Origin of the sequence: Gimesia aquarii (genome assembly GCF_007748175.1) — a bacterium.
GTDB lineage: Bacteria > Planctomycetota > Planctomycetia > Planctomycetales > Planctomycetaceae > Gimesia > Gimesia aquarii_A.
This window is the reverse complement of record NZ_CP037422.1, coordinates 4,081,998-4,197,340: the sequence shown is the minus strand read 5'-3', so window position 1 is coordinate 4,197,340 and position 115,343 is coordinate 4,081,998. Positions and strand designations below refer to the sequence as shown.

Annotated in this window: 63 protein-coding genes (2 of these 63 cut by a window edge); 42 read left to right on the top strand and 21 right to left on the bottom strand. The window is 46.7% G+C overall.

Annotated elements, in window-relative coordinates; translation table 11 throughout:
- On the top strand, positions 1-1,546 hold the 3' portion of the coding sequence (locus V202x_RS15925; protein ID WP_145176918.1) for a PVC-type heme-binding CxxCH protein. Its footprint begins 1,463 nt before the window's first position; the window shows 1,546 of its 3,009 coding nt (coding positions 1,464-3,009); its start codon lies beyond the left edge, outside the window; its stop codon occupies positions 1,544-1,546.
- Between the two features lie 62 nt (positions 1,547-1,608).
- On the opposite strand, the gene V202x_RS15920 is transcribed toward V202x_RS15925, so the two are convergent.
- Together V202x_RS15920 and V202x_RS15915 are read right to left on the bottom strand one after the other, a co-directional pair.
- Positions 1,609-2,085: a helix-turn-helix transcriptional regulator gene (locus V202x_RS15920; protein ID WP_197992915.1), complete on the bottom strand. Its 477-nt coding sequence runs from the start codon at positions 2,083-2,085 to the stop codon at positions 1,609-1,611.
- 72 nt (positions 2,086-2,157) lie between these two features.
- Positions 2,158-2,397: an FCD domain-containing protein gene (locus tag V202x_RS15915; RefSeq protein WP_145176912.1), complete on the bottom strand. Its 240-nt coding sequence runs from the start codon at positions 2,395-2,397 to the stop codon at positions 2,158-2,160.
- 159 nt (positions 2,398-2,556) lie between these two features.
- On the opposite strand from V202x_RS15915, the gene V202x_RS15910 reads away from it, so the two are divergent.
- From V202x_RS15910 to V202x_RS15885, 6 genes are all read left to right on the top strand, one after another.
- A complete protein-coding gene (locus V202x_RS15910) occupies positions 2,557-3,528 on the top strand; it encodes a DUF1559 domain-containing protein (protein ID WP_145176909.1) in 972 nt (323 codons plus the stop codon).
- Positions 3,525-3,956 (top strand): hypothetical protein, encoded by a 432-nt coding sequence (locus tag V202x_RS15905; RefSeq protein ID WP_145176907.1) that lies wholly within the window; start codon positions 3,525-3,527, stop codon positions 3,954-3,956. The genes V202x_RS15910 and V202x_RS15905 overlap by 4 nt, the downstream gene beginning before the upstream one ends.
- Positions 3,957-4,039: 83 nt before the next feature.
- Positions 4,040-4,927 (top strand): dihydrodipicolinate synthase family protein, encoded by an 888-nt coding sequence (locus V202x_RS15900; protein WP_145176903.1) that lies wholly within the window; start codon positions 4,040-4,042, stop codon positions 4,925-4,927.
- 49 nt (positions 4,928-4,976) lie between these two features.
- Entirely contained in the window at positions 4,977-6,125 is a 1,149-nt protein-coding gene (locus tag V202x_RS15895) for an exo-alpha-sialidase (protein WP_145176900.1), read from the top strand.
- 83 nt (positions 6,126-6,208) lie between these two features.
- On the top strand, positions 6,209-7,171 hold the full coding sequence (locus V202x_RS15890; protein WP_145176897.1) for a bile acid:sodium symporter family protein: 963 nt from the start codon (positions 6,209-6,211) through the stop codon (positions 7,169-7,171).
- 210 nt (positions 7,172-7,381) lie between these two features.
- A complete protein-coding gene (locus tag V202x_RS15885; RefSeq protein WP_145176893.1) occupies positions 7,382-8,563 on the top strand; it encodes a fasciclin domain-containing protein in 1,182 nt (393 codons plus the stop codon).
- Positions 8,564-8,664: 101 nt separating this feature from the next.
- On the opposite strand, the gene V202x_RS15880 is transcribed toward V202x_RS15885, so the two are convergent.
- Positions 8,665-9,285, bottom strand: coding sequence for a GntR family transcriptional regulator (locus tag V202x_RS15880; RefSeq protein WP_145176890.1), 621 nt, complete (start codon positions 9,283-9,285; stop codon positions 8,665-8,667).
- Positions 9,286-9,647: 362 nt separating this feature from the next.
- On the opposite strand from V202x_RS15880, the gene V202x_RS15875 reads away from it, so the two are divergent.
- The 5 genes from V202x_RS15875 to V202x_RS15855 all read left to right on the top strand — a co-directional run bounded on the left by V202x_RS15875 (position 9,648) and on the right by V202x_RS15855 (position 23,986).
- Complete coding sequence (locus tag V202x_RS15875) at positions 9,648-14,861, top strand: PVC-type heme-binding CxxCH protein (protein WP_145176888.1); 5,214 nt, start codon at positions 9,648-9,650, stop codon at positions 14,859-14,861.
- A 453-nt stretch (positions 14,862-15,314) separates the two neighbouring features.
- Positions 15,315-17,693, top strand: coding sequence for an ABC transporter substrate-binding protein (locus V202x_RS15870; protein ID WP_145176885.1), 2,379 nt, complete (start codon positions 15,315-15,317; stop codon positions 17,691-17,693).
- 332 nt (positions 17,694-18,025) lie between these two features.
- Entirely contained in the window at positions 18,026-20,269 is a 2,244-nt protein-coding gene (locus tag V202x_RS15865) for a DUF1549 and DUF1553 domain-containing protein (RefSeq protein WP_145176883.1), read from the top strand.
- 16 nt (positions 20,270-20,285) lie between these two features.
- Complete coding sequence (locus tag V202x_RS15860) at positions 20,286-22,556, top strand: serine protease (RefSeq protein ID WP_145176879.1); 2,271 nt, start codon at positions 20,286-20,288, stop codon at positions 22,554-22,556.
- A 2-nt stretch (positions 22,557-22,558) separates the two neighbouring features.
- On the top strand, positions 22,559-23,986 hold the full coding sequence (locus V202x_RS15855; protein WP_145176877.1) for a DUF1501 domain-containing protein: 1,428 nt from the start codon (positions 22,559-22,561) through the stop codon (positions 23,984-23,986).
- 72 nt (positions 23,987-24,058) lie between these two features.
- Here V202x_RS15855 and V202x_RS15850 read toward each other — a convergent pair whose 3' ends face one another.
- Positions 24,059-25,606: a sulfatase family protein gene (locus V202x_RS15850; RefSeq protein ID WP_145176874.1), complete on the bottom strand. Its 1,548-nt coding sequence runs from the start codon at positions 25,604-25,606 to the stop codon at positions 24,059-24,061.
- Between the two features lie 425 nt (positions 25,607-26,031).
- Between V202x_RS15850 and V202x_RS15845 the strand changes: the two genes are divergently transcribed.
- The 5 genes from V202x_RS15845 (at position 26,032) to deoC (ending at position 30,696) form a co-directional block, all read left to right on the top strand.
- Positions 26,032-26,796 (top strand): GntR family transcriptional regulator, encoded by a 765-nt coding sequence (locus V202x_RS15845; protein ID WP_145176872.1) that lies wholly within the window; start codon positions 26,032-26,034, stop codon positions 26,794-26,796.
- Between the two features lie 26 nt (positions 26,797-26,822).
- On the top strand, positions 26,823-27,986 hold the full coding sequence (locus V202x_RS15840; RefSeq protein WP_145176869.1) for a Gfo/Idh/MocA family protein: 1,164 nt from the start codon (positions 26,823-26,825) through the stop codon (positions 27,984-27,986).
- Complete coding sequence (locus tag V202x_RS15835) at positions 27,986-28,918, top strand: sugar phosphate isomerase/epimerase family protein (RefSeq protein ID WP_145180617.1); 933 nt, start codon at positions 27,986-27,988, stop codon at positions 28,916-28,918. Before V202x_RS15840 ends, V202x_RS15835 begins: the two co-directional genes overlap by 1 nt.
- Positions 28,915-29,874, top strand: coding sequence for an ROK family protein (locus tag V202x_RS15830; RefSeq protein WP_145176866.1), 960 nt, complete (start codon positions 28,915-28,917; stop codon positions 29,872-29,874). The genes V202x_RS15835 and V202x_RS15830 overlap by 4 nt, the downstream gene beginning before the upstream one ends.
- 99 nt (positions 29,875-29,973) lie before the next feature.
- Positions 29,974-30,696: a deoxyribose-phosphate aldolase gene (gene deoC, locus V202x_RS15825; protein ID WP_145176863.1), complete on the top strand. Its 723-nt coding sequence runs from the start codon at positions 29,974-29,976 to the stop codon at positions 30,694-30,696.
- A 65-nt stretch (positions 30,697-30,761) separates the two neighbouring features.
- Here the strand turns inward: deoC and V202x_RS15820 are convergent, their stop codons facing one another.
- Genes V202x_RS15820 through V202x_RS15810 form a run of 3 tightly spaced genes read right to left on the bottom strand, consistent with a single transcriptional unit; the run spans position 30,762 to position 33,786 of the window.
- On the bottom strand, positions 30,762-31,850 hold the full coding sequence (locus tag V202x_RS15820; protein WP_145176859.1) for a type III polyketide synthase: 1,089 nt from the start codon (positions 31,848-31,850) through the stop codon (positions 30,762-30,764).
- 20 nt (positions 31,851-31,870) lie between these two features.
- Positions 31,871-33,046, bottom strand: coding sequence for an NAD(P)/FAD-dependent oxidoreductase (locus V202x_RS15815; protein WP_145176856.1), 1,176 nt, complete (start codon positions 33,044-33,046; stop codon positions 31,871-31,873).
- A complete protein-coding gene (locus V202x_RS15810; protein WP_145176853.1) occupies positions 33,028-33,786 on the bottom strand; it encodes a methyltransferase domain-containing protein in 759 nt (252 codons plus the stop codon). Before V202x_RS15810 ends, V202x_RS15815 begins: the two co-directional genes overlap by 19 nt.
- 364 nt (positions 33,787-34,150) lie before the next feature.
- On the opposite strand from V202x_RS15810, the gene V202x_RS15805 reads away from it, so the two are divergent.
- Together V202x_RS15805 and V202x_RS15800 are read left to right on the top strand one after the other, a co-directional pair.
- Complete coding sequence (locus tag V202x_RS15805) at positions 34,151-37,102, top strand: PSD1 and planctomycete cytochrome C domain-containing protein (protein WP_145176850.1); 2,952 nt, start codon at positions 34,151-34,153, stop codon at positions 37,100-37,102.
- Between the two features lie 44 nt (positions 37,103-37,146).
- Positions 37,147-38,613 carry a DUF1501 domain-containing protein gene (locus V202x_RS15800; RefSeq protein ID WP_145176847.1) on the top strand — a complete coding sequence of 489 codons (1,467 nt, stop codon included), beginning with the start codon at positions 37,147-37,149 and terminating at the stop codon, positions 38,611-38,613.
- A gap of 3 nt (positions 38,614-38,616) precedes the next feature.
- Here the strand turns inward: V202x_RS15800 and V202x_RS15795 are convergent, their stop codons facing one another.
- The 4 genes from V202x_RS15795 to V202x_RS15780 all read right to left on the bottom strand — a co-directional run bounded on the left by V202x_RS15795 (position 38,617) and on the right by V202x_RS15780 (position 45,179).
- Complete coding sequence (locus tag V202x_RS15795) at positions 38,617-40,242, bottom strand: cation:proton antiporter (RefSeq protein WP_145176844.1); 1,626 nt, start codon at positions 40,240-40,242, stop codon at positions 38,617-38,619.
- A gap of 226 nt (positions 40,243-40,468) precedes the next feature.
- Positions 40,469-40,810: an HPF/RaiA family ribosome-associated protein gene (locus V202x_RS15790; protein WP_145176841.1), complete on the bottom strand. Its 342-nt coding sequence runs from the start codon at positions 40,808-40,810 to the stop codon at positions 40,469-40,471.
- 90 nt (positions 40,811-40,900) lie between these two features.
- The gene (locus V202x_RS15785; RefSeq protein ID WP_145176838.1) at positions 40,901-43,531 is read right to left on the bottom strand and encodes a DUF2309 domain-containing protein; all 2,631 of its coding nucleotides are present in this window, start codon (positions 43,529-43,531) and stop codon (positions 40,901-40,903) included.
- A 67-nt stretch (positions 43,532-43,598) separates the two neighbouring features.
- Entirely contained in the window at positions 43,599-45,179 is a 1,581-nt protein-coding gene (locus V202x_RS15780; protein ID WP_145176835.1) for a proton-conducting transporter membrane subunit, read from the bottom strand.
- A 259-nt stretch (positions 45,180-45,438) separates the two neighbouring features.
- Between V202x_RS15780 and V202x_RS15775 the strand changes: the two genes are divergently transcribed.
- Both V202x_RS15775 and nhaR read left to right on the top strand, forming a co-directional pair.
- Positions 45,439-45,852: a helix-turn-helix transcriptional regulator gene (locus tag V202x_RS15775; protein WP_232099017.1), complete on the top strand. Its 414-nt coding sequence runs from the start codon at positions 45,439-45,441 to the stop codon at positions 45,850-45,852.
- Positions 45,853-45,962: 110 nt separating this feature from the next.
- Positions 45,963-46,853: a transcriptional activator NhaR gene (nhaR, locus tag V202x_RS15770; protein WP_145176832.1), complete on the top strand. Its 891-nt coding sequence runs from the start codon at positions 45,963-45,965 to the stop codon at positions 46,851-46,853.
- Positions 46,854-46,911: 58 nt separating this feature from the next.
- Here nhaR and V202x_RS15765 read toward each other — a convergent pair whose 3' ends face one another.
- The 3 genes from V202x_RS15765 to V202x_RS15755 all read right to left on the bottom strand — a co-directional run bounded on the left by V202x_RS15765 (position 46,912) and on the right by V202x_RS15755 (position 51,828).
- Entirely contained in the window at positions 46,912-48,054 is a 1,143-nt protein-coding gene (locus V202x_RS15765) for a hypothetical protein (RefSeq protein ID WP_145176829.1), read from the bottom strand.
- Positions 48,055-48,146: 92 nt separating this feature from the next.
- Positions 48,147-50,885: a cation-transporting P-type ATPase gene (locus V202x_RS15760; RefSeq protein ID WP_145180614.1), complete on the bottom strand. Its 2,739-nt coding sequence runs from the start codon at positions 50,883-50,885 to the stop codon at positions 48,147-48,149.
- A 442-nt stretch (positions 50,886-51,327) separates the two neighbouring features.
- A complete protein-coding gene (locus tag V202x_RS15755) occupies positions 51,328-51,828 on the bottom strand; it encodes a hypothetical protein (RefSeq protein ID WP_145176826.1) in 501 nt (166 codons plus the stop codon).
- Positions 51,829-52,210: 382 nt separating this feature from the next.
- Here V202x_RS15755 and V202x_RS15750 point away from each other — a divergent pair, with 382 nt between their 5' ends.
- Entirely contained in the window at positions 52,211-54,469 is a 2,259-nt protein-coding gene (locus V202x_RS15750) for a beta-galactosidase (RefSeq protein ID WP_145176823.1), read from the top strand.
- Between the two features lie 98 nt (positions 54,470-54,567).
- Here V202x_RS15750 and V202x_RS15745 read toward each other — a convergent pair whose 3' ends face one another.
- Positions 54,568-56,205, bottom strand: a complete 1,638-nt coding sequence (locus tag V202x_RS15745; protein WP_145176820.1) for an FAD-dependent oxidoreductase — start codon at positions 56,203-56,205, stop codon at positions 54,568-54,570.
- 32 nt (positions 56,206-56,237) lie between these two features.
- Positions 56,238-57,524, bottom strand: a complete 1,287-nt coding sequence (locus V202x_RS15740; protein ID WP_145176817.1) for a putative sensor domain DACNV-containing protein — start codon at positions 57,522-57,524, stop codon at positions 56,238-56,240.
- Between the two features lie 519 nt (positions 57,525-58,043).
- Here V202x_RS15740 and V202x_RS15735 point away from each other — a divergent pair.
- From V202x_RS15735 to V202x_RS15695, 9 genes are all read left to right on the top strand, one after another.
- A complete protein-coding gene (locus tag V202x_RS15735; RefSeq protein ID WP_145176814.1) occupies positions 58,044-59,105 on the top strand; it encodes a LacI family DNA-binding transcriptional regulator in 1,062 nt (353 codons plus the stop codon).
- Between the two features lie 49 nt (positions 59,106-59,154).
- Positions 59,155-63,261, top strand: coding sequence for a PVC-type heme-binding CxxCH protein (locus V202x_RS15730; protein ID WP_145176811.1), 4,107 nt, complete (start codon positions 59,155-59,157; stop codon positions 63,259-63,261).
- A 336-nt stretch (positions 63,262-63,597) separates the two neighbouring features.
- On the top strand, positions 63,598-65,244 hold the full coding sequence (gene hutH, locus V202x_RS15725) for a histidine ammonia-lyase (protein WP_145176808.1): 1,647 nt from the start codon (positions 63,598-63,600) through the stop codon (positions 65,242-65,244).
- A gap of 41 nt (positions 65,245-65,285) precedes the next feature.
- Positions 65,286-67,391: an AMP-binding protein gene (locus tag V202x_RS15720; RefSeq protein WP_145176805.1), complete on the top strand. Its 2,106-nt coding sequence runs from the start codon at positions 65,286-65,288 to the stop codon at positions 67,389-67,391.
- 220 nt (positions 67,392-67,611) lie between these two features.
- Positions 67,612-75,717, top strand: coding sequence for a type I polyketide synthase (locus V202x_RS15715; RefSeq protein WP_197992913.1), 8,106 nt, complete (start codon positions 67,612-67,614; stop codon positions 75,715-75,717).
- A complete protein-coding gene (locus V202x_RS15710) occupies positions 75,714-77,360 on the top strand; it encodes an NAD(P)/FAD-dependent oxidoreductase (RefSeq protein WP_145176799.1) in 1,647 nt (548 codons plus the stop codon). Before V202x_RS15715 ends, V202x_RS15710 begins: the two co-directional genes overlap by 4 nt.
- Before the next feature lie 79 nt (positions 77,361-77,439).
- Positions 77,440-79,104, top strand: coding sequence for an NAD(P)/FAD-dependent oxidoreductase (locus tag V202x_RS15705; RefSeq protein WP_145176796.1), 1,665 nt, complete (start codon positions 77,440-77,442; stop codon positions 79,102-79,104).
- A 109-nt stretch (positions 79,105-79,213) separates the two neighbouring features.
- Positions 79,214-80,596 carry an efflux RND transporter periplasmic adaptor subunit gene (locus tag V202x_RS15700; RefSeq protein WP_145176793.1) on the top strand — a complete coding sequence of 461 codons (1,383 nt, stop codon included), beginning with the start codon at positions 79,214-79,216 and terminating at the stop codon, positions 80,594-80,596.
- On the top strand, positions 80,593-83,685 hold the full coding sequence (locus V202x_RS15695; RefSeq protein WP_145176788.1) for an efflux RND transporter permease subunit: 3,093 nt from the start codon (positions 80,593-80,595) through the stop codon (positions 83,683-83,685). The genes V202x_RS15700 and V202x_RS15695 overlap by 4 nt, the downstream gene beginning before the upstream one ends.
- A 66-nt stretch (positions 83,686-83,751) precedes the next feature.
- Here V202x_RS15695 and V202x_RS15690 read toward each other — a convergent pair whose 3' ends face one another.
- Positions 83,752-84,921, bottom strand: a complete 1,170-nt coding sequence (locus V202x_RS15690) for a hypothetical protein (protein WP_197992912.1) — start codon at positions 84,919-84,921, stop codon at positions 83,752-83,754.
- Between the two features lie 411 nt (positions 84,922-85,332).
- Between V202x_RS15690 and V202x_RS15685 the strand changes: the two genes are divergently transcribed.
- The 6 genes from V202x_RS15685 (at position 85,333) to V202x_RS15660 (ending at position 96,696) form a co-directional block, all read left to right on the top strand.
- A complete protein-coding gene (locus V202x_RS15685) occupies positions 85,333-85,854 on the top strand; it encodes a sigma-70 family RNA polymerase sigma factor (RefSeq protein ID WP_144987392.1) in 522 nt (173 codons plus the stop codon).
- 3 nt (positions 85,855-85,857) lie between these two features.
- Positions 85,858-87,519 (top strand): LamG-like jellyroll fold domain-containing protein, encoded by a 1,662-nt coding sequence (locus V202x_RS15680; RefSeq protein ID WP_145176785.1) that lies wholly within the window; start codon positions 85,858-85,860, stop codon positions 87,517-87,519.
- On the top strand, positions 87,506-90,319 hold the full coding sequence (locus V202x_RS15675) for a PSD1 and planctomycete cytochrome C domain-containing protein (protein WP_197992911.1): 2,814 nt from the start codon (positions 87,506-87,508) through the stop codon (positions 90,317-90,319). The genes V202x_RS15680 and V202x_RS15675 overlap by 14 nt, the downstream gene beginning before the upstream one ends.
- Before the next feature lie 47 nt (positions 90,320-90,366).
- Entirely contained in the window at positions 90,367-91,758 is a 1,392-nt protein-coding gene (locus V202x_RS15670; protein ID WP_145176779.1) for a DUF1501 domain-containing protein, read from the top strand.
- Between the two features lie 285 nt (positions 91,759-92,043).
- Positions 92,044-95,223, top strand: a complete 3,180-nt coding sequence (locus tag V202x_RS15665; RefSeq protein WP_145176776.1) for a DUF1553 domain-containing protein — start codon at positions 92,044-92,046, stop codon at positions 95,221-95,223.
- A 6-nt stretch (positions 95,224-95,229) separates the two neighbouring features.
- Positions 95,230-96,696: a DUF1501 domain-containing protein gene (locus V202x_RS15660; protein ID WP_145176773.1), complete on the top strand. Its 1,467-nt coding sequence runs from the start codon at positions 95,230-95,232 to the stop codon at positions 96,694-96,696.
- A gap of 55 nt (positions 96,697-96,751) precedes the next feature.
- Here V202x_RS15660 and V202x_RS15655 read toward each other — a convergent pair whose 3' ends face one another.
- Positions 96,752-98,635, bottom strand: a complete 1,884-nt coding sequence (locus V202x_RS15655; RefSeq protein ID WP_145176770.1) for a Xaa-Pro dipeptidyl-peptidase — start codon at positions 98,633-98,635, stop codon at positions 96,752-96,754.
- Between the two features lie 424 nt (positions 98,636-99,059).
- Here V202x_RS15655 and V202x_RS15650 point away from each other — a divergent pair, with 424 nt between their 5' ends.
- Positions 99,060-100,868 carry an arylsulfatase gene (locus V202x_RS15650; RefSeq protein WP_145176767.1) on the top strand — a complete coding sequence of 603 codons (1,809 nt, stop codon included), beginning with the start codon at positions 99,060-99,062 and terminating at the stop codon, positions 100,866-100,868.
- A gap of 20 nt (positions 100,869-100,888) precedes the next feature.
- On the opposite strand, the gene V202x_RS15645 is transcribed toward V202x_RS15650, so the two are convergent.
- A complete protein-coding gene (locus V202x_RS15645) occupies positions 100,889-102,601 on the bottom strand; it encodes a hypothetical protein (RefSeq protein ID WP_145176764.1) in 1,713 nt (570 codons plus the stop codon).
- 646 nt (positions 102,602-103,247) lie between these two features.
- Here V202x_RS15645 and V202x_RS15640 point away from each other — a divergent pair.
- The 4 genes from V202x_RS15640 (at position 103,248) to V202x_RS15625 (ending at position 110,972) form a co-directional block, all read left to right on the top strand.
- Positions 103,248-104,342 carry a DUF1559 domain-containing protein gene (locus V202x_RS15640; protein ID WP_145176761.1) on the top strand — a complete coding sequence of 365 codons (1,095 nt, stop codon included), beginning with the start codon at positions 103,248-103,250 and terminating at the stop codon, positions 104,340-104,342.
- 118 nt (positions 104,343-104,460) lie between these two features.
- Positions 104,461-104,946: a carboxypeptidase-like regulatory domain-containing protein gene (locus V202x_RS15635; protein WP_145176758.1), complete on the top strand. Its 486-nt coding sequence runs from the start codon at positions 104,461-104,463 to the stop codon at positions 104,944-104,946.
- A 10-nt stretch (positions 104,947-104,956) separates the two neighbouring features.
- Positions 104,957-107,980, top strand: coding sequence for an FG-GAP-like repeat-containing protein (locus V202x_RS15630; protein WP_197992910.1), 3,024 nt, complete (start codon positions 104,957-104,959; stop codon positions 107,978-107,980).
- Position 107,981: 1 nt separating this feature from the next.
- A complete protein-coding gene (locus V202x_RS15625; protein ID WP_197992909.1) occupies positions 107,982-110,972 on the top strand; it encodes an FG-GAP-like repeat-containing protein in 2,991 nt (996 codons plus the stop codon).
- Positions 110,973-111,049: 77 nt separating this feature from the next.
- Here V202x_RS15625 and V202x_RS15620 read toward each other — a convergent pair whose 3' ends face one another.
- Entirely contained in the window at positions 111,050-113,581 is a 2,532-nt protein-coding gene (locus tag V202x_RS15620; protein ID WP_197992908.1) for a PPC domain-containing protein, read from the bottom strand.
- Between the two features lie 21 nt (positions 113,582-113,602).
- Positions 113,603-115,343 carry the 3' portion of a DUF1549 and DUF1553 domain-containing protein gene (locus V202x_RS15615; protein WP_145176746.1) on the bottom strand. Its footprint extends 770 nt past the window's final position, so only the last 1,741 of its 2,511 coding nucleotides appear in the window; its start codon lies off the right edge, out of view; the stop codon is at positions 113,603-113,605.

Here is a 115,343-nt window from a genome sequence, read left to right as displayed (position 1 = left end):
ATTTGAACGGCAGGACACTTCTGTCAGTGGAAGTTTAAAGCATCTGGCGACCACATCAACGAAACCAATTACCCGTGCCACTGCACTCTGGTCGTTGGACGGTTTGAAGTCATTAGACGAAACAACATTACTCAAAGGGCTACAGGACCAAGACGCTCAAGTCCGTATCCAGGCTTTAAGGATCGCTGAGCACTTTGCGAAATCGCCGAACATTCAAGAGCAGATGGTTGCGCTGGCCAATGACAGTTCCCTGGACGTCCAGTACCAGGCCGCTTTTTCGTTGGGGGCCTTTGATTCCGTTCCACGGAATCAGGGACTGGTTAAGATTCTGAAACAGAACACTTCCAATAAATGGATCCGCATGGCGGTTCAAAGTTCGCTCAACCAGGGAGCAGCAGAGGTCTTTTCGACGTTGGTAAAGACTCCCGGATTTCTCAAAGAAAAGCACAGTCAGGATTTTCTGGTTGCCTTAGCGGTACAAATCGGAGCACAAAAGAATGCCGCGGATGTGAAGTTGTTTTTGACATCATTGGAGGCCATGCCATCCGCAGATCAGAAATTGACTGAGATTTTTTTCAGAAGGTTGCTCTCGCGTGCATCAGGTTCCACAAAGAAGGTGATAGCCGACTCAACCAGTAAGCACACAGCACAATTACTGAAAGGGATGATGCAGACTGCGATTCAGCAGGCTTTGAATTCCAAATTACCTGTCAAGGCACGCGTGGATGCGATTGATACTTTGAGTATTGGAAAATTTGATGAAACAAAAGACGTATTTGAAGAGTTGTTATCAGTACAACAGCCGCTTCAGGTACGTCAGGCTGCGATTACAAAATTGGGGCTGGTCAATGATGATCGCGTTGCCGGTTTACTTATCGATGCCTGGACGAGTCTCAGTCCACAATTGCGCATGAGTGCCGTCGAGACGTTATTCTCAAGGAAGGCCTGGTTGATGACTTTGCTGGGTTCAATCCAGGACGGCGAGATCAATCCGGGAGATATCAGCCCGGAGCGTGTGGCACTGTTGAAGAAAAATCAGGATGGAAAAATCAAGAAGCTGGCTGAGTCGCTGTTTCATAGTCAACGACTGACGGGCCGATCTGATGTGATTAAAGAGTATCAGGCCGCCCTGAAGTTGAAGGGAGATCCAGCGAATGGTAAGAAAGTCTTCAAGAAATCCTGTGCCGCCTGTCATCGTCTGGAGAATGTAGGAGTGCAACTGGGGGCTGACTTGAAAGCCATTAAGGATCGAGGCACAGAGGCAGTGTTGTTAAATATTCTCGATCCGAACCGAGAGGTCAAACCTCAATATGTGACCTATTTGATCGTGACAACTCAGGGGAGAACGATTACCGGGCTAATCAAATCGGAAAATGCGAACAGTATTACGATTGCGCGTGCCGATGGAACCAGCGATACGGTTTTGCGGATTGACATTGATGAACTGATCAGCTCGCGGCTTTCCTTTATGCCCGAAGGTTTAGAGAAACAGATCAATAAACAGCAAATGGCTGATTTATTGGCCTATCTCAATGCGGCAAAGTAAAAGAATGCATATTTAGCAGCAAATTTGATCTGAGGAATACAATCAAAGTACGAATTCCGGTTTCATCCTGGCCGCTTTGGAACTTTGACCAATCGGGATCGAAACTCGCTGGGAGAAAGACCGAAACGACGACGAAAGTGAGTCGCGAACCGTGATGGGTCGGCATAACCTACACGCGCACCAATTTCTCGAATTGATCGATTCGAATGTTGTAGCAGGCTGGCTCCTTTTTGCATACGGAGTTCGATCAGGTAGTCACTGAAACTCAATTCGAGTTCTTCACGGAACAATCGTGCCAGATGCCCAGGGCTGCAACCTGCAATTTCATGAGACAATTCAGGTAACCGGATCGGTTCGTGAAAATGAAAGGCAAGATAAGCACACGCTCTGGACAGAGAGTCGCGTGGAAGTGATTGATCTTCCGTGGCGTCAGCTAACCGAAACCAGACAGCATCCAAATGGGTCAGCGCTTCGTCCTCTGCTTCCTCCGATTTTCCCGACGCGATGTTATCCACCAGGGGACGGTGTGATTCAAACAATACCGAGAGGTCGGGCCAGCATTGTTGAAGTGTTTTGATGCGAAATGAATTTTGTGCATTGAAAACAGAACTTCATGCCTGCTTCAACCCGGGTACATCCGCCAGATTAACAATTGTTTGATGCAGCTTTTGGTCTTCCAGCGCAAAGCGGCGATAGTTGCCACTTTCGGCTGCTTGTCGCAATTTCTGAAAACAGTTGAGTAGTCGTTGTGGGTCGATGCCTTCCATTACTTTATCAGCGGCATGTCTTGCTGCAAAACCTTCCAGCTTTGCTCGAAGATCAGTCACTGATTTCATGGGGGTCTTGTTCATAAAATGAATTTCTTAAGATTAGACTATGTGAATTCGCGCGCAAGACTGTGTCAATACAACATTGTACCCATGCAATACGGCTCATAGAATGAAAAACAGAGAGTCCGCGATGGTTTTAATGATTATCTATTGCAATTCCATTTATAAAGGCGCTCAATAATGAATATCAGGAAACGCTATGGATTCACGCTGATCGAACTTCTGGTAGTGATTGCGATCATTGCGATTTTAATTGCCTTGTTACTGCCTGCAGTGCAACAGGCCCGTGAGGCTGCCCGTCGATCAGATTGCAAGAACCGCATGAAACAAATCGGGTTGGCTCTACACAATTATCATGAAACTCACAGAGTATTCCCTTCGGGATCGATCGTAACCAGTACTGCTTGTCCGTTGCCAGGCTCAGCGAGACGTGGCGCCACCTGGACTGTGATGATTCTTCCATTCCTGGATGATGTTCCCCGCTACAACAGTTTTAATTTCGAAGGCACTTTTGCTGGCATTGCGAATGAGACTTCTAATACGAACGAACCACAGCAAATTCGTCCGAATTCGAAATATCAATGTCCGTCCGATCCTAATGCTGCTTCGGCAGAACCAAATTCCAACTATCGGGGTGTGCAAGGGGGAGGCAGTGAAGCGAGAGCTTCATGCACAGGGGGTTCTGCGAGTAATCGGCGATTGTTTTTTAAAAATGGCATCCTGTTTCTGAATTCCAGTATAAAAATGAGGGATGTTATTGATGGAACTTCAAACACATTCCTGGTTGGTGAATCCCGCTGGTGGTTTGCGGTCGGGCAGAATTCTCCCTACGGCACTTATTTTACCTGGGCCTCCAGCACGCGGAACGCGAGCAACTCAAGCCATGTGAATGTTGTCGCTGCTGCCGTTGATCCTATCAATACACCACTTGTTGATTACTTTCCCAGTGATGGTCCCTACACAAATCATCCGGCTGGTATCGGAGCTGTTGTTGGGACTCATACCCGTTGTTTTGGCAGTTGGCATGTAGGCGGAGCACACTTTGCGATGGCCGATGGTTCTATTCAATTCATCAGTGAAAACATTGATCTGGCCCTGTATCGACAATTGGCGCAACGCCAGGATGGTCTCCCTCTGGGAGGCTTGCAATGAAACAGTTCAGTCAGCGAATGGTGTCAGGAGTTTTGTGGCTGACATCTATTTTTGTATTGGTTCAAAGTAGTTGTCATTCAAACTCTGAGGGGGCGAACCGTTATGAACTCAAAGGCAAAGCTGTTTTTGGTGAAAAACGAATTCCCTTTGGTCGGATCTTACTTCAACCTGATACAGAGCAGGGAAATCAGGGGCCAGCTGGAGTCGCTGACATTCGGGAAGGAACATTTCAGACACGCAAGAATAAAGGGCATGTAGGCGGTCCGCATTTAGTGACGATTATAGCCACGGATGGAACGCGGCCGAGTTCACCGGATGTCGATAACTCACTTTTTCCTCCTTTTGTGATGAGTGTTGATTTGCCCAAAGAGAATGCCACGCATGATTTTTTAGTACCTGATAAAGCCGGGTTGAAGGGAGTTCCTTGAGCATAAGACAATGTCTCGTTTTTGACTTTTTTTGGTCGCTGATGATTTTATTACGTTATTTTTTACTTGAAGAAAGAGATTGAATGTACGAACAACTTGTCGGAATTATCCCTCCGATGGTCACTTCCTTTGGTGCTAATGGTTCGATTGATGAAGAGGCATTGCGCGCAGATGCACGGTATCTGATTGAGACAGCAAAAATACATGGCTTGGCTGTTTGTGGCAGCACAGGAGAAGGGCATACGTTGTCAATCGATGAAACGCGATTGATCACGGCTGTGGTAACAGAAACAGCGGCAAAGCGCGTTCCGGTGATCACAGGAATCATTGCGAATAGTACAGCCGAAGTGATTGAACGAGGTCGCGCAGTCAGGGATTTGGGGGTTGCGGCACTGCAAGTCACTCCCGTGCATTATGTATTTCGACCAGACGACGATGCGATGGTGCGACATTTTGCAGAAATCGCTGCCGCTACCGAGCTTCCTGTCATCATTTACAACGTGGTGCCTTGGACTTACCTTTCACCAGAGTTGCTTACCAGGATCATTACTGAAGTAGAAGGAGTGATAGGAGTGAAGCAAAGCGCGGGAGATCTGAAATTATTGGCAGATCTCTTAATTATGACAGGAAGTCGGGCACGGATCATGACTGCGGTGGACGCGTTGCTTTACCCCTCTTTTGCACTGGGGGCAGTGGGATCAATTGCGGCGATTCTCACTGCGGCTCCCACATTGTGTGTTGAGTTATGGGAAGCAGTCCAGGCCGGTAATCATAAGAAAGGGCTTGAACTGCATGAAAAATTGCTGCCTGTCTGGAACGCGATTTTCGCAGACAATCTTCCCGCAAATACGCGTTATTGTATGGAACTGCAGGGAAGAGCTGGTGGAATTCCGCGTCCCCCGATGCCAGCAACTTCTGAAGAGCAAAAGGGACCGATTCGTGAAGCTTTGCGAAATGCAGGGCTCATATAATCTGTAATTAAATATACTTCTAATCAAATAGGCGCTCAAGGATATTTTCATGAAACGTTATCTGGCTATATTAATCTCGCTATTCATTTCACTGACTGTTGTCGTAGCTGGAGAGCCGTTGCAAAAAACGACTACCCTCTGGACAGGACCACCTATCCCTCAGGATGTCAAACAGATTCCTTTCGTTCCCGGTGTGACACATCAAACAATCCATCGTGCACAAAAAGAAGGATATAAATTTCTTCACGGAGCTGCCATTATTGAGCACAAAGGCGTGCTCTATGCCAATTGGGCTAATAGTCCAACTAACGAGAATGGTCCTCATGAAACATTACAAGGGAGACGCTCCAAAGATGGAGGTAAGAGTTGGTCCGAGCTGGAAGTGATTGGTCCGGGATTTGAGGGGCCTGATCGTCACAGCCATGGTGTTCTTTTTGTGCATGACGGGAAGTTATGGACGATCTGCAGTCGTTTTGGAGTGGGAAAGAAGGCAAGGAAGTTCAACGGGTTGCAGGCGGAAGCGTTCGTTTTGAATGAAGAGACAGACTGCTGGGAATCGCAGGGAATCGTTATGAACAACTGCTGGCCGTATGACGAACCCGTGCGCATGAAAAACGGCAGCCTGATTACCGGTGGTCAGGATAAAGATGGATTCCCTGTTGTCGCCATTAGCCATGGTAAGGATCTTACGAAATGGGATACAGTAGCGATTCCTTATCCACCGGAGCTTGCTCCCAGCTTTGCCGAGACGACAGTCTGGGCGGAAGGAAATATCGTGCGTGCGATCATTCGGGGGGGAGGTGGCGTGGCCTGGATTTCCCATAGTGATGATTATGGCCGGACCTGGTCGAAGGCGCAAAAGAGTAATTTACCGATGCCTCGGGCCAAGGCGTATCTTGGCAAGTTGAGTACGGGGCAACAATACCTGGTTTCAAATCTGAAGAATCGGGACACGCTTGTGATTTCTGTCAGCAAACCTGGTGAAACGACATTGAGTCGTATGTGGAGAATTCGAGATGGAAAATCCAAACCCCCTCGCTTTCCCGGAGCGGCGAAAGGAAAACAATGGTCTTATCCTTATGCCTTCGAGCATGATAAAAAACTCTACGTCGTTTATTCCATCGGTAAGGAAGACTGTGGATTATCGATTCTGCCTGTCGAATCGCTTCAATTTGATGCTTCCACTGAATCGTCATAAGCAGATTCGATATGAAACGTCGTGGAGAATTTGAAAAATAGTGATGAATTCGATGTTGGTAGTGACTGAGGATAAGACGATTCATGACGCGATTTTGGTGCAGCGTTTCAAAAATTCCCTTCACGTTCTGGGTCTTAGTGTTTGCAATCTGTGGCTATCTCTTTCCGTGGCTGTTTACCTGGAATTGGGAGGGATGGGAACTTCGAGAGGCCATTTCGCCACTCGTGCAAGTCATCATGTTTGGAATGGGTGTTACGATGACATTTGCTGACTTTAGCCGTGTTTTGAAGATGCCACGTGCGGTACTCATTGGAATTGTTTGTCAGTATTCGATCATGCCTTTTCTTGCCTGGTGGTTTGCCTCGATGTTTCAACTGGAAACGGAAGTGGCCGCTGGTTTGATTTTGATCGGTTCATGTCCGGGTGGAGTTTCTTCAAACGTCATTGCTTATATTGCGCGAGCCAATGTTCCTCTTTCCGTGACCATGACGGCCTCTTCAACGTTGCTGTCACCATTTGTGACTCCACTTGTCATGAAATTTTGGGCAGATCAATATGTCTCGATTGAGTTTCTACCCATGATGCGCTCAATCTTTTTGATGATTCTGGTTCCGGTGTTGCTCGGTTTATTGGCGAATCGTTATGCCCATCAGATTGTCGAAAAAATCATCGGAATTCTGCCCGTGATCGCCATGTTTGCTATCTGTGTGATTATTGCCATCACAATTGCCCTGGCAAAAAACGAACTGGCAACGGTAGGACTGGCACTTTTGGGTGCTGCGGTTTGCCAAAACGCGACTGGATATGTGCTTGGTTATGGAGTCGCCCGTTGTCTAAAGCTGAACCAACGTGATTGCCGCACTGTTGCTTTAGAGGTGGGAATCCAGAATGGAGGAATGGCAACGGGGTTAGCGATCCATGTTCTCAAGAGCCCGGTGATCGCCTTGGGATCAGCCGTATTTGGCCCGTGGAGCGCGATTTCCAGTTCCGTGCTTGCCTCTTATTGGAAACGTTCGAGCTCTGCAGAACTGAAAAGTGAGTCATAGAAATAGCGTTGACTTAACGAATTTTTGTTTGATCTTTTTTCGTTTTTCAATGTGACACCCATTTCAGTGAATTTTCTAAAAATGCTGGTTGTCAAAGGTGCTCGCCATTCTATCGTATGGGTGTGAAGGGAAGCACAGTGGCCACTTCAGTTGCAGATAAATTCAAAATTACCGGGCAAATAATCCACGACCACCTAAGGAGTTAGATTGATGAAACATCTCGTAAAACAGGCATCAGCCTGGGCAGCTTTAGTTGCTGTTTTATTTATAGCCACTTTTACACAGGCTGCTGAAAAGAAAGATATCGTAGATACTGCGGTTGGCGCTGGTTCGTTCAAAACGCTTGCCGCTGCTCTTGGAGCAGCAGATCTTGTCAATGCCTTGAAAGGCGAAGGGCCGTTCACTGTTTTCGCACCGACTGATGCCGCCTTTAAAAAGTTGCCGGCAGGCACGGTAGAGATGCTGCTTAAGCCTGAAAACAAAGACAAATTGATTGCAGTCTTGACCTATCATGTCGTTCCTGGAAAGGTGGCAGCGAAAGACGTCGTGAAGTTAAAAGGAGCCAAGACACTCAACGGACAACGTGTTGACATCATGACAAAGGGGGACAAAGTAAAAGTCGATGGTGCCACAGTCGAAACCGTCGATATCAATTGTTCCAATGGGATCATTCACGTCATTGACAGTGTTATTCTTCCGACTGACAAGAATATTGTAGTCACAGCTGCTGAAGCCGGCAAATTCAAAACATTGATCGCTGCAGCCAAAGCAGCCGGTCTGGCAGAAGTCTTATCGGGCAAGGGTCCCTTGACTGTGTTTGCTCCCACTGATGAAGCCTTTGCGAAACTTCCCGAAGGTACCGTGGCTTCGCTTCTGAAACCTGAAAACAAACAGAAGCTGGCAGATATCCTAAAGTATCATGTCGTACCGGGTCGTGTTTATTCTGAAGATGCCTTGGCAGCGAAGAAAGCGAAAACTCTTCAGGGTAACAATATCAACATCGGTGTCGCAGATGGAACTGCGAAAGTGAATAACGCCAAGCTGCTGGCAACTGATATTGACGCTTCCAACGGTGTGATTCATGTGATTGACTCAGTAATCATGCCTTCTGATGCGAAAAAATTCAGTGCGACTGAAGCACGCGAGAAAATCAAGCACGCTGTGGCACAAGGCGCAAGGTTGTATAACTCAGGTCATCATGATGCTTCTGCAAAATTATACAAGAAAACAATGCATGAAGTATTGAAGGGTGTTGATCAAATGCCAGAAGAGATTCGTACCAGAATGAAACACGCTCTGAGTAACTCTTCGCAAATGCATTGTCCAACACAACAGGCTTGGACGTTGCGACACGCCTTAGATCATGCTTATACACGCATGTCTGCTCTGTAAAGATTGAATCTGTTTTTCTGAGATTCGGCTTCCGCAATCATGTATCAATATATGGTTGCGGAAGTTTTTTATTGATTGAAAGAGACAAAGTATGTTTCGAATTAATCAATATTGGCAATCAGTACTTGTACGGCTGCGTCCAGTTTTCTTGAGCGAAACATTGCAACGATAGCCACGTGTTCATAATAGATTCTCATGGGGTCGCCCGGTTTTTGGAAGCCTTCGAGGAAATGGCGTCTTAAGCGTGAAACTAACGTAATCCAGATCGTCATCAATCCTTGTTCTGGTGATTTGGCGACGATGGATTGATGAAACTTGATGTCCAGTTCAGCAATTTGGGAATAGTCACCCTTTTCGCAGGCGGTTTTCATATCGTTCAAAATCGAATCCCATTCCTCGAAATCAGCTTCGTTTAGATCGGCAAAGATGGATTTCAACGCAAACGATTCGACCGTTTGTCGTAACGGAATGATCAACTCTTGCATGGAATCAGATAAAGAGGGTGCCACACGCATCCCACAGTTGGGTTTTGATTCCACCATTCCTTCATGCGAGAGCTGTTTTAATGCTTCTCGAATCGGAGCACGACTGACATGGAACCGCTCTGCCAGACTGACTTCCCGTAAGGGGGTTCCTTCTTCGATTTGCCCTGTGATGATTTCCAGGCGCAGTTGTTCAACAATCTGTTCGCTCTGGTTTTGGCTTACTTCGGTTTCGCTCATGAGGTTACTGCTTGATCGTTTTTATTTCGGGGACAGCGTGAAGCTGATGGTGTCCTTAAATTTTGATTATTGTACACAATTGTGCGGGGGGTAAGCCAGTGAAAATCTTTCATGTATAATATGGGGATAAATGATTTAATTCATTTTATGATTAAAAATTGATTTGAATAGAGAATAGAGTGTCTGATTAGAAATGGCGTTTAATTCTGGTGTTTAGTTATATTGTATACAATATAGGTCGTGTTTTGTTGACAGGAGTGGATCATTCTGACAGACTGAAATCATACTCATTCAAGTGGGGGTTTATGAGTTGACTAAGATGAGAGTCTGTTTTTACTAGCATCATTTGCGGAGACTTCAAGATGGTATTTTCGTGGTTCAAACAGCGTAAGATATCTTCGAATGGCCATTTCTGTGCTAACCTTTGGCAGTTAACTTTACTCAGTTGTTTCCTGCTGGTTTTGTTTGATAGCTTAGTTAATTCGTTAATTGCTGCCGAGCAGAAAACAGATGCGGGAAATCGACTGGTTTATCTGGACCAGGATGATCCCTATTACGTTTCGAAAAATTTCCCCAAGCTCACGACGCCTCAGTGGTATGGAGACAAGCAGGTCAAAGCCGTCTGTGTCTTAGCCATTGATGATATGCGGGATATCAAAAAGTATGAAACGTATCTGCGTCCGATTCTGGAGCGGTTGAAAGAGATTGATGGTCGCGCAGGTGTCAGTATTATGACCTGCCGTGTGGATCCTGAAGATCCGCATCTGCAAAAATGGATCAATGAAGGGGTGAGCATTGAAGTTCACACTTATGATCATCCCTGTCCTTTATTAAAGGATCGAGACTTCAAAAAAGCCAAAGGAACCGTTGAACGCTGTGTGGATTTATTGAGTCAGATTCCCAACAGCCAACCGGTTGCCTATCGCATGCCTTGCTGCGATTCCTTAAATACAGTGAGTCCTCGTTTTTTTACCGAAATTTTTAACCGACGGTCGCCCGAAGGAAACTATTTACAAATTGATACGTCCGTGTTTCATGTCTTCACGGCCAATGATCCCGAATTACCCAAAAAATTCGTCATTGATCCTGATGGGCAGGGCAAAATCGAAAAGTATGTTCCCACGGATCGCGGCTTTGTGAATACGATTTTTGATTACCCCTATCCGTATCCGATCTCACGTCTGTGTTGGGAGTTTTCCTGTGTAACTCCCAGTGACTGGTCAGCTCAGCATCGACAAAAACCAATGAACCCTCTGACCGTGCAGGATTGGACCGCTGTCATGGATGCCACGGTTTTGAAACAGGGGACGTTTAATCTCGTATTTCATCCCCATGGTTGGATCAGCAATGAGCAGGTCATAAAGCTGATTGATCATGCCGTTGAAAAACATGGCTCCGCTGTCAAATTTCTCTCGTTTCAAGATGTTCTCAAACGTATGAATCAACATCTTCTGGCGGGGCAACCTCTCAGAAATGAAAAGGGAGCCGATAACGGAGTGAGATTGCTCGATTTGAACGATGATGGATTTATGGATGTGGTCATTGGAAACGATAAAGTCCAAAAAACCAGAATTTGGAATCCGAAACAGCAAACATGGAACGAAACGAGTTTTCCGACACAGCTGGTTTCTAAGACAGATTCGAAGGGGAATCAGGCAACACGCAGTCGGTTTGGCGTGTTAAATGATCAAGTTGTTTTAATGACTCTGACACCTGATGAAATGTCAGCCTGGCGATTTGATAATCAAGCATGGGGGGAAGACAAAAGATTGCTGGCAGGATTGTCCACGGAGCAGGGAAGTCTATTGATTCTAAATCAGGCGGGCGTGGATCAAGGAGTTCGATTTCGCGATTTCAATCATGATGGCCAATGTGAGCTGATCGTTTCCAGTCCTTCACAACAAGCCATTTATAACTGGTCTCAAGCTGATTCTCGCTGGAGACGATTGCCCTGGTCACTTCCTCAAGGTGAGTCCATTGTCGATGCACAGGGGCGAGATGCAGGCATGCGTTTCGTAGACGTGGATGAGGATGGTTATGACGATGTCCTTTTTTCAAATGAGAAACGATATTCTTTGCATCTCTTTTCTGCTTTAGACAAGGGGTTGAAAAAAGTCTTTCAAAAGCAGCGCGAGGCTGACGACGACATGCCTATGATTTCGCGCAACGGGACGAATAACGGCGCCTGGTTTCATTCGCGGCATTTATGGGTTCAAAACGAAGATACCGACAAATTGAAAAATCTGGTCGATGGCAAGTCATTCGATGAATTACTGGAAGCGGCGGGTCCTCAACCGAAGTCGCCCGATGCCGCTTTAAAAACAATCAAAGTCAAACCCGGATTTCGAGTAGAGCTTGTGGCCGCAGAACCACTGTTAAAAGATCCCGTGGCCTTTGACTGGGGACCGGACGGGAAGCTCTGGGTAGCCGAGATGGCTGATTATCCATTGGGCATCGATGAAAAGGGAACCTTCGGTGGGCGTGTGCGTTATCTGGAAGATTTAAACGGCGATGGAACCTATGAGAAATCAACCCTGTTTCTGGAAGGTCTGGGCTTTCCTACAGGAGTGATGGCCTGGAAAAAAGGGGTAATCGTGACCACCGCACCGGAAGTGTTTTATGCCGAAGATACGAACGGTGACGGCAAGGCGGATCAACGGGAACCATTATTTACCGGTTTTAGAGAAGGGAATCAGCAGCATCGGGTGAATGGCTTGCGCTGGGGACTGGATAACTGGGTTTATCTGGCGAATGGAGACTCCGGCGGAGAACTTGTGTCAGTCAAAACAAAACAGAAATTAAAGCTCGGGCGGCGCGATTTGCGGATCAAACCTGGGACCGGGCAGATGGATCCTCAGTCGGGCCAAACTCAGTTTGGTCGTGAACGAGATAATTGGGGAAACTGGTTTGGCAGTAATAACAGTAATCCTGCCTTCCATTATGCGTTAACCGATCATTATCTACGTAGAAACAAAAACCTCATTGCACCTTCAGCAAAAGTGCAAGTTTCTGTTAAGCCGGGCGCGGCGACGATCTTTCCCATAAGTCGAACCCAAAAACGCTTTAACGATTTAAACAAAGTCAATCGCATCACTTCGGCCTGTGGACTCTGTTTCTATCGAGATCAATTACTGGGACCAGAATTTGTGGGCAACTCATTTATTTGTGAGCCCGTACATAATCTGGTGCACCGTGAAGTGGTCTCGCCTCGTGGGACAACGTTTACCAGTCGGCGTGCTCAGGACGAGCAGGAATCCGAATTTATGGCATCCACCGATAATTGGTTCCGCCCCACGATGGCTCGGACAGGTCCTGACGGGGCCTTATGGGTGGCTGACATGTATCGACACGTGATTGAGCATCCCGAATGGATTCCCAAAGCGATGCAGGAAAAACTCGATTTAAGAGCCGGAAAAGAGCAGGGCAGAATCTATCGTGTGGTGCGAGAGGATACGCCGTTACGCCCCATTCCTCGCTTGGATCAACTTTCGGATACAGAGCTAGTTCAGGTTCTGGAAAGCCCCAATGGAACACAACGCGACATGGCGCACCAACTGTTGGTAACACGAAATAAAAAGACGGTCGTTCCTGATTTAAAAGCGATGGTTCAAAACGGAAGATTAGCCACAGCTCGCCTGCATGCACTTTGTGTGCTGAATGGTTTGGGTGAGGTGTCGACCGGCGAGGTGTTAGTCGCTTTAAAGGACCAGCACCCCGGTGTTCGCCGTCATGCGATTCGTATTAGTGAATCCATCGTAAAGGAAGCACCTGAAGTAGGAACTCAGTTACTCTCTTTGGTTCATGATCGGGACTCTCAGGTAAGAATGCAATTAGCATACACCCTTGGAGAGTGGAATGACCCACAGTCCGGCGCGGCACTGGCGCGCATGTCATTGCGACAGGATACCGATGCATATTTCCGCACGGCAGTTTTGAGTTCGGTAGGTACACAACTGGGCGCTTTTGTCGATGCGTTCTTTGTTGAATTAAATGGCGCGCAACCACCGGACCAGATATTTCATTCATTAGTGAATATGGCTGTCTCTGCGAACCAACAGGCTGCTTTAGCTCAAATTTACGAAGCAGTAGGAGAAAAGCCGAGAGGAAAGTCATTCGAGCTATGGAAACATCAGGCTGTTGCGACTTTGCTGAATGCGCTTGGGCGTCGAAATCGGACACTTTCAAACTATCACAAGCAGTCGAACAAACGCTTGCAGTCAGCATTGGAAAATCTGAAACCTCTGTTTGTTGAAGCCAGACGAATAGCGGATTCTGAGAAGACTGCTGCTAAAAAACGAATCCTGGCTATGCAATTGTTGGGGCGTGGGTTTGATGAGCAGGAGCAAGACTTTGAGATTCTGGCAGAAATGTTGTCACCACGAAATGCACGTCAAATTCAAAGTGCAGCGGTTAGGGCACTCACTCAATTTGGAAATCAGAAAACGCCAGATATTTTACTCGAACGCTGGAAAAGTTTTGGGCCCGGTTTACGTTCAGAAGTGCTGAGTGCATTGCTGAGTCGCGAGGCGTGGGTGGAATCTGTTCTGAGCCGTATTGAACACAAAAAGATTCATCCCTCTGAGGTCGATACTTCCAGCAGTCAACTGCTACTCAATCACAACAACACTACGATTCGAAAACGAGCGATGAAGTTGATGGCCTCCTCGTTGAACTCAGATCGATCAAAGGTGATTCAGCAGTACTCTTCTATTTCTAATTTGAAAGGGAATACCGAAGCCGGACATAAACTATTTATCAAACGTTGTACCGTTTGTCATCAATTGAATAAAGAAGGAAAACCGATCGGCCCTGACCTGTCTGCTTTGACTGATAAATCGCAACAAGCATTATTGGTTGCCATACTCGATCCGAACCGGGCGATTGAGAGTAAGTACGTCAGTTATCTTGCGGTCACCATGAATGGCTTGACTTATAATGGTTTGCTCGCTGCAGAAAGTGGTGAAAGTATCACTTTGATTCAAAACGATAGCAAGCCAGTTACCTTACTTCGCAATGATCTTGAAGAACTTCTGAGTACAGGCAAATCGTTGATGCCCGAGGGGTTGGAAAAAGATATTTCCTTACAGGAGATGAGTGATGTCATAGCCTATTTGAATGCGACAAAACAACCGCGGAAAATTTTTGCTGGTAACCAACCTGAAGTGGTTCAGGCAGAAGCTTTGCGGGGTGAGTTTTTTCTTGTGCCTCAAAATGCGGAAATTTTTGGTGAGACCATCCAGTTTGAGAAGAAGTATCAAAATCTGGGGTATTGGCAAAGTGAAAATGATCGCGCCTTATGGACATTGAATGTTCCTAAATCGGGTAAATTCGATGTTTATCTGGAATATGCCTGTCCGCAGGGCGTCGCCGGCAATCGTGCTTTTTTGGAAGTCAATGGCCAACGCATCACCTGGAAAGTTCCCAGCACGGGAAGTTGGGATATCTATCAATCTCAAAAGATTGGTTCCATCGAACTGAATCAGGGGAAGACGCAACTGGCAGTTCGCAGTGATGGAAAAATTCGGAACGCGCTCTTTGATTTAAAAACAGTACGTTTACGCGTTTCTGGTAATTGAGCGAGAATTCTGATCTCTTGCCTTCTTGAATCTGTGGTATTCATGTACGACTTGATGGTCTTACAGCTAAAGCGTTTGGTGTGTGCTTTATAGTGATTATTCTCAGGTTCCCGTCTGTGAAAAACTCATTCTTCACGTTAGCTCAGTTCATGGTTTTCTTGAAATCATTGCTGAAATCAGGGTGTATAGACCAACATTTTGCCGTTATTGGGTGTAGATATGATTGGATCAAGCTGAAGATTCAATATTAAGCTCAATTTTTCCCTAATAATATGCAGAGTTTAAAAGATATTGATTGCGAAAGTTTTTTTATAAACGATGATTTTGTATATCTATTAATTCATGATAATCAATGTAGAAGAATAAACCAAATCGAATGCTGATTTTGGTATGTCTGCCTGTTTTAACCAGATGATTCGATCTGTGGAAAAAACGATCTGAGGGAAGTGACCAGTGCCGGACGAACGTTTCAGGGATTCCATCGATGATGAAGAAACAGTAGATGAGTTCCCTCCTGTGAATCTCGATCAGGAGGAAACGGTAGACGAAATCCCCCCACTCAATATGCAGGAAATTGATAAAGCTGCTATCGGAGCCGAAAGTGCGGCAAACGGTTCTGCCAAACACTCTGTAGGTCCCTCGGCTAAGAAAGCACAATCCTGGATTGGCAGGCGCTTAGGAAAATACCTGATAACAGGTCTGCTGGGACAGGGGGGCATGGGAGTCGTTTATCAGGCACACGATGCTTCCATTGAACGCGATGTCGCTATCAAGCTATTACCGGCAGAACTCGCATCCGATAAAAATATGCTGGACCGCTTTTTGGCAGAAGCGAAAGCAGCCGGTCGCTTAACGCATCCTCATGTGGTTTCGATTTACGAAATTAGTGAAGCCGAGGGCGTCCATTATATTGTGATGGAATTCATGTCGGGGGGAAGTGCCGACGATCATTTAGATAATGTGGGACCCTATCCTCCGATAGCAGCAACGCAGATTATTGCTGATGCTTGCGAGGGGTTGATGGTGGCGCATGCTTCCGGGCTGATTCACAGAGACATTAAACCAGCGAACCTACTGCAATCTGAGCATGGTACAATCAAAGTCGCTGACTTTGGGCTGGCGAAAAGAATCATCCATCAGTCACAACAACTGACTCAAGACGGGCAGGTGATTGGCACGCCCTATTTCATGAGTCCTGAACAATGTGAATCAAAATCAGTGGATGCACGTAGTGATATCTATGCGATGGGAGCCACTTATTTTACGTTGCTGACGGGCAAACACCCCTATGAGGATGCGGGCAGTGTCGTACAAATTATGTATGCTCACTGTCATGCTGAAGTGCTTGATCCACGTGATATCAATCCACTCGTTCCAGAAGCGTGTGCCGCAATCATCAAGCGTGCGATGGCCAAAAAGCCCGAAGACCGCTATCAGTCTGCAGAGGAAATGCTGACCGATTTACGCAGCATTACTTCCGATTCACATAAATTCAATACGACAAAAATTGCCTCTCAGGAAGAACTCGAAGGCTCCTCACCAGGCAAATCGACAAAGCCGCATTGGCATGGCAAAATTTTCAATACGATTATCTTTGTCATGACTTTTTTACTCCTGACAGCGGTCCCCTATTATGTCTGGAATGGAAATGGAAGTAAGGAGACAACTCAGAAACCTTTAGCGAAGAAACAGGCGGGGCAGTTCGCACAAGGAGTGACCGCCGACAAAATCATCCTCGGCACGTCGACTGCCATGTCAGACGCAAATAAAGAGCTGGGGTTTAATATGGTGATGGGGATGAAAGCCTGCTTCCAGTCCGTTAATGCAGCAGGAGGCATAGGGGGGCGTCAAATTGAACTGATCGTAAAAGACGATGCCTATGATCCTCATCAAGCTTTGGACAATATGCATGAGCTTTTTGAAGACGATAAAGTATTTGCCGTGATCGGCAACGTGGGGACTCCTACTGCCAAATTGACTGTTCCCTATGCCAACGAAAATCAATACCTCTTTTTTGCACCGATGACAGGGGCTCAAAATTTGAGGCGTAATCCCCCTGATCGCTATGTGTTCAATCTTCGTGCCAGCTATGCCGATGAAACGGCGGCAATGGTTAACTATTTTGTCGAGAAGAAGCGTCTTTCCCCAGACAAAATTGCCGTCTTCGCTCAAAATGATTCCTTTGGCGATGATGGTTTTGCAGGTGTTGCCAAAGCACTTGAAAAATACAAGGTGCTACCAGAGAACATCATGCGAGTTGGTTACGAGCGGAAGACGACCCAGATCACAGATGCGATTAATGAGATCGAGCAAAACCAGGATCGGATTGATGCGTTGATTATGGTGTCGACTTATAAACCAGCTGCTTTGATGGTTCAGCAATTGAAAGATCGTAAGCTTGATATTCAAGTGGCTGCAGTTTCTTTTGTCGGTAGCGAATTTTTGGCACAACAATTTAAAGAAATGGGGCCAGAATATGCGGAAGGTGTTATCGTAACCCAGGTCGTTCCCTATTATCTTTCCAGCGCAACCGGGGTGCTCCGTTATCGTGATGCTTTGAAAAAATATTACCCGTTTTTGAAGCCCGGCTTCATTTCGCTTGAGGGGTTTCTGGCCGCCGAATGTTTCGTGGAAGGCTTGAAAAAAGTGGAAGAATCGGGTGAAGCATTAACAACGGAAAATATGATCAACGAACTGGAAAAGATTAACAATCTCGACCTGGGATTCGGACCGATCATTAATTTTGGTCCTTCCAGACATCAGGCATCCCATCAAGTTTGGGGAACTGTGCTTGATCAAAATGCGAACTACAAAGAACTCGATATGAAATAGGATCAAACTTCACTGACCTGATTCGTTTTCCCGCCAAAAATTGATTTCACAAGCTATACTCTCTTTAACAGCAGTCCATTCCACCATGAACAAATCAGAATATGAGTTGATGTAATCATTTGTTCAAGTGGCGGGGTCTTCCGGTAGAGAAATGACATTTGCTTGCATTCCAGTATCAGTGCCTGATTTGTAAGGGGCAGAAGGACTTAATAACGCTTAATAATTGGCTTAAATGTTGACAGAGAGGTGATTGTATCAGTAAAATTTTATGTAGTTGCTCAAATAGAGAACTCATTCCAACCAAACAACTTCCCGCCTCAAATAGAATTGACATGATTACATTGAAAAATGCGATTTCACCACGTCTGTTCTTTCTAAACATTCTTTATTCTCTGGCTCTGATTCTCGTTTCTTCGACTGTCACAATGGGAGCAGAAACAAAGTCTCCCGTGAGTTTCGTCAATGATGTCGTCCCGGTGCTGACCAAAGCGGGTTGCAACATGGGGGTCTGTCATGCCAAAGCGGGGGGAGGTCAGAACGGTTTTCAATTATCGCTTCTGGGTTTTGAGCCACTCGAAGACTTTGAGAGCATCGTGAAAGAAGCGCATGGTCGTCGTCTTTTTCCTGCTGTTCCTTCAAAAAGTCTTCTCCTGACAAAAGCCTCGAATGCGACCCCTCATGGTGGAGGGACCAAGCTCCCTCGCGATTCGGAAGGTTATGCAATTCTTCGCAGATGGATTGAAGAAGGTGCGAAGTTTTCAACCGGTAATGAACCAACTTTAGTCTCCGTCAGTGTTCAACCAGAGTCAGGGTTGGTCAACATGGATGGCGAGCAGCAACTCAAGGCGCTCGCAAAGTATTCTGATGGAAGTGTTCGTGATGTGACTCATCGCGCACTTTATGAATCGAACCTGACTTCCATGGCGGAGGTCTCCGAAGAAGGTATTGTAAAAGTTCACGACATTCCCGGAAAAGTTGCCATTATGGTACGCTATCAGGGAAAGGTGGCTGTCTTCACAGCGGCTGTGCCCTTGGGAGCACCGGTTACAAAAGTACCCGAAGCCAAGAACTTTGTTGATGAGCATGTGTTTGCCAACTTGAAACAACTGGGTATTCCACCATCAGATGTTTGTGACGATACGACGTTTCTGCGTCGAGTGACTTTAGATATCTGTGGCCGCTTTCCGACTCAAAAAGAAGTGGCTGCCTTTATGGCGAGTACCGACGCCAATAAACGTGACAAAGCTGTCGAAGCGTTATTACGCAGTCCGAATTACGCGGATTACTTCGCTTCCAAGTGGGCTCCGCTTCTCAAGAACCGTCGTGATGCCGCCAGCGACATCACTTCGAACTTTGCCTTTCATGCCTGGATTCGAGATGGTTTGCTGGCAAACGTTCCCTATGATCAGTTAGTACGTGAATTACTGGGGGCGACGGGGACTGTCGTCGGGAACCCGCCTGTCGCCTGGTACAAACGGGTAAAAGATCCCAAGGAACAGCTGGAAGATATTGCTCAACTCTTTCTCGGTGTGCGAATGCAGTGTGCCCAATGTCATCATCATCCTTTCGAACGCTGGAGCCAGGACGACTACTACAGCTTTGCCGCCTTCTTCTCACAGATTGGACGCAAGCCAACCGGCACGCGTGGTGAAGATCTCATTTTTCACAAGCGAGGAGTTGCCAAGGCAAAGAACGTCAAATCGGGAGAGATGCTAACGCCCGTCGCTCTTGGAGATGACATTGGCGAGATTAGTCCAGACGAAGACCCACGACTCAGGCTCGGAGCATGGATGAGTTCTAAAGACAATCCGTTCTTTGCCAAGGCGTTGGTTAATCGATATTGGAAACACTTTTTCAAACGGGCTTTAATCGAGCCTGAAGACGATATTCGGGATACGAATCCACCTACCAATCCGGAACTGCTAGCAGCTTTGGAAGACCACTTTGTAAAATCCGGATTTGATTTAAAAGCACTTGTGAAAGTAATTACTCAATCACGTGCCTATCAACTCAGTTCAAAACCGAATGAATACAATCTGATTGATCGTCAGAATTATTCGCGATTTTACCCACGTCGGTTACAGGCAGAAGTGTTACTTGATGCCATCGATGATCTCACGGGATCGACGACCACGTTTGCCAATCTGCCACCCGGTACACGTGCCATCGCATTGCCCGATAACAGTTATAACAAATCGGCATTTCTGAAGGTTTTTGGTCGACCCAATAGTGCCAGTGTCTGTGAGTGCGAGCGGATTCAATCGTCGAGTCTCGCACAGAGCTTGCATCTGATCAATTCGTATGAGATCAAGCGAAAACTGTCTACGAGCACGGGGCGTGCTGCGCTGATGGCGAAATCCGATAAAAAGCCCGAAGAAAATGTGACGGAATTGTATCTGGCAGCCTTTGCACGAAAGCCGCGACCGGAAGAAATGCAGACAGCCATCAAGTATCTCACCGAGCCTTTGATGGGTGCAAATGGCAAACCAATTAAAAACAAGAAAATATCGCATGTAGACTATCAGGATTTGATCTGGGCGTTAATGAACACAAAGGAATTCCTGTTTACGCATTAGGAACATGATGAAAAAGATGAACTCTATTTTACAATTACGATTTTCTCTCGTGCTGGCAGTTAGCATTGCCACATGCCTGGCTTCATCAATGGCAGTCGCGCAATCCGTTTGTCTTCCGGCTCCCCGATTGTTGACGACCATGCCAATGGGAGGGCAGGTTGGAACCAGCTTCGACGTGAAGATCACAGGTCAACATCTGGAGAATGCTGATGAACTCAGCTTCTCACATCCCGGCATTATAGCAAAGAAAAAACTCGGGACAGACGGAAAACCTGTCGCAAATACTTATGTTGTTTCAATCGCGAAAGATTGTCCGTCAGGTGTTCACGAAGCCCGTGTGATGACGCGCCTGGGGGTTTCCACAACACGTGCCTTCAATGTGGGAACTCTGGCAGAAGTGACTCAGACTAAGCCGAATACCACACTGGAAACTGCTTTGAAGCTTGATCTGAATTCGATCTGCAACGCGGTGATGACCAGACAAAAGATCGACCACTACACGTTCGTAGCAAAGAAAGGGCAGCGCGTTGTCGTTGATTGTGCGTCCAAAGGTATCGATTCCAAGCTCAAACCGGTTCTGATTATTGCTGATGAACAGGGAATGGACCTGCTGGTTGAGCGACGTGGCGGAGCACTTGACTTTACAGCTCCAGAGACGGGGAAATACGTGATTAAAGTTCACGGTTTGACCTATGACGGTGGCCCGTATTACTTTTATCGGATCGCAGTACGATCGGCGGCTGAAAAAGAAATCGTTCCCCGATTGCCTTCGATTCAAACTGTCAGTGCGTTTTCCTGGCCACCTGCGGGGTTGACCGATGAATTGATTCGACCTGAAGTAGAGCCCAACAATCAACATGCACAAGCACAAAAAATCACGCTTCCTTGTGATATTACTGGCAGCTTCTTTCCCGCTGCAGATGTCGACACATTTGAATTCACTGCCAAGAAAGGCGATGTCTGGTGGGTGGAAGTCGCATCCGAACGATTAGGACGTCCTACAGATCCTTCAATCGTTGTTCAACATGTCAGTGTAGAGGGGAAGAAAGAAAAACTGACCGATGTTGTGGAACTCAGCGACATTCCCAGTCCCGTAAAAATCTCCAGTAACGGTTATTCTTATGACGGCCCTCCCTACAATGCAGGCTCCTCTGACATTATCGGTAAAGTGGAAATTAAAGAGGATGGCATACATCGATTACAACTGCGCGATTTGTTTGGTGGGACGCGGAACGATCCACTCAATATCTATCGTTTGATTATTCGCAAGGCTGCCCCCGATTTCGCTCTTGTGGGTTGGGGTTTGCATATGAACCTGCGAAATGGTGATCGGAATGCACTTTCCAAGCCGATTGCCTTACGTGCTGGGGCAACAATGCCCATTGAAGTGGTCGTTGTCCGTCGCGATGGTTTTGATGGCGAAATTGATTTATATATGGAGAATCTGCCACAGGGGGTTACTGCTGCCGGATTGAAGATTCCCAAAGGAAAATCGCGCGGCATTATGCTGGTGACCGCTTCGGAGAACGCTCCACGGGGATTGACCAGTGCTTCCTTCTTAGGTCAGGCTACGATTAACGGCAAAACCGTAACTCGGCCATGTCGAATGGCCTCAATGCAATGGCCGGTTAAAAATGCGTGGAGTGAAGTGCCATCGCCACGGTTGCTGGCCGATGTGCCTGTATCAGTCAGCAATTCAGAGCTGGCTACGATCACGATTGCCCCCACGGAAGACAAAGTCTGGGAAGTGACTGCCGGCGAAAAGCTGACGATCCCACTCACTCACATCCGGCGTTCTGAATTTTCTGGTGCGAATATTACTTTGAAAACCTTTGGTGCTGGCTTTGAGAGAGTACCCGCCTTTGATGCGCCATTAAAGGCAGAGTCTTCCGAGGCAGTTCTCGATTTAGCAAAACTGAAAACACCCCCCGGTGAGTATCAAATTGCATTTTATGGTTATGCCGTTGCCAAATATCAGGAAAATTTAGAGGCGGTTGCTTCAGCAAAATCAGAACTCGAACGCGCAAAAATAGAAGCGGAAGCACTGTCGTTGGAAGCAGAAAAACTGGTTCTGAATTCAAAAACAGCCTCCCAGGTGGAAAAGGCGAATGCAGAAAAAGCAGTAAAGGCTGCTTCTGAAAAGGTAAAATCAGCACAGGCTGCCGTTAAGACAGCCGATAAATTATTAAAGGCTGCTACTGCAAGAGCAAAACCAAAAGACATTGTCGATATCATCGTTTCCAAGCCGATTCAAATTCGTGTTAATCCAGCAAAGAAGGCAAAATAAAGATGACAGATCCATTTCATGCATCGTCGATCAGCCCCTGTCCGGGACCGGGAAGCCGTCGTGGTTTTCTAAAAATGGGCTTAGCTGGATTCGCATCGCTGAGTTTACCGAGCATCTTGCGACTTCGTGCCGAAAGTCCTGCTCCAAAAAACAACAAAGAAAAAACCGCGGTCATCATGGTGTGGCAACCCGGTGGTTGTTCGCACATTGATACCTATGATCCTAAACCAAATGCGCCTAGTGAATACAGCGGTCCTTTTGAAACAATCCCCACAAAAGTACCCGGTTTGAATTTCACAGAATTGTTGCCAATGCAGGCGAAAATCGCTGACAAATTCACAGTGCTGCGTTCCATGCGTCACGGTAGCCCCGGCCACCCTGCGGGAACACTAAGAATGCTGACTGGCGATCCCGATACTCGTGACAAAGAAATTCCCAAATATCCAGACTGGATGTCGGTCACCAATTACCTGCGTGCGAAAGAAGGCCCGCGGACAAATCCCTTACCACCTTATGTCGGTGTCAATTTTTCATCGCAGCGCGTGGGAGCCGCTTATCTCGGGGATGCCTATGGTCCCTTTTCGGTCTCTGGTGATCCAAACAAGCCGAACTTCGTTGTGCCGAATATTGGTTTATCTAATCCTGCTGAAGTCAAGCATCTGGATCGTCGGGCGGCACTTCGTCAGAATCTCGACACATTGGAGCGTGCTTTTGATCAGGCAGGTGAGCTTCAGGCGTTAGATGAATTTGAAACCCAGGCAATGACATTGCTCACCAATCCAAAGACGAAAGATGCGTTCGATTTGAGTAAAGAAGATGATCGCACGCGCGATCGTTACGGACGCAATACCTGGGGGCAGCAACTGTTAATGGCGCGTCGATTAGTTGAAGCGGGAGTGGATATTCTTTCCACCAGCCTCAGTGGTCCCTTATGTGGTCGTGTGAATAACTGGGACGACCATGCTGTGAATCATCATGTTTTCGATGCCCTGCGTTTCCGATCAAAGGCCTATGATCAAGCAGTGTCTGCTTTGATCGAAGATATTTACGAACGCGGTTTGGACAAACGTGTGCTTGTTGTAGTGACCGGGGAATTCGGACGTACTCCCAAAATTAACTATCAGCCCAGTACCGGTGCAGGAAACGCAAGTGCCCCATCGGGTACGAAGCAACCGGGCCGAGACCATTGGGCACGCGCTTTCTCCAATATCTGGGCCGGGGGCGGAATTGAAACGGGCCGCTTCATTGGTGCGACTGATAAACATGGTTCTGACTCAATCGAACGCATCTGTGGTGCAGGCGACTTTCTGGCAACAATCTATCATCATTTGGGAATCGATTCGTCGAACGTCTTTCTTAAAGATTTCAACGGTCGTCCGACTCCCATTATTGCCGATCAGGGGAAACCCATCCGTGAACTGATGGGGTGATCCACACAGCAAACAGGAATGTCCTGTTTACCTTCAGCCAGAGATTAATGTAGTCACCAAGGCCTGTTATGGTTACTTTTTTGGTCTGCTGCGGCCATCCTCAATGATTTTAGCAAGTTGTGTTTTGAGACGTTCTGCAACTTCAGGATACTCAGCGAGCACATCTGTTTTTTCGGCAGGATCGTCAGTCAGATTGAAGAGTTGAAACTGCGGCACCTTCGTATTTGCAAGTTGCGCTTCGACAGTCACATTTCTGGCAGACTTTCTATCGTAGCGATGCAGTTTCCAGTTACCGACACGCAAGGCATACGTTCCGTTGTTGCCATTATTCTGCTGGACGAGGTGATCGCGGCCTTTAGCTTTGTTCTCACCAAGTAGAGCACCCAACACATTGAAACTGTCTCGACATTCTCCGTCAGATAAGCCTTGTTTTGTAAGAGCCGCAAGGCTGGCTGGCAGATCAATGGTGCAGACAAGCTGGTCACTGATGCCAGGCTGAATCCGACCTTTCCAGCGGGTGATAAACGGTGTTCTGGTTCCGCCTTCATAGACACTGTACTTGCCTCCGGTGTAGGGACCAGCGGCACGGTGCTTGCCAATCTTTTCGATTGCTCCGTCTTTATAGCCATCGTCGAGTACCGGACCATTGTCGGAGCAAAACACAACAAGCGTGTTATCAGCTAACTTGAGTCGATCGAGTGTCTTCATCAATTCACCAACGCACCAGTCAAGCTGCACAATCGAGTCTCCACGAAAACCAAGTTTTGTCTTTCCCTGAAATCGTTCGTGAGGCATACGTGGAACATGAATGTCGTGTGATGAAAAGAATAGAAAGAAAGGTTCGTTTTGGTGTTGTTCAATAAATTCAACTGATTTCTCAACCCATTTATCGGCCACATCTTCATCGCGGAAGCGGGCGGCATGACCACCGGTATAAAAACCAATCCGGCTGATACCGTTGTGAATCGTTGAGTTGTGTCCGTGTGACCAGTCCATCTTCAGTGTATGACGATGAGTTTTCCCTGTGGGATGGTCGGGGCTCGGCTTTTTGGTTCCCACCCATAACGGGTCGGCGGGATCGAGATTGAGAACCCGGTGATCTTGCACATAAACTTGAGGCACGCGATCATTCGTAGTTGGCAGCAGAAAGCAGGTGTCAAAACCGATCTCGAGTGGTCCTGGCTTTAGTTGTCCATTCCAGTCTGGACCTCCTTTCCCACCAAGTCCGAGATGCCATTTACCAATCACGGCAGTTGTATAACCAGCGCGCTTTAGCAGGGAAGCGATCGTTTCAGTACCTGGTTTGATAATCGCCGGTGAGTTCGGTGGAGCGATTCCTGTGCGTTTACCACGAAATGCATACGTCCCCGTGAGCATTGAATACCGTGTGGGCGTGCAGGTGGAAGCGGAGCAGTAGCCACTCGTAAAGCGAAGACCGTCTGCTGCTAGTTGATCGATATGAGGCGTTTTCAATTCAGTCGCGCCGTAGCAGGAGACATCACCATAACCAAGATCATCCGCCATAATGACAATGATGTTTGGATTTGATTGTTTTTCTTTCGCTTCTAAGAAAGTGGGAACTAACAAGCTGCACAATAAAACGGTTAACACAGGTCTCATCAGGATATTGCCTTTTCAATAGTTGCCACACAAGCAGTGAAGGGGGGGAGTTGCTTCTAAAATATAGACATGCTTAAAAAATCTTCTGAGTTCTTATTTAAACGCAGAGGCAGACACAAATCAATCGTGTAAATCAATCTCATTTGAGATGCAATTTTGAAATGGGATATCACAACAAAATTAAGAATCAACAGTTCGAGATGGATTTACTTCTCAACCGATGATTTCTCATCAAAATCTCGATCAGCTTTAGTAGCTGAACAGATTCCGCGTTTCCGGGAACCGACTGTACTTTTCTGGTTCCTGGTTTTTGTTTCTGTGTCGAAGGGATATTGTTGGGTTGCAAGGAGATTTTCAGGTAGGTATAGTGGCTAAGCCACCTATATGCTGGTGTGCAAAGGAGCAATTCACTCTGGAGTAAGTCGATGGATAAGATGCTGCAACGCAATCCTGTATATCAGCAACTCAACGAACGGCTTCGTGCCTCGCTGGGGGACGAATATCAATGTGGTGACAAATTTCTCACCGAACGTCAGATCAGCGAGCAGTTTGAAGTCAGTCGCGCAACGGCGAACAAAGCGCTGGCCAGTCTTGTGTCAGAAGGGCTGTTAGAATTTCGTCGAGGGATTGGGACTTTTGTACGGCGTGATGTCATCAATTACGACGTGCGATCCTTGATCAGCTTTACGGAAAAGGCAAAAGCTGCTCGCAAGAACCCTGGGACCGAACTGATTTCTTTTCAGAAAATTGTTGCCGCGGAATCAGATGAACTATTACTGTCTGCCCTGGAGGTTAAATCTGATTCGTTGTTATTCGAGATGCAACGCTTGCGGCTGGCTGACGGTATTCCCGTGATCCTTGAACATCGTTATGTTGTGGCTGACCGCTGTCCTAATCTAACAAAGACCCATGCCAAAGGGTCACTCTATCGCGCCTTCACGGAGACTCATGGGCTCTCAATTGCGGGGGCGGATGAAATTATTCGTGCGGTATCGCTCAAGGCAAGCGAGGCGCGACATTTGCAGGTTTCAACGCGAACACCAGCGCTCGAAGTCGTCTCTGTCGGGTTTCTTAAAAACAGTCAACCACTCTGGTGGGAACGTACACTTTATCGGGGCGATCAATACGAATTTCATAGTCGGCTTGGTCCCATTCAGTCAGCCACACCTCCTCGGGGTAAACTGCGGTAACATCGATGGTAGAAAGGAATTTTGCGATGCCTAAATCTCTGACCGCGGCAGTCGTTGGCACCGGATTTATTGGCCCCGTGCATGTCGAAGGATTAAAAAGAGCTGGCATACGGGTGGCTGGAATCGCTGGTTCGACTGCAGATAAATCTCAAACGGCCGCCAAAACTCTGGGGCTGGAGCGTGGTTACACTTCGTTCAACGATGTACTGGATGATGACAGCGTGGATGTCGTGCATCTGGCAACACCAAACCGTTTTCATTTTGAGCAGGCATCCGCGGTGCTTCGCGCAGGCAAACATGTGATGTGTGAGAAGCCATTGGCAATGAATTCAAGAGAGTCGGCAGAACTTGTGACCCTGGCTGCAGAGTGCGGGCTCGTCGCCGGGGTTGCTTACAACATTCGATTTTATCCGTTATGTCAGGAAGCCGCGTCTCGTGTCGCCCGCTCTGAGTTCGGTGACACAATTCACATGAATGGATCCTATCAACAAGATTGGTTGCTCCGCGACACCGATTTTAACTGGCGTGTCATTGCCGATGAGGGAGGAGAACTTCGGGCGGTCGCGGATATTGGAACTCACTGGTTAGACTTGATTCAGTTTATCACCAGACAAGAAGTCGTTTCTGTGTGTGCCGATCTGCAGACCGTTCATACTGAACGACAGCGTCCTCTTGGAGCCAGCGAAACATTTTCAAATGAAGTTACAGACTCAGCAAAAACTGCGCCCGTTGTAGTCACAACAGACGATGCCGGGTGTGTGCTCTTGAAATTTGAAAACGGTGCCCGAGGCTCACTACACGTCTCTCAGACAACAGCGGGGCGAAAAAATTGTCTACGGTTTGAAATTGCCGGTAGTCAGCAATCCCTTTCCTGGAATAGCGAAGCGCCGAATGCACTCTGGGTCGGTCATCGTGATCGTCCGAACGAACTGTTGACACGGGATCCTTCGCTGCTGAGTCCATCTGCGGCATCGACTTGCAGTTATCCCGGAGGTCACAATGAAGGGTTTCCAGACACCTTCAAGCAATTGTTTCGTGCGTTCTATGGATATATTGCTTCTGGAGACTTCACGGCTTCGCCTCCGTTTCCTACTTTTGAGGATGGACACCGAGAAATTTTGCTGTGTGAAGCGATTCTCAAAAGTCATCAGAAGCAATGTTGGGTTGAAGTAGGAGAGAGCCAAAAATGATGAAGCTTGGTTTTGTAAGTGCGATTTTACCAGAAGCGTCGCTTGAGCAGGTATTTTCGACCGCATCACGTCTGGGGTATGACTGCGTTGAGTTAATGTGCTGGCCTGTGGGCAAAGCAGAACGACGTTATGCAGGTGTGACTCATGTTGATGTGACACAGTCTGATGAATCCAACTTGAAGGCGATACGTGAATTGTCAGCAAAATACGCGGTCGATATCAGTGGACTGGGTTACTACCCCAATCCTTTGTCAGCAGACACGGCGGAAGCAAATCAGGCGATCGAACATCTGAAACGGATCATCGCATTCGCCGCTCAGTTGGGAATTCGACAGGTGAATACATTTGTCGGTCGTGATCATCGCGCATCGGTCGATGAAAATTGGCAACGGTTTCTCGAATGCTGGACGCCGTTAATCAAAGTCACAGAACAGCATGACGTAAAAGTCGGAATTGAGAATTGTCCGATGTTTTTTACAAATGATGAATGGCCGGGCGGTAAAAATCTTGCGATCAGTCCTGCAATTTGGCGGAGGATGTTTGATGCGATTCCCAGTTCTCACTTTGGATTAAATTACGATCCTTCGCACTTGGTCTGGATGCAAATGGACTGTGTTACGCCACTCAAAGAATTTGCTGATCGAATTTTTCACGTTCATGCCAAGGATGTTCGCGTTGATCGAGCTCGCTTAAATGAGGTAGGGATTCTGGCGAACCCGCTCGAGTATCATTCTCCCAAACTGCCGGGGCTGGGCGATGTGGACTGGGGGCACTTTTTTGCAGTGCTGGGCGATACCGGATATCAGGGGCCGGTCTGTGTGGAGGTGGAAGACCGTGTTTATGAAGGCTCCCTTGCAGCGCGCGAACTCGCTTTACAGCAATGCTGCACTTTTCTGCGTAATTATATTCCGCATGGAGAGTCGAATACATGAGAGAAGCCATTGCCGGTGTTGATCTTGGTGGAACTTCAATTAAAGTCGCTCTTGCGAATTGCGCCGGTGATCTGCTCTGTCACGCGAGCATTTCGACCGAAGGGCACCTTGGTGCAACGAATGTTCTTAGTCGGATTGCCGAGTTATTGTCTCAACTTTCGCAAAAGAATGCTGTTTCCCTCAAAGTGCTCGGAATGGGTGTGCCTGGATTGGTGGATGTAGAACAAGGTATCACGAAGTTTCTGCCGAATTTGCCCTCTCAATGGCGTGAGGTGCCTGTTGCCAGACAACTGGGAGATCTGCTTTCGTGTCAAGTACGCGTTGTCAATGATGCCCGCGCGGCTACATTGGGTGAGTTGCGTTTCGGTCATGGAAGATCTTGTTCTGATGCGACTCTGGCTTTTATGACACTGGGAACGGGAGTCGGAGGTGGAGTTGCCATTGAGGGACAATTGCGACTCGGACCACTCGGTGCAGCCGGCGAATTAGGTCACCAGACAATCTTACCCGAGGGGCCGCGTTGTGGGTGTGGCAATCGTGGTTGTTTAGAAACTCTGGCAAGTGGACCGGCGATTGCGAGTGCGGGAATCCGGTTAATGAATTCGGGACAGGCACCGAACCTTCATCAGTTGGTGGAAGGCGATGCGAGTCGGGTGACAGTAGTAGAGATGGCACAAGTGGCACAGCAGGACCCATTAATCCATGCGGCACTCATTGATGCTTCCAGCTATATCGGGATCGCTGCAGCAAATGTCGTCACAATTCTGCATCCTGATATGGTTGTACTCGGCGGTGGTGTGGCAGAGATGGGGCCGCTTTTAATTGAAACGGTGCAGTCTGTCATCCAGGAACGTGTGGGAATGTTTCCGACGGATCATGTTCAAGTCTTGAAATCGGAATTGGGAGTCAAAGCTGGCGTCATCGGTGCGATCGCTATAGCAAAAGACGCGCTCTAATTTTTCCAGAGAGTGACAAAGCAATGTTTTTGATATGCGTTCAAAGAGTGAAAACAGCATTTTAAACATAAATAACAAAAACATAGAGGGAGAGAAAAAATGCACTATTCCTACGAAGATATGGCCAAGATGATAGACCACTCACTGCTGAATCCGACATTGAATACTGATGACTTACAAAACGGTATTCAGTTAGCTCTGGCTTATGATGTTGCCAGTGTGTGCATTCTGCCTTATTACATGAAAGAGTGTGCCAATTTACTTTCTGGCAGTACTGTCAAAGCGTCTACAACCATTGGCTTTCCGCATGGCGGACATACAACGGCGATTAAGCGTGCAGAAGCAGAGCAGGCAGTTGCGGATGGCTGCGAAGAGTTGGATATGGTCGTTAATATTTCAAAGGTATTGAGTGGTGACAGGGACTACGTGAAACAGGATATTGCTGCCGTGATTGAAGTGGCACATGCCGCCGGTCAGAAAGTAAAAGTGATTTTCGAAAACTGTTACCTCGATGATACTCAGAAAATACGGCTGTGTGAGATTTGCACTGAATTAAACGCCGATTGGGTCAAAACCTCGACGGGGTACGGATCGGGGGGAGCCACTCACGAAGATCTTAAATTAATGAGAAAACATACTGGTCCCAATGTACAAGTGAAAGCAGCGGGAGGTGTTCGCGATCTGGATTCACTGTTGACTGTGCGTGAACTGGGTGTTACCCGATGTGGAGCCAGTCGCACAAGTGACATTCTGAACGAAGCCAGAACACGGCTGGGGCTACCTGTGATTGAAGTGACATCCACGGGCACGAGCTCTTATTAATCTTTGGGGCACTCATTTCATGATTTCAAAGGAGCGCTCACTTAACGGCTTCGCCAAACATCAGATTAACAGAAGAGCGCTGACTCGATTGTGATACCAGGGCCAAACCCGATTGCGACACATGGTAAAGTCGCTTCGCTCTGTTGAAGTTGTTTGATCAGGAATAAAATAGTGGAAGAGGACATATTGCCGAATTGTTCCAGGATCTGGTACGAAGGACTGAGATCCTCGCGGGTCAGGTTCATCGCTTGTTGAAAACTTTGTAATATCCGTGGCCCTCCGGGATGCGCTGCCCAGCTTTTGATATCTTCTGGTTGCAGCTGAAACTCACTTAGCCAGCGTTCCATCCAGGGACGTAGTTGCTTTTCGATCAAGGTGGGGAGCTCAGGAGAAAGCGTCATATCAAAACCGTGATTACCTACTCGCCAGGACATCATATTGCGGCTGCCTGCAATGATTTCTGTACCGCAGTCTCGCAGATGCCAGACACTGTCAGCCTTCTCGTTTTGACCTAACACTAATGCAGCAGCGCCATCAGCAAACAGGGCATTCGCAACGACCTGTTCCGCTTCCGCTTGATATTGATAATGCAGGCTACAGAGTTCGATTGAACAAAGTAGCACGCGGGCTAAAGGATCTTGTTTCGTAAATGCTTCTGCCACCCGCAGTCCATTAATGGCGGCGTGGCAACCCATGAAACCGATATGTGTACGCGGTGTATCAGCTTTCAACGGTAATGTAGTAACCAAATCAATATCAAAACCGGGAGCCACCATACCAGTACAGGAAACAGTGACGAGATGTGTGATCTCTTCTGATTGAACTCCCGCTTGTTCTAAAGCTTGTCGTGCCGCACTCAGGGCCAATTCGCTTGCATATTCTTCAAAGAAACGCATTCGCTCGGCAGTTCCCGGACCGTTATCTTCTGGTGATGTTAACGGGCGATAAAGTTTTTGGCGGTCCCGCAGGTCACCTTCTGACGAATTGAGGGTTACGCTAAAACGCCGCTTCACTTTTGTTTTTTTATACAAGATCGGCAGCAATCTTTTGAGTTGCTCGTCTTTGCCAACGTAATCAGCGGCAATCTGCCCACTGTCGGACTGCGAAAAATATGATTCGGGAACGGCGGTTCCTATTCCTAAAATAGTCGTCATTACATTTGCTTTTCCTGTAACTATGGTTGATTCAAGTGACGGATTACCGGAGTCGCAATCCACGGACAATATTTGAGAACATGAATCAATCCTCTCGCGAGTCGTGGTCGTTTCAAGACAAAGGCGCACCGTCGGCACCACCTCTGTCTATTTTGGATATGGTGTTGATGATATTGAATCCAATTCTCAACCACGGACTGATTCCCGTCTTTGACTCCGTCAAGGACTATCGGCACACAGGCGATAGCACTTGAAAGTCCCCAGCCCATTCCTTCGCCTGTAAACGGTTCGACATAGCCGGATGCATCTCCCAAAACGAGTATACGATCATCGGCTACGGGACTGGTTTTGCGTGTCAGCCTGGCAGTTCCTTGCCAATTCAGCCGTTCCACATCAACGGGCAATGTACAACCCGCTTCCTGCAATATCTGATGGACGATCGTTCCAAGCGGTCGTCCTTCTTTAAGGAAATCAGGGAGAATCGCTGCAGCCAGGTTTAATGTCTCTTCTTCAATGAGTACGGCTCCTACATAACCGGCACGACCTACGGCCATAAAAATGGTTCCTGCTTCGAGTGTTCCTGGCTTCAGTGCAACGACGGCCCCAGCACCGATGCAGGAATGCTTATCAACTGAGTTGGAGAATTCGGGGGTTCGATTTAAAAGTCGAGGATTCAAACCTTCACAGACCAGTACGATCTTACCACGGATTGTTGTGGGTATGGTATGTCGTGTGAGAACCACTTCTTGATACTCACTGGTGCAAGAACCCAGGCGGGCTTCTGCTTCTGGAAGAAAGTTCGACCCAGCAGAGATTGCTGAGCGAATCAGAAGGGCATCAAGTTGTGTGCGGCTTAAGGAAAGACTATTGGATAGAGGGAGCGTAACTGAATGCCCATTGATTCGGAGTTGAAATTCCGTTAAGGGGACAGCGCCCGCAGCGTAAACCTCTTCCAGTAACTCCGTCTGTTCCAAAATAGAGACGGCTCGTGCGTTGAGGCAGCAACCGCAGACTTTCCAGCGGGGAAATGATTGACGGTCTACGAGCAGAACATCCGCGCCTGCCAAAGTGAGTTGTCGTGCAGCCAGAGAACCAGTTGGACCCGCACCGATGATGACAACGTCCCACAATTTTTGGGCCGTATCCTGTGACTCGAGCGTTGCCGAAATGTGGTTTTCTAGGGAGACCGTTGCCATGTGAATACAAATCGTTCGGGCCAATGGCGGTTGATCTGACAGTGTGCCAGCCCCGCTTGTTCAGCCAGTTGTTGAATTTCAGCGAGAGTGAACGCCCCCGCTACTGAAAGTGGACCATCAACGTGTACTATCGGCGAACGTGATATCAACTGGGTTCCTGCCAGACAGAGCAGGTATCCCCACCGACTTCGAAGGAGATCCTGAGCCACTATTAAATGTCTGGCAGTCTCTGCCATGCGTTGCAATAATTTTACGATATCACTTTCTTGCAGATGATGTAAAAAAAGCGAACTGACGATGATATCCTGATCCGCAGGTAACGCTTCACTAAGTACGTCCATTTGTAGAAATTTCGAGTCCAGTTGTTCTCGATCCGCGCGCTGTCGGGCTGCTTCCAGAGCCACCGGGCTCAGATCACAGCCGGTGATTTTGAGTTCGATTCCTTTTGAACGAGCTTTCGTCTTCAGCCAGATTAGAAGATCCCCGCTTCCACATCCCAGATCCAGAACGGAAATCGAGGCTATTCGATTTTGCCGACAGTATTTCTCAATCGGTTGCCACAAAAGTCGATGTGTGCGCGACACTCGGTTGACTCGTGATAAACCTTCCAATGCCCGTTGGTGTATCTCTTCGTCCAATTTTGGATCGTCCATTAATTCCTGTTGCCGATTTCTTGTTTTCAAATTCGGCCAGAGGGAAATTTTTGTTGAAGCAGTCAGTAGAGCAGTCTTATCGGACATATCTATCTCAATCAGGATTTCGCTGTGTTCGAATGCATCACATTAGAACCAAATTTCTTTTCAGATAATGTATTCGACTTCACAATGAGAAGAACCGATTCTAAAAGTAAAGATTCTTAAGTTTGTTCATTTGATGCTCTGATGAATTGTTATAGGCAAATCATAATAATAGAGAAGTCTTTTGATGGTCTACGATTAGAAATTCCTTGATAATGATATGACTATTGGTACAATAAATCAGTAGCATTTTATACTTGAACTAACAAAATCGATGGTTTCTTTTATAAGAGAGCATCGATTTTTTTAGAGTCAGAACGATCTCACCTTTTTTCCCACCTTAATTACTGACCATTGGAAGATTGCTATGTTGCGCTCCTGCTCATTTTCCAGCTTGGGATTCATCCTGCTGCTGAATCCTGCTTTTGCTTCAGAACCATCGAAGAATGCAGAACCAACAAAGGCAGGTTTGCAGTTCTTTGAATCGAAAATCAGGCCGGTGCTTGTCAATGAATGTTATGAGTGCCATTCTGTTGAAGCTCAGAAAAATGAGAAACTCGAAGGCGAGTTATTGCTGGATTCAAAAACTGCGATGCTTAAAGGAGGCGACACGGGCCCCAGTATTATACCTGGAGACGCAAAGAACAGTTTGTTGATGGCGGCGATTCGACACGAGTCATTTGAGATGCCGCCCAAGAACAAATTGTCGAAGCAGGTGATTTCTGATTTTGAGAAGTGGATTCAAATGGGGGCTCCTGATCCACGGAGTGGTAAGGCGCTGGAAATACAAAAAAAAGAAATTGATATTGCCAAAGCACGTGAATTCTGGTCTTTCAAACCACTCAGCCAGGCTACGCCTCCGATTACAAAAAATAGAACGTGGGGTAAGACATCCGTTGATCAGTTTATCTTGTCAAGACAAGAAGCGAAGGGGATTACACCCAATGAACGGGCAAATCGACAAACTTTAATTCGACGGGTTTATTTTGACCTTTGGGGACTGCCTCCCGAGCCAAACGAAGTGGGACAGTTTGTCAACGATCAATCTCCTGATGCCTACGAAAAACTCATCGATCATTTGTTAGCCGGTCAACATTATGGCGAGCGTTGGGCCCGTCATTGGCTTGATGTTTCTCGATTTGCAGAAAGTAATGGGTATGCATTTGATAAAGATCGTCCTGCCGCTTATCACTTTCGCGATTTCGTGATTAAAGCTCTCAACGAAGATATGCCCTATGATCAATTTATCAAGCTGCAAATTGCCGGTGATCAGTTAGGTCCTACAGATTATATGTCACAAGCCGCCACCGGTTTTTTAGCCGCGGGTCCTTTTACCTCACAACAGACTCAAAAAGAACGCGAACGTAGTCGATACGAGCAGTTAGATGATGTAATTCACACCATCGGTACTGCAACGTTGGGGCTGACACTCGGCTGTGCTCGCTGTCACGATCATAAATTCGATCCTGTTTCCAGCCGCGATTATTATCGGATGATTGCGGCATTTGCCGAAACAGGGTTTCAAGACTACCAACATGATTGGAATCCGGAAAAATATAAAAAGGAAAAAGCAGCCTTTGATATTACCCATAAACCATTTATCGATGCGCGGCTCAAATATGAGAAAGGAACCCTGCCTTCAAAATTAGCAATCTGGCTGGAAAAAAGACCGACCGAATCCATTCAGCCAAGGCTCAGCGACTGGCATACCATTGGTCCCTTTACAGCAGCGAATTTTGAGAATGCTTTCAATCGAAGAAATGATCCTGAGAAAAAAGTGGATCTGAAGAAAACCTACTCAAAAGGGAAATTAAAGTGGACACCTCAGCCAACCTGGACTGATGGTAAAGTTCATAACACTCTAAAAGGAAATAATTCTGCCAATTATCTGTTTCGGACGATAGAAGTCCCTCAGGCAACTCCGCTCGATATTTCACTCGGTCGCGATGATGCGATTAAGGTCTGGTTGAATGGGAAGTCGGTGTTATCCAAAAAAGTAATGGGGGGCGCCGCCGCTGATCAGGATAAAGTCAAACTCGCACTGAAGGCTGGAAAAAACGAACTCCTGGTAAAAATTGTGAATGCCGCTGGTCCCTCCGGATTTTATTTTAAGGCGAAAGATACAACCCCTCCCAAAAAGATCCAAACGATTCTGGCTTTATCAGAAGCTGACCGCAATGAAAAGCAAAAACAGGAACTGCTGAAATGGTATGCTCCCTATGATGCGGGCTGGATCAAGCTCAATGATGCAGAGCAGGAAAATATGAAAAAGCATCCCAAGCGTGACCTGATGCCTGTGTTTGCCGCGCGAAAGGGAGGAGCCACTTACAATTTTGGAGCCGATACCCGCAAGGTCTATCATCTTGTACGGGGAAACTCCAATCGTAAAAATGGATTGGCAAAGCCTGGTTTTCTGAGAGTTTTGATGACAGCTGACACACAAGAAAAGCAGTGGATGCAGGAACAATCTGAAAAAGCGAAGCCACGTCATCCAAGAGTTGCTTTTGCGGATTGGTTGACAGATACCAAACATGGTGCAGGGCATCTTTTGGCGCGGGTTATGGTGAATCGATTATGGCATCATCATTTTGGACGAGGAATTGTTGGGACACCTAGCGATTTTGGGACACAAGGTTTTCGCCCTACGCATCCTGAGCTACTTGATTATCTGGCTTCGCAGCTTATTAAAGAAAATTGGAATCTCAAGCCCATTCATAAACTGTTGATGATGAGTTCCGTTTATCAGCAGTCAGGCCTTTCAATTGCAAGTGGCCTCAAGCATGATCCCGAAAACCGGCTATGGTGGAGGCGTCCTGCGATTCGAATGGATGCGGAAATCATTAGAGATAACCTCTTAGCCGTGGGGGGAACACTTGACAAAAAAATGTTCGGACCCGGGTCATTGAATCAGGAAGACAAACGACGAAGTGTTTACTTGAGAGTCAAACGAGATAAACTGATTCCAATATTACAACTATTTGATGCACCAGATGCAATTCAGAGTATCGGGAAACGGAATGTTACTACCGTGCCTCCTCAGGCACTGGCGATGATGAATTCGCCATTCATCCGTAAATTATCTGAAAATCTGGCAAGTCGAGTTCGCGCTGATGGTAAGAAAAGCCTGGAGCAAACAGTCAATGACGTTTATGCCATCAGCCTCTCAAGGCAACCGACTCCCAAAGAACAGCAACAGATGTTGCAGTTTATCCATTATCAGACAGAATCTTATGGCAAGAATCCCAAGGCAGGCGAATTAGCGGTCGCTGATTTTTGCCAGTTGATTATTTGTACAAATGAGTTTGTATTCGTTGATTAATTGAGAATCATCTATCACAAATCGAATATCAGAAAGCAGACGCTATGGGTGAGCAACCTTCAGGACTTACAGGTAGGGCTTTTGACTTTGAAGCTCGTAGATCGTTTCTTAAAAACGCAGGCTTGGGCTTTGGAAGTCTGGCACTGACGGGACTGTTGAAAGAGCAAGGTGTTCTTAATACTGCCGATGCTGCTAATACGGCGGTCTTGCAGGCAAAACGACCTCATTTTGCACCGAAAGCGAAATCCATTATATGGTTGTTTATGCCGGGCAGTCCTTCTCAGGTCGATACCTTTGACTATAAACCGATGTTGCAGAAAAGGCACGGCGAAAAACTGGAGGGAGCAGACCCGAAAACAGGTTTCTTTACCACTAGCGGCAAGCTATTGAAATCACCTTTCAAGTTTAAACAGCATGGTGAGTCGGGTGCATGGGTTTCTGAAATCTTTCCCAATATTGCCAATCATGTCGACGATATATCATTTATTTATTCGTGTTTTTCTCGGTCTAACAACCACACGCCAGCGATGTTAGAGATGAATTCGGGTGCGTTTCTGCAAGGGCGACCCTGTATGGGGTCTTGGGTGACTTATGGGCTGGGAACAGAGAATTCAAACCTTCCCGGTTTTGTGGTCATGCATGGCGCGATGCCCCGGGGTGGGAATCCGATTTGGGCGCCTGGATTTTTACCAAAGAAGTATCAGCCAACGTCGATTGATGGCAGGAGTACCGTGCCCATATCAAATTTGTCTCGTCTTAAAACGATGACCGACAAACAACAAAGAAAGCAACTGGATTTATTGAGGCAGATGAATGCAAAGCATCAGGAATTAAGGCCGCACGAAGCAGACTTAGCAGCGCGTTTGGAATCCTTTGAGCTTGCCTATCGCATGCAGACCGCCGCACCTGAAGCATTGAGTGTGCAAGATGAATCGCAGACGATTCAAAAAATGTATGGAGTTGATCAAAGAGAAACCGAGCTTGTTGCGAAACAGTGTATCACTGCGCGGCGGATGGTTGAGCGGGGAGTTCGATTTATTCAGATCTATGCCGGCACCAATGGTGGTGGAGGTGGTGTTGCTGATGTACCGTGGGACGGGCATAGTGATATTAATGCCAATCATCGTATCGCTGCGAAATCGGTTGATCAGCCGATCGGTGCGCTTCTGGCAGACTTGAAAGCGCGTGGACTTTTAGATTCAACACTTGTGGTTTGGGGGGGCGAATTCGGAAGAACCTCTGACTCTCAAGGCAGTAACGGTCGAGATCATAATCCGAATGCGTTCACAATGTGGATGGCAGGCGGCGGTATTAAAGGTGGTGTCCAATATGGTGCCAGTGATGATTATGGTTACAAGGCCGTTCAAAATCGTGTGGGTGTGAATGATCTGCATGCGACGTTGTTGCATCTCATGGGCATCGATCATATGAAATTGACCTATCGGTTCAATGGTCGCGATTATCGCCTCACTGACCTGGGGGGAGAGCTCATCAAAGAAATAATGGTTTGATTCTCAGTCTGGTGATTCACCGAAATTCGTCAAAGTTCGCATAAGAGCAATTGAGGCCACCGCTTCTTCACTAACAACGCGGTCAGCGCCTGCTTGTTTGAGTTTTTCAACATTGGTTTGATAACGACAGCGCACAATGAGTTTCCCGGTTCGATTTAATCTGCGGATTGCACGTACAATTCGTATTGCCGTCTCATCGTCGGGGACACAGACGGCTGTTAATACGGAATCACTGACTCCAGCAAGCTCTAACGTGCTGCTTTGCGTCGCGTCGCCTGCCACAGTGCGAAATCCTTCCTGGGCGAAAGGGTGCAGATTGATCGAACTAAAGTCGATCAGGCAGACATCGTTTCCCTTGATCTCAAGTTGGGAAGCAAGCTGACGCCCGATTGGCCCAGCTCCAATGATAGTTGCCCGTGTACTTTCAGGTGATACTGTATCGAGTATATGTTCGTTTTCATTTTCTGCGTCTTCTGAGTGCACGAATCGCAAGCCAAATCTCATCAAAGGTGGTGTCACAATCAGAGAGCCAAAAGCAATCGCAACCACATTTTGATAGTCGACGTTCGTTAATACTCCCGATTCTAAACCAAGCAGCACCAGAACAAATGCAAATTCACCGACATGCGCTAATCCAATCCCCATTCCGAATGCCTGGCGAATTGGCAGACCGGTTAGCTTTAGTGCGATTGTCCCTGCAACTGTTTTGATGATGATGACACCGACTAAGACCAGGAGCATCTCCACGGGTTTTTCCAGGATCAGACGTGGATCGAAAATGAGTCCCAGGCCGACAAAGAATATGGCAGCAAAAGTCTCCCGGAAGGGTAATACGAGAGCATCAATCTGTTTGGTCCAACGGTTACCGTTGAAGATTAAGCCGGCAGCAAATGCACCTACGGCTGGAGGGAGTCCGACTGAGTAGGCCGCAAGGGTCACTGCGCCCAGTGACACGACAGTAAACAGAATTACTAGTTCGGGGCTACGATATCTGGCAAACATCGGGATCACCCATTTCGAGAGCAGGTATCTCAGTACTGCAACTGCGACAACAAATAAGATTGACGTCAAGGCCAGCATGATATAATCAGTCAGTCTTGCTGCTTGCCCCGTTCCAGTTAACAGAGGGACAAGAAGTAAGAGCGGAATCAATGCTGCATCTTGGAACAAAAGGATGCCGATGGCGCGCCGACCATGTGATTGTTCAGAATGTCCCCGTTCGGAAAGGGCTTTGAATACAAGCACAGTTGAACTAAACGTGACTGCCGCTGCGATGAGTACTGCCGATTGCCAGCTGATGCTTAACCAAAGCAATACGGCGGCGACTGGAATCGCGACCAGAGTCATTTGAACCGCACCACCAATGATCAACTTGAATCCGAGTCGTTTTAAATCATCGAGATGAAATTCGAGGCCGATCGAAAATAATAGTAGAAAAACACCTGCTTCTGCGAAGTGCTCTAACTGATGGTTTTTATCCAATACCCAGCCAAGCACACCTTGTCCCAGTAGCGCACCTGCAATCAGGTAACCAATTAATACAGATGCCCGCAACCATCGACATACTAAACTTGCAATGAGCCCTGCCGCCAAAATAGTAAGCAGGTCGTATATTAGCGATTGCGTCATGCGTTTCCGATACTGTCTGAAAAATAGATTGTAGAATCATGGTTCTCACAGACCTATTATCCATTCGTTTGCATTTTTTCTGCAATACTATTAATGGAAATTGGCCGCCTCGAGTAGTAATGAACCGCCTGCACCAAGTGTAATGTTAAACCGATTTCATTTGGTGCTGGCGTATTCTATTACCGATAAGGCGACCAGGTAAAGGGAGTGTTCTGCTTAAGTGACTTCAGATTGATTCATGAACCTCTTTTTGGGTTCGGTCAAACTGCTGAGTCCGTTCCAATGCGCGAGCGACGGTACGACTGGCTCGTTCGGCAATTCCTGAAACACAAGTAGCGACGTCCTCAGCTTTTTCGTTGATCACAACATCACTTGCCCGGTGAAGAGAAATACAAATGCGACAAGCTTTATCAACACCACCCCGTGGTCCATTTTCGTCAACGATGACAAGGTCAATTTTTTTAATCGATGATTCGAATCTTGACAACGCAAAATCTAACCGACGTTCACAGAGTTCTCTGAGATCTTTATTCAATAGTTTATTACGATCCGTGATGGATATGTGCATGGTGAATCCTCTCAAATTAGTAACGAAGTTGTGGGGTAGATTTCCTAGTGTGGCTACCCTTAGTATGGACTTACTCAATATTATGTTGGTTTAATTTGTATCATTTTTATGAGATTGTTTACCAAATAAAGTCAGCTCAATCTCTTCCCAGTTTCCATCTTCTGTGTATTGAAATTGGGATTCACTGTCCAATGCAATCAGGTGCAGCCAACCACCACTGAGTAGGTTAGCAATCATTTGATGCTTCTTGATCACTGTTTCAATCATTTCTCTCGGAGCAGCAATCAAAACCTGCAATCGCATGGGTAAATGCTGGTAGTCTTCACCAGAGTGTAGAGATTGCCAAGGTAAACCTGTCATCAGGTCGCCGCTATTGCCAGAAAGAATTCCGAAACCTCCTACCACGTTATGCAACGTTTTATTTCCACTTCCGAAATGATGGTTATCCACAGTGGAGGCGTAGTACTGCATATTGATCCAATGGGCCACAATCATGGGTGCGGTCATAATGTTTTCCAGGACTTCACCTTCAGGGTCAGTCTGGTGGTTGTAACTATGTAAGAAGGAACGACCATCCAGATCAATTTCTTTGGTCAGGGAGCGCGGGGCAACGATAAATGCGGCGTTACCTGCCAATCCCCACTCAGGTCGTACTTCGGACCAATCGCCGGCTCTGCGCAAAAGATCCGCCAATGATTGACTCCCAATCGATGGCATTCGTTCAACCTGAGTTTGCTCAGTCGCACTTTGAGAGTAATTCTGCAATTCCTGCAGGTCTGCTTGATGTGATTCGGGAACCATTTCCAGGTCAAAAAGCTCAATTTTGTCGGTCGTCGTATTATGCAAGCCACCCAGAAAGTAAGTGTCTTCGGGGATATGAATGTTTCGATCAGCTAAAGCCTGTCGAATTTCAAGATGATTGAGAAGCATTGCTGCCAATCTTGCATTGGGCTCACCAGAGTGTCCACCGCAGGCACCACAATCCAGACCAGCTTTCAAAGGATTATTTTCTGTCTGGCTGGCATGTCCACAGAACGCCACAAGCCTTGCAAAATTTTCAGTTAATCCCAGATTCTTCAACATGGATTCAGCAAGATCAATTTGATCTGATGTCGAGATACCTTGTTGATTGAGACTTTTCAAAGTGGGCTTTAGATGCTCATGGTTTGCTTTGCGAATTCCATCGTATCCTGCATTCGTTTTTGAATCGGTAACGTTGACAGTTCGACCTAAAAGTTTAAACCCATAAAACAGACCCGTCGTTTCCACAAAAGAGAAGCAACCCACAGCTGAAGTTTGCAGACTTTTCCATAGCTTTCGAAACGATCTGATCAAACTACGTTCCTGGAGTGTCTTCGACAGCGAGGATTCATCTTTTGTGTGCAATTCTTCATGTAGTTGGAACTGTGGTTTTAATAGTACCGGTACATGGCTATCCCCAGATTGCTCTCCGAGCCGTACGAATTCAATTGGTAAACCAAAGAAACCTGCAAATCCGAAAGTCTCAACTCGATTCGAAAGAGACTCTATTTGCCGACGAATTCGTTCCGATCGGACGTCGATACAGAAGACCATTTGTGCTAATTTTCGTTTCGAATCATTTGTGTCTGAATCGACGGATTCTGATCCATTTTGTTGTTTTTGATTTTTTTGTGACTTTGTAGGAATGGAATTTAACAGTCGATTTCGATATCCAATTTCGCTGGCTCGCAGGAGTGTATATCGCAGTAATTCATCGTCTCCAGCGTGGTGTGGAAACTTGAATGAAACAGGTTCGCCACTCGCATAGGAGGTCCAGTTCACATTGAATGAAAAAGATTTTGCCAATGCAGCATCATAGGCAAGACGCATTGCCAGTAAGCCAGCCAGGTCATTCCCAAATTCTGCACTCTGTTCGCTTTGCTCTGATTGATATTTGGCCCACGCACTCCAGCCAGGAATCGTGAATGCCTGACAAAGCAGGAACGTTTCCCAAAGCTCGGGTAGAACATTCAGGCTCTGCAATGAGTAAATAATTGATGCTTCAGCAGTCTGTGGTAGCTGTGAGACATAGCTTCGGAATCCCTTGAGGCCGAGTACCTCAACACTTCGATCATGTAAAGCCGCTGACCGCCAGGATTCATATAATGATAAATGACTCCAGGGACTCGACCAAACTGCTTGTCCTTCATCATAATGCATGGAACAGTATTTCGAGACTTCATCACAAATCGTTGCGGTCCAGTTACCACTTAATGTTTTATCATAAAACTCGGATAGAGTTCGAATACGACGATCGTTGTTGGGAACGTTGGCAGCTTCACTCGATTCATGAGCAAGGCCACCGATTTGCTTGAGCATTTCTTCAATTTCAGTCACGGAATTGAGGTGACCGTTGCCAATTCCATCGACTTTTAATTCTACCAGAGCCGCTTCGATATGATTCCTGTTAAACTGACCTTGCTGAAATTCATTCGCATAATGTTGCAAGGGCATGAGAGTTTCGCAGTCTGAAAAGACCCGCAAAAAATTTCGTGCATTTAAAAAAGAACGTTCTGAAATTCCACTGTAAGGATTGACGGCTACATAATCATTAAGTGGCCAGACAGGAGCGATCACTTCGTTGACTTGCTTGAGAACTTCAGCAACTTGTTCAATGATATGAAGTTGTTCTACTGCTTGTTTTTCTAAAGTGCCCGAAGAGGGCAAAGGCAGCAAAGTGGATTCTGCTTGTGAGATCATCTTAATAATCCTTATTTGATTTCTGCGAGTTTGAGTTGTGATTGGCTATGCAAACCAGAAGGAGAGATTATTCTTTGGCGAGCGTTCCAAATTTATGACGTAACCAGGGCTCGATATAAAAGCCGTTTGATGCGTGGACATAGAAAATGTTGAGCCATTTGAAATTCGTGGGACTAACCACAATTTTAGTCAGCATAAACATGCCGCCGAATCCAAACAGTACGACTGATGCGATGAGCCAGGTGATCGTGGATGTCTGAACTGTCGGCAGACTGGGAGCAACGATTTTATCGACAGAGAGAAAACCGATGCAGTAAGCAAAACAGAGGAGTACCCCTGTTACCGAAGTTCGAATGAAGAGTTGGCGACTGGCAGATTGCAGTGATTGTCCGATCCAGCTGATTAAAGCCAGACACAGCACAAATCCGAGCAAAATCCCACCTGGTTTTGTTGTGGGGTTGATGCCAAAGAGAGACGATATCAAAAGGAACATGCACACAACAACGACGCTCAGCATACCCAGCTTTGACCAGGATACCTGGTGTAATTCACGTTTTTCTCCAATGATTTTAATGGCCTGATTTTGTTCCAGTACACTACCACTACTCAAGAAGGCATGAGCTTTGTAAAGTGAATGGGCAAGAATGTGTAACATCGCTGCAGAAAATGCGCCCAAACCACATTGCAGCATCATGAACCCCATTTGAGCTATCGTCGAATAAGTCAGCGATTTTTTCACGCTGGTTTGTGTTAACATGATGAGTGCTGCGAAACATGCAGTAAAGGCACCGACAATCGCTAATGTAGTTAAAGCTGTAGGGGTCAATGATACAAGCGGGCTGGTTCGAATAATGAGATAGCCTCCTGCATTCACGATTCCCGCATGCATTAAAGCCGAAACGGGAGTCGGTGTTTCCATGGTCTGAGGTAACCAGATATGGAAAGGGAACTGGGCAGATTTGGCAATGGCACCAAAAACTAAAAACCACCCAGCCCAAATCACTTGTGGTGAGATTTGATCTGCTTGTGAGCTGATCGCTGCGAAGATTTCAGAAAAATTGAGTGTTTGAAATTCTACGTAAATCAGAATGAGTGCCGCTGCTAATGCAGCATCACCAATTCGACTGACTGTGAATTTGGTCCAAGCAGCACGTTGCGCGGCCGGTCGATTCTTATAAAACACAAGCAAGTGATGCAGACCCAGACTGGCCATAATCCAGGCAAGCACAAACAAGAGTAAATTTCCTGAGATAGCCATGAAGGAAACGGCGCCGACTGTAAAGCCTGTCCAACGGAAATAAGTTCCTTGAGCTGCTTCACCATCGAGATAACGAACTGAGAATCGGCAAATGACCCACCCAATGAAGCTCACTAGAGCAAACATCAATCCTGAAATACCATCATAAAAAATGAGATGTGTTCCAGACGATTGAATCACACTATTAAATGGTTGTATGTTTGTGTTCAGTGTCATCTGCACGACATAAAAAGCCATAATGACAAACGCCATTACAAATTGGGTTCCGGCAATCCCTGTAATCAGTTGGCGAATCTGACGTGCCTTGGCATTGGCCCAGTCGGCGGGGATCAATACAGATAATAGCATTAGAAATGCAGGTAAAGCCAAAATGGCACTCAAATCACTCATTATAGGTGTACTCCTTTTAGTTATTTATGATTCGTGAAATATAAAGCATGAAAAATTTGTCGTCAATTATGTTTCGTGTATATTTTGGGAATTCTTGAGAAAAAATTCGATTCAAGCCAAAATTGAGGACAAAATAATGCTGTAGTCAAAAGATTTATGTTTCACGAATCGATATTCATGTATAATTCGCCTGAAATCACTCGATTTATTGTGAGGCTGACGAATAAATTAAGATCGTGTTAAGAATTACCGCAAAGTGATGCCACCAAACGAGGATATGATGGGTAAGTCATCGAAGACGAAAAAACAAAGTGACCATAAAAAAATTTCAGGTTCCAAAGAGACAGATTCGAAAGTAAATCAACAGGCTGATACAGCGGCCAAATCTGCCGAAGCACCTGGGAATCGCTGGACATTTCTCACGAATCATGCACACGTTCTTATTTTGTTGCATCGAGAACCGGAGATCGTGTTACGACAAGTTGCTGTCCAGGTTGGCATCACAGAACGAGCCGTTCAAAGGATTATTCAAGATCTGGAAGAAGAGGGATTTATTCACCGCGAGAAGGTGGGGCGTCAAAATCGGTATGAAGTTCTAACCGATCAGCCACTAAGGCATTCCATCGAAAAACATAAAAAAATTGGAGAGCTACTCGAGCTTGTCTCTGAATGAACTCACTGGTAATTCTTCACTATTGAAGCGCATATTCGATCCGCTCCAGCATTGAGCGGCTCTAATCAGACAGTGTTGACACGTAGATAGAGTCTACATATCTTCAATGTATGGACTGGCTCAATTATCATCACTTGTATTACTTCTGGTTAGTGGCGCGTGAGGGAAGTATCGCGCGTGCTGCCAAACTGTTACATTTGGCCCATCCGACCATCAGCAAACAGCTCCAACAGTTGGAAGCTTCCTTTAGTGAGAAACTCTTTGACCGTGCCGGTCGAAATTTGGTGCTGACAGAATTTGGGCACACGGTTTTTCGCTATGCAGAAGAGATCTTTTCTGTCGGCCGTGAATTGCAAGATGCGGTACGCAAGAAGTCAGGCAGTCGACCCGCTCGGTTCGAAGTGGGGATTGTCGAAGTTTTACCGAAGCTTGTTGCTCATCGTTTACTCGAACCTGCATTCCAACTGGAAGAAGACGTGCACATCGTCTGCCGCCAGGGTAAGCATGATGAATTGCTGGCCGAACTAGCAGTCCATCGTCTGGATCTCATGTTTTCTGATGCACCTGTCAGTCCAACAGCAAGTGTGAAAGCATTTAATCATTTGCTGGGAGAGTCTGGGTTATCTTTTTTTGCGACGTCTCAATTTGCCTCAATCTATCGCCAGAACTTTCCCAATTCTCTGAATGCGGCACCGCTCTTATTACCAGCAGACAAAACCGCAGTACGTCGCGATCTGGAGCAGTGGTTTTATACAGAAGGTCTTCGACCGCGAATCGTGGGTGAGTTTGAAGATACCGCTTTGATGAACGTCTTCGGTCAGGACGGAGTTGGCATATTCTCTGCGCCCACGATGATTGAAAAAGAGATTTGTCATCAGTACAAAGTACGCGTTGTTGGCCGCACTGATGCAGTCTGCGAACGCTATTATGCAATTTCTGTTGAACGTCGTATAAAACACCCGGCAGTACTTGCGATTTGTGAAGACAACAGTTCGCTCTAAGTTTCGTACGATCAATTCGTATCAGAAGTAAGCATTCTCGAATCTACCGAGAGAAAGGCTAAATGTAATCGTCGAGTAACCGGTAGCTGAGCAGACAACCAACACTGCCAAGCTGAACTAACTCATCACTTTGGTTTACGACTTCGATTGTGCTATCGAATTCTTCTGCCAGACTGACCATTTTCTCTTTAATATCAACCTTGCGAAACGTCCGTGAACCACATTCAGGGCATGATTCGGGTTGTACGGAATCAAGATCGAGATTAAAGCATTGATTGCATAACCAAACCATCCCTGGTTGATAATCTTTATGCAAAACCAGAACATCCACTTGCCCAAGGCACAACGCGCGATAGCTGGGGCCGGTTCCTGCGACTGCCAATCCACCTGTGCGGAGTTGACTGAGCAAATCCCTAACTTTTGCTCGCGATTCCTGTTCTTCCGCTTCGACAAAAGCGGCAAGTGTACTCTCCACAACATCTTTCAGAGGTGTAGAACCGGATGCAGTCACGCTATCAATTACACGTTCCATTAAGTGTTTAGGCAGTTCATTTTTTATTTGAGACACGACATTCGTATTTCCTGCAAGAATTAAGTGCGAATAATCACCTGCCACCATCAACTTATCAAGTAATGCAATCGATTCTTTGAGAAACTTGCGTTTGCGTTCCTTCAAATATCTTTGAAAATGTGCTTTGGTCCATTCGCGTCCGACTCGCTTACGCAACTCTGGTCTTTCGTTCCACATTTGTGCTGTGATACTTCCCAGATTCACTTGCAGTATGCGGACACTTTCTTCGGTGGCAATCATCACGATGTAGCGATGATAGGTATCTTTCAGTTCGATTAAGTGGTAAATATTAGGAACATTGTCAACAGCGATCCAATTTGGGAGTGGGACCCGGAATTGCATTGGTAGGAAAAAAGGCTCCTTACCGGATCGACAGAAAATTGCAATCCCTTGTGCATCCGGTAATAATTCCGTATCGAGATATCGCTGGATTTGAGCGAGAGCCGTATCAAAGTCTTCTCGTTCAGAACCACTCAATCTGTGTTGTAGGGTTCGTATTCGTTCAACAAAAATATTTCTGTCTTTAAGACGCCTGTTGACCAGCGACTGATAGCAACTGATGACTGGAGCCTCTGTAGCAGAGAGCGAAATTAAACTACGAATATGTTGATTTAAGTTCTTAAGTTCCATGATAAGCGCTCCTGGTTCTGACAAGATGCTTTTGAGTTTCGGCATTTACAATGGAGACATGTCTAGTCGAATTGTTTTGTCAAGTAGCTTTTTTAGTTTTCCTTCGATGTCAGTGACGTTTGCCGACGGCGTATCCATTTTTCAAAACCAACGACACAGTATGCGGTAATACCAACGGCTAGAATCCAACCCCACCAGTTCCAGCCGATAGGAGTACTGTGAAAGAGGCGGTTCATGGAGGGGGCATAAGTGTAAAGCAATTGCAGCACGATCATGATGGCCGCTCCACCAACAACCCAGAGATTACTAAGCAGACCGAGTTGGAACATCGATCTTGTCAGACTGCGGCAATTGAACAGATAGAAAAGTTCGACCATGACAAAGACATTCACGGCAATGGTCCGTGCCTCTTCAATACTTGAACCACTTAACAAAGCCCACTCAAACAGTCCAAATGCGCCGACTAGCAGTAAAGTTCCGACCAGAAAAATGCGCCCGATGAGATCTCTAGTGAGCAAGGGGGTATCAGGATCTCGAGGCGGACGTTGCATGATATCTTCTTCTTTGGGTTCAAATGCCAGCATCAAACCCAATAAAACCGCTGTTGTCATATTGATCCACAGAATCTGAACGGGCAGGATTGGTAAAGTGACTCCCAGAAAAACTGCTGCCAGAATCACTAAACCTTCCCCCAGATTTGTTGGTAATGTCCAGACGATAAATTTTGTCAGGTTGTCAAACACACCACGTCCTTCTTCAACGGCAGCTTCGATGGATGCGAAATTATCATCTGTCAAAACCATATCGGCAGCTTCTTTTGCGACTTCCGTGCCACCTACGCCCATCGCGACTCCAATATCTGCCTGTTTCAGTGCTGGTGCGTCATTTACCCCATCTCCTGTCATTGCCACGATCTGTTTCTGAGCTTGAAGTGCACGGACCAAACGCAGTTTTTCTTCTGGAGTCACGCGCGCAAATACCGCACTGGTTTCTGCAACATTGATCAGATCCCGATCGGAGATTTTAGTTAGCTCTTTCCCCGAAACGACCTTGGGAGGAGTATCACTTTGTGTCGCCATGCCATCCAAACCGACTTGTTGGGCGATCGCGGCAGCAGTCAAAGCATGATCGCCGGTAATCATCTTTACGCGGACACCAGCTGTCTGACATGCTTTTACTGCAGCAATCGCTTCAGCCCGAGGCGGGTCGATCATTCCTTGAAGTCCCAGAAACGTTAAGTTACTCACATTCGCATGAGACAGTCGATTAGTGTCGGGTGTGCCACGTTCAATCTCACCTCGCGCAAATGCAAGCACGCGCAAACCTTGGGTAGCTAATTGATCGAACTCATGTTTAATTTTCTCAAGCGGAAGTGGAACGCATTCACCAGAGGCATTTAAAGCCGAGGTACACTTTGACAAGATGACCTCCATAGCCCCTTTGACATAGATGCGTCCTGGTGACTCTGTTCCCATTTCATGAAGTGTGGCCATGTATTGGTATTCAGATTCGAACGGAATGACATCGATTCGAGGTATTCCAGTTATTAGTTCGTCGTTGTCTAAGCCGGCTTTGGCAGCGGAGGTCAGCAGAGCGCCTTCTGTTGGATCGCCTTGGACTTCCCAACGTGCCTCCTTTTTGACCAATCTTGAATCGTTGCATAAGAGTCCTGCTAGCAGACACTCGCGCGCCGCGACATTCAAGTCATGGTTAGACTCATTTCCACTAACGTGAATGGTTCCTGAAGCGGCATAGCCCACACCGGTCACTTTATATTGTTCGCCTCCTGCCCAGATCGCTCGGACTGTCATCTGGTTTTCGGTCAGCGTTCCTGTTTTATCCGAGCAAATAATTGTGGTACTTCCCAGCGTTTCAACCGCTGGTAGCCGACGAATAATGGCCCGACGTCGTGCCATTCGCGCTACACCAATTGCCAAAGTGATGGTGACTGCCGCGGGCAGTCCCTCGGGAATTGCTCCTACCGCTAATGCCACAGCGGCCATAAACATGACGTAGGCAGATTCACCCCGTAATACTCCAATCCCAAACGTGATGGCAGCCAGGATGAGAATCACCACTAACAGCACCTGGCTGAACCAGGTTACCTTTCGGGTCAGAGGAGTTTGTAAAATGTCGGCCTCTGAAATCAATTCGGAAATGCGGCCGACTTCGGTATGGCTTCCAGTCGCGAATATCACACCTCGTCCCTGGCCATAAGTGACAAGGGTTGAAGAATACGCCATATTTTGACGCTCGGCGAGCGGTGTGTCCGGTTGATACACCTGAGAGTGTTTCTCGACGGGTACCGATTCTCCCGTCAACGCCGATTCGTCAATCTGTAAGTCGCGTGTCTCAATCAGTCTTAAGTCCGCGGGGACCTTATCACCAGATTGCAAGAGCACTATATCGCCTGGAACAAGCTCTGTGGATGGTACATTGCGTGTTTTACCGGCCCGAACAACGGTTGCATCTGTCGTGACTGTATTGGCGAGAGCTTCCAGTGCCTTGGCTGCTTTGGACTCCTGTAAATATCCAATCAAAGCATTCACCAGTACGACACCAAAAATGACTCCGGAATCAACCCACTCCTGTAACAACCCGGTGATGGTGCCTGCTGCAATTAGGATGTATACCAGTGGTTGATGAAACTGTAGTAGTAATCGCTTTAAAGGGCCCGAACCAGTCTGTGTGGGGATTGTGTTGGGACCAAAACGTTTTTGACGTGCCTCAATTTCAAATTCGTCCAGGCCTTTTTGCGAATCTACATCCAGTAATTGAACGGCTTCGTCTACTGAAACATGATGTAAGTGCTTTTTGATTAGTGTCTCCATGCTGCATCCTTCACTCAACGTCCGTACTGAGTCATTCAGACTCATTCCATTCCGCCTCCAGCGCGAAAAAACTGTATCCTATCGATATCTTAATCTAATCAACGTGATTTATATGCATTCGGCGCACCAGCGGGCACAAAGATAAAGCATTAATGAAGTGTAGATAAAATCTACATGATGATATCTGGTGGTTCGTGTCACCTAGAATCCTGCGGAGCTCACATATCCTGTTTAGCCAGAGTGAATGTGTATTTTAAGCGAATAGAAGCGAGAAGATTATGGTGCTCTCAAGCGCAGGCTACAAAAAGGGAATGTTTGAAAAGGCTTGCTGTAAATTCAGAATGGAATTTGATCTGAAGAGTTATTCTACATTTGATTCAACAGAGTCTGAGCGGCGGATACAGTAAGTGAGAGGCGTTCAATTAAAGCTATTTTCAGATGCTTAACGACGGTTTGTTTTTTTCTTTGCTGCATCAGCTTCCTGTACATTGACGGGGATCGGTACCACTTTCAGCTTTATTTCTGACTCGTCAGCGATTTTCAGAACATCACGGCAGTATTCATGGCAGCTGATACACGTTGTCAGTGATTGCATGTATGTAAAAGCGGCTCCGTCGAGATTTTCTTCCTTGGCCATTTTTGCAAGTTTTTGTGACTGTCGGCGTAGTTCAGTACGATGGTGGGCATAAATGCGATCGCTGTGTGAAGCCCAGGCGGTGGCACTACAGATGCGGTCCAATTCATTGGCACCACGGAGAATTTGTTCAAAATCTTTGGTGACTAATCCATTGGTGATTTTCTGAGTGCTGGCAAGCTTGGCAAGCATCAGAGCTGATTGTTGGTCACCTTGATCTGGTTCCGACTCACGATTTTCTCCTGATGCGAATGCGGCTCCAAATACGAAAAGAGCGATTCCTGTTACCAATAACCATCGATGCATCATATTCGTTCCTTGAATAGTACGTTATGTCACCCCCCCCGATTCAGGGCAATTTATTCATTCACTGAGTGTAGTTGTGATAGAGCTGAGGGTGTTTTTTCAGCTTTACTTGACCGATAAAATCCGCCTAATACTTCATATCGGCCGCAGAGAGCAGATTTCTGTAATAAATACACAACTATGATTCAAGTATTCCGATTACTTCCACTTTTGGTTTACGTGTCCAGAGAGTAACTCTCTCGAAAACAGTCTTCTGCAAACAACCCAAAATATGTGATTTTCAGACTTTACCACTGCGGGGCACTACATAAAATCAAATGTTAGAATGTTTTGATACTTGTGAGAGAGTCTCACGTGATAATTTAATTCCACAAAGGTAGTAGCTATGTTAGATTCTCAAATCATGATTCTCCAATTCAGGAGAACGGTAAGTATCATCGCGGTTTTGGCTTGTTGGTTTTCTCCATCTTTCGCATTTGCAGAAAACGATTGGTCACATCATCTCAATCATTGGTTGAATCAGAATCAAATTACTCATGTTTCCATACCACAGAATCGAAAATTTGATGAGCAATATAATTTTCTTATCCTGGTTTGGCAGTACAAAACACGTGCCACGAACGATAGAGATCTTTACAAAAAAATTCATCTCAACGGTTGGCACATTGATTATGGTGAAGGCAAGCAAAAACTTGCAGCGTGGGGAGCCCAACAGGAGTGGCCGTATTATGTCGATCATGCCGCCGGTAAGGGGATCTTGCATCTGACACCACGTTCTGGACTCAGTTCAATTCCGAAATCAGGCGCACCCTCACCGCGACCCTGGTCTTTTGCCGATCCCAAAACTTTCCAGGAGTTGACTCGGCGGCTTGATGCAAACATACCACCCATTCTGAATGGTCCCGTTGCCGCCATCGCATTAGATGATGAAGTCTCGTTAGGCAGTTTTAATTCGCCGTTGGAAGTCGATTATTCACCTCAAGCCATTGCCGCGTTTCGCAAATGGTTGAAATCTCAGTATTCTTCCAATTCAGCCTGGCAACGTGCATGGCAGTTACCAGCGGTATCTGAATCAGCAAAACTTGCCTCTGCTCAGCCGGTGACCTATGAGAAAGTTCGACAGCAGCTCAAAAATTTACCACCGAGCAAATGGCGACTGGCACCCTGGCTTGACTTTAGAACTTTTATGGATCAGATGCAGGCAGAAACCTTTGCTGCAGCGGTCCAACATGCCCGCAGCCATGCTCCCACAGTACCGATTGGTGTGGTGGGTGGACAACAACCCTCGGCGTATGGCGGATTTGACTACAGCCTGCTGCGCCATTCCGTGCAATGGATGGAAGCATATGACATTGGTGGTACAAACGAACTTTTACGCAGCTTTTGGGCTGATACGCCACGGCGGTATCAGATGCAAACCTATTTTGCTTCTGTCGATCTAGCCCGTGATCAATGGTTTTTGTGGTACTATCTGGCTCATGGCAACCGTGGAGTGATTGCCTGGCCCGACTCGGGAGGCAAGCCTTGGTTTAATGCTGGGAAAATCAATCCTGCGGTTGAGAAGCTAAGTAACACATTTGCCGCGGTCCAGGCAGATTCCTTGCAGGTTTTAGCCGCGCCACAAACCCAACCCGTTTTTTCCCCAATTGCGTTGCTCTATTCTCATCCGAGTATCCAGGTTGGTTGGGCCATTGATGCGACGACCCACGGAAAAACCTGGCCGAGGCGTTCATCCAGTCTAGACAATTCTTGCTTATCGAGTGGAAAGAATCGTGTCGCCTGGACACGTCTTCTCGAAGACCTGGGACATCAACCACGTTGGATCGATTCACAGGAACTATGCGCCGGTGAGCTGCAAAACAGGGGAATCAAACTTTTGATTTTACCTCAAGCGTTTGCCCTGAGTAGTGAAGAATGTCAGGCGATCAAAGCATTCGTCAAGAGTGGAGGTGCTGTCATCGCAGATTATGCTCCTGCAATAACCGATCAACACGGAAGTGGATATCTGACTCCTCCCCTGGATCAACTCTTCGGACTCAACCGTCTATCAAAGTCGGGTTGGTTTGATGGAAATCGACGATTCGAAGTAGATGGTGAGCGCTATCGCCGACCTTTTGCAGAACGTTTGCCTCAAGAAAACTGCCTGCTCGATTCTAATATGCCAATTGTCGAACGAAGTCTTTCCGGAACTCGTCTTGAACATCAATTTGGTAGTGGACGCACGCTTTATTTGAATCTTTCTCCCACTGGCTATTTTGATCAATCTTTGCGCGGAGCCAACTTCGGTAATCACTGGCGAAAATGGATTGGTGACTGGATTGCCAAACAGGAGATTCAGGAGCCTGTGCGGGTCACTCGAGAAGATCAACAGGAGCATGGCGTTGAATTGTTACGTTATCGAACCAAAGACCAAACAGAAATTTGGGCCATTGTTGCGAATCCCACACGTCAGGCTAGTGTCGATGGACCGGGCAGTGGTATCGCTTTGTCTTCACAGAACATTCCGCTCCGTATTGGAACAACTTTGCCAATCTCTGGGTGTCGAAATCTTCGCACAGGTAAATCTTTGGGAACCAAATTTCCATTGCAACTCGAGTTGCCCGGTAGCGAAGCAATCGTGTTGGAAGTGACGATTAAACCTTAAGGAAATCATAGTTTCCTTTTTTAATATGGAGGCAGATTAGTAACTCGTTCTTGCTAAGAAACCGTCCTGTTTTTAAACATAGTGTTCTGTGAATTAGATCAAATTTGGTTCAGGTATCGATGAACACAGGTGACGGCAAGAGAGCCGTCGCCGACTGCGAAGCCACATCGCTTGGTTGTACCAGAGCGCACATCACCAGCGGCGAGGATCCCCGGACATGTTGTTTCAAGATCGCATGGGGTTCTGTCTTGCGTCCAGAATTCGTCATTATGAATTGCAGAACCAGTTAACACAAAACCTTTTTCGTCACGACGAACAGATTCGGGGAGCCAGTCGGTATGAGGACGCGCACCAATAAAAATAAATACTCCTGTACAATCAAGTTGGTCTTCGGCTTCCGTTTTGTTGTTCCTTACAAGAACGGACTCAACATATTGGTCTCCGTTGATCCCACTGATTTCCGTATCGGGAATCACTTCAATACCTTTATGTTTGAGAATGCGGTTGCACAGGTAGGAAGACATTCCTTTTCCTAACTCATCGCCCCGAATCAGCATCTTGACATGACTGGCATGGTCGGCAAGGAACATGGCGGCCTGACCTGCAGAATTGCCACTACCTACAATGATTGCGGTAGAGTCGCGACACACGCGTGCTTCTACTGATGTTGCGGCATAATAAACTCCGGCACCTTCAAGTCGACGACATCCTTCAAGATCAAGTTGTCGATACGTCACACCTGTCGCTGCCAGAACACACTTGGCTCTGGCTGTTTGTCCGGTACAGAGATCGAGCAGATGATCGCCGTTTTCATCCTGCCGTATTGTTTTCACTGAGACCGGTGATGTGAATTGTGCTCCAAATTTCAGAGCTTGCAAGTACCCGCGGTTTGCCAGCTCCGCACCACTGAGACCTGAAGGAAAACCGATGAAATTTTCAATCTTGGAACTGCCTCCCGCTTGACCGCCCGGACCAATACTATCAATCACGAGTGTTTTGATTCCTTCAGAAGCGGCATACACTGCTGCAGCTAAACCAGCCGGTCCAGCACCGACAATCACAAAATCATAAGGTGTTGTTTCGACTTCCCGCGAAATACCAAGACATTCCGCGATCTTGATGATAGATGGTTTTTTCGCGACGTGTCCGCTGCAGGCCACAACTGGCACATCTTCGATGGTAGCATCCAATTGGCACAACTGTTGATGGCCTTCCTCTTCCGCGACATCAAAGAACGTATGAGGTACATGATTCTTGTAAAAGAATTCTCGAATTTTGGCGGTCTCCTTTGACTGTGCCGTTCCAATGACACGGGTGCCAAGAAACTCTGAAGCTTCCAGCATACGACGTCGCATTTGAAAGGCTTCGAGTAATAGTTCGCTCAAGTCGGGAATTTCATTAAGCAAGCGCCTTACCTTAGTCGCATTGATGATATATGCCTGTGTTTTGCATTTCGCAATCGCTGAGATGACGGCGGGTCGACCTGTCAGAATATCTACGTCTCCGATGAACCCACCGGGACCATGGGTCACCACTTCTCGCGTTTGACCAGTTGTCGTATCTATGATTGCAACTTCCCCAGAGACAATCAGACAGAATGGATATTCCTTTTGACCGATTTCGATTAAAGATTTTCCATTTTCGAACGTCTCCAGTGTTCCCAATTCGCCAACCTGATGCATAACTTCGTCAGACAACTTGGGAAACGCAATTTCTTCGGCATTTTGGTAAGTCATGACTAATGACATCCTCTTATTAGATCAATTTATTAAGGCAGATAAGGCCAGTAAGTTAGTTTGTTGTTGTGGTGAGCGACGAATCGAACTTCGCCGTCTTGAGAGACGACGACGGCAATGGCATCTTGTAAGCCACAGACCAGTCGATAAGCAGAACGATGTCGGGTGCCCGACGAATCTGCTCTTTCAATAACAGACCGTTCTCCTTCCAGGTCTAGTGCGCGGTGAATTGTTGCCGTGTGTGAATCACCGAGTATCTCTCCGCCAAAACCAATCAATCGAAAACTACGGTCAAGCACGAGTGATCCGTCGATATTCATCAAGTCAGTGAAGAAGTGTCCGAGTTCGATTAATGCTTTATCAAGTTCAGCCAATTCAGCATCCTGCATTTGAAGGTAATCATACCAGGTGACAACCTCAAGCCCGCGCGCCTGTCCGACTTCTCGTCCTCGTTTCATCAGGCTTAACATCAGACGGCGAAATCGATTGATCGAGTCATCCTGCTCAAATCGTACTCGAAAACGAAACCACTGATCCAGCAAGGGGCTGTCATTTTTCTCTTCTGGCAGATAGACCAGCATTCCACCATGGCCTCGGTTACGAACAAGACGCAAGATTCGTCGGACTACACTTTGCGCGATATCTTTCACAAACGATTCGCACATCCGTGTGTTGCTCTTTTCAGAATCAGGAATGAGTTCGTCCAATTCTGCCAACAGCGATGTACGAACGGAGCCGAATTTCTGAGGTAACCAATTTGAACGAAATGGATCAAAACCATCGGTTAATAATTTGCCGCTCAGAGACTCTAAGATTCGAGCATTCCCTGCTGCTACGATGATATGACCGGGACCCAGGCATTGGATCACAAGACGATCTGGTAACAATGAATGACGGATCCGGTCGTCTTCCACTTGATTGATCCAGGTTGTTCCGGTGACAATCATTCCCCAGATCGACATTGCGCCCTCAGCTGAGACGTCAACGGCCAGCAGTGCGCGATAGTATCCGGCTGCTGCAGCAAGTTTCCTCAACTCATGAGGTGTGAACTCGCAAGGTTCCGTAAATCGCAGCACATGTAATTGGCTGTCGCCTACAGAAAGTTCGTTAGCAAAGTCGCTCGCCGGTGCAACGATAATGCGGCATCGTACTGCGTTGCCTTCTTCACGGAGTAAACTCGCCTGATACATCGTGTCGAGTAAAGCGGCAATACTTTTTTGTGATGGTAAGTCTTCAGGCGGATACATTGCTTCTTGCCAGCGATCCACAAGCGCTTTCGCCATCACATCAGGATACGCAGACAGTTCATGCTCCATCATGATTCACTCCATTCGGTAGATATTTAGCCACGTAGCTCAGCTGTCCTTGTGTCGTCAGCACACCTCGAAGATGATTGATATGCCGTTCGAATTAGCAAATAGTCACTTCTGACTGTGAGATGGAGTACTCATCACTTTCATAATAGCACTTTGGCCTGACCAGGCAAGTCTTGGATCAACTTGAGGTGTTCGAGTTGAGATGGTTAATCCCAAGATGAGAATCAACCATTCTTAATCTGAGGTCATCAAATCTCTTTTTAAAAACTTGCGTAAAATGAATCAGTCGGAGGTATGAAAACGTTTTCAGAATTGAGTGATGCAAATGAATTAAGTGTGATAATCATGAAAGTCTGAATCCTGAACGGGTCCATTTTTTGAAGTGTGAAAACAAATTATTCAATCAACTGATGAAATTCTTTCATTAACAATTGTTGATTTTTATGACGATTTTCCTGTTTCACCATTTATTTCAATGAAATAAATGGTATATTGATTCGGAAATTTCATTCAGGAGAAATTATGCAAGTCACTGTGAAAGATGTTGCTAAGGCAGCCGAAGTTTCGATAGGCACTGTCAGTCGTGTGTTGGCTGGTGAGCCAAATGTTTCAGCTGAAACGACAGAACGTGTCATGAAAGTCATCAAAAAACTCAATTATACTCGCTTGCGTCGGCGAAAATCCTTGCCTGAAGGCAAGCGTTTACTCAGAAGAAACATAGCAATGCTTCTGCTTGGGATGGATCGTTCGTTGGCCTCTTTACCATCAGTGGCAAGTGGGATTCACGGTACAGAATCAGCTCTGACTGAAGAGGGAGCGAATGTACTTTTAGCAGATCTTCCTTTGGTAGATCGATTACCGGATGTTCTCTCTCGGAAACAGGTGCATGGTATACTGGCAAAAGGCGCGCTTCAGACGGAGTTGATCTCGAACGCCGATCAAAAATTGATTCAGCGTCTACGCGAAATTCCTACGGTCTGGTTTTTGGGACGTCCCCAAAAAGCAGATTGGGGAGATGTGGTCGAGTCGAATGATTCCGAAATCGGTCGTCTGGCGGCTGAATATCTGCTTTCGCGAGGACATCAACGAATTGCCATTCTTGATCCTAAACCAAATCATGTGACACTTGGTCAACGTTGTGCGAGTTTCACATGGCATGCCACTCAGGGAGGTGCGACACTTGAAAACATTTTCGGTAAAGATGCCGACTGGGGTCTACCTCTCAAATCAGTTGAGGATGTTGAACTGGTAGACAGGCTGGTAGGTCGTTTATTGAAGCTGAAACGTCAACCGACTGCAGTGTTTGTTCCCGCCGATTCCATTGCGGCACTGGTCTATCGCGCCTGCACGCGACGTGGTTTATTGATTGGGAAAGATTTGAGTCTGATTTCCTGTAATAATGAAGTACCACTGTTAACCGGCCTTTATCCTGAGGTGACTACCATTGATATCTGTGCAGAGCAGATCGGCCGTCAGGCAGTGGAACAGCTTATCTGGCGCATGTCTCACCCAGAGACACCTGCTGTGAATGTTTCTGTCCAACCATGTTTGGTGGAAGGGATGTCTGTCACTGATCTGACATAGAGAATGAAACCTTGTTACTTTACCTCATCGACACTCCTGGAACTGCTTTATGTTTTACCACTCTCTGACACGTTACATGATTGCTTGCACTTCGTTATTTAGTTGTGCAGCGGTAATTGCTGAAGAAACCGATTTATTGCCAGTCGTTCCTGAAGGTTTTGCGGTTGAGGTTGTTGCCAAAGAGCCAGCTGTCAGAAATCCTTGTGTGATGGCATTTGACCGACTTGGTCGGATTTTTGTGGGACAGGGGCCGCAGTGGCGCGCACCATCACCAGAATCTCCCGGTGATCATATCGATATTCTGATCGATGATAATCAGGATGGTACCATAGACCGCACGAAGCGCTTCGCAGAAGGATTCAATTGCATTCAGGGTCTTGCATGGAAAGGCCGTGATTTATGGGTTGCAAACGCCCCTGATCTCACAATCGTACGCGACCTGGATGGTGATGATGAAGCTGACGAGTATGTCCGCGTCTATACAGGACTGGGTAATCTGGAACATGCACTACATGGTTTGAACTTTGGCCCGGATGGAAAACTCTATATGTCCAAGGGGAATTCCAAAGGGTATAACCGGCTTGATCAACTCGCTCCCAAAGCATTTCGTGAGCTGTGGGGTCTACCCTCACCAGAGGGGGCTCCAGACTACACAACCATTGAGGTGTTCAAGAAAGGAGAATACCAAAAAAAATATCATACGCCTGCTGACGACTGGGGCCAACAGGGAGGTATTTTGCGGTGTGATCCGGATGGCCGCAATCTGGAGATTGTATCACGTGGGTTCCGTAATCCGTGGGATATTACATTTGACGATGGATTTGACTGGCTTGGTACCGATAATGATCAGACACACGGAGATAAAATCTTCGCTCCCTTTTATGGTGCTCATTTCGGTTGGGGGCACCCGTGGAGTTATCATTGGACTGGTGTAGGGCACCTACCCACAGTTCCCGCCAGTAGCCCATTATTTGAAGGATCGGGAAGCGGTGTCATTCACTATCATGCGAAGCACTTTCCGGCTGAATACCAAAACGTTTTTTTTGTTAATGACTGGATGCGTCGCGAAGTCTATCTGTTCCGCCCTCAATGGGATGGGGCGTTGATGAGAGCAAAAGGGAAATCTCCCACTGTATTTGCACATGCTGAAGGAGGTCGTTCTTTACCGAGTAGTTCAGGCCGTGTCTTCGATCCTACGGATGTCGAAGTAGGGCCAGATGGTGCGCTCTATATTTTGAGTTGGGGGCATGCCTATGGCTCAACCGTCAAAGCAGGCAAGCAGGTCGATGTCGGCCGTGTTTATCGAATTCGATATAAGACAAACCCGCTGATTGAGTGGAAGCAAAAACATCGCCTGAAGCCGTTGGCAGAATGGTCACATGATGAACTGTTTGAAGATCTTGGAACGCACCTTCCTGCCTGGAGAACTGACGCACAAGCAGAGTTCGTCCGCCGTGGTGCAGAATCCCAATCTTATCTGTTAGCCAGGCTGAATGAAGGTAAACTCACCAGAGCAGAGCAAACATGGGCATTGTGGACACTGGGGAGACTCTCCCCGGACGACCCATCCATTGAACAGTTTTTGGCTGCTTTGACAGGTAATGCGAATGCTCCGAAAAACATGCGAATTCAAGCCTTGCGGATTCTTGCATTTCGTGTTCGTCAATTTGGCAAGCAAAGGCAATTACCGGATATTGTTAAGGAACAGCTCTCAGCAACGCAGCCGAGACTGCGTCACGAAGTGGTTCAAGCGATCTGGCAGGCAAATCAATCTCAATGGGTCCCCCAATTGCTGGATCAATTAAAACGCGAGGAGGATCGCGTGATATTTTATTCCCTCTGGAACGCATTGAGAGAACTCAGTAGTCCAGAATCTCGAAAAGCATGGATAGACAATCCGCATGCAAATGTCCGGTTGGGAGCACTTCTGGGACTGTTTCAAGATGATGCCATCACAGCCGAAGAGGTGTTAGCTTATCGAACCGATCATGATAAACGTGTTTCAGATTTAGTGGAAAGTTGGCTCGTAAAAACGGGAAGTGCGAAACCCCTTGTCGTAATGAGCCCTCCGCCGGGTGAATATCACGAGCCCATCAGTGTTTCGTTGAAGACATCAATACCCGGAGGAGTGTTAACTTACACACTCGATGGCTCTAGTCCGGTCAATACTTCAACTCGTTATAGGGGGCCGATCAAAATCGATCAAACGATGACGCTGAAAGTTGCTGTGGCACAAGAGAACACACAGGCTGGTCGCATTTCCTCAGGGGAATATCGCATTAGACATATTCCTCCTTATAAACACCGTGCATTTATTTCTGACATCAGAGTAAAAAGCAATCGCGCCTATTCGATTGACTGGACGGGATTAATGATTGGAAAGCGGCACTATACGGATCGTGATTATCGAGTCACTCAAGTTCCCGTTGAATTACGGGGGATGCCATTTCTGCAAACTGTCAATCATGATGATCGATCCAGTGGCACGGGATGGTTGAAGATGACCTCCGCTGAAGAGGTCTCAGTATTGGTGGGGGTAGATATCCGATGTACCAGCCCACTGGCATGGATGAAAATCGGACAGATTGACGGATTTGAAGAGACTGGGCTTGAAGTGAAGACCACGGACGCTGTATTTCGTTTTTACAGAAAACGTTTTTCTGAAGGGCAAATTCAGCTGGGGGGAAATACAAATCATCCAGAGTCTGACTCAAGGCGAGGAAACTATATTGTGCTTTTCGAACGCCAATTGCTTCCATCTACTCCCGTTGCAAAATCGGTCACAGTAGATGACGTACTCGCATTAATGGGTTCTGCTGATAGCGAACGAGGCCGTGAGTTATTCCTGCATCCGCGTGGTGCAGGCTGTGTGAAATGCCATCAAATGGAGGGCCGTGGCAGTGTACTTGCTCCCGACCTGTCAGATATCGGCTCACGTGCTAAAACGCCTCAGGTTCTAATTGAATCAATTATTAAACCAAGCGCCGTCATTACAGAAGGGTTCGCACAACAGCAAATCGCTACTGTTAATGGTAAAGTTTATAGTGGCGCAGTACTCGAAGAGTCGGGGCGTTCGTTGAAGCTGGTGAATTCAAAGGGGGAGGTCACGACCATACTCAAAGCAGAGATTGAGGAACGTGTAGGAACGAAAGTCTCTCCTATGCCTGCAGGATTTGAAAAGCTGATGACAGCTCAGCAGATTGCCGATCTCGTCTCATGGCTGATGACGCAGAAAATTGCCGGTGACCGAAAGGGATTTTCTTTCCTTGATCAGCCTAATCAACTCGAGATTAATTTTGGTAAGCAACGTATTGCAACCTATCTCAAAAAGTCAAAAAAACTGACGCGCCGCGCATTGGTAAATGTGAAGACTCACCGTGGAATTCAAGTGACACGAAATTTTCCACCTCGCAGACCCGATGATATTGATCCAGGATATTCGGGTGAGCAAGGCATAATTCATCCGATCATGCATCCTGGAATCTGGATTGGATTTGGTGATGTGAATGGGAATGATTACTGGCGCTTAAAAGCGGATGTTGTTTTTGACGGTTTTATCAAACCACCAACGGGCACAAAAAAATCGGGGAATTTTATAGTCCGAAATCTCTACAAAAGTGAAGATCAATCAGAGTTGGTTTGTAGCGAAATTACTAAATATCACTTTGATCGAGTACCTGCTGGCATACTGCTGCGAATCGATGCCACCTTTCAGTCTGATCAACGTGATTTCTATTTTGGAGACCAGGAAGAATCCGGTTTGGCGGTTCGGGTGGCATCACCTCTCCGCGTTCAAGGAGGTAACGGATCAATTTTGAATGATCTAGGCAAAAAAAATGCGGCTGCGATGTGGGGTAAAGAAGCAAAATGGTTTGACTATTCCGGAACCATCGGAGACAGGCAAGTTGGTTTGATGGTCGTTCCCAATCCCAAAAATTTCCGGCCTTCCTGGTTGCATGCACGCGATTACGGCATCGTTGTCACAAACCCGTTTCCGAAACAGCCCAGGGAGCGGAAAGAACCCTATACAAAAACCTGGGTGAAAAAAGGTGAACCACTTCATCTTTCTTACGCCGTTTTGATCCATGATTTACCTGTAGAGAAACCGCTGGACCGCACCGCGACTTATAGCGAGATACTTGAGTATCTGAAATAACGTGGCACATCAGGAAGGGTTTGGCCTTTGAAACCTCCCGGTCTCACAAAGCAAATGCAAATATTCATTCGATTGCCCTATGCTTGACCACTGACCATGTTCTATCATAGTTTTTACATTTGAAGATTTGATCTGCTGGTTTTATGTCCTGTACCCGCGTTTCAATTTTTCGGTTAAAGTCATTCGATTGAAGAGACCTATTGACTCAATTGGCACGGAAACGATAGTTTGAATTGATTCAGATGTCCTACGTTCCATTTTTCGTTTTTCTCGAGATGTCGAAGCAATTCCGTATTTAAGCAGCATTATTTGTTTACAAGGCCTTATTCACTCGAAATGACCAACCCTGCAAGTTCTTCTGAAGTAGTGCTCGATGGCGGGATGCTGTCAATTGATACGGTTTACCAAGTAGGGTTAGGGCAAGTAATGCCTCGGGTCACAAATGACTCGCTGGTACTCAAACAGTTGGCCGCCAGTAAAGCTGTGGTGGATACTGCTGTTGCTGAAAACAAGCCCATCTACGGTGTGACAACTTGTTTTGGAGGAATGGCTGATGTTGCGATTCCAAATGAGTTGGTCAATGCATCGCAACGTAACTTGCTTTCTTTCTTAGCAACTGCCACGGGAGAGCCTGTTTCCAGTCGACATACTCGTGCTGCGATGTTGCTGCGCGCCAATGTATTGTTACAAGGGAAATCAGGCGTTCGGCGTGAAATTATTGATCGACTGATTCGGTTCATTTGCGCAGATGCCATTCCTGTGGTTCGAGAATTAGGGTCTATTGGAGCGAGTGGTGACCTTGTCCCGCTTGCGACAATAGGTCGCGCGATTACAGGCCATTCATCGCGCTGTCAGATTTTGCTCGATGGCCAGCAAATCGATGGCCTGGCGGCGTTAAAAAAACTTGAACTGGAACCGATTGAATTGCAAGCCAAAGAGGGGCTTGCGATTGTTAATGGAACCTCTTTTTCATCTGCGGTAGCCGCCAATTGTGTCTATGAGTCGCAGACGTTGCTGGCGATGTCTTTAGCAATTCAGGCAATGATGTTACGAGCTTTAAACGTTCAACACGAGCCTTTTGCCGCGTTTGTGCACCAGAATAAACCGCATGCCGGTCAACTCTGGACAGCGAAAGTAATGCGTGAATTCCTGGGAGCTGAGTCCAAAAACGGCAATTCTACGAATTCAATTATACAAGATCGATATTCTTTGCGTTGTTTGCCTCAATATTTTGGCCCGATTGTAGATGGCATGGCGCGCGTTTCCGAAGTCATCGCCACTGAAATGAACTCGGTGACGGACAATCCTCTCATTGATAGTGTCGAGCAGCGTTTTTATCAAAATGGGAATTTTTTGGGGCAGTATGTTGCAATCGCGATGGATGATTTGCGACGATTTTTGGGATTACTTGCCAAACATCTTGATGTGCAAATTGCACAGTTGGTATCACCAGAATTTAATCACGGATTGCCACCTTCTTTGCGCGGCGATGATTCTCGAATTTACAACATGGGTTTGAAAGGACTGCAGATTACAGGCAATTCGATTATGCCGCTGCTAACCTATTTCGGCAATCCGATTACAGAACATTTTCCAACTCATGCGGAGCAGTTTAATCAAAACATTAACGGTTTAAGCTGGACTTCAGCGAATATGGCCTGGCGTTGTGTTGATCTGTTTCAGGATTATATGGCAGTTGCCAGTCTGTTCGCGATTCAAGCGGTCGACTTACGTGCCAAGCAAGAATTGGGGCATTTTGATGGTCGGGCCTTATTGCAAAAACCTCTGGTGCCAATTTACGATGCCATCTATACTGCCTGTGGAGAAAAAACGGGACAAAAGCAGCCTTTCCTGGGACATGATGATGACCGCTGGTTGGAAGCGGACTTACAAATGCTTAAGCAAGGTCTGAAACCTGGTAAAGGAGTCATTTCCGTGATCAAGCCGCTTGTTGACTCGTTCAAAGCGGCTTTTGAAGTATAAATTCCAAGCATTTTTACCACAAAAATGATTGCAGAGACGTCATGAATATCTGTGAACACTTAACGGTATCGGCACAAATTTTTCCTGAGCGTGAAGCACTCGTATTTAATGGGAACCGTTTTACTTATGCTGAGCTTGAACGCTTAAGCAGTCAGGCAGCCTGCTATTTGCAAGACTTAGCAGTTCAGCCGGGGGATCGAGTGGCAATTGCGCTACCGAATACACCCGCTTTTGTGGTCTGGTATTATGCGGTTTTGCGTGTCGGTGCGATTGCTGTTTCTGTGAGTACGCGGCTGACATCTCAGGAAATTCGGTTTATTGTTGAAGATTGTACTGCAGTGGCACTGGTCGTCGTCGATTCCAAATCAGTCGATTTACAATCACAGATGCCAGCTTGTATGCAGCATTTGATTTTGGTTTCTGAGTCTGGTGATAAAATTTCCGATGAATTTCTCAACGTCAGCGAATCAGGCCCCATTGACATTTATCCGACCGAACCAAACGATCCAGCAGTCATTCTCTACACATCTGGGACCACTGGTTTTCCCAAAGGGGCGACTTTGTCACATCAAAATGTACGGGCAACCGTGCACGCCTTTAACAATTTATGTGGTTTAAATCAGGATGATCGCATTCTGTGTAGTGTGCCTTTATTCCATTGTTATGGTCAGAACGCGTTACTGAATTCTGGTTTCCATGCAGCGGCAACTATTGTATTACAGCAGCGTTTTGATTTGAATGAATCCAAATCCTTAATCATGGATGAAGGGGTGAATAAGCTGTTTGGTGTGCCAACCATGTTTCAATTACTCGAGGAAACATGCAGCCTTGAAGATTTAAAAAGCATTAACTATTGTTTCTCGGCGGCAACAACCTTACCACAAATTGTTGCTGAACGCTGGCAACAAAAATTCAAGATGCCGATCTACGAAGGCTATGGTTTAACCGAAACCGCACCTTTTGCCAGTTATAATCATCGTTTAAAATTTGTCCCTGGATCAATTGGATCTCCCGTTGATCTGGTTGAAATGAAAGTGGTTCATACTGAGACAGGTGAGACGTGTGCACCCGGAGAATTAGGAGAAATTGTGGTCCGTGGTCCCAATGTGATGCTGGGATATTGGAATCGTCCGGACGATACAGCGATTGCAATCCGAGATGGTTGGTTTCATTCTGGTGATATTGGACGGATTGATGAGCAGGGTTACTTCTATATTGTCGATCGTGTAAAAGATATGATTTCAATCGCAGGGCTCAAAGTCTTTCCGGCAGAAGTCGAAAGAACCCTGCATGAACATGCCGCAATTTCAGATGTAGCAGTGGTTGGATTAGCAGATGCCATTTTGGGTGAGAAGGTTGTTGCATTCATTGTGCTAGCCAAGGATCTTCAAACTGGTTCCGAAGTAACGTATACTGAGGTCCTTGAGCAGCTTCGTGAGTTCTGTCAGCAAAATCTTGCGAGCTATAAGATGCCCAAGCATTTATTGCTGATCGACGAATTGCCGCGGAATCCTTCGGGTAAAATACTCAAGCGGGTTCTTCGCGAACAAGCAGAATCGATGATTTCTGAAACACAGCAAGAGATACAGGCCAAAACTGACATAGATGTTTCAGTATCAACGGGAGAGGCAGAGCGGGAAGGTGCAAAGCAGAAAATTCACTCAGCCTGGGTGACGGAAATGCTAAAATCACATCCGGCGAACCGATTGCGTGAAATTACTTCCATGCTCCAACTGGATGTGCAAAAGATGCTGCAGTTGGACGAACTACCGAATGCTGACGAACGTTTTATTGAAGCAGGCCTCGATTCTTTGTTGATTGTCGATTTGCAGGAACGGTTGAAACAAAGGCTCGGTCACGCTGTCGATTTACCAGCGACATTAGTATTCGATTATCCCAGCATTGCAGAATTGGCCGTTTTTTTGTCGTCAATTCTTGAAGAAATTCATTCCAACAACGATTCAGATCGCGAAACTCCTGGAAGTAGTGTGAGTCGTAAACAGACTGTCAAAATACCTCAAAAAGAAGGTGGTGGTGACATTTTGTTTACTGGAAATCCCAGTGAAACATCCGATTTGGAAGCTGAAATTGAAGGTTTATCAGAGCAAGAGGCTTTAGAACAGCTGATTCGCGAATTGAAAAATTGAACTTCGATCCTAAGATCAAATGCGAATGGATAGAACCTCTGCTCCGAATCGCTTTATTTCCCTGTTTATCTAATTGCCGCAAACAACTAAGATTAGTGGACTAGGTCTTCCTCGTCTTCCTGGTACTTATCGATCTGGGATTAGGTGGAATAAGACTAACATTCCTCAACGAGTGAAGTCGTCTCACTAATTATCGGAAATGTGTTCAATACGAGCCAGTATGAAATTATCTCCAAATAAACAGGCTTTACTGAAAATTCGGGAATTGAAGCAGGAGCTTGCTGCCGCGCAACATGCTCCCACTGAGGAGATTGCCATTGTTTCGATCGCCTGTCGTTTTCCCCAGACTTCGAGTAGTCCCGAACAGTTTTGGCAGAGCTTGATCGAACAACGCAACGAATTGAATGAAGTTCCCGATTCTCGCTGGGATTTAGCAGCCTTCCATTCCGAAAATCCAGATACTCCAGGGAAAATGTATGCCCGCACTGGTGCCTTTCTCGAAGAGATTGATTCATTTGATGCTGATTTTTTTGGCATTTCGCCTCGTGAAGCGACTTGGGTTGATCCTCAGCAGCGGCTGCTGCTTGAGACCGGTTGGGAATCTCTCGAAAGAGCAGGTTGGACGACTGAGAAAATTGGGCCACGGACCGGTGTCTTCGTTGGTTGGATGCATAATGATTATCAGAATGAAGCCAGTGACTCATTTTTAAATTTGAATCCTTATATTGCCACCGGTGCCGCGGGGAGTTTTTTAAGTGGTCGCCTGGCTTATTATCTGGGACTCGAAGGTCCGAGTCTCGCTGTGGATACGGCGTGTTCCTCTTCGTTGGTGGCGCTCCATCTGGCTTGTCTCAGTTTAACTCGAAACGAATGCGATCAAGCACTGGCAGGGGGTGTCAATGTGATCGCTTCGCCCACGACAAACATTCTTACTTGTAAATTGAAAGCCTTGTCGCCGACCGGTGAATCACGGGCTTTTGACGCAGGTGCCAACGGGTATGTACGCGGCGAAGGTTGTGGCGTTGTCACATTGAAACGACTTCGAGATGCCGAGCGTGATGGAGATCCCATTTTAGCTGTCATCCGTGGTTCTGCCATTGGTCACAACGGTTTTAGTAGCGGGTTGACTGTTCCTAATCCGCGAGCACAAGAACGCGTGATTCAGGAAGCACTGAGAAGAGCGAAAATCAATCCACATGATGTCGCTTATTTAGAAGCCCATGGGACAGGGACCGAACTAGGTGACCCGATTGAAATGCAGGCGGCTGTGGCGGCACTGGCAAAAGGGCGTAGCGAAGAAAATCCTCTATTGGTTGGTTCGGTCAAAACGAACATCGGGCACCTGGAAGCGGCAGCGGGCATGGCGGGGTTGATTAAAGTGTTGCTTGCGATGCAAAATCAGGCGATTCCACCGCAACTGAATTTTGAACAACCCAACCCGCATATTCCCTGGGATCAAATTCCGGTGAATATCGTCACTGAAACGACACCCTGGCCAAATGCATCACAACTGATTGCCGGCGTCAGCGCTTTCGGAATGAGTGGCACGAATGCCCATGTTGTGCTTACGAATTATTCTCCAAGAACAGCGAATCGTAATGGTCATCGGAATGATACTATTCGTGAGCGTGCGCAGCATTTCAAAGAGACAAAGCATGAAAAGCGAAACGAGAAGCCTCAACTTCTGGTCATATCAGCCAAAACAGAGCAGGCATTACTGGAGCAGACAAACCAATATCGTAATTGGCTCACTCAGCATCATGAAGTTCCACTGGCAAGTATAGCACATACGGCGGGTGTCGGACGACGACACATGGAACAGCGCCTCACGATGGTTGTTCGCTCACATCAGGAAGCCGAACAGTTATTCGATCGAATTTACCGAAGTGACAATCAGCAAGGTGTTCACATCGGACAAGCACAGCCTTCATCAACAGTTGCCTGGCAATTTACAGGACAAGGTTCTCAGTATGTTGGAATGGCTATGGAACTCTATGAGACACAGCCCCTGTTTCGAGAAGCCCTTGATGACTGTGAAGCAATGATGCAGGAGTTTTCGGGGCGTTCTTTGCTCGACGTGCTTTGGCGACAGGAGACACTCCTCAATCGAACGGAATGGACACAGCCGGCATTGTTTGCAATTCAAAGGGGCTTAGCTGAATTACTGATTAGTTGGGGGCTACAGCCCGATGTTGTGCTGGGACATAGTGTGGGGCAATATGCGGCCGCCTGTGTGGCTGGAGTGATGGATTGGGAACAAGGTTTTCGTCTGATTTGTGAGCGGGGGCGATTGATTGGTGATCTCCCCACCGGTGGTTCTATGGCTGCTGTTTTTGCGGCTTATGAAAAAGTCGAGTCCATTGTAGCAGAACATCCCGGTGTTTCTGTTGCGGCCCAAAATGGTCTGCATACTGTTATCAGCGGTGAAACAGCGATTTTTGACGAGATAACTCAACAGTTTTCGGAAGAAGGCGTTCGCTTTAAAAAATTAAAAACATCCCATGCATTCCATTCCCATTTGATGGAACCGGCGTTGGAAGCATTCACACGTTTCGCTGATTCATTGGACTTTCAACCCGCCCGCATTCCTTTGATTTGTAATGTGACAGGTCAATTGATCGGGAACGAACAAATATTAGACGGAACCTATTGGGCCAATCATATCCGAAAACCGGTTCGTTATGCGGATAGCATTGCGAGCTTGCAGGAAATGCAAGCTAGTTTCCTACTTGAATTGGGACCTCAACCCGTGTTGACCGGTATGGCACGCTCGGTCTGGCATGGTAGTCAGTCTTCGCTTGCGTGTTGTTTAGACAAAAGTGTTGATGATGAAGCAGCTTTGCTTGATGTCGTGGGGCAGGGGTATGTGCAGGGGATAACGCCTGATTTTAATCAACTGAATCCCAAACAATCTGATCAAAATCTACTGTTGCCGACTTATCCGTTTCAACGACAACGTTACTGGGGACCAGCCAAGCCGAAGGCCGCTCAGGCAATTTCACATTCAACACATCCTTTGCTCGGGGAAAAGTGCTCGCTGGCAGGGCTCACTGACGAAATACGATTTGAAAAAATTATCCAACCGGACAGTCCGCCCTGGTTAACCGACCATGAGGTCATGGGATCGATTGTCTTACCTGGCGCAGGTTTAATTGATCTTGCGTTAGCAGTGCAACCAGCGATTGAATTAAAAGAGATCGTATTTGAGCAACCTTTGCGTCTTCAGGGACGAACCCGGATACAGTCTGTCTTACGAACAGACGATGAATCAGGCAAGAGTTTGCAAGTTTATGCCAGCCTGGAACAGTCAGAAAACTGGACGCGATGTTTCCGGTCCACGGTTGTGGAGTCAGAAACCAGCCAACCTCCGACGATTAACTTACAGGAAATTCTCGCAAATCTGTCCGAAACAGCCGATGTCGATCAATTTTATGGCTTACTTGGCAGTCTGGGATTGAACTATGGTCCTGCGTTTCGAGTCATCAAATCGCTCAAATTTTCCACAGAATTTGTTGTAGCCGAACTGCAGACCATGGGTGACTTGCGGGGTTACACGATTCCGCCAACGCTACTCGACGGTGCTTTTCATTCTCTTGCCGCCGGTTTACTACGTGAAAATGCAGATGATTTATTTTTACCCGTCGGGATTGAGCGCGTGGTTTGTCACCGCGCGATGACAGAGGACGTGTTCAGTTTTGCGACGTGGACTGAACCGGAAGGCGATGTTCGATCTGCTGATATTTCATTGCTGGATCGACAGGGGACTGTCTTAGCTGAGATTAAAAACCTGACAGTAAAACGACTCGATCGTGCGTTGCTACGACGAATGAGTGGTACCTCCGATACGCGCTTGTTATACGATTTGCAGTGGCAGAACTATCGTCTTCCTATGACGGAGCTGGAACCGAAAAACTGGTTGATTATCAGTCAGGAACGAAATACTGCAACTGGGGCTGCTTCAGGTCATCAACTTCTCGCAGAGTCGATTCGAAACTTGATCTGCGAAAAGGGGCATCGGGCCGTTCATATACAGTTAGGAGCTACAGAAACGCTCCAGACAAAAGCGGGCGACTTTTACCAACTGAATGGTCAGTGTCAGCAACACTGGCAAGAGTTACTTCAAACACTTCGTGAGGATGAACCCAAGGCCATTCCACAGGGGGTGGTCTGGTTAGCATGTGATTCGAGTGATCTCGAATCTGAATCGACGTTATCAACCTCGCGTTTACATTTTCCGAGTTTGTTCGCGCTGTTTTCTGCTTGTCGAGTCGAGGAAGTTCAGAGTTTTGAATGCGGTTTTCAAATTGTGACCAGCAATAGTATGAGCCTTTCTGATGCATCATTGTCCGGGGAATCAAAAGCAGGAGAAGCTCAGTACGTTGATCCGATTCAATCTCAGTTCTGGGGCTTTGGTCGTGCGTTAGGAGCAGAGCATCCAGAATTCCATTGTCGCCTGATTGATGTTGATCGCAATGATTTTTCTGATGGTAATGAGCAAGCTGAATCGGTGGCTGAATACATCTTGAATGATACGGTCGAAAATCAAATCGTGATTCGATCCAACCGGTATTATGTACCGCGATTACAGCAAACGCGTCTGACTTCGATCGATGAAGTTGAATTCCCAATTGACTCGCAGGGGAGTTATCTCATTACCGGTGGACTCGGAATGCTCGGACGACAGGCCGGACTTTGGTTGGCAAAGAAAGGAGCCTCGCATGTGGTGTTGGTATCGCGCCGTGCACCGAGCGAATCGACATTGGAACTAGTCAATGAGATTGAGAAGTTAGGTTGCCGCACCGTCATTTATCAAGCCGATTCCAGTTCGCGTAAGGATATGGAACAACTTTGTAACAAATTTGGTACAGACTGGCCTGTGCTCAAAGGTGTGATTCATGCAGCCGGTGTACTCGACGATGGTCTGATTGCCGATCAGACCTGGGAACGATTTGAGAAAGTCCTGGAGCCAAAGGTTCTGGGAGCGAGTTTGCTCGATGAATTAACACGTGATTTCGACCTCGATTTCTTTGTGTTGTATTCTTCGGCTGCGTCGTTGTTAGGATCACCGGGGCAAACAAATTACGCAGCCGCAAATGGGTTCCTGGATGGTTTGGCCGATCGCCGTCGACAACAGGGACTGCCTGCTATCAGTCTCAACTGGGGCCCCTGGACGGAAGGAATGGCCGATAATGAGTTGATTATCAAACGCCTCGCGCTTCAGGGGATTACTCCGTTAACCGTTGATGATGCCCATCATGTTCTGGAAAAGGCGGTTCGAGCCAGTTTGCAACAGGCACTTGTGTTAGACGTTGATTGGAAACGGATGGGCGGCGGTTCCGAATCGCCTCCCTTGTTTGAGAAATTATCCGCAGCCTCGCAGAGATCGAAGGCGGGCGATTCCGAGATGGTCGGAAAGTTAAAAACATTACAAGGTTCTGCGCGACAAAAACTGTTAATAGAGACGATTCAGAACCAGTTTCAGCAAATTTTGTCAACACCTGAACCGCCTGAGATTGATCGGCCTCTGATCGAGATGGGCATGGATTCCTTGATGGCGGTGGAATTCAGTATGCAACTGCAATCGATGCTGGGCGACGATTACGTCGTCTCCCAAACGATGTTATTCGATCATCCGACAATCACCGCGATCGCTGACCATGTCCTGGGCATGATCGACGAAGCGGCTGAAGCAAATTCCTCCGATGTTGAAACAGGATCACCAGCAGCGAGTGATGAATCAGTCTCGATCTCTGTTTCTGCAGATCAAATTGCCCGCGATGATATTGCCATTATCGGCATGAGTTGTCGTTTTCCCGGTGCAAAAGATGTTAATGAGTTTTGGGAGAACTTACTGGCTGGAGTTGATTCAGTGCGAGAAGTTCCCTCTGATCGTTGGGATGTAGAGGCATTTTACAGTCCCGATCGAGAACCCGGTAAGATGTATACCAGGGAAGGCGGATTCCTGGATGACATCGATTGTTTCGATGCCGACTTTTTTGGTATCTCGCATGAAGAAGCGTGCTGGCTTGATCCTCAGCATCGGTTGTTGCTCGAAAATTGTTGGACCGCGCTCGAGGATGCAGGGGTGAAGCCATACCCGCTGCAGGATTCCAATGTGGGCGTCTTTATGGGGATTATGTCCTCAGATTATGCCTCGTTATCGACGTTGGAAAACCATGAAATTCTAGCGGATTTCCAAGGAGCCGGTTTTTCCCATAGTGCGGGCGTGGGACGCATCAGTTATTCATTCGGATTTGAAGGGCCGAGTCTGGCAATCGATACGGCGAGCAGCAGTTCGCTGGTTGCCGTGTGTCAGGCGATGCGAAGTTTACAAGAAGGTCATTGCAATCTGGCATTGGCGGGAGGCGTGAATGCCATTCTCTCTCCCTTTAACTCACTGCTGATGGCCAAAACGGGTATGCTCTCACCAGATGGACGCTGCAAATCATTTTCCGCCGGCGCTGATGGATTTGGACGCGGTGAAGGCTGTGGAGTCGTTGTCCTGAAGCGTTTATCAGATGCCGAGCGGGATGGCGATCAAATTCTGGCAGTCGTACGTGGCGGGGCGATCAGCCATAATGGATTCAGCAGTAGTATCACGACTCCCAACAGCCGCTCTCAAAGTCGCTTGATTCAAGATGCCCTGCAGGACGCAAAGATCAGTCCGGCTCAGGTTCAATATCTGGAAGCCCACGGAACGGGGACCGAGTATGGAGATCCGATGGAATTGACGGCTGCAGCTGCCGTCTTTGGACGAGGACGAAATCAGAAAAATCGTTTGCTGGTCGGATCAGTAAAAGCCAATATTAGTCACCTGGAAGCAGCCGGGGGAATTTCTGGGCTGATCAAAGCCGTACTGGCAATGCAGCATGGCGTGATTCCACAGCAATTACACTGCAAAGAACCGAGTCCCCATATCCCCTGGAAACGTCTGCCACTCGATTTGGTACAAGAGCAGACTGTCTGGCCGGAAAGTGAAGAGCGGATCGCGGCTGTGACAGCGCTCGGATTAGCGGGCACGAACGCACATGTCATATTAAGTTCTCAACCAGAACATAGAGCACCCCATCGATTAACAGTCGTAGATCAGCCAGCTGATCCGCCGGTTTCACTCTTAACAATGTCCGCGAATTCAATTTCAAGTTTACGGCAAACTGTTACAAGATATCATGATTATCTGGTATCTAACGAAGCGGTGAACCTCACTGATTTTTGCTACACAGCCGCAACCGGTCGACGCATTTTTGATAATCGAGTTGGCGTCATGGGAGCAACTCAGGCAGACATAGTCGCGCAATTGCAAGAGTTGGCCAAGGAATTGACAAGCGGTGAAGGGGATCATGCTCAGTTGAGTTTACAGCGTGAAGGTTTCTTGGCGGACTATGCGAAAGAAACGCCGAAACTGGGTTGGGTGTTTCATGAGGTGAGTGAGCAGGATTTATTACAAGCAAGAGTTCTCTATCAAGATCAATACCCGTTTCGTGAGTTGATTGATCGCATGAACGAAGCCTACCAAACGCTCACGAATTCTGATTCAGACTCAGCGACTGATTTAGTCAGATGGTTTACCGACGAGTCAGTCACAGGAAATACGACTGATCTGCCGCTTGATGTGATTCAATTTGTCTGCCAGCTTGGTTTAGCCGAGGTATGGCAGACCTATGGAGTAGAATCTGATGTCGTGGCTGGTTTTGGAATCGGGCAATATGCAGCGGCCGTTTTTACTGGGATGATGAATGCTGAGGATGGCTTGAAATTGGTCTTCGAACGGAATCGGCTATTCAAGAATCCAGGCATTCAATCGTCTTTGTCTACTATTGACGAAAGCAAGTTTGACGAAGTCACAGTTAGGACATTGAAGCAGTTTGAAGAATTCGCCGATACGATGAACTATTTTCCTGCGAATCGTCTGATCTTAAATAGTTTGACTGGTCAAGCGGTTCCCATACAGCAATTGCTGGCAGGGAGTTTCTGGCGAGAACATGCCGTCGCGAAGGAAAATATTGCTGAAACTTTAGCGAGTTTTGTCGAAATGAAATGCGAATTGATTTTACAAATTGGAATCGGTCAAGCTGTTGAAGAATTGAATGAAAAATGGTCGGCAGCACAAAGTCTGACTATTTTGCCAAGTACGTTATCGAAAGACGAATCGCCTTGTTCGATCGTACCAACTTTGGCAAATTTATTTGTACGAGGTTGTTCACTGGATCTGTCGGCACCTTATGCCAGGCTGCAACCACGTAAAATGAGTTTACCGACTTCTCCCTTCGAGCGAAAACGCCATTGGATTTCAGATTTAGTCCAAGCAGGGAGTACCATAGAATGAACCAGACGAAAAGTGGAGAAAAGAATCTCAACATGGAAAAGGATCAATGTGATGTCGTGATCATCGGTGGGGGACTAGCCGGTTTGACACTTGCCAGACAGACGCTGATGCAGCGTCCTGAAACTTCGATCACAATTATTGAAAAGAAATCGTTTCCTGTCCCCGAAGCCTCACATAAGGTGGGGGAATCCACGGTTGAAATTGGAGCCCATTATTTAGGGGAACGACTCAACCTGAAAAAGCATTTAGCCGATCAGCATCTGCCAAAATTAGGTTTGCGTTTTTTCTTCAATCAGAATGACCAACCAATTTCAGCTGGTACGGAAGTAGGAACGAGCGAATTTTTTCCAGCGCCCGGATATCAGGTAGATCGAGGACGTTTGGAGAATTATCTTGCCGAGACGGTTCAGAAAATGGGAGCTGATTTAATCACAGATTCTTTTGTGCGTCAGATTGAACTGGCAGCGGATACTGATTCGGCATCACATCGAATTGAATATGAACAGAATCATGTAGCCCATTCGCTCCAGTGTCGCTGGTTGATTGATGCGAGCGGTCGACAAAGTTTTTTGAAACGCAAATTAAATCTTTCCGAAGAAATTGATCATAATATTAATGCAGTCTGGTTTCGGTTGGATGCAGAGATTCGAGTTGATGAATGGTGTGATGAACCAGAATGGGGGCAGCGCACAGGGCGGGTTCCTCGTCGCTGGTTGAGCACAAATCATTTGTTAGGTTCTGGGTATTGGGTTTGGATTATTCCTTTGTCATCGGGTGCTACCAGTCTGGGAATTGTGTTTGATCCTCGACTGCATCATCTCAATGAGTTAAATCGATTCGATAAGGCACTCGCGTGGTTACGTATTCACGAACCTGAATGTGCAGCGCGGCTGGAGCCACATCAGGATAAATTGAAAGATTTCATGGCCATGAAGCAACTCGCTCGTGGGTGCCAGCAGGTCTTTTCTAAGGATCGCTGGGCATTAACGGGTGAAGCGGGTGTATTTCTTGATCCGTTTTATTCACCGGGTATCGATTATATTGCAATCGGTAACACAATGATTACTGAGTTGATCACGACTGATTTATCAACCCGACCGATTACCCATTTGGCGCCCGCATTCCAAAGCATTTTTATGACACTGTTCCAGAACAATTTATTAGCATATCAGGAACAGTATCCCCTTTTCGGAAACCCACGAATTATGTCTTTGAAATATGTTTGGGATTATGCTTTGTATTGGAGCTTCCCAGCTTTGCTCTATTTTCAAGACAAACTGACCGAGCCGACGTTTATTCAGTCTTTGTCACGAGAGATTCAAGCGATGCGGGCATTGAACGTGCAGATGCAGCAGTTTTTTCGAGAGTGGCATGATCTGGAAGATGTTGCCATTATCGATGCGACATTTGTTGATCAACGATCTATCGAAATCTTGATTCAGTTGAATGGGGAATTGTCGGAGGAATTAGAAGACAAAGCGTTAAAAGCACGATTTACCAGGAATGTCGAGATTGTCAAAGACTTAATGTTAGAAATTACATCGCGAATTAGCTTGCAATATCCGGAACTGGCATCCTCAGCAGAGGAGGGACATTGTTCTCAAAACCGACTCGATCGAGTATTTGAAGCAATGAATTTATAGTCGTCAGATGATTTACTATTTACATAATGATAATTGTTAATAACTAAAAAAAAACGAATTCCGTTAGGGGAAAAGAATAATGGCGGCAACACAAAGTGATGTCACAATTTTAGGTGGCGGTTTGGCTGGGTTAGCTTTAGCGCTCCAGTGTCGTCAAAAATTGCCCAAAGCACAAATTACTGTGCTCGATAAAATGGCACATCCCGTACCTGAAGCGACTCATAAAGTGGGCGAATCGACGGTCGAGGTCGGTGCTTATTATTTTGCCGATGTACTCGGATTGAAACAGCATATCGTGGAAGAACAATTGCCCAAACTGGGTCTGCGTTTCTTTTTTCCATATGGCGATAATTCACGAATTGAGAAACGTTTGGAAATTGGGGGGACTCGATATGCGCCAGCGGCAAGCTATCAATTAGATCGCGGACGGTTTGAAAACTTTCTGGGAGAGCGCTGCCGAGAGCAGGGGATTGATTTTCTTGATCGTGCCGACATCAAGAAGCTACAAATCAATAAGTGGAATCGCAGACATGAGGTGACATACGCGCGTGATGAAATGACACAAACGGTCGCATCGCGTTGGGTGGTTGATGCCAGTGGTCGCCGCGCTTTGTTAAAACAACATTTGGGATTACAAAAACCGACAGACCAAAAATGTAATGCGGCCTGGTTTCGAATCGACAGTCGGTTAAAAGTAGATGATTGGTCAGACGATCCAGATTGGCAATCTGGCCACGAGGGGAAGACTTCCCGCTGGTACAGCACGAACCATTTAATGGGCCAGGGTTATTGGGTCTGGTTGATTCCATTGGCATCGGGTTCGACGAGTATTGGGATTGTTGCTGAACAACAATTTCATCCACTTACAGAGATCAACACTTTAGAGAAATCTCTGGCCTGGCTGGAAAAAAATGAACCGCAACTGGCAAGCCAGCTTCGAAAACAGAATGCTGAGGTTCAAGACTTCCTTGTCTATAAAAATTATTCCCGGGAATGTCAGCAAGTATTTTCAGGTCAGCGTTGGGGAATCACAGGTGAGGCCGGTTTCTTTCTGGACCCATTTTATTCTCCGGGTAGTGACTTCATCGCATTTGCAAACACTTTTCTGACTGATTTAATCTGGCGGGATTTAACCTGGCGAGGTCACCGCATCAGGGCATTCAGTTATGACCGGATCTTCAAAAAGTTTTTTCACGGCACGGCTGCCGTCTATCGCGACCAGTATCAGTTATTCGGCAATCCGCAGGTGATGCCTGTCAAAGTGATGTGGGATTATTTGATTTACTGGTCACTCTCTGGTTTCATTTTTATGCAGGAACGACTTTGTAATCATGCAATGTACATGCGAAATGTTTCCAAGTTGAACCGCTTGTCAGACTTGAATCATCAGATGCAAGATTACTTTCGGTTATGGCATCAAAAAATTCCGAGTCAGGAGATATCAGGCCTCGTCAATATTTCTAACTTACCTATTATACGAAATAAAAACGAAGCTTTAATCACTGAGTTAAACTGGTATGAGTTTGATAGACAGTTCTCTGCTAATTTAGCACAAATGGAAACTTTGTATGCCGAAATTGTAAAACAGGTAGGTTTAACTCCAGCCTCACCAGTCCCCATGGCAAAATCATCCTCGGTCATGAAAGATGCGTTCCGAGGAGTTTTTGATGTGATCTTTCCACAGAAAAAAGCAGAACAGGTTGATCCGCCTGTGCCCCTTACCGCAGGCCTGAAACTGAGTTGATTTCTGTATCGATTCTGCCTTTAATACAGTTATCGAATTTGTGAAATGCTGCTGATGCGGCCTGGAGCCATTTCATGAAATTTCCATAGACTGTAACCAAGAGGTTGAAATGAGGTTCTGGCATTTGAGGGCATGTCGATGTGCAGACTCAGGTTTGTTTTGCTCTACCCAAGCCAGTACAGGGAATTTTGGTTTCTATGATATGATGCAATGCGTGTGCCAACGGCTTTGCCTGATTTTCGGCATCCTTCTTCCGTTTGGTTTATCTGCCTGTGATTCTCCCACGAGTGCCAATCGAACGACCTCAAGCAGTGAAGTAAGGCAAACTGAAACAATTGGCGTGAAAACGATCACGTTAAAACAAGATCAGATTCCCGATCTCGTCGAACGGTTTTCTGGTTTGATCAAGCCGGTTCGTAGTAGTGATTTGAGCTTTACACAAGCGGGTAAGGTAGCAGAGGTTTTCATTGATGTCGGTTCAGCTGTAAAACAGGGCGAGATACTGGCACAATTAGATGATGAGCCTTTCCTGAAGAAAAAATTCAATTTGCAATCCCAATTAACGGCTGCTCAGGCTGACTTAAACTCGCTTAACCAACCAAATACAGGCCAGAGTAGCGAGCAGATGGTAGCGAAAATCAATCAGTTGCGTAGCGAATTGGACCGACTTGAAACTGAAGTGAAGAATTCGCTTCCCTCGTCTGAAAATAGAGACAATCTCAATGAAAGATTGAAAAGTAGTGAAGAACAAATACAGACCTTGAATCAAAAATCACGTCAGCAAAAAATAACCGGTTTAACAGCACAGATTAAAGATTTAAGAGGACAATTACAGGAAGTTGATGCCACGATTGCAGCTTGTAATGTGACAGCTCCCTTTACAGGTGTGATCATCGACAAAATGATTGATCCGGGAAGCGTTGTTTCTCCAGGTCGACCTGTATTAAAGATTGCGAAAATAGACGCGTACCGCGTGTGGGTTCGGCTTCCAGCGGAGCTTGCTGAAACTCTCACATTAGGGCAGGAAGTACCAATTGAACAAGATCAGCAAACCATTCTCGGGCAAGTTACAGCGATTCACCCTACGGTCGATGCCTTGACACAAACACGGACAGTGGTACTCCAGCCGCGTGACTCGAAGGTGACCAATTCGTTTACTGCCGGAGAACGGGTTGATGTTTTATTCCCGACTGTGCAACAGCAATCAGGATTTTGGTTACCTGTTTCTGCATTGATGAAAGAAATTGCTGGGTTATGGTCTGTTTATCTGGTGGAGACGATAGAGGAAAAACCAACAATCGTGCGACGCTATGTAGAAGTGATTGACGTTGGTAATGATCAAGCCTTAGTACTTGGAAATTTGCACGAGGGTATGTCTGTTGTCGTCGAGGGACTCCATCGTATTGTACCCGGTCAAATTGTACGTCTTGCAGAACAGAAAAAAACGAGTTTGAGGGATAACAAAAAACCGGAGCAAGTGCCGAGCCTATGATTTCGACATTCTTTTATCGAAATCCACGGCTGTTGATTATGGCCTTGGTTTTAGTGGTTGCTTCTGGTGTAGCTGCTTTTTATAACTCACCTCGACTCGAAGATCCCGTGCTCTCCAGGCGTGTGGCGGTCGTGAGCATCAGCTATCCAGGAGCGGATACAGATCGTGTTGATTCATTAGTAACAACGAAAATCGAGCAGGCAATCCGAAGTATTGCTGAAATTAAAACGATTCAATCTCGATCACGACCTGGTGTCTCATTAATAAAAGTAGAACTTCGGGATTCTGTATCGAATATCCCTGAAGTCTGGTCGCGCGTACGAGATAAAATCGAACAGGCCAAATCTGATTTACCTGCACAAGCACTTTCGCCTGAGATTCGCATCGCTGAAATGAAATCCTATGCTGCGATGGTGGCGTTAAGCACGAAATCGGGAGGCCCGGCAGATGCCTTCACTCTTAGAAGGATCGCGATTGATTTACAGGCCAGAATTGACCGACTGGCGGGTACGGAAACAACACGTATTTTCGGCGATCCCGGTGAAGAAGCTGTTGTTGAGGTGGACCTTGATAAGCTTGCATCGACGGGGTTGACTGTCGGGGCACTAGGTCAGCAAATTGAACAAAGTCAACCACGATTTCCTGCCGGTACACTCAAACAGAATCAAATCGAACGTCCTATCACATATGGGGACAAGTTCGATTCATTAGCTGGTTTGAAAGAGACACTGATTAAGCCGGGAAATGGTGGTGAATCGGTCAAGCTTTCCGATCTGGCTAATGTGTCAATTCAAACCGAAGCGAATCCAATCAATGCGACCTTGATTGATGGACAAGAGGCAATCGTAATATGCGCCTATGTACGTGATGACTATCGGGTTGATCTTTGGTCGGATCGTCTTGATCGCTTATTGCTGGATTTAAAAAAACAATTACCCAAAAATGTTGATTTAAGTGTGATCTTTTCTCAGCGGCCGTTTGTCGCGCTTCGTATGCAGGAACTACTCAGTAATCTATTGCTGGGGATGATTGCTGTCATGATTGTAATCATCGTGATGATGGATTGGCGAAGTGCGACAGTCATCGGATTGGCATTACCGCTGACGGCCTTGATCGTGCTTGCTGGGTTACGGATATTGAAAATTCCAATTCATCAAATGTCGATTACAGGAATTGTGATCGCACTGGGGTTATTGATCGATAACGCGATTGTGATGGTCGATGAATGTCGCCAGCGTATGCACTCCGGTTTGCCAATTTCGACTGCGATCGCGCAAGCTGTGCATCATTTGGCAATGCCATTATTGTGTTCAACACTAACAACGACACTCGCGTTTTTACCGATTGCAATGTTGCCCGGTCCACCTGGCGAATTTGTAGGTACGATCGCAGTCAGTGTGATCCTGGCAATTAATGCCTCCTTACTGCTCGCTCTGACTGTCGTACCCGCATTACTTGGGATGATCTCTCGTAAGACTGACCAAAATGCCGAGCATGCAAAGCAGGTAACGGGATTGTCAATTCCTTTGTTTTCAAAAATGTACCAGCGTTCTATTTCCATTGTCTGCCAACATCCACTACTGGGATTGTTAGTGGGGATTGGGTTGCCAGTGCTGGGTTTTGTACAAACGAGCCAATTGCCCGAACAGTTTTTTCCGGCCTCAGATCGCAACCAGATACAAATTGAAGTCGAATTACCTGTGGGAACCTCACAGGAACAGACACGCAAAGTTATCACATCTTTGAACGAACTAATCAGAAACGAACCTGGAGTACGTCATACGAATTGGTTTATCGGAGAAAGTGCTCCCAGTTTTTACTATAACATCGTACCTCGTCGACAGCATGCCACCTACTACGGCCAGGCATTTATTGATCTCGAACCCGGCATGAATACGCCTCGTTTTGTTCGTAACTTGCAAACTAAATTGACCCAATCGAATCGTGATGCGCGAATTTTGGTCCGTCAACTGGAGCAGGGGCCACCAGTTGATGCTCCGATCGAGATTCTATTAAAAGGACCAGACCTGCGAGTTTTGGAACAACTCGGTTCAGAACTACGAAAAATTTTAAGCGAAACACCTGATGTGATATATACTCGGTCAGATTTGGGAGAAGTGACGACCAGTTTAGAACTCGATTTTGATAAAGACAAGCTGAACGCGGCGGGGCTGACTGAGTCCGATGTTGCCAGTCAACTTTATACAGCATTAGAGGGCGTCGAAGCAGGAACGATTCGGCATCGTGAGTTTGAAATTCCGGTCATTGTGCGGATTACTGATGCTGATGAAATGGACCTTGATGAGTTACAGGGTTTAATCATTCAGCCAACAGGACCTCGGAGGAATGCACGTGGGGAAATCATGGATTCCGAAGGTCCTCCACTGTCTGCAGTTTCCGACTTTCAACTCGATGCAGACATCTCTACGATCACACGCATCAATGGTGAGTATACCAACGAATTGAAAGCGTATATTACTGCAGGAAAATTACCAGCGGTTGTGTTGGCTGATTTTCGTTCTCGTTTAAAGCAATCGAGTTTCAAGCTTCCGCTTGGCTACACAATCGACTTTGCAGGCGAAACGGCAGCGAGAAATGAAGCGGTCACTAATTTGATCGCTGATGCTGTCATTTTAATTTCGCTGATGGTCTCAATCCTGGTGATCTCGTTTCGTTCCTTTCGAATCGCTTTTATTATTGCATCTGTGGCTGGTTTAGCCGTTGGCCTGGGTCCGGCTGCATTGTGGTATTTTGGCTATCCATTTGGATTCATGGCGATTCTCGGCACCATGGGATTGATGGGGCTTGCCGTCAACGATTCGATTGTGGTGATGGCCGGGATTCGGGCTGATCCTGATGCAAGTCGTGGTGATGTCGCAGCAATTGTAAATGTTGTAAATGGCTGCACCCGGCATGTGCTTTCAACTACGTTCACAACAATTGCGGGGTTCTTGCCGTTAATTCTCAGCGGTGGCGATTTTTGGCCACCCCTGGCAATCACCATTGCAGGTGGTGTGGGGGGAGCGACGCTCTTAGCCCTGTATTTCGTGCCGGCTGCCTATGTCTTGATGAAATTCCGCAATCGTTAATTTGTATCTCAATGTAAAATGATTTCAATTTACAAAAGAATGATGATTGTGAGTTTGGTGACAAATTCATTCACTGAAGCTTTTTACCCAGTCTTCAGCTAAAAGATTGGCATTCCGAATTGCATTGATCATTTCAATATCAGGTTGTTCATTTTCATCGAGCAGACCCCGACGACGTACTCGGTTTCTGTAGTACGCGCCACATAGATGGGCGCCAATACATCCCGGATTCTTTCGTAGTGCGGAAAGTGTCTTTGCATACCAGTTTCCATCGTTTCTAATTGTTCCATCATCCTGTTTAATACCGCGTGCTCCATCAGCCCACAGAACCGGCATTTTACTTTTACGATGCCACCCATGCAGATGGTTCACTGGATCACGAAAATCCTGAAAACTTAAGACGTCAACAAAAGGACGCGCTGAGTCGATGATTTCCATTGTCAGGGGAGCGTTTGCCTCGTATCGATCACCTAAGATGAGATGATGTTGGTCGTAGCGACGAATCGCGTCATGCGTCACCTTATAATATTGGCGGGCGAGTCTTCTGAGCTCTGCTTTACCAGATTCTGTTTTCAGCTTTTGTGAATCAAACAGAGGACCTTTCCATTGATTATGCTTTCTTACATGGAGCCAACAGGGACAGTCAATATAAAAGTAGCCAATCAGATTCGGATCATCGGCCAATGGAACACAGTGTTCGCGTGCGACATGATCACACCAGTCAGCAAAACCTTCTGAAAAGAAATCGGGGTTGCGTGTCTCAGATTCCCATTGGTGGAAGTCAGCGAATGGGAGCTGGTGACAATAGGGCATATTTAACCAGTGGTATTCTTCACGAGTAAAATGACGAGAATGGCGGTGGTTTAAAGGTTTACTGGTGATGACTTCCTGATTCCACCCCAGAGTATTAAAACCCCAGTTTTTAAGATTCGGGGCAACCGATTCCGTTAACCAGCGTTTCATACTGTTACCATAGCCATTGCGCCATTGATCAATATTTTCAGGATAACGGATTGTTGCGGGATCAACGTGATTTAATCCCAAGGTAAAAAATCGTTTTCCATCAGGCCCGATCAGCCACCAGCGATCGTCTTTTCTCCCTAGAGTGAAGAACCCTTCAGGTCTGGTTTGAGTCGTTTTTGCAAATGAGATATGAGGAAAACCCAAAGAAAGAGAAGTTGCAATCGAGGTCGTCGAAAGAAGAAACTCTCTTCTGGTTATATTGGAAAATGCCATTTTGTTGCCTGGAGACTGAGTTCGTTGATTGCGTAAATCTCAAATGAACTGCCGGCTGCTCAATAATTTTAAGTTCCGGTGTGTTGTATTTGATGATTATATACAGCCGAACTCGTGCGATCAAAGTTTTAAAGAAATGCCATTTTGTATTAGTGGTTCGGAATTTTGGTCCTGAACAAAAACGGGTCAGGACGCGAAATTGGTCTATCAGCAAAGGCATTGTATTAGAGATTATAAACTTTGTTAGTTATCTGAATTCATAAGTCAGACTGAGAAAAGCTGATTCCACTTATACCTGCTTTCTGCATTTCGATAGTATTTCTTACAAATTCGTCTTTCTTGTCAAAGATTTTCCTGATTTGATGTAACCTGAGTGATGTTGACGGTAATAACCTGTAAATCGGAGGAATTATGGGGCAAGCGGACAATAATGAACAATTTGTGCAACAACTGACAGAGAACCAGAATCGGCTCTACGGGTACGTCTATTCTTTGCTGGGTGACCACAGTCGTGCTGAGGATGTTTTACAGGAGACCAACTTGGTGTTGTGGCGGAAAATCGCAGAATATGATCAGACAAGACCTTTCTTGCCCTGGGCGTTTGCGATTGTCCGATTTCAGGTACTGGCACAATTGCGTGATAAGCAGCGTGATCGGATGCTGCTGAATTCGAGCCTGGCGGAAATGCTGAGCGATGAAGCAGCCAGTCAGTCTGAACAGATTGATGCCATCAGAGAAGCGTTGCGGCCTTGTCTCGGACTGTTAACTTCATCGAATCGCGAACTGATTGAAGAACGATATTTTCGTACGAAATCGGTTGCAGAAATGAGTCAAAACGCGAACCGGTCTGTTTCTTCAATCAAGGTTGCCTTGTTACGCATTCGGCGACAATTGGCCGATTGTGTACAGAAACGAATGGCTGCAGAAGGTTAAATTATGAGTTCACAAATTGAAGAACTGGAATCACTATTATTTGATTGGGAAGCAGGCACGCTTAACAACGAGGGAATGGCCCGTATTCAGGATATTTTGAGTCAAGATGAGTCTGCTCGGAAATTCTTTCTTCAACAACAAATCATGAGTGCGGCTTTGAAGCTGGAAGGCGATGCGGGACTCATTCGACCTGCTGTTGAAGATTCCACAAATGACACTGTTCAACGGGTAAAGCCAGTAAGGCATTCAGCAACCAGTGCGTTTCGCTTTAACTATTGGATCGTCGCTACTGCCATGTTACTGATTTGTGCTCTCATCGGGCGCATTGTCTATTTAGAATTTTCACCAGATTCTAATCAAAGAGTTTCTGTAACCGCGGACTCCAATTCACAGCCACAACGTGAGGAAGCCACTTCCCGTGGTGTGGCGATTATCACTCGACTGATGGACGTCACCTGGGATGATGGTCAAGCTGCTATCGAAGTTGGTGATGCACTCCCACCCGGGCGTTTAGCGATTGAATCGGGATTTGCTCAGGTTGAGTTTTTTTGTGGTGCTACCCTGATTATCGAAGGACCGGCTGACTTGGAAATTGAATCAGAGACTCTCGCGCGGGTACATAATGGGCGACTCAGGGCACAAGTTCCACCGGCAGCACGCGGTTTTTCACTCGAAGTGGATGATATGAAGGTGGTCGACCTGGGAACAGAGTTCGGCCTGTCTGTTTCAGAGGAAGGAGCCGATGTGCAGGTTTTTGATGGTGAAGTCGAGTTGCAGGAAAATAATCAGAAGCAGCTTCTAACGGCCGGACAGGCACTGGTTCGTAATCCCACGGGCATATTCGAGAAATCTGAAATGACCCCGGAGCGGTATCTCGATATTGCTGCGTTGGAGTCTCGCGCACAAGGGCAGCGTACTGCTCGATACGAGCAGTGGAAAGCCTGGTCTGAAAAACTAGGGAATGATCCAAGACTGATTACTTACTTCGCTTTTGACCAGAATGGAGGGTGGGAACGCAGACTTAAGTGTGATGTACTGCCAAAAAACAGTGAGTTGGATGGCGCCATTGTTGGTGCACGGTCTGTCCCCGGGCGTTGGAAAATGAAACGAGCCCTGGAATTCAAACAGCCGGGCGATCGTGTGCGGGTACAGATTCCGGGAGAGTTCAGTTCACTGACGTTTGCCTGCTGGGTCCGAATTGACAGTCTCGACCGCTGGTACAACTCGCTTTTTCTGACAGACAATTACAATCAGGGTGAGCCCCACTGGCAAATTTTAGATACGGGGCAAATCTACTTTTCGGTAAGACCCAGTAAGCGTGGTACTCAAGGAGCACCAGATCGTAAAGTGCTTTCGCCTCCGTTTTGGAAGCCGTCCCTCAGTGGGAAATGGTTGCATCTGGCAACCACTTATGATGTAGACGCTCAACGTACAACTCATTATTTAAATGGTAAAGTTTTATATTCAGAAAGTATTCCTGATTCACAACTGGTGAAAACAACGCGAATCGGAGCCGCAACGATTGGAAACTGGTCGATGTCAACCAAACCCGATGCGCGATTTGCCATCCGGAATCTTAATGGCCGTATTGACGAGTTGGCAATTTTTGCCGCTGCTCTGACCGCAGACGAAATCAAGGAGATGTATGATAATGGCAAGCCGTAAGTATCTTTCATTGATTGCCATCATTACGGGACTGTGTTTTGCATTGAATATGGCAAACTTGAGCCAATCCGCGGAGCAGAATAAGAAACGGGATCAAGCTGCCGCGGAGCGTCTTTTCACTCTGAAAGTTTTGCCTCTGCTCAAAGTCAAATGCTTTGGTTGTCATGGTAATGATCCGAAAGATGTCCGCGGTGATTATAATCTGATGACGCGCGAAGGAATGCTCAAAGGCACTGACCCGGAAGAACCGCCACTCGTACCAGGTAATCCCAATAAGAGTCCACTGTATCAGGCTGTGCTTTGGAATGGTTCTGAAATGCCGCCCAAAGAGAATGACCGACTGACGAAGACTGAAACGGAATGGATCAGAAAATGGATTGCTGCGGGAGCCCCGTGGCCAGACGCGACGACGCAATTAGCGATCCAGAAGCAGGAATGGTCTGTTCGTGAAAATGAAGAGGGAATCATTGTTGATACAAGTGGAGGGTTAGCAGATGACTGGACCTATCGTCGCTACCGGCCGGAAGATATCTGGGCATTCCAACCGTTGAAACAGGTAGATATGGAAAAGATGAAGCTGGCGGGACAACATCCAATCGACTTCTTTATTCAAAGAAAAATTGATAAAGAAAAGCTCGAAGCAGCACCGCAGGCCGGTGCCCAAACCTTGATTCGGCGTGCGACCTACGATCTGACCGGTTTGCCTCCTGGCCTTAAAGATGTGTCACAATTTCGCAAGTCGTGGAAAAAAAATCCGCAACAGGCATGGGCTGACCTTATTGAACGATTATTGCAGAGTCATGCTTATGGAGAACGCTGGGCACAACATTGGCTGGATGTCGTGAGGTATTCCGATACGGCTGGTTTTTCGAATGACTATGAACGATCAAACGCCTGGCGTTATCGCGACTATGTGATTCGGTCTTTTAACAGAGACAAACCTTTTAATGAATTTGTTGTAGAACAAATCGCAGGCGATGAACTTCGTCCCGGTGATCCAGAAGCAATCATTGCAACAGGATTTCTACGGATGGGACCTTGGGGCACTGCGATGATTCCACAAAAAGAGCTTAGACAGATTTATCTCGATGATCTGGTTCATAATGTAGGGCAATCCTTTCTCTCAATCCCCATGCGATGCTGTAAATGTCACGATCACAAGTTTGATCCAGTACCAACCCGCGACTACTACAGCATGTATGCCGCGTTCGCGACCACACAGCCGGCGGAAATGAACGTCGCTTTTCTGCCTGAAGAGAACCGCAAGGGATTCGCTGAAAAACGAAAATTAGTTGCAGAACTCCTCGAGTATGCGAAAGCCGAGCGCGACAAAGTTGTTAACAAACAGGAAGCAGCAGCAAAGAAATGGTATGCCGAGCATAATTTGCCTTACAAGAACGAAAACGCCCGGAAAAAAGATCCCGAAGACAAAAAGCCGCCTCGTCATGTAGGACTGACACCAGAAGAAAAGGGAATCAAGAAGGTGCGTGAACAGGATGTATGGATCTGGCAACGTCGCTTGGAACGTTATGAGCCGATGGCGCAAGCGGTTTATAACGGACAGGATGACTATAAGAATGGCAGAAAGCTACGACCACCAAAACGCATCAATCACAAGTGGCGTCCAGAAAATTTCATTCTCAGTGGTGGTTCTCTCGAAGCACCTTCACATCCTGTTTCACCTGGAGTGTTGAGTGCGACGGGACTTGCGGTCGATTCACAAGCAGGGAATCCTCATCAAATCACAGCCGATCTTCAGGGACGTCGCCTTTCGTTAGCACAGTGGATTGCAAATGACAAGAATCCACTCACAGCACGTTCGATCGTCAATCGAGTCTGGCAATACCATTTTGGTAAAGGTCTCGTGAAGACCGCGAACAATTTTGGAGCCAAAGGGGGTAAGCCGACTCATCCTGAGTTGCTTGACTGGCTGACAACCGACTTCATCAAACATGGCTGGAAATTGAAACGCCTGCATCGATTAATCATGTCTTCCGAGGTTTATCAACGCTCCAGCAAACCACTTAATATAAAGAAACAGGCGACTATTGACCCTGACAATGCACTCCTGGCATCATTCCCGCCACGCCGACTCACGGCTGAGGAATTGAGAGACAGTGCGCTGCTCATTAGTGGTGAATTGAATCCAGAAATGGGTGGGGTTCCCATAATGCCTGAGATCAATAGGGAAGTGGCGCTACAGCCGCGTATGATTCAGTTTTCGATTGCACCCGCCCATCAACCTTCTCGAACTCCGACTGAACGAAATCGTCGTACGATTTATGCATACCGAGTTCGTGGTCAGGCTGATCCCTTCCTCGAAATTATGAATCTTCCGAATCCCAATGAGTCTTGTGAAATGAGAAACTCTGCATCGGTATCTCCACAGGCCTTTACTCTACTCAATAGTGACACGATGACAGATCGGTCAATTGCCTTTGCTTTACGAATTCAGCAGGAGCGACCCTCTCAACCCGCGGAGTGGATAAACCGAGCCATCCAACTGGCTTATAGCCGACGTCCAACTTCACAAGAGCAGGAGAGCCTGGAAAAGTATTTGAAAGAGATGCAGGTTTATCATCGAGAACATCAGCCGGAAAAGATCGAATATCCGACGCAGGTCGTGAGGTCGCTGGTTGAGGAACTGACCGGCGATACATTCGAATTCATCGAAAAGTTGAACGTGTATGAAGACTATGTTCCGGATGCGAAGCCGTGGACCGTTGACGCCGAGACGCGTGCACTCGCCGATGTCTGTCTACTGCTCTTGAACTCCAACGAATTTTTGTTTGTTTACTAAGATCTTTATTTGATATCAATTCTCTCAAGAATAATCAGGACGAGACAATGACAACTAGAATACCCCGCCGTGAGTTTTTATATGGGATGGGTGCATCATTGGGGGCGTTGGCGCTCACTGACCTGCAGGCTGCTGAGAAAAAGGTGACGAATCCTTTAGCTCCCAAACCATCTCTGCATCAGCCAAAGGCGAAAGCGGTGATCATGCTCTTTATGGAAGGAGGACCATCACAGGCAGACACGTTCGACCCCAAACCAAAATTGAATCAATTGCATTTAACTGAGTCTAAGCGAACAAAAGGATTAGCAACAGGTAAGCGATTTTATGTCGGCAGTCCTTTCAAATCACGCAAGGTGGGGAATGCAGGAATCGAGATGTCCGATCAGTGGAAGTTCCTGGCAGATCCCTTCGTTGCAGACGAATTATGCGTCTACCGTGGTTGTCAGGCTGAATCGCTCAATCATCCCGAAGCGTTGCTTCACATGAATACTGGCAGTCGGCTCGGTGGCGATCCAGGTGTGGGGGCCTGGGTGACTTACGGACTTGGGTCCGAGAACCAGAATCTTCCCGGTTATGTTGTCATGACAGAATTGGCACTCCCACAGGCAGGTCCTGCAAACTGGACCAATGGCTTTCTTCCTTCACACTATCAGGGGACAAGATTACGGTCTACCGGTTCACCGATCCTTGATCTGAATCCCCCCAAGTACAAATCTCGCGCGCATCAGCGAAAAGCGTTGGATCAACTGGCGATGCTCAACTCCTTTCATGCGGATGCACATCCCGAGCACGCGGAGTTACAGGCACGTATGGAAAGCTACGAGCTTGCGTACCGCATGCAGATGTCTGTTCCGGGTATCATTGATCTCAACAGTGAACCTCGGCATCTACAGTCCGCTTATGGGCTGGATCGCAAAGAAACAGCCGCCTTTGGTCGTCAATGCATGTTGGCACGGCGTCTGGTAGAGCAGGGGGTTCGCTTCGTACAGATTTTCTCAGGGGGATGGGACAGCCATGACTATCTTGAAAGAGGCCATTCTTCACGCATTGCCAGTGTTGATCAACCCATTGCCGCCTTAATTAAAGACCTCAAGGCGCGCGGTCTGCTCGACGAAACGCTTGTTGTCTGGACGGGAGAATTCGGTCGTACTCCTGATAACAATTACCGAGGAGGTGTCACCGCGCTCGGTCGTGGTCACAACATCGATGCGATGAATATGTGGTTTGCAGGCGGAGGTGTGAAACGTGGTGCCGTTATCGGAGCGACTGATGAGATTGCTTCCGAAGCTGTCGAAGTAGTTCATCCCATACGCGATGTGCATGTCACCATGCTGCACCTGCTCGGACTGGATGACAATAAACTGACTTATTTCCACGGTGGTCGTTTTAAACAGCTTTCTCAATTTGGTGGCGAATTAATCTCAGAGATCATGGCCTAGATTTACCTTTCGTTTAACAGTTTTCAAATCAAATAATATCAATCTCACGTCTACTCATGTTTTACGGATTAATGAACATTGTTTGTTAATCTATGGTTGGAATCAGCGGTCGTCTTTCAATGGGAAAAGCCTTGACAATTGGCTTCGGACATCCCTAACATCTATATAACGATCATTTAATTGGGCCCCACCTGTTCTCCACGTACTGCGATGTCGTAGTTTCGGATTTTCTTGAGACGCACCAAGATCGTTGATTGTGTTCAGTTTTGAAGGACATAATTCCCTATGCGCACACCTTCCCGCCTGAGTTTGGTTTCTCTGGTTTGTTGTCTCATATTGACAATCAATGTCTGTCTGGCTGAAACCGGGCAAGCAAAAAAATCAGGATCGACTACCAAAATTGATTTCAGTCGCGATATTCGACCGATTCTTTCTGACAACTGCTTTCATTGTCATGGGCCTGATACCGAACATCGAGAAGGTGATCTTCGTCTAGATATGGAACAGGCTGCAAAGGATAGTGCCATCACTCCAGGGCATTCTGATCAAAGTGAACTCTATGCTCGCATTACCAGTTCAGACGTTGATCTGAAGATGCCGCCGCTGGAGTCAAATAAAAAATTAACTCCTGCGCAGGTGAAGCTGATTAAACGCTGGATTGATGAAGGCGCCGAGTGGAACAGTCACTGGGCGTTTCTCTCACCAGAAAAGTCAAATCTCCCTCAAGTTAAGAAAAGCAACTGGGTTCGAAATCCCATCGATCAATTCGTGTTGGCCCGACTGGAACATCAACAATTAAAACCATCTGCTGAAGCCAACCGGCGAACGTTAATTCGACGACTGACTTTCGATTTGACGGGTCTGCCTCCCACAGTTGCAGAGATCAAAAACTTCCTTGAAGACAAATCTCCCCATGCCTATGAAAAACTGGTTGACCGTCTGTTAAATTCAAAGCATTACGGTGAGAGAATGGCTTTGATGTGGCTTGATGCGGCCCGTTATGGTGATACGAGTGTGTATCATGCGGATGGACCACGAGATATGTGGGCCTGGCGCGATCGTATCGTAGAGTTATATAACTCAAATATTCCCTTTGACCAGTTTTCAATAGAGCAATTGGCGGGGGATTTGATTCCCAATGCAACACCGTTACAAAAAGTATCCTCAGGGTTTAATCGTAATAATGGTACGACGGATGAGGGAGGACTGATTCCCGAAGAATACAGGGTTGAGTACGCTGTCGATCGTGTGAAGACAACTTCAACTGTCTGGTTGGGGCTCAGTATGGAGTGTGCTCAGTGCCATGAGCATAAATACGATCCCATTTCACATGAAGATTATTACCGCTTCTTTGGATTTTTTAACATCAGCGCTGATGGCGGAAGTCAGACGCGAAAAGGGAACGCAAAACCGATCGTGGAACTGGTCGATCCGGAAAAACAAAAAAAACTGCCGCAAACGCGTGCCAAAATGGAAGCGAACCAAAAGCAGCTTGCCGCCCGAAAGAAAGCTGCGACTCCCCAATTTACAGACTGGCTCACCACGAAAGAAAAACAGCAACAAGAAAGTCCCACTGATCTTAAAGGTCAGTTATTGCATTTTGTACTCGCTCAAGGAGAAGGCAAGCAGGTTGTCGATCAAGTTGATCCGAAGCGAAAAGGGACCATCCATGGAAATGCAAACTGGGTGAAATCCCCACACGACCAGGGGGTGAAGTTTGATGGTAAGACCTATATTGATTTAGGAAACGTGTGTGATTTTGAACGCACGGATCAATTTTCCCTTGGTGGCTGGCTTAATCTGGAGCCCAAGGGGTCAGGAGTTCTATTGGCGAAAATGGATGATGCCAATAGTCATCGTGGATATGACATTTTCATTGCTGGTGAAAAAATCTCAGTTCATATTATTAATAAATGGCCTACCAACGCGATTAAGGTAACCTCAAAGAAAAAAATCAAGCCTGGTACCTGGCATCATGTGTTCGTGACCTATGATGGCTCTTCCAAAGCGAAGGGAGTCAAGATTTATGTCGATGGTCAGTTATGGGATTGGAACATTGAGCAAGATCGATTAAGCGAATCGATTCGTACCCCTAAGGCATTACTGATCGGTAGTCGGCATCCTGGTTCGCGGTTGAAGGGAACTGTAGATGAAGTGGCTGCTTTTAATCGCGCATTGAGTCAATCTGAAATTAAAACACTTTCGAAACAGCTTCCGATCACCTCTATTCTGGCTGTGGCCCCTGATCAACGTACACCAGAACAACAGCAACAATTGCGCAATTATTATCTGGAACATGAAGATAAAGAGTATATCGCCTTAATCAAGAAAAAGCAGGAATTAAAAACAGAGGAGACAGAACTCCTCAAACCGTTGACGACGGTGATGATGATGAGTGACATGGCGAAGCCTCGGGATACGTTCATCCTCGCACGTGGCGCATACGATGCTCCTACCAAACACAAAGTGCAACCGGGGACCCCTTCCATTTTACCTCCGATGGCAAAAGAAGCACCACAAAATCGCTTGGGTTTGGCACAGTGGCTCTTTCAAGACGACCATCCACTCACAGCGCGTGTCGCCGTCAATCGTTACTGGCAAATGTTATTTGGGACGGGGCTTGTCACCACACCAGAAGATTTTGGTTCACAAGGTGCCTTTCCCAGTCATCCTGAATTACTCGATTGGCTGGCTGTCGATTTTCGCGAATCAGGTTGGGATATCAAACGGATGCTCAAGCGAATTGTAATGTCAGCAACCTACCGGCAATCATCAGATGCCTCACGTCAAGCTTATCTGCAAGACCCCTCAAACAAACTGTTGGCACGTGGCGCACGGTTTCGATTACAGGGAGAATTTGTTCGCGACAGTGCGCTTCATATCAGTGGGCTTCTCAATAAAAAGATGGGAGGACCGGGAGTGAAACCATATCAGCCTCCCGGACTCTGGAAAGAAGTCGGATTGGGAGGGAATCCCAAGTTTGTTCAGGATCACGGTGAAAAACTTTATCGTCGTAGTCTCTACACTTACTGGAAGCGTTCCGCGCCTCCACCGAGTATGCAGATATTTGATGCTCCTACACGGGAGAAGTGCACAATTAGACGACCACGTACGAATACACCACTGCAAGCATTAGTGACAATGAATGATATCCAATTTGTGGAAGCAGCTCGTCACCTGGCAGAACGGTTATTGAAAGAAGGGGGCTCAACAAACGACGAAAAAATCTTGTATGCTTTTTTATTGGCGACTGCGAGAGAACCTCGTTCTTCAGAACGCGAAGTACTTTTGAACGTTTACCAGGAAAGTATGAAACAATATCAGAAAAATCCCAAAGCGGCTGAAGAATTACTGAGTATGGGCGAATCACCCCGAGATAAAAAACTGGATGTCATACAAGTGGCAGCTTGGACGGTGGTTGGAAACATGATTTTAAATTTAGACGAAACATTAACGCGCGAGTAAAGATTAATGAATCCAATTGAAGAATATCAGCGACAGTTAACACGTCGACAATTATTATCGCGTTCGCGTGGATGCCTCGGCGCTGCGGCGCTCGCCAGTTTGTTAGGTGATGTACCCAAAATATCAGCGGCCAGTCAAACTGGTCCCGAGCAACGTGGATTGCCGGGACTACCCCATTTTGCGCCCAAAGCGAAACGGGTGATTTATCTTTTTATGGCCGGAGGACCCAGCCATATTGATTTATTTGATTATAAGCCGGTGCTAAAGAAGATTCATGGGAAAGAGCTACCTGAGTCAGTTCGCAAAGGACAACGGCTCACTGGTATGACCAGTGGTCAAAAATCGTTTCCCTGTGTGGCACCCATGTTCAATTTTAAACGCTATGGCGAACGAGGGACATGGATCAATAGCGATATTCTACCGCATACGGCATCGATCGCAGACGACATTGCCATCATCCGCACCATGAATACGGAAGCGATTAACCATGATCCTGCCATTACCTACATTAATACGGGAACGCAGCAATTAGGACGTCCCAGTTTTGGAGCGTGGTTGAGTTATGGGCTTGGAAGTCCCAACAAGGATCTACCCGCTTATGTGGTGATGATCTCCGTCGGAAATGCTCCAGGACAAGCGCTCTATTCACGACTCTGGAGCAGTGGGAATTTACCCTCTCGACATCAGGGAGTGCAGTTTCGCAGTGCAGGAGATCCTGTATTGTATCTGTCCGATCCAAAAGGGTTAGACAGAGGCCTTCGTCGTAAAATGCTAGATGGACTGGCAAAACTCAATGCGGAAAAAGCGCAACTTTCGGGAGATCCGGAAGTTGAAGCGCGGATTGCACAGTACGAGATGGCCTATCGGATGCAAACTTCGGTTCCAGGCTTGATGGACTTGAGTGGCGAAACGCAGGCCACCTTTGACATGTATGGGCCCGACTCACAGAAAAAAGGAACCTTCGCTGCCAATTGCATTCTAGCACGACGCATGGCTGAACGTGGTGTGCCCTTTATTCAACTGTTCCAACGTGGATGGGATCAACATGGAAGCTTGCCGAAAGCCATTCGTAATAATTGTGATAAAGTGGATCAGCCAGCAGCAGCCCTCGTGAAAGACTTAAAACAAAGAGGACTATTGGACGATACAGTTGTTATCTTTGGAGGGGAGTTCGGCCGGACGATTTATAGTCAGGGAACACTTACCAAAGACAACCATGGACGTGATCATCATGGTCGCTGTTTTTCAACCTGGGTTGCCGGCGGTGGTTTTAAGCCAGGCATCGATTACGGAGAAACTGACGATCATTGCTATAACATTGTGAAAGATCCGGTGCACATTAACGATTTAAATGCGAGTATCCTGCACTGTCTGGGCATCGACCATAATCGCTTTACGGTGAAGTACCAGGGACTCGATTTAAAGCTCACGGGAGTCGATGGGGCGAATGTCGTCAAAGGACTGTTGTCTTAGTAAAAGCAGAATGTAGTAATAAAATCTTTGCTCACTCGTACTCCGTCAAGTTAATTCATTTCTTTTTGCCGGGTGCAAGAGATTCTTTCAGTGCACTCGTGCCTCCTACGATAGGTAGCATCATTGATGTCTTATCGAGGTCCACAGTCAGTTCTGTTCCGGGGGTGGGGCGTAAGGTGAAGTCACGATCGCTTGAGAAGATCATCAAGCCTAATTGTTGTCCCTTTGGAATGATCTGATCGTCGGGTTGCAGGTCGAATGATAAGTCATAGAATTGACCTGGTTTCAGCGGTTCACTTTCTGTCAACGAATGATGATTCTGTGGATCAGCCCAGCCACGAGTGATGATGTTGTCGGTGATCTTTGAGTTTCTGCCTTCAGTCCAGGGAAGTGAAACCAGCCACACTGAAAGGTTCGCGGCAGGTTTGTTACAGGCGAGCCTAATCGAAATTCGTGGAGTCCCGGAAATGTGAATTGGCTTTGCGAGCTTCGGTGAAACATAGATCAGGCGGTGTTCTGTCCATTCTGCCTGAGCTAAAGCAGTACCGTTAAAAGAGAAGTTATCGACCAGTTTTTCTGTACCCTGGGCTGGTTGAGTATTGATCGTGAGGGTTCCCTGTTCAGGGGCACCAGCGCCGGGAAAGAGCTTGACAGGCTTCGCTTTTGGATTCGGGTAGTCAGCATAAGACGTAGGTTGATCACGTTTGGCACCTGCACGTACAATCCATGCTTTGGGATCCTTCTCGACACCGTTTTTGACTCTATGCAGATAGCGAGTGAACCAGCGGTTCATCTGCTTCATTGGAGGAGGACCACCATGCCCACCTTGATGGAAGTATGCTTGAGTTGGGACACCGTTTGCTTGTAGTGCTTTGAAGATGCGAACGCTGTGTTCCGGCATCACATTCCAGTCATTGAATGCATGCGACATCAGCACTGCTGCTTTGACAGGCTTAATGTCGTTCAGGTAATCACGTCCAGCCCAGAAACGATTATAGTCACCGCTCACTCGATCGAATTGTTTTAAGAGTTCTTTGTCACGTATTTCGCAGTTGCAGTGTTCTCGGCGATTTTTGTCACCACTGTGGACGAAGTCATAGAGATAATCGATGTCTTCTCCCAGGTAACCATACGGATGGCGAATCAGGCCGTTTGATCGATAATAGTGATAGTATGATGTATTTGGGGCGACGGGGATGATGGCTTCTAACCCTTCAACACCAGTTGTGGCTGCCGCCAGAGCCAGAGTACCGTTGAACGATGTTCCTGTCATTCCGACTTTACCCGTACACCACTTGGCGGTGACTAAATCGGAGCCATCGATGGTTGTGAAGCCTTTCGCTCGACCACACAACCAGTCAATCACTGCTTTGGGGGCGAGTGATTCATTATCACCACCAATCGTGGGACATCCCTGTGACAGTCCTGTGCCGGGAGACGACGAGTGAACGACGACGTATCCACGTGGTACCCAGTCTTTCATATGCGACTTAGATATGATCGGCCGCATGCCCTTGCGTACGACTGAGGGGACACGCTCTCGTTTCTTTGGTACTGCTCCGAGTTCCTGTTTTGTATCCCAAAAATATTGTCTGCCCTTTGAACCTGTTCCAGCGAAGTATGGACTAGAAATATAGACTGCAGGAAGTTTCAAACCTTCACTTTCAGTTTGTCGAGGTCGCGTAACACTGACGTGCATCCGGTCCAGCTTGCCATCACCATCAGAGTCGAATTCTGTTTCGACCCACAAATCGTGTCGAATCCAATAGTCGGCGTCTGCAAACGCCTTGACTATTTGCGCTTCTCCATCTTTAAATTGGGGACTCGCTTTTTTTTCATCTGCACTTGCCTGGTGACTGAAAATCAGCAGTAGGGAGATGGTGGCCAATACGCAGTTCAACCGATTAGACCAGTGATTGATTTTATGATTTGATAGCATGCAAGGTCTTCCCAAAAAGCTTCGGAATTTCAGAAACCAGTTTGTATTCTTTGGAATTCTACGGTGATATTCAGGTTTAACAATTCCATTCTACGTACAGAAGATCACTCTTTGCCAGTCTCAGTTTCGAAAACTTTTTTAGATGAACCTCAGCTTCGGCAACGATTTATGGACGTCTTGCCGAATGATATCGAACTGACTGTCTGAGAATAATTTGAAAGAGATGTTTATCAATTAATCAGATAAGAAAAACCAGAACGATACATTTTAAATTGGAAAGAAACGTGAATCGACTGACGCGATTGGATATCATTGTAAAAATCAACTTTTGGGGAGCATTGAGAATTCCTCTAACGACGAAAAGTTTGAGGTTGTGAAGAAACACTCAACCTGGTCTTTAATCAATCCAATCAAGAGAGTCTACATGAATCATTTAATAACAGCGGGTTTGTTGGTTTGCACTATAACGGGTATTGTCTCCGCAGACGAAAAAAATCATTCTCCAGTGCAAATTTCATCGACCGCGGAATCTTTGCAACACCCCAACATTGTTGTCATCCTGGCTGATGATCAGGGATGGGGGGATCTGAGCATTAATGGCAATACAAATCTGCATACGCCGAATATTGATGCGCTGGCTAGAGATGGTGTGAGGTTTGATCGTTTCTATGTGGGAGCAGTCTGTGCTCCGACGCGTGCTGCATTTTTAACGGGGCGCTACCATGCACGTACAGGAACAACTGGCGTTTCCAGGGGGCAAGAACGATTCAATGCGGATGAATACACGATTGCCCAGGTTTTCAAGACAGCAGGTTATGCCACTGGAGCTTTTGGAAAATGGCACAACGGAACACAATACCCTAACCATCCCAATGCGAAAGGATTTGATGAATACTATGGGTTTACGTCAGGGCATTGGGGGCACTATTTTAGTCCGATGCTGGATCATAATGGGACCTTTGTGAAAGGGAATGGTTACATTACTGATGACTTGACAGACAAAGCCATGGCCTTCATTGAAAAACAGGTTCAGAGCGGTAAACCTTTTTTTACTTATATCCCTTACTGCACGCCTCATTCACCTATGCAGGTACCTGACCGTTTCTGGAATCGTTTTGCTGATAAACAACTCAAGATGCACAACCGCGAACCTCATAAAGAACAACCGGATCACCTTCGCGCAGCGCTGGCAATGTGCGAGAACATTGACTGGAATGTGGGGCGAGTGCTTAAAAAACTAAAAAGTCTAGGAATTGCAGACAATACCATCGTGGTTTATTTTTCCGACAATGGGCCGAATGGGGTGCGTTGGAATGGGGATATGAAAGGAAAGAAAGGTTCTCTGGATGAGGGCGGGGTTCGATCACCTTTTGTTATTCGATGGCCGGGGCATTTGCCTGCCGGGCATTTGGTCACCCAGATCGCGGGAGCGATTGATCTCTTGCCCACGCTGACAGACTTAGCTGGTATCTCCCGGCCTGAACCGAAACCCATTGATGGAGTCAGTCTCAAGCCACTGATGATGAATTCGAGGAAATCCTGGCCGGATCGAATGATTTTTTCCAGTTTACGTCAACGTGTGAGTGTGCGCACCGATCAATATCGTTTGTCCGATAAAGGCCAACTCTTTGACATGATCAAAGATCCCGGCCAAAGAAAAGACATTTCGAAACAAAAACCTCTGGTGACTGCAAAGCTAAAAAAAGCAACCGCTGACTGGAAAGCTTCAGTTTGGCCCCATGGATATCCTGATGTTGATCGTCCGTTTTTAATCGGGTATGGAAACTGTGTCACTACGCAATTACCGGCTCGGGACGCGATCTCTCATGGTAAAATCAAACGCTCTTCGCGGCACCCCAACTGCTCTTTCTTTTTTAATTGGACCAATACTAACGATAGCATCACCTGGTATGCGGAAGTCGTCGAGGGAGGGACCTATGAAGCGATACTGTATTATACATGTCCGCAGGCTGATTTAGGTTCTACTGTTGAGTTGAGTTTCAATGGTAAAAAAGTACAGGGCAAGGTTATCAAAGCACACGACCCGCCGTTAGAAGGCGAAGCACAAGACCGCGCTAAACGCTCGGAATCTTTCGTCAAGGATTTTAAACCTTTAAAACTGGGGAAGATCATGTTGCCGAAGGGCACAGGTCAGTTGACCTTACGTGCCCTGGACATTCCAGGTAGTCAGGTCATGGATTTCCGTTTGCTGATACTCAAGCGAATTCAATAAACCTCTGGATATCGAGTACTTTATTTTTCAATTTTTCGTAATCGAAAGATGTCTACGCCGATCGGGTCAGAAAAAACATGCTCCAATAATACAGAATTGAACTTGGAATCAATAAACGCGTTTTCTCTTTCCTCCGAACGCATTACGACTAGAAATTCTACTTTTGTATCGGCAAGCTGTTGTAAAATTGCTTCTGATGGAGACTCGACGTTCAAGGCATCTCTGATTTCAAAATACTCATCCGGGAAGAAGCCTGAATAGCCGTTAACAAGTGGAACCCCGTGGAACGTGCCAAAGTACATCCATCGCGTCGTCGTCTCAAAGTCTTTGACTTTAATTCCCTGTGCAAAAGGGATACAGGCAATCGCATGATTGGGAGAAGTATTGTTTCGAATATATGCAATCCAACCGGCGTGCCTTTCGATGTGGGGAGTTTTTCCGAGCACAGGCGAAGCCGGACAGACTTCGAACAGTGCAATCAGGCCAAGAATGAGAAACGCTGGTTTTGCCATATAATCATGTAGTTTTTTCGAACTGGATTTTCGACTCATCAGAAAAGCGCCATAAAGCCCCTGAGCGGCTAACAACACAATCGTCATTTGCACAAAAAATGCAAATCGAAAGACATTTCGTACCTGAGAAAAACCAGGGCAGTATTCTGTGAGTGTCCACCAGGGGTACCATCCATAGATATTAAGATTCGGTCCCAAGGACAGTAAAAAGGCTAGTAGCATGGTCATGAGCATAAACATGGTCCACCACCTCCAGCGACACCGCATCAACCCGAAGATAATTCCTGTCGTCGCCAGCCCAACCTTGAACCATCCGGGTGAGAGTTGCCATTGGTCTCTTGCTGCCAGAATTCCGAAATTGATTAAATGCCTTCCAGTGGATGCAGTATAATCTCCCGGAAGTGCAGAGAGTTGTAAAACTGTCTGTGAGGAACGTTGGAAATGGTTTTGATTAGCCGCCTTTTGCAAGTGGAAAACAACAGGGCCTATTAATAATATGGCGACACCAATGCCTACAGCACAAGCAGTCCACAGGCTTGGATTCAGCAATCGTTTCCACAATGTCCAGAACGCTCCGACGAGGAGCAATGACAGGAATAACCCCTGATGGCTACATGTTAGAAATGTGAGTCCGAATGCCATTCCAAGTTCGGCGCCACGAAGCAAAGAGGGATGTCTGGAAATCTTCAATAACACAATCCAGGTCCACAAAATACCCCACAGGGGAGTCAACTGCACAACGTCAAGCTGCCAGTGCACGATTGGCAAAAGCAGCATGGCGGCTCCACCCCAGATTGCAATGGAACGATTCACGCTGAGTTTTCTCAGCAGCAGGAATGTGAACAGACCGTTAAGCAGTAACGCAAGCCAAAGATAAATGTTATAGGCGAGCACGCGAGAATGTGTGAGCCAGATGATAGGAGCCATAATCATCGTTACTGTTTGCGGCTCTGAAAATGCAAAAGTATTTTGGGTCGGATGAAAGATTGGAGCATTCCAATAGCTATTTAACCCTTGAAGAAACCCCTCTGTATTCCACCAGATGGACCAAAGGTTAAACATGGGAACTGTTAACGAGTTTGATGCTCCGGTCAGTAAGCTTGTTGTCGAGAAACGTGCTAATGGCCATGTCGACCATAGCGCCAGTGTTCCATAGATGACAACGACGAGTATTCCAACGACTTGCCGCGATTGAATTACTCTTCGGACGGCTTTAGTCATACAACGAGTGACTCCCTGTGATCACTATGGTGTTACCTGAAATGTACTGTTCATACGGTTAATTTTGTGTTTAAAAACTTTAGAAAATTTGTTCATATTTTGTGTAGTAACAATACTGATCATTCAGGGTTTCTGAATCTATTGATTCTCCAAGCCTGTTGTATCTGCCACCTTACATCATGCAGTTAATGGTTATAGTTCATTCGAATAATCTGGTAGCTGGACGAAGTGGTATTCGATGTAACTATATAATATTTAGTTACTTATTAATACTAAATAAAGTGAGTTACTCTAAATTTAAAGTTTCAAATATCGTTGAAATAAAATCAATATGTGAATTTTATTTTTGTACAGAATTGAATTGACATTATACCACATATCGATATAAAAGCAGTAATTAATCGTTAGTATATTAATGAACTGATGTATTAATTACATATAGAAATTATTTACACATAAATATGCTGATAGGTTTGAAGGTTCATACTCAGTTCTACCTACAAACTTAGAAGTTACATCTGTGGTTCATTATCGGTTTACACAAAATATTCATTGAAGTTTCTAGAAGTTGATAAGCCATTCGGTACATCACTTTTTAATTCGTTGCGGACTTTTCTCATTATTCTTTTACTGTGGAGGGATTAACATGAAACAGAGACACAAACGAAAAGGAAGTTTTACATTTGGTTTTACATTAATTGAATTACTGGTCGTTATTGCGATTATTGCAATTCTCATCGCACTGCTACTTCCTGCTGTCCAGCAAGCACGTGAAGCTGCGCGGCGGACAGAGTGTAAAAACAAATTGAAGCAGTTGGGAATTGCGGTTCACGGCTATCATGAAGTGCATGGTTGCATGCCTATGGCATCTGGTTCTAATGGTGGACCAGGCGGACGGCGGCAGAGCGGATTTGTGGGTTTGCTTCCCTTTATTGATCAGGCGCCGCTCTTCAACTTGATTGCAGCAGGAGGTACCGCCGCCGCGGTCGATGGAACTACGAATTATAATGGATTCGATTTTGTTCCCTGGGATAACAATCATAAAGCAGTCAGAACATCCATCCCTATGTTGTTGTGTCCGTCGGATGGAGATTCGACCGAACAGCTTCCGCGCCGTGGATCCAATTATATGTTCTCTCGAGGTGATACTGCCTGGGACACCAATCCCGCGTGGAACGGAAACGGTGGTCGAGGCCTGAGAGGGTTTTTCGTTGGTGGATCTGGGAACTCCGGCGTAAGAAGAATTCGTGACGTTACCGATGGTTTAAGTAATACGATTGCCATGGGGGAACGTATCAAAGCCAAGCCAGGTGGAAATTCGATCCTGACTGGTGCGATTGCCACGAATATTACTCAAGCTCAATACCGTGTTGATGCTTCTGTTTGCCTCAATAATTACAACAACACTACTGATCAATACGCCGGGAGTTCGGCCCGTTGGGGCGGTTTGCGCTGGATGGATGGAGCAATGAGTTTTACTGGTATGAGCACCATTCTGGGGCCTAACAAGCCGAGTTGCTCTCAACCAGGCGATCAACAGGATGGCGTCCAGGATCCGACCAGTCAGCATGCAGGAGGCGCCCAAGTCCTGATGGGGGACGGAGCTGTCCGGTTCATCAGCGAAAACATTGACGCTGGAAATCCTGCCTCAACATCTCCATCAGGCTCTGCCAGGAGTCCCTTTGGTATCTGGGGAGCATTAGGTTCTGTCTCAGGTGGTGAACCGGTAGGCGATTTCTAAGCTTATTAGAGCTAGAAAGTCATCGACTTGAAAATCGGAGGGTAGCAAGCTTGCTGCCCTCCGTAAAAGACACGTATCACATGTTTTTCCAGGTAACAACTTCTAAGGAATTCCTGCAATGAGCGTACGGGCTTTATTTATCACATCTATTTGTATCTTCTTATGCGGGTGTACCGGTAGGACTGGAGAGGACAGAAAGCCTGTCTATAAAGTGTCCGGGACTGTCAGTTTATCGGGGGCTCCCGTAGCTGGGGCAAACGTCACTTTTGTCTCAAAAGAAAAACAACCTGTTGCCTATGGACGAACAAACGCCACAGGCTTGTATGAATTGATGACTTATTCTCCAGGCGATGGTGCGGCCGCTGGCAGATATTCTGTGCTCGTCAACAAATATGTAGGAAATGCAACTGAAACCAGTGGATCCGATGCCGCACATGGTGCCGATCCGACAAAGAATTATGATTCAAACAGCGGCCACGATGCGCGGGCAACGAAGAAGACTGAGAATGCAATTCCGGCAAAATATGCGAAAGTGGATACCACACCGTTGTCGGTAATGGTTGAAGCCGGTGGAGACAACAAGTTCGATCTTGAAATTAAGTAGGGGATATCGATTGCAGTCTGGAGAATACGAGAACACGAAGATCAAGTTGCCTGTTTTAAGGTATCTGGTTTTATTTATCATATTCCTCTGTCTGGTCTCTGGCTGTGAGCCGAACTCTGCTGATTCTGTTGTGTTATTGCAAAAGGCTAGAACGGCTCTTTCTGAAAAAGACTTTGAACGTGCCATTTCTTTGGCCACAGAGGTATCTGTTAATGCTCCCGAGCGATCAGAATCGCTACTACTGGCTGGGGAAGCAGCTATGCGTAGTCAGCGATTTAGTGACGCACTGAAATACTTTCAATTGGTGATTGATTTTGAAGGAGAGAATAAACACACCAAGCTCGCCAGATTCTCTTCTGCCGAAGTCTACCGTGAACTTGGACAATTGACGAATGCAATTCAGTTCTATCAACAGGTACTGCAAGCAAATCCAGACAATGTTGCCACGCATGAGCGTCTCGCATTTTTGTTAAGCACCACGGGAGCGCGCTGGGAAGCGTTGCCCCATTTTTTCTTTTTAGTCCGTAGTGGATCGGCCACGATAAACGAGTTGGCAATTTTCGCCGATCTTGACCGACATGTTGAACATAAGCCGTTCCTTGAGTCTTGCTTGCTGAAATCAAAAAAAGATTCCTACGTGCGATTCGGACTGGCTGCACACCGGTTTTGGGATGGTGATCCTGCAAAGGCAAAGGAAAGTCTGAGTCAAATTGTTGAGGAAACGCCCAAGTTGATATCCGCACAGGCGATGTTGGGTGAATTACTGCTCGATGAAAAAGAGGAACAATTTACTCATTGGCACCAGGGACTACCTGAAGTCGCAGAGGCACATCCCGATATCTGGTACGTTCGAGGTCTTTGGGCGCGCCGTCATGATAAACGTCAAATGGCCGCGCATTGCTTCTGGCAATGTATTCGCCGCGATCCAAGACATCGGCGCGCCACAGTTCAACTCAGTCAGGTATTAGCATCACTTGACGACAATTCGACAGCAGTTTTTCGCGAGCGTGCGATAGAGATGGTTGAACTGACTCAACAGGTTGATGATGTATTACGAAGTAATGGCCTCAACGAAGCAGCATTTCAACGAACCCTGGAATTATTGGAGAAAATGGGGCGAATTTGGGAAGCATGTGCCTGGGGAGTCGTGGCACGAGACCTGTTTTCCACCGCCGATTGGCCGCAAGAAAATTTAACGCGATGTGCGCCTCTGTTGAATCGGGACCTGCCGCTGGTTCAAGACGCACAAAATCTGGCAAAAAAAAATGATCTATCATCTTATCCAGAGTTTCAATTACCGCAAATCAATCTCCATCTCTCGGCTGGCGAGACTGAAGCTCCTGTCGATGCATTGATCCAGTTTTCATTATCAAGTAACGGTATCGATTTTACCTACTTCAATGGCCCCGATCCATCGACCAGGGGCGTACGTGTCTTTGAGTCAAATGGGGGAGGGGTAGCCGTTGTAGACTTCGACGGAGACGAATGGCCCGACTTATACTTTACCCAAGGGGCAGAATGGAAATCTGGTAAAAGGGAGCCTTCCCCATCCAGAATTTACACCGACCGATTGTTCCGAAACGTGGGTGATTCATTTGAAGAGATTACGGTTCAATCAGGGCTTGGGAATCAGGGCTACGGCCAGGGTCCGACTGTAGCCGACTTCGATAACGACGGATTTCCTGATCTCTATATCGCCAACATTGGTCGCAATCGACTTTACCATAACAATGGAGACGGCACTTTCGAGGATGTTACAGATAAGTGTGGTCTAACGGGAGAGCAGTGGACGGCGAGTTGTGTTGTTGTTGACTTGAACGCGGATGGACTTCCGGATGTGTTTGATGTCAACTACCTCATGGGACAGAATGTCTATACTGCTATTTGTGAGGGATTGGCCTGTTCACCCTCTGTATTCGTTGGGACGCCCGATCGACTGCATCTGAATCAGGGAGATGGAACGTTTAAGTTCATCCCGGATATGACTCCTGTTTCCGGTGCAAAAGGTCTGGGGGTTGTGGCGTCAAATCTGCATGATCGCGAACGGCCAAGCCTCTTTGTGGCCAACGATCAAACTCCCAATTTTCTGCTCCAGGCTTCAGGTACAGACGACGCCTCCGGAATCCGAATGGAAAATCGAGGATTTATCGATGGAATCTCTCACAACGAAGATGGACTTGCAATGGCCTGTATGGGGATCGCTGCGGACGACGTGGACGGTGACGGGCGGATCGATTTCTTTGTTACGAACTTCAAAGATGAATCGAACACACTCTACTTACAGGACACCGAGGGGCTCTTTTTTGATGCAACCAAGAAAGCAGGCCTTGCCGGTCCGAGTTGGCCGTTTGTCGGTTGGGGAACGCAGTTTCTGGATGCGGATCTCGATGGTGCAGTAGACCTTGTTGTGGTGAATGGTCATGTTGATGACTATCGCGATAGGGGAGGAGAATATCAAATGCGGTCCCAGTTTTTCAAAAACAGGGGCAGCGGTCAATTTACCGAACTTTTTGCAGATGATGTTGGACCATGGTTCGAAAAAAAGATATTGGGACGCGGTTTGGCACGACTTGACTGGAATCGAGATGGATTGATGGATTTTGTCGTTTCCCAAATCGGGGAACCAGCTTCACTCATGACCAACCGAACTGCTGGAAGTGGTAATTTCATCAGTATACAGTTGATTGCGACGAAATCGGCCCGCGATGCCATTGGTTCCAGCGTTGAGGTCGTCGTGGAGAATCGACGATGGAAGAAGCAATTAGTCGCCGGAGATGGCTATTTGTCGAGTAACCAGCGGATGCTTCAATTCGGATTGGGAAAGGCTGAGTTTGTAAAAGAATTGCAAATCTCCTGGCCATCGGGAGGGGAATCTATAATGAAAAACCTGCCAGTCAATGTCACTCTTAAAGTTGTAGAGGAAGGAGCAAATTTTACACTCTGGCGTAACTCGGATCTCGAAATTCCCGGAGCAGAAGTGATATTAGAATACCAGAAGAATGCGCTAAATTCTAATGCGTTATTGGAGTACTAAAATGTCCGTCAGAGACAACGATTCAGCTCCACAATCCCGAGCGAAGCGGTGGATTGCTGTATTGGGCATTGCTTTGCTGGTCGTCATGGGGGGGGCATGGTACCAATTGGGGAGATCAGCCGCGCGAGTAGAACGATTGATGTATCAGGCTCAACGTGATCACTCCATGGGAAGAGAACAACAGGCAGAAAGAAATGCCGCTGAAGTTTTAAAAATCAATCCGAGTTTTGATGAGGCAGCATTCCTTGCGGCTGAGTGTGCCGCATCACAGGGCAAGTTCCAAGATGCCCTGGATTATCTGAAGCAATTACAAACATCGAACACAGAGATTCTGGTTCGTTCAGCGTTATTCACGTCTGAATTACAGCATTATCAGCTTTCTCGTTTTTCTGATGCAGAACGATCTTACCGCATAGTTCTTGCTCTCGATTCAGAAAATATTCAAGCTAATTCCCATCTTGCGAGACTTCTTGGGTTATGCGGACGTCGACGTGAGGCAATTCCCCATGTTTTGAATCTGATTCGTCAAGGTATAGAAACAGATTTGTTATTACTTCTTGCTCGAGAATCGGGAGTCATTAATGACCTGGAAGCGCTCGAACGGGCACGCGCAGCAGTTCCTGAAGATGCAAATCCCTTGCTGGGTCTTGCCTGGCATGCCGCAGAGAAAGAATACACCGAACGTGCCATCCAATTATTACGAGATGCGATAGAACGACAACCTGATCTCATAGCCGCCCATGTTGCGCTGGGGCGTCAATTGCTGATTGCAGGACGGTATAACGAACTGATTGTCTGGGAAAAACAAATTCCACCCGCAGCATATGAAGATGCAGAGACTTGGCTTGTTCGAGCACAAATCGCTGAAAAAGAGGGTTTGAAAGAAGCGGCGATTCGTTGTTATTGGGAAGCGGCCTTTCGCGCTCCGGAGTTAAAACTCCCCAATTTTCGTCTTGCCAATCTTCTTGACGAAATTGGAGAGACACAAACTGCTAAAAAATTTGCAAAACACACAGTCCGTCTACAAGAACTGAATGTCGTTCAGGATCGATTTTTTTCAACGAGCGATAATGCGAGCATCGAACCGGCATTGGAACTAGCAAAAAGTTACGAATTGACTGGACGCATCTGGGAAGCATATGCCTGGTGTCAACTGGGAGTTCGTGTTGATCCAGAGCATCAAAATGCACAACGTTATCTGGAAGAATTGCGAGCAAAAATCAAGGGGATTCCATTGAGCTTGACTGTCAACACTGCGAATGTCGCACAGTCTGTGGACTACTCGATGTATTCTCTTCCTCGTTTTCGAGAGATCCCTTTATCATCAGACAAAGTTCGTTTAAACAAGTCATCGATGATGTCTTTTCGAGACGATGCCGAAGCAAGTGGTCTGCACTTTCAGTATTTTAATGGAACCGAGGGACGTCCTTCTCGGAGGATGTTCGAGTTTACGGGCGGCGGTATCGGTGTGCTCGACTTTGATATGGATGGTTATCCCGATATCTACTTCACACAAGGGAGACCCTGGCCACCCGACGAGCATGCCAATCGTGATTCCGATTGTCTTTTTAGAAATTGTGAAGCAATAAGGTTTGAAGATGTGACTACCGATGTGGGCATTCACGAAAGTGGCTTTGGACAGGGAGTCTCCGTTGGAGACGTTAATTCGGATGGATTTCCCGATCTCTACGTCGCAAACATTGGAGCCAATTATTTGTGGACGAACAATGGCGATGGCACGTTTTCTGACACCACTGTAGAAGCGGGAGTGGGCGGCAGTCAATGGACTACGAGTTGCGTGCTGGCTGATCTGAACGCAGACGGATTGACAGACATCTATGCAGTTAACTATTTAACCGCGGACGATGTGTTTGAACGTATTTGTCAACACCCTGACGGTTCACCACGCGCGTGCTTACCCTTTCACTTTCAGGGAGAGATTGATCGCTTATGGCTCAATGATGGAAACGGCCACTTTACTGATATGACAAAGGGCTTTCTGTCCGTTGAACCGAGTGGAAAAGGACTTGGCGTAGCTGTGTGGGACGCATACGGATCGGGACAATTAAGTCTCCTTGTCGCCAATGATACTGTACCAAACTTTTTTTTCGTGAATGAATCCGGTAGTGATCATCAGCCCCGTTTGCAAGAGCGGGGAATCGCGGCCGGTCTTGCTCTCAATGAGGATGGAAAGGCCGAGGGGTGTATGGGAATTAGCCTCGGTGATCTCAACGATGATGGGCAATTGGACGTTCACATAACGAACTTCCTTAGTGAATCAAATACGTTCTATGTAAATTCATCAATAGGGTATTATGAAGATCGTACGCGCATGATGGACCTTCATTCTCCCACATTGAATGTTCTCGGGTTTGGAACACAGTTTCTAGATCTGGATCTTGACGGACGTCTCGAATTATTCGTGTCAAATGGTCACGTTGATGACTTGCGCCAGCAGGGGCGACCCTACAAAATGCTACCACTACTGTTTCAATGGAATGGACAGCGATTTTCAAAAGTTGATGGTACCGTTTTGGGTTCGTATTTTCAGGAAAAACGATTGGGACGATCTGTTGCTAGAATAGATTGGAATCGGGATGGTCGCAACGATCTCATTGTCGGTCATCTTGAAGGTGGCTCCGCACTTTTGACAAATACGAGTGTTCCTGCAGGTAATTATCTTTCACTTCGATTATTCGGAGTGGAATCGAATCGAGATGCCATTGGGACAACGGTTCAAGTTCGAATTGATAATAAAACGATTACACGTCAGCTTACCGCAGGAGACGGCTACCAAGCCAGTAATGAGCGTCGTCTCATTGTCGGTCTGGGCAATGCCAGACAAATTGACGAATTGATTGTCCGCTGGCCTTCAGGCAAAGTGCAGAAATTTAAAAAGGTCTCGGTTTCTCAAGAGCTCTGGCTTGCAGAAGGAGGAAAACTCTTTTCAAGTGTCTCAGACCAGTCAATTCCGTCGATTGCTTTAGATTAAAAAACTTCAATAATACGACCCAAGGATCTGTTATTCAGGTCGATTTACTGTATCTGATTTCTTGGTCTGGCTTTGCGCTACTTTTTGTCTGCTGGTTTCTTGACATTCACAGTGATCAAATCTGACCAGACTGCAAATTTATTACTTTTTGCTGATGCTTTTGATTCCGTTGATTTTGCTTTTGCGGCTAATTGTGTTTTCACTTTTTCGGCCTGAACCAGTTTAGCTGCTGCCGTTTTAGACGCTTTGAGTGCTGTGTCGTAATCCGCCTGCGCCTTTTTCAGTTTTATTTGTCGTTCAGATTCTGAACCGGATTGGGCTGCATTTTGTTTGGCTTGATTCAGCATAGTCTTTGTTTTTTCAACAGTTGCTTTCGTGCGATCTACATCGGACTTAACTTGTACGACCAGGTTTTCTATGCGTTTCAATTCAGCAGCAGCTTTTTTACTCGCTTGTAGGTTATGCTGGTATTGAGTCACGCCGACTCCCAATAGTGCAAATTGATAACGCCCGGCTTCCGCTTTGAAATTGCCATTTGGTTTAAAGTCAATCACCAGTTTTCCGTCAGTTTTGTTCTCCGCAATATTGACTGTAGGAGGACTGCGTAACATACCGAATAGACCATGCGGTTCTATTGTCAGGTTTCCCGTCCGTTTGCCATTGTTGATAATTTTGATGGGGATTTCTAGTTTTTGATTGAGTTCGACTGTATATTCTTTGTTTTCCACAGGCGCCAGAATCACAGGTGCTTTTTCGTGTTCATTCACGGAAAGGGGAATACGTGTCGTAAGTCTGGAACGCACTCGAATGGCATCGGAAAAGATATGTCCCCAGATCAAAGAGGCAAACTTTGCTTCACGGACAATTTGTTGTTGATTAATTTGTGCCTTTCCAATGATTTTAATTTCACCTGCCCAGGTTTTCGCAGATGGATCAGCAGAAATGATAAGGATTCCACGATCCGTTTTTCCACTGAGCGTCAAAGGCTGCGCGGTGACTCCCTGTGGTAAATTCTCGGCGGTAATTACGATTTCCCCAGTAAAATCATCCTGGCGTGGCGCGACAATACGGACGCCCCATTTGGCTCCCTTTCTTAAAAGCGGAGTCACTGAATAGCCCGTTCGTCCGGTAGGCAGGGGGCGTTCTGTTGTAGCAATCAATTGAAAATCTGGTTTGGGTTCTCGAATCGCCAGACGGTAAATATCGGCTGGACTACCTCCGCCAAACTGATTGAGCACTGTTACCGCATAGTCACCATCATGTTCTGCGACGAAAGAAACAGCGGCATCATTCGAGTTGAGGTTGATTGCATCTTTATTATGAACGCTGAAAAAAGAGGGAAGGTCATCATTCTCGGCTACTTTTTTGAGAGTTTCCACTCCCTCTTTTGATCGCATGATCTGGCGGACTTCCAGAGCGGGATCGACTTGAGATTGCATGCGGTCAGAAATGACCTCGATACAATAAGTCTTTCCTTTTTCAGTGCGAAATCGAAAAACATCTTCATCGTTCGGTTCATCAAAACGTCCGGCGATTTCTACCGGCAGGGTAACCTGCTGTTGATTTAAGTGAGACGATTCAATCACTACAGGCCCGGTAGCGAAACCGATCTTTACGGAATTAGAATTCTCGAGTTGAAACTCTGACGCACGTAATAGACCCTGCCTGGGAGTCCCGGGTTGGAAACTGGCAGGGGGCGTAGGCACATCGGGCATTCGAATTTCGACTTCGAGCGATTCCAGTTGTTGTCCATTGAGCGTAACGGATTTTCCCAAACTACCACCTGGTAAATTCCGTCCATATACCGTGTAAATGTTTTTTGAACCCGGTTCACCTGCGGGAGGAAAAACAAAGTCAATGTGGGGTTTGTCAGAGATGCTCAATCGATAAAAATGGTTTCCTCCCCCTCGGTAAAGAATATCAGAAATAGCCACATAAAATTCGTTATCCTGTTTCGAGTTGATTTCGATAAAAGGATCGCGACCGTACCAGTCACGGTTGCGATTTACTTCGCGACCTTTTGAATCATAAACAATGATCTGGCCATCCATCTTCGAATCAATTCGCTCAGCAAGAATTTCGATTAATATTCGTTGACCGGCGGTTGCCTTGAATTTGTACCAATCAATGCCCCGTGAAGCGACACTGCCCGTTATCACGGAATTCACATCAACAGACATCGCTGTCTCTCTGGTTGCATGGTTTCCGGACTCACTCACTTCGCGACTATCAGCGGCAGCGACAACAAAGGGCCTGGCTGTAGAGAGTCCAAAATAAGAGACGGCGCGCGCTTCATAGATTCCAGGGGGAACGTTCTGTGCTACTGTGACAGTGAATTTTGAACCTTGGATACGTGCTTTCGGAAAAAAATCGTCTGCAGGCAATAAGACGGGTTTGGCCGTGATGCCGGGGTGAGTAAAACGCAGTTCGGTGGCATCATCCAGGTTCGTTCCGCTGATAGTCACTTCAATGCTTTTTCCTGCAGAGGCTGCAAATGGTTCGACCCGTGCCAGATCAGCAGTTGGTAATTGTGCTAATACTACCTGTTGATAGAACAGGGCAACCAACATCGTAAGGAAATAAAATTGTGTCAGTTTTATTGCGTTCATTTTGAATTCATTCATTGCATTTTAATGGTTGAATAAAAATTCTTTTGTATTGATCATAACCCAGATAATGTCTTCATAGGCATCTTTTTCAGCTTGTCCCATCGACAATTTCTTCGGGTCAGCTTTCGATTGTTTTCGTTTTTTCTCCAAATGTTTCAAAGCTGTATCAAGTTCGTTTTGTGTAGGTAACCGAGACAGGGCATGCAAATATAATTCGTTAATATGGGTTTGATCATCTTTCATTTTGTCACGCGCCAGTTGGGCTGCTCTTCCATCTGGAGCGGAAAGAAGTTTCTGCATCGCATAGGAATTGATGAGATGCAGGCTTTGGGATAAATCAGCATTCGCTGTTCGCTCGCATTCACAAGCGGTATCCATTTGCGGCCGGCCGAACACGCGCAGAAAGAATGATTCCAGGTTGGCTGAATCGTCGGGTAGTGCGACAGCACGGACTCCCACTGGTTGATGATTGAAATTATTCTTCGCGCCGGCCGTATCATTCATAGCATCAAGCATTACCTCAGCAGTGAGTCGGCGGGGGTAATATCGTGCGTAGTTTTGTTCGTCATCTTTGTTGTGTTCGTTGGGGAATGAACTGAGTTGGTAGGTGCGACTATTACAGATAGTACGGCAGACTTCTTTTAAATCATAATTTGATTTGACAAACGAATCTGCTAAAGCATTAAGTAATGCTGGATGAGTTGCCGGGTTTGTCACCCGAATATCATCTTCCGGTTCAACAAGTCCTCGTCCAAAGAAATGTTTCCAGTAACGATTCACGAGCATCTTGGCGAAGAAGGGATTCTTTGGCGAAGAGATCCAATTTGCTAAGTCAATCCTTGGATCTCTTTGCGCAGGGATTTCCAACGCGACTTCATCGAGAGGCGTGGGTTTGAGTTCGCGATCAGTGTTGGGATTTTTGGCAACAGCCACAATACGTTTATGGTAGATGATGTCATCTTCAGGCAGCTTATAAACCTCTTTGCGTCCAATCGTATTAAAGAATGCCTGAAAGCCATAGAAATCATCCTGACTCCACTTTTCATAGGGATGGTGGTGACACTGTGCACATTGAATACGCACGCCTAGAAAAACCTGGGCAATATCTGACATCTGGTCTTTGGGATCTTTAACTGCTCTATACCAGGAAACGGCTGGATTGGTACCTGGTTTACCGCGGGCCGTGATTAACTCAGTCACAAATTGATCGAACGGTTTGTTGCTGGAGATGCTGCTTCGAATCCAGGCATGAAACCCGAATGTTTCTCGTGCAACCTGTTCCAGATTTCCTCCCGCTTTGTTACGTAAGATTCCCGCCCATTTTGCGGCAAATAAATCTGCGTACCCTGAGCTATCTAATAAGTCGTCAATTTTTCGAGCACGTTTGTCAGGTCGTTTATCTGACAAAAATTCTTGTGTTTGCTCTAAAGTGGGAAGCCTGCCGGTGATGTCTAATGTTGCGCGTCGCAGGAAAGTAGCATCATCACATTCTCCAGATGGTGGCAGCCCCAAGACCTTTAGTTTTGCAAAAATGTGTTCGTCTATAAAATTACTTGGTTTAGGCAGATTGGGAGTGGGTTTACCTAACGGAATGGTTGCCATAAATACGGAGACATGTTCTTGAAAACGAATCATGACTGACGTGGTTCCCGTGAATTCCTTGACACGGACAACGCCATGCTCATCGACCTCTGCCATCATGGGTTGATTGGGCTTGAATTCTGCTTTGCGGGTAATATCACGCGATGTCCCATCAGAAAAG

Bases quoted from the DNA above. Each gene is read 5' to 3' on its own strand.
- V202x_RS15850 (WP_145176874.1), bottom strand. From the start codon at position 25,606: ATGAGACCTGTGTTAACCGTTTTATTGTGCAGCTTGTTAGTTCCCACT.
- V202x_RS15665 (WP_145176776.1), top strand. From the start codon at position 92,044: ATGCGCACACCTTCCCGCCTGAGTTTGGTTTCTCTGGTTTGTTGTCTC.
- V202x_RS15695 (WP_145176788.1), top strand. From the start codon at position 80,593: ATGATTTCGACATTCTTTTATCGAAATCCACGGCTGTTGATTATGGCC.
- V202x_RS15795 (WP_145176844.1), bottom strand. From the start codon at position 40,242: ATGACGCAATCGCTAATATACGACCTGCTTACTATTTTGGCGGCAGGG.
- V202x_RS15645 (WP_145176764.1), bottom strand. From the start codon at position 102,601: ATGACTAAAGCCGTCCGAAGAGTAATTCAATCGCGGCAAGTCGTTGGA.
- V202x_RS15815 (WP_145176856.1), bottom strand. From the start codon at position 33,046: ATGGCAACGGTCTCCCTAGAAAACCACATTTCGGCAACGCTCGAGTCA.
- V202x_RS15875 (WP_145176888.1), top strand. From the start codon at position 9,648: ATGGTATTTTCGTGGTTCAAACAGCGTAAGATATCTTCGAATGGCCAT.
- V202x_RS15885 (WP_145176893.1), top strand. From the start codon at position 7,382: ATGAAACATCTCGTAAAACAGGCATCAGCCTGGGCAGCTTTAGTTGCT.
- V202x_RS15905 (WP_145176907.1), top strand. From the start codon at position 3,525: ATGAAACAGTTCAGTCAGCGAATGGTGTCAGGAGTTTTGTGGCTGACA.
- V202x_RS15625 (WP_197992909.1), top strand. From the start codon at position 107,982: ATGTCCGTCAGAGACAACGATTCAGCTCCACAATCCCGAGCGAAGCGG.
- V202x_RS15655 (WP_145176770.1), bottom strand. From the start codon at position 98,635: ATGCTATCAAATCATAAAATCAATCACTGGTCTAATCGGTTGAACTGC.
- V202x_RS15760 (WP_145180614.1), bottom strand. From the start codon at position 50,885: ATGGAGACACTAATCAAAAAGCACTTACATCATGTTTCAGTAGACGAA.
- V202x_RS15845 (WP_145176872.1), top strand. From the start codon at position 26,032: ATGGATAAGATGCTGCAACGCAATCCTGTATATCAGCAACTCAACGAA.
- V202x_RS15675 (WP_197992911.1), top strand. From the start codon at position 87,506: ATGGCAAGCCGTAAGTATCTTTCATTGATTGCCATCATTACGGGACTG.
- V202x_RS15835 (WP_145180617.1), top strand. From the start codon at position 27,986: ATGAAGCTTGGTTTTGTAAGTGCGATTTTACCAGAAGCGTCGCTTGAG.
- V202x_RS15705 (WP_145176796.1), top strand. From the start codon at position 77,440: ATGGCGGCAACACAAAGTGATGTCACAATTTTAGGTGGCGGTTTGGCT.
- V202x_RS15735 (WP_145176814.1), top strand. From the start codon at position 58,044: ATGCAAGTCACTGTGAAAGATGTTGCTAAGGCAGCCGAAGTTTCGATA.
- V202x_RS15640 (WP_145176761.1), top strand. From the start codon at position 103,248: ATGAAACAGAGACACAAACGAAAAGGAAGTTTTACATTTGGTTTTACA.
- V202x_RS15650 (WP_145176767.1), top strand. From the start codon at position 99,060: ATGAATCATTTAATAACAGCGGGTTTGTTGGTTTGCACTATAACGGGT.
- V202x_RS15710 (WP_145176799.1), top strand. From the start codon at position 75,714: ATGAACCAGACGAAAAGTGGAGAAAAGAATCTCAACATGGAAAAGGAT.
- V202x_RS15865 (WP_145176883.1), top strand. From the start codon at position 18,026: ATGATTACATTGAAAAATGCGATTTCACCACGTCTGTTCTTTCTAAAC.
- V202x_RS15680 (WP_145176785.1), top strand. From the start codon at position 85,858: ATGAGTTCACAAATTGAAGAACTGGAATCACTATTATTTGATTGGGAA.
- V202x_RS15900 (WP_145176903.1), top strand. From the start codon at position 4,040: ATGTACGAACAACTTGTCGGAATTATCCCTCCGATGGTCACTTCCTTT.
- V202x_RS15840 (WP_145176869.1), top strand. From the start codon at position 26,823: ATGCCTAAATCTCTGACCGCGGCAGTCGTTGGCACCGGATTTATTGGC.
- V202x_RS15635 (WP_145176758.1), top strand. From the start codon at position 104,461: ATGAGCGTACGGGCTTTATTTATCACATCTATTTGTATCTTCTTATGC.
- V202x_RS15755 (WP_145176826.1), bottom strand. From the start codon at position 51,828: ATGATGCATCGATGGTTATTGGTAACAGGAATCGCTCTTTTCGTATTT.
- V202x_RS15890 (WP_145176897.1), top strand. From the start codon at position 6,209: ATGACGCGATTTTGGTGCAGCGTTTCAAAAATTCCCTTCACGTTCTGG.
- V202x_RS15915 (WP_145176912.1), bottom strand. From the start codon at position 2,397: ATGAACAAGACCCCCATGAAATCAGTGACTGATCTTCGAGCAAAGCTG.
- V202x_RS15910 (WP_145176909.1), top strand. From the start codon at position 2,557: ATGAATATCAGGAAACGCTATGGATTCACGCTGATCGAACTTCTGGTA.
- V202x_RS15800 (WP_145176847.1), top strand. From the start codon at position 37,147: ATGGGTGAGCAACCTTCAGGACTTACAGGTAGGGCTTTTGACTTTGAA.
- V202x_RS15620 (WP_197992908.1), bottom strand. From the start codon at position 113,581: ATGAACGCAATAAAACTGACACAATTTTATTTCCTTACGATGTTGGTT.
- V202x_RS15860 (WP_145176879.1), top strand. From the start codon at position 20,286: ATGAACTCTATTTTACAATTACGATTTTCTCTCGTGCTGGCAGTTAGC.
- V202x_RS15855 (WP_145176877.1), top strand. From the start codon at position 22,559: ATGACAGATCCATTTCATGCATCGTCGATCAGCCCCTGTCCGGGACCG.
- V202x_RS15720 (WP_145176805.1), top strand. From the start codon at position 65,286: ATGAATATCTGTGAACACTTAACGGTATCGGCACAAATTTTTCCTGAG.
- nhaR (WP_145176832.1), top strand. From the start codon at position 45,963: ATGGACTGGCTCAATTATCATCACTTGTATTACTTCTGGTTAGTGGCG.
- V202x_RS15775 (WP_232099017.1), top strand. From the start codon at position 45,439: ATGCCACCAAACGAGGATATGATGGGTAAGTCATCGAAGACGAAAAAA.
- deoC (WP_145176863.1), top strand. From the start codon at position 29,974: ATGCACTATTCCTACGAAGATATGGCCAAGATGATAGACCACTCACTG.
- V202x_RS15745 (WP_145176820.1), bottom strand. From the start codon at position 56,205: ATGACTTACCAAAATGCCGAAGAAATTGCGTTTCCCAAGTTGTCTGAC.
- V202x_RS15660 (WP_145176773.1), top strand. From the start codon at position 95,230: ATGAATCCAATTGAAGAATATCAGCGACAGTTAACACGTCGACAATTA.
- V202x_RS15730 (WP_145176811.1), top strand. From the start codon at position 59,155: ATGTTTTACCACTCTCTGACACGTTACATGATTGCTTGCACTTCGTTA.
- V202x_RS15790 (WP_145176841.1), bottom strand. From the start codon at position 40,810: ATGCACATATCCATCACGGATCGTAATAAACTATTGAATAAAGATCTC.
- V202x_RS15780 (WP_145176835.1), bottom strand. From the start codon at position 45,179: ATGAGTGATTTGAGTGCCATTTTGGCTTTACCTGCATTTCTAATGCTA.
- V202x_RS15785 (WP_145176838.1), bottom strand. From the start codon at position 43,531: ATGATCTCACAAGCAGAATCCACTTTGCTGCCTTTGCCCTCTTCGGGC.
- V202x_RS15820 (WP_145176859.1), bottom strand. From the start codon at position 31,850: ATGACGACTATTTTAGGAATAGGAACCGCCGTTCCCGAATCATATTTT.
- V202x_RS15700 (WP_145176793.1), top strand. From the start codon at position 79,214: ATGAGGTTCTGGCATTTGAGGGCATGTCGATGTGCAGACTCAGGTTTG.
- V202x_RS15740 (WP_145176817.1), bottom strand. From the start codon at position 57,524: ATGATGGAGCATGAACTGTCTGCGTATCCTGATGTGATGGCGAAAGCG.
- V202x_RS15830 (WP_145176866.1), top strand. From the start codon at position 28,915: ATGAGAGAAGCCATTGCCGGTGTTGATCTTGGTGGAACTTCAATTAAA.
- V202x_RS15750 (WP_145176823.1), top strand. From the start codon at position 52,211: ATGTTAGATTCTCAAATCATGATTCTCCAATTCAGGAGAACGGTAAGT.
- V202x_RS15895 (WP_145176900.1), top strand. From the start codon at position 4,977: ATGAAACGTTATCTGGCTATATTAATCTCGCTATTCATTTCACTGACT.
- V202x_RS15880 (WP_145176890.1), bottom strand. From the start codon at position 9,285: ATGAGCGAAACCGAAGTAAGCCAAAACCAGAGCGAACAGATTGTTGAA.
- hutH (WP_145176808.1), top strand. From the start codon at position 63,598: ATGACCAACCCTGCAAGTTCTTCTGAAGTAGTGCTCGATGGCGGGATG.
- V202x_RS15685 (WP_144987392.1), top strand. From the start codon at position 85,333: ATGGGGCAAGCGGACAATAATGAACAATTTGTGCAACAACTGACAGAG.
- V202x_RS15670 (WP_145176779.1), top strand. From the start codon at position 90,367: ATGACAACTAGAATACCCCGCCGTGAGTTTTTATATGGGATGGGTGCA.
- V202x_RS15690 (WP_197992912.1), bottom strand. From the start codon at position 84,921: ATGGCATTTTCCAATATAACCAGAAGAGAGTTTCTTCTTTCGACGACC.
- V202x_RS15715 (WP_197992913.1), top strand. From the start codon at position 67,612: ATGAAATTATCTCCAAATAAACAGGCTTTACTGAAAATTCGGGAATTG.
- V202x_RS15805 (WP_145176850.1), top strand. From the start codon at position 34,151: ATGTTGCGCTCCTGCTCATTTTCCAGCTTGGGATTCATCCTGCTGCTG.
- V202x_RS15810 (WP_145176853.1), bottom strand. From the start codon at position 33,786: ATGTCCGATAAGACTGCTCTACTGACTGCTTCAACAAAAATTTCCCTC.
- V202x_RS15765 (WP_145176829.1), bottom strand. From the start codon at position 48,054: ATGGAACTTAAGAACTTAAATCAACATATTCGTAGTTTAATTTCGCTC.